Source organism: Micromonospora sp. NBRC 101691, assembly GCF_030269285.1.
GTDB lineage: Bacteria > Actinomycetota > Actinomycetes > Mycobacteriales > Micromonosporaceae > Micromonospora > Micromonospora echinospora.
This window is the reverse complement of record NZ_BSTB01000006.1, coordinates 230,086-322,486: the sequence shown is the minus strand read 5'-3', so window position 1 is coordinate 322,486 and position 92,401 is coordinate 230,086. Positions and strand designations below refer to the sequence as shown.

General features: G+C 73.3%; 76 protein-coding genes and 2 pseudogenes. 31 read left to right on the top strand and 47 right to left on the bottom strand.

The features are described 5' to 3' along the window. Positions 1–374: 374 nt before the first annotated feature. Complete coding sequence (locus tag QSK20_RS13250) at positions 375–2,003, top strand: alkaline phosphatase D family protein (RefSeq protein ID WP_285788913.1); 1,629 nt, start codon at positions 375–377, stop codon at positions 2,001–2,003. Between the two features lie 57 nt (positions 2,004–2,060). Here the strand turns inward: QSK20_RS13250 and QSK20_RS13245 are convergent, their stop codons facing one another. From QSK20_RS13245 to QSK20_RS13210, 8 genes are all read right to left on the bottom strand, one after another. Then, positions 2,061–2,777 carry a hypothetical protein gene (locus QSK20_RS13245; RefSeq protein ID WP_285788912.1) on the bottom strand — a complete coding sequence of 239 codons (717 nt, stop codon included), beginning with the start codon at positions 2,775–2,777 and terminating at the stop codon, positions 2,061–2,063. A gap of 376 nt (positions 2,778–3,153) precedes the next feature. Further along, positions 3,154–4,284: a DUF3626 domain-containing protein gene (locus QSK20_RS13240; RefSeq protein WP_285788911.1), complete on the bottom strand. Its 1,131-nt coding sequence runs from the start codon at positions 4,282–4,284 to the stop codon at positions 3,154–3,156. Between the two features lie 178 nt (positions 4,285–4,462). Then, a complete protein-coding gene (locus tag QSK20_RS13235; protein ID WP_285788910.1) occupies positions 4,463–5,092 on the bottom strand; it encodes an MBL fold metallo-hydrolase in 630 nt (209 codons plus the stop codon). After that, the gene (locus QSK20_RS13230; protein WP_285788909.1) at positions 5,092–6,177 is read right to left on the bottom strand and encodes an S-(hydroxymethyl)mycothiol dehydrogenase; all 1,086 of its coding nucleotides are present in this window, start codon (positions 6,175–6,177) and stop codon (positions 5,092–5,094) included. The genes QSK20_RS13235 and QSK20_RS13230 overlap by 1 nt, the downstream gene beginning before the upstream one ends. 145 nt (positions 6,178–6,322) lie before the next feature. Next, positions 6,323–7,156, bottom strand: a complete 834-nt coding sequence (locus QSK20_RS13225; RefSeq protein WP_285788908.1) for an alpha/beta fold hydrolase — start codon at positions 7,154–7,156, stop codon at positions 6,323–6,325. Beyond that, positions 7,153–8,004, bottom strand: coding sequence for an SDR family NAD(P)-dependent oxidoreductase (locus QSK20_RS13220; RefSeq protein ID WP_285788907.1), 852 nt, complete (start codon positions 8,002–8,004; stop codon positions 7,153–7,155). The genes QSK20_RS13225 and QSK20_RS13220 overlap by 4 nt, the downstream gene beginning before the upstream one ends. After that, positions 7,997–9,484, bottom strand: coding sequence for a flavin-containing monooxygenase (locus QSK20_RS13215; RefSeq protein WP_285788906.1), 1,488 nt, complete (start codon positions 9,482–9,484; stop codon positions 7,997–7,999). The genes QSK20_RS13220 and QSK20_RS13215 overlap by 8 nt, the downstream gene beginning before the upstream one ends. Before the next feature lie 136 nt (positions 9,485–9,620). Beyond that, positions 9,621–10,226 (bottom strand): MBL fold metallo-hydrolase, encoded by a 606-nt coding sequence (locus tag QSK20_RS13210; protein ID WP_285788905.1) that lies wholly within the window; start codon positions 10,224–10,226, stop codon positions 9,621–9,623. Positions 10,227–10,397: 171 nt separating this feature from the next. Between QSK20_RS13210 and QSK20_RS13205 the strand changes: the two genes are divergently transcribed. Beyond that, complete coding sequence (locus QSK20_RS13205; protein ID WP_285788904.1) at positions 10,398–10,826, top strand: archease; 429 nt, start codon at positions 10,398–10,400, stop codon at positions 10,824–10,826. Between the two features lie 45 nt (positions 10,827–10,871). Here QSK20_RS13205 and QSK20_RS13200 read toward each other — a convergent pair whose 3' ends face one another. Next, positions 10,872–12,290: an RtcB family protein gene (locus QSK20_RS13200; RefSeq protein ID WP_285788903.1), complete on the bottom strand. Its 1,419-nt coding sequence runs from the start codon at positions 12,288–12,290 to the stop codon at positions 10,872–10,874. A 27-nt stretch (positions 12,291–12,317) separates the two neighbouring features. Continuing rightward, positions 12,318–15,245 carry an ATP-binding protein gene (locus tag QSK20_RS13195; protein WP_285788902.1) on the bottom strand — a complete coding sequence of 976 codons (2,928 nt, stop codon included), beginning with the start codon at positions 15,243–15,245 and terminating at the stop codon, positions 12,318–12,320. A 410-nt stretch (positions 15,246–15,655) separates the two neighbouring features. Between QSK20_RS13195 and QSK20_RS13190 the strand changes: the two genes are divergently transcribed. The 5 genes from QSK20_RS13190 (at position 15,656) to QSK20_RS13170 (ending at position 21,721) form a co-directional block, all read left to right on the top strand. Further along, complete coding sequence (locus tag QSK20_RS13190) at positions 15,656–16,414, top strand: ferritin-like domain-containing protein (protein ID WP_285788901.1); 759 nt, start codon at positions 15,656–15,658, stop codon at positions 16,412–16,414. A 289-nt stretch (positions 16,415–16,703) separates the two neighbouring features. Then, positions 16,704–18,548, top strand: a complete 1,845-nt coding sequence (locus QSK20_RS13185; protein WP_285788900.1) for a RiPP maturation radical SAM C-methyltransferase — start codon at positions 16,704–16,706, stop codon at positions 18,546–18,548. Between the two features lie 2 nt (positions 18,549–18,550). Then, positions 18,551–19,126 (top strand): DUF5825 family protein, encoded by a 576-nt coding sequence (locus QSK20_RS13180; RefSeq protein ID WP_285788899.1) that lies wholly within the window; start codon positions 18,551–18,553, stop codon positions 19,124–19,126. 37 nt (positions 19,127–19,163) lie between these two features. Next, positions 19,164–20,366 carry a cytochrome P450 gene (locus QSK20_RS13175; protein ID WP_285788898.1) on the top strand — a complete coding sequence of 401 codons (1,203 nt, stop codon included), beginning with the start codon at positions 19,164–19,166 and terminating at the stop codon, positions 20,364–20,366. 80 nt (positions 20,367–20,446) lie between these two features. Next, positions 20,447–21,721, top strand: a complete 1,275-nt coding sequence (locus QSK20_RS13170; RefSeq protein WP_285788897.1) for an MFS transporter — start codon at positions 20,447–20,449, stop codon at positions 21,719–21,721. A 16-nt stretch (positions 21,722–21,737) separates the two neighbouring features. Here the strand turns inward: QSK20_RS13170 and QSK20_RS13165 are convergent, their stop codons facing one another. From QSK20_RS13165 to QSK20_RS13155, 3 genes are all read right to left on the bottom strand, one after another. Next, positions 21,738–22,973 carry an aminotransferase class III-fold pyridoxal phosphate-dependent enzyme gene (locus tag QSK20_RS13165; RefSeq protein ID WP_285788896.1) on the bottom strand — a complete coding sequence of 412 codons (1,236 nt, stop codon included), beginning with the start codon at positions 22,971–22,973 and terminating at the stop codon, positions 21,738–21,740. Between the two features lie 106 nt (positions 22,974–23,079). Next, a complete protein-coding gene (locus QSK20_RS13160; protein WP_285788895.1) occupies positions 23,080–24,072 on the bottom strand; it encodes an alpha-ketoacid dehydrogenase subunit beta in 993 nt (330 codons plus the stop codon). Continuing rightward, positions 24,069–25,022, bottom strand: a complete 954-nt coding sequence (locus QSK20_RS13155; RefSeq protein ID WP_285788894.1) for a thiamine pyrophosphate-dependent dehydrogenase E1 component subunit alpha — start codon at positions 25,020–25,022, stop codon at positions 24,069–24,071. Before QSK20_RS13155 ends, QSK20_RS13160 begins: the two co-directional genes overlap by 4 nt. 249 nt (positions 25,023–25,271) lie before the next feature. On the opposite strand from QSK20_RS13155, the gene QSK20_RS13150 reads away from it, so the two are divergent. Next, positions 25,272–25,886 (top strand): STAS domain-containing protein, encoded by a 615-nt coding sequence (locus tag QSK20_RS13150; protein WP_285788893.1) that lies wholly within the window; start codon positions 25,272–25,274, stop codon positions 25,884–25,886. 58 nt (positions 25,887–25,944) lie between these two features. Continuing rightward, positions 25,945–26,241 carry a BON domain-containing protein gene (locus QSK20_RS13145; RefSeq protein WP_285788892.1) on the top strand — a complete coding sequence of 99 codons (297 nt, stop codon included), beginning with the start codon at positions 25,945–25,947 and terminating at the stop codon, positions 26,239–26,241. 11 nt (positions 26,242–26,252) lie between these two features. On the opposite strand, the gene QSK20_RS13140 is transcribed toward QSK20_RS13145, so the two are convergent. Further along, positions 26,253–27,536, bottom strand: a complete 1,284-nt coding sequence (locus QSK20_RS13140) for a D-alanyl-D-alanine carboxypeptidase family protein (RefSeq protein WP_285788891.1) — start codon at positions 27,534–27,536, stop codon at positions 26,253–26,255. A gap of 149 nt (positions 27,537–27,685) precedes the next feature. Here QSK20_RS13140 and kynU point away from each other — a divergent pair, with 149 nt between their 5' ends. The 5 genes from kynU to QSK20_RS13115 all read left to right on the top strand — a co-directional run bounded on the left by kynU (position 27,686) and on the right by QSK20_RS13115 (position 35,627). Further along, complete coding sequence (kynU, locus tag QSK20_RS13135; RefSeq protein WP_285788890.1) at positions 27,686–28,948, top strand: kynureninase; 1,263 nt, start codon at positions 27,686–27,688, stop codon at positions 28,946–28,948. 216 nt (positions 28,949–29,164) lie between these two features. After that, positions 29,165–31,822, top strand: coding sequence for a class III lanthionine synthetase LanKC (gene lanKC, locus QSK20_RS13130; RefSeq protein WP_285788889.1), 2,658 nt, complete (start codon positions 29,165–29,167; stop codon positions 31,820–31,822). Further along, positions 31,819–31,935: a SapB/AmfS family lanthipeptide gene (locus tag QSK20_RS13125; RefSeq protein WP_285788888.1), complete on the top strand. Its 117-nt coding sequence runs from the start codon at positions 31,819–31,821 to the stop codon at positions 31,933–31,935. Before lanKC ends, QSK20_RS13125 begins: the two co-directional genes overlap by 4 nt. A 69-nt stretch (positions 31,936–32,004) precedes the next feature. Then, positions 32,005–33,729 carry an ABC transporter ATP-binding protein gene (locus QSK20_RS13120; RefSeq protein WP_285788887.1) on the top strand — a complete coding sequence of 575 codons (1,725 nt, stop codon included), beginning with the start codon at positions 32,005–32,007 and terminating at the stop codon, positions 33,727–33,729. Beyond that, positions 33,726–35,627, top strand: coding sequence for an ATP-binding cassette domain-containing protein (locus tag QSK20_RS13115; RefSeq protein WP_285788886.1), 1,902 nt, complete (start codon positions 33,726–33,728; stop codon positions 35,625–35,627). Before QSK20_RS13120 ends, QSK20_RS13115 begins: the two co-directional genes overlap by 4 nt. 101 nt (positions 35,628–35,728) lie before the next feature. On the opposite strand, the gene QSK20_RS13110 is transcribed toward QSK20_RS13115, so the two are convergent. From QSK20_RS13110 to QSK20_RS13075, 8 genes are all read right to left on the bottom strand, one after another. Beyond that, positions 35,729–36,313 (bottom strand): response regulator transcription factor, encoded by a 585-nt coding sequence (locus QSK20_RS13110; RefSeq protein WP_285788885.1) that lies wholly within the window; start codon positions 36,311–36,313, stop codon positions 35,729–35,731. A 367-nt stretch (positions 36,314–36,680) separates the two neighbouring features. Beyond that, positions 36,681–37,298 carry a response regulator transcription factor gene (locus QSK20_RS13105; protein WP_285788884.1) on the bottom strand — a complete coding sequence of 206 codons (618 nt, stop codon included), beginning with the start codon at positions 37,296–37,298 and terminating at the stop codon, positions 36,681–36,683. A gap of 198 nt (positions 37,299–37,496) precedes the next feature. After that, a complete protein-coding gene (locus QSK20_RS13100; protein WP_285788883.1) occupies positions 37,497–38,198 on the bottom strand; it encodes a hypothetical protein in 702 nt (233 codons plus the stop codon). Positions 38,199–38,958: 760 nt separating this feature from the next. After that, positions 38,959–39,693 (bottom strand): Clp protease N-terminal domain-containing protein, encoded by a 735-nt coding sequence (locus QSK20_RS13095; protein ID WP_285788882.1) that lies wholly within the window; start codon positions 39,691–39,693, stop codon positions 38,959–38,961. Between the two features lie 59 nt (positions 39,694–39,752). Further along, complete coding sequence (locus QSK20_RS13090) at positions 39,753–40,820, bottom strand: ABC transporter ATP-binding protein (protein WP_285788881.1); 1,068 nt, start codon at positions 40,818–40,820, stop codon at positions 39,753–39,755. Continuing rightward, positions 40,817–41,620 (bottom strand): ABC transporter permease, encoded by an 804-nt coding sequence (locus tag QSK20_RS13085; protein WP_285788880.1) that lies wholly within the window; start codon positions 41,618–41,620, stop codon positions 40,817–40,819. Before QSK20_RS13085 ends, QSK20_RS13090 begins: the two co-directional genes overlap by 4 nt. Positions 41,621–41,625: 5 nt before the next feature. Next, positions 41,626–42,381: a molybdate ABC transporter substrate-binding protein gene (modA, locus tag QSK20_RS13080; RefSeq protein WP_285788879.1), complete on the bottom strand. Its 756-nt coding sequence runs from the start codon at positions 42,379–42,381 to the stop codon at positions 41,626–41,628. After that, on the bottom strand, positions 42,378–42,794 hold the full coding sequence (locus QSK20_RS13075) for a TOBE domain-containing protein (protein ID WP_285788878.1): 417 nt from the start codon (positions 42,792–42,794) through the stop codon (positions 42,378–42,380). Before QSK20_RS13075 ends, modA begins: the two co-directional genes overlap by 4 nt. 843 nt (positions 42,795–43,637) lie before the next feature. On the opposite strand from QSK20_RS13075, the gene QSK20_RS13070 reads away from it, so the two are divergent. The 4 genes and pseudogenes from QSK20_RS13070 (at position 43,638) to QSK20_RS13055 (ending at position 48,097) form a co-directional block, all read left to right on the top strand. After that, positions 43,638–44,198, top strand: coding sequence for an SMI1/KNR4 family protein (locus tag QSK20_RS13070; protein WP_285788877.1), 561 nt, complete (start codon positions 43,638–43,640; stop codon positions 44,196–44,198). Between the two features lie 179 nt (positions 44,199–44,377). After that, a pseudogene (locus tag QSK20_RS13065) lies at positions 44,378–45,118 on the top strand (class I SAM-dependent methyltransferase); the annotation flags it as partial. 193 nt (positions 45,119–45,311) lie between these two features. After that, entirely contained in the window at positions 45,312–46,532 is a 1,221-nt protein-coding gene (locus tag QSK20_RS13060; RefSeq protein ID WP_285788876.1) for a low temperature requirement protein A, read from the top strand. Between the two features lie 383 nt (positions 46,533–46,915). Then, positions 46,916–48,097: a serpin family protein gene (locus tag QSK20_RS13055; RefSeq protein ID WP_285788875.1), complete on the top strand. Its 1,182-nt coding sequence runs from the start codon at positions 46,916–46,918 to the stop codon at positions 48,095–48,097. Positions 48,098–48,143: 46 nt separating this feature from the next. Here the strand turns inward: QSK20_RS13055 and QSK20_RS13050 are convergent, their stop codons facing one another. From QSK20_RS13050 to QSK20_RS13030, 5 genes and pseudogenes are all read right to left on the bottom strand, one after another. Further along, complete coding sequence (locus QSK20_RS13050) at positions 48,144–48,872, bottom strand: hypothetical protein (protein ID WP_285788874.1); 729 nt, start codon at positions 48,870–48,872, stop codon at positions 48,144–48,146. Between the two features lie 135 nt (positions 48,873–49,007). Continuing rightward, positions 49,008–49,751 carry a uroporphyrinogen-III C-methyltransferase gene (gene cobA / locus QSK20_RS13045; protein WP_285788920.1) on the bottom strand — a complete coding sequence of 248 codons (744 nt, stop codon included), beginning with the start codon at positions 49,749–49,751 and terminating at the stop codon, positions 49,008–49,010. 120 nt (positions 49,752–49,871) lie between these two features. Beyond that, positions 49,872–51,257: pseudogene (locus tag QSK20_RS13040) on the bottom strand (cobyrinic acid a,c-diamide synthase CobB); the annotation flags it as partial. Further along, on the bottom strand, positions 51,251–51,865 hold the full coding sequence (gene cobO, locus QSK20_RS13035) for a cob(I)yrinic acid a,c-diamide adenosyltransferase (RefSeq protein WP_285788873.1): 615 nt from the start codon (positions 51,863–51,865) through the stop codon (positions 51,251–51,253). The gene cobO and the pseudogene QSK20_RS13040, both read right to left, overlap by 7 nt. After that, entirely contained in the window at positions 51,865–53,892 is a 2,028-nt protein-coding gene (locus tag QSK20_RS13030; RefSeq protein WP_285788919.1) for a VWA domain-containing protein, read from the bottom strand. Before QSK20_RS13030 ends, cobO begins: the two co-directional genes overlap by 1 nt. Before the next feature lie 310 nt (positions 53,893–54,202). Between QSK20_RS13030 and cbiE the strand changes: the two genes are divergently transcribed. The 3 genes from cbiE to cobF are packed head-to-tail and all read left to right on the top strand — an operon-like array spanning position 54,203 to position 56,969. Further along, positions 54,203–55,429 carry a precorrin-6y C5,15-methyltransferase (decarboxylating) subunit CbiE gene (gene cbiE, locus QSK20_RS13025; RefSeq protein WP_285788872.1) on the top strand — a complete coding sequence of 409 codons (1,227 nt, stop codon included), beginning with the start codon at positions 54,203–54,205 and terminating at the stop codon, positions 55,427–55,429. Beyond that, positions 55,426–56,196, top strand: coding sequence for a precorrin-4 C(11)-methyltransferase (gene cobM, locus QSK20_RS13020; protein ID WP_285788871.1), 771 nt, complete (start codon positions 55,426–55,428; stop codon positions 56,194–56,196). Before cbiE ends, cobM begins: the two co-directional genes overlap by 4 nt. Before the next feature lie 5 nt (positions 56,197–56,201). Further along, positions 56,202–56,969, top strand: coding sequence for a precorrin-6A synthase (deacetylating) (gene cobF / locus QSK20_RS13015; RefSeq protein WP_285788870.1), 768 nt, complete (start codon positions 56,202–56,204; stop codon positions 56,967–56,969). Positions 56,970–57,020: 51 nt separating this feature from the next. Here cobF and QSK20_RS13010 read toward each other — a convergent pair whose 3' ends face one another. The 4 genes from QSK20_RS13010 to QSK20_RS12995 form a co-directional block, all read right to left on the bottom strand. Beyond that, positions 57,021–58,097, bottom strand: coding sequence for an ABC transporter permease (locus QSK20_RS13010; RefSeq protein ID WP_285788869.1), 1,077 nt, complete (start codon positions 58,095–58,097; stop codon positions 57,021–57,023). Then, positions 58,094–58,987 (bottom strand): ABC transporter ATP-binding protein, encoded by an 894-nt coding sequence (locus QSK20_RS13005; protein ID WP_285788868.1) that lies wholly within the window; start codon positions 58,985–58,987, stop codon positions 58,094–58,096. The genes QSK20_RS13010 and QSK20_RS13005 overlap by 4 nt, the downstream gene beginning before the upstream one ends. A gap of 79 nt (positions 58,988–59,066) precedes the next feature. Further along, entirely contained in the window at positions 59,067–59,735 is a 669-nt protein-coding gene (locus QSK20_RS13000) for a response regulator (protein WP_285788867.1), read from the bottom strand. Next, the gene (locus tag QSK20_RS12995) at positions 59,732–60,997 is read right to left on the bottom strand and encodes a sensor histidine kinase (RefSeq protein WP_285788866.1); all 1,266 of its coding nucleotides are present in this window, start codon (positions 60,995–60,997) and stop codon (positions 59,732–59,734) included. The genes QSK20_RS13000 and QSK20_RS12995 overlap by 4 nt, the downstream gene beginning before the upstream one ends. Positions 60,998–61,317: 320 nt before the next feature. On the opposite strand from QSK20_RS12995, the gene QSK20_RS12990 reads away from it, so the two are divergent. The 3 genes from QSK20_RS12990 to QSK20_RS12980 are packed head-to-tail and all read left to right on the top strand — an operon-like array spanning position 61,318 to position 63,818. Beyond that, positions 61,318–62,298: a methionine ABC transporter ATP-binding protein gene (locus QSK20_RS12990; protein ID WP_285788865.1), complete on the top strand. Its 981-nt coding sequence runs from the start codon at positions 61,318–61,320 to the stop codon at positions 62,296–62,298. Further along, positions 62,295–62,951 carry a methionine ABC transporter permease gene (locus QSK20_RS12985; RefSeq protein ID WP_285788864.1) on the top strand — a complete coding sequence of 219 codons (657 nt, stop codon included), beginning with the start codon at positions 62,295–62,297 and terminating at the stop codon, positions 62,949–62,951. The genes QSK20_RS12990 and QSK20_RS12985 overlap by 4 nt, the downstream gene beginning before the upstream one ends. 42 nt (positions 62,952–62,993) lie before the next feature. Beyond that, positions 62,994–63,818, top strand: a complete 825-nt coding sequence (locus QSK20_RS12980; protein WP_285788863.1) for a MetQ/NlpA family ABC transporter substrate-binding protein — start codon at positions 62,994–62,996, stop codon at positions 63,816–63,818. Positions 63,819–63,868: 50 nt separating this feature from the next. On the opposite strand, the gene QSK20_RS12975 is transcribed toward QSK20_RS12980, so the two are convergent. After that, complete coding sequence (locus QSK20_RS12975) at positions 63,869–64,168, bottom strand: GYD domain-containing protein (RefSeq protein ID WP_285788862.1); 300 nt, start codon at positions 64,166–64,168, stop codon at positions 63,869–63,871. A gap of 135 nt (positions 64,169–64,303) precedes the next feature. On the opposite strand from QSK20_RS12975, the gene QSK20_RS12970 reads away from it, so the two are divergent. After that, positions 64,304–65,254, top strand: a complete 951-nt coding sequence (locus QSK20_RS12970) for a DUF817 domain-containing protein (protein WP_352232291.1) — start codon at positions 64,304–64,306, stop codon at positions 65,252–65,254. A 33-nt stretch (positions 65,255–65,287) separates the two neighbouring features. Here the strand turns inward: QSK20_RS12970 and QSK20_RS12965 are convergent, their stop codons facing one another. From QSK20_RS12965 to QSK20_RS12940, 6 genes are read right to left on the bottom strand one after another with little or no spacing between them, the layout of a single operon-like run. After that, positions 65,288–66,037, bottom strand: coding sequence for a sugar isomerase domain-containing protein (locus QSK20_RS12965; RefSeq protein ID WP_285788861.1), 750 nt, complete (start codon positions 66,035–66,037; stop codon positions 65,288–65,290). Then, positions 66,030–67,262 (bottom strand): hypothetical protein, encoded by a 1,233-nt coding sequence (locus QSK20_RS12960; RefSeq protein WP_285788860.1) that lies wholly within the window; start codon positions 67,260–67,262, stop codon positions 66,030–66,032. The genes QSK20_RS12965 and QSK20_RS12960 overlap by 8 nt, the downstream gene beginning before the upstream one ends. Beyond that, positions 67,259–68,194: an N-acetylglucosamine kinase gene (locus QSK20_RS12955; protein ID WP_285788859.1), complete on the bottom strand. Its 936-nt coding sequence runs from the start codon at positions 68,192–68,194 to the stop codon at positions 67,259–67,261. The genes QSK20_RS12960 and QSK20_RS12955 overlap by 4 nt, the downstream gene beginning before the upstream one ends. Then, positions 68,191–69,087: a carbohydrate ABC transporter permease gene (locus tag QSK20_RS12950; protein WP_285788858.1), complete on the bottom strand. Its 897-nt coding sequence runs from the start codon at positions 69,085–69,087 to the stop codon at positions 68,191–68,193. The genes QSK20_RS12955 and QSK20_RS12950 overlap by 4 nt, the downstream gene beginning before the upstream one ends. Then, on the bottom strand, positions 69,084–70,031 hold the full coding sequence (locus tag QSK20_RS12945; RefSeq protein ID WP_285788857.1) for a carbohydrate ABC transporter permease: 948 nt from the start codon (positions 70,029–70,031) through the stop codon (positions 69,084–69,086). The genes QSK20_RS12950 and QSK20_RS12945 overlap by 4 nt, the downstream gene beginning before the upstream one ends. Continuing rightward, the gene (locus tag QSK20_RS12940; RefSeq protein WP_285788856.1) at positions 70,010–71,275 is read right to left on the bottom strand and encodes an ABC transporter substrate-binding protein; all 1,266 of its coding nucleotides are present in this window, start codon (positions 71,273–71,275) and stop codon (positions 70,010–70,012) included. Before QSK20_RS12940 ends, QSK20_RS12945 begins: the two co-directional genes overlap by 22 nt. 158 nt (positions 71,276–71,433) lie before the next feature. On the opposite strand from QSK20_RS12940, the gene QSK20_RS12935 reads away from it, so the two are divergent. Continuing rightward, positions 71,434–72,207 (top strand): GntR family transcriptional regulator, encoded by a 774-nt coding sequence (locus tag QSK20_RS12935; protein WP_285788855.1) that lies wholly within the window; start codon positions 71,434–71,436, stop codon positions 72,205–72,207. 20 nt (positions 72,208–72,227) lie between these two features. Here QSK20_RS12935 and QSK20_RS12930 read toward each other — a convergent pair whose 3' ends face one another. The 4 genes from QSK20_RS12930 to QSK20_RS12915 all read right to left on the bottom strand — a co-directional run bounded on the left by QSK20_RS12930 (position 72,228) and on the right by QSK20_RS12915 (position 78,925). Beyond that, positions 72,228–75,467 (bottom strand): beta-N-acetylglucosaminidase domain-containing protein, encoded by a 3,240-nt coding sequence (locus QSK20_RS12930; protein ID WP_285788854.1) that lies wholly within the window; start codon positions 75,465–75,467, stop codon positions 72,228–72,230. Between the two features lie 714 nt (positions 75,468–76,181). Further along, positions 76,182–76,928, bottom strand: a complete 747-nt coding sequence (locus tag QSK20_RS12925) for a class I SAM-dependent DNA methyltransferase (protein ID WP_285788853.1) — start codon at positions 76,926–76,928, stop codon at positions 76,182–76,184. Between the two features lie 18 nt (positions 76,929–76,946). Beyond that, positions 76,947–78,170: an ATP-grasp domain-containing protein gene (locus tag QSK20_RS12920; RefSeq protein WP_285788852.1), complete on the bottom strand. Its 1,224-nt coding sequence runs from the start codon at positions 78,168–78,170 to the stop codon at positions 76,947–76,949. After that, positions 78,167–78,925: a class I SAM-dependent methyltransferase gene (locus QSK20_RS12915; protein ID WP_285788851.1), complete on the bottom strand. Its 759-nt coding sequence runs from the start codon at positions 78,923–78,925 to the stop codon at positions 78,167–78,169. Before QSK20_RS12915 ends, QSK20_RS12920 begins: the two co-directional genes overlap by 4 nt. 417 nt (positions 78,926–79,342) lie before the next feature. Between QSK20_RS12915 and QSK20_RS12910 the strand changes: the two genes are divergently transcribed. Next, positions 79,343–80,443, top strand: a complete 1,101-nt coding sequence (locus QSK20_RS12910; RefSeq protein ID WP_285788850.1) for a cysteine synthase family protein — start codon at positions 79,343–79,345, stop codon at positions 80,441–80,443. A gap of 68 nt (positions 80,444–80,511) precedes the next feature. On the opposite strand, the gene QSK20_RS12905 is transcribed toward QSK20_RS12910, so the two are convergent. Further along, positions 80,512–81,750 (bottom strand): MFS transporter, encoded by a 1,239-nt coding sequence (locus QSK20_RS12905; RefSeq protein WP_285788849.1) that lies wholly within the window; start codon positions 81,748–81,750, stop codon positions 80,512–80,514. A gap of 2 nt (positions 81,751–81,752) precedes the next feature. Next, positions 81,753–82,817, bottom strand: coding sequence for an enolase C-terminal domain-like protein (locus QSK20_RS12900; RefSeq protein WP_285788848.1), 1,065 nt, complete (start codon positions 82,815–82,817; stop codon positions 81,753–81,755). A 149-nt stretch (positions 82,818–82,966) separates the two neighbouring features. Here QSK20_RS12900 and QSK20_RS12895 point away from each other — a divergent pair, with 149 nt between their 5' ends. Beyond that, on the top strand, positions 82,967–83,227 hold the full coding sequence (locus QSK20_RS12895) for a hypothetical protein (protein WP_285788847.1): 261 nt from the start codon (positions 82,967–82,969) through the stop codon (positions 83,225–83,227). A 493-nt stretch (positions 83,228–83,720) separates the two neighbouring features. Continuing rightward, entirely contained in the window at positions 83,721–85,706 is a 1,986-nt protein-coding gene (locus QSK20_RS12890) for a hypothetical protein (RefSeq protein ID WP_285788846.1), read from the top strand. A gap of 57 nt (positions 85,707–85,763) precedes the next feature. Here the strand turns inward: QSK20_RS12890 and QSK20_RS12885 are convergent, their stop codons facing one another. Continuing rightward, positions 85,764–87,155, bottom strand: a complete 1,392-nt coding sequence (locus QSK20_RS12885; protein WP_285788918.1) for a cellulase family glycosylhydrolase — start codon at positions 87,153–87,155, stop codon at positions 85,764–85,766. 137 nt (positions 87,156–87,292) lie between these two features. Next, on the bottom strand, positions 87,293–89,131 hold the full coding sequence (gene asnB, locus QSK20_RS12880) for an asparagine synthase (glutamine-hydrolyzing) (protein ID WP_285788845.1): 1,839 nt from the start codon (positions 89,129–89,131) through the stop codon (positions 87,293–87,295). Positions 89,132–89,668: 537 nt separating this feature from the next. Here asnB and QSK20_RS12875 point away from each other — a divergent pair. Further along, positions 89,669–91,117, top strand: a complete 1,449-nt coding sequence (locus tag QSK20_RS12875; protein WP_285788844.1) for an MFS transporter — start codon at positions 89,669–89,671, stop codon at positions 91,115–91,117. A 240-nt stretch (positions 91,118–91,357) separates the two neighbouring features. Then, a complete protein-coding gene (locus QSK20_RS12870) occupies positions 91,358–91,807 on the top strand; it encodes a flagellar protein FlhE (protein WP_285788843.1) in 450 nt (149 codons plus the stop codon). A 72-nt stretch (positions 91,808–91,879) separates the two neighbouring features. Here the strand turns inward: QSK20_RS12870 and QSK20_RS12865 are convergent, their stop codons facing one another. Then, positions 91,880–92,065, bottom strand: coding sequence for a hypothetical protein (locus QSK20_RS12865; protein ID WP_285788842.1), 186 nt, complete (start codon positions 92,063–92,065; stop codon positions 91,880–91,882). Positions 92,066–92,401 lie beyond the last annotated feature (336 nt).

The following is a 92,401-nucleotide window of genomic DNA, read 5'->3' as shown; positions in this document are numbered from 1 at the left end:
GGGGAAAACTCTCGCACCAGCGGAAGGCCATCACGCTGCCCGTCCACGCCGGCGAACCATGTACAACGACCCGCCACCCGCCGGCATTCCACCGACCAGGCCCACGCACCCCACCCACCAGCAGGGCGCCTCCTCGGCCGTCGACCCGATACAACGACCGGCCCACCCCCACCATTCCCCGACCCACCACCCGACCAACCGACCCCGGCACACCACGCGAAAGGCCACAGACCGGACAGCCGCCAGCGCGAAGGTCGACGCTCCTGGGACGCCCTTCCCGCCAGACGACGCAAACGGGAACCCACGTCGAAAAACAGACGAACGTTGACGCCAGGGGCAGCGGAGCCGAGGGGGCGGCCAGTAGGACATAGACCATGACGAACACCCTCGACCGCCGTACGCTGCTGCGCGTCGCCGGTGCCACCACCGGCACCGCCGTCCTCGCCGGGGCGGTGCTGGCCACGACCGCTCCCGCCCACGCGGCCGGCGGCGCCTTCCGGCACGGAGTCGCCTCCGGTGACCCGCTTCCCGACGGAATCCTGCTCTGGACCCGGCTGACCCCCACCGACGAGGCGCTACCGGGCTCCGGGAAGGGACCGGACGTGCAGGTGTCCTGGCAGGTCGCCACCGACCCGGACTTCCAGGACACGACGGCCGGGGGCGTGACGTCCACCGGTCCGGGGCGGGACCACACGGTCAAGGTGGAGGTGACCGGTCTGGCCCCGGCCACCACCTACTGGTACCGGTTCGGGTACGCCGGCACCTGGTCGACGGTCGGTCGCACGAGGACCGCGCCTTCACCGGACGCGGCAGTCGACCGCTTGCGGCTGGGTGTCGTCTCCTGCGCGAACTGGGAGGCCGGCTGGTTCTCCGCGTACCGGCACCTGGCCGCCCGGGACGACCTGCACCTGGTGGTCCACCTCGGGGACTACCTGTACGAGTACGGCACGGGCCAGTTCGACGCGGGCGGTACGGTGGTCCGCCCGGTGCAGCCGACACACGAGACGCTCACCCTCGCCGACTACCGGATCCGGCACGCCCTCTACAAGACCGACCCGGACCTCCAGGCGCTGCACGCCGCGGTGCCCTGGGTGATCACCTGGGACGACCACGAGGTCGCCAACGACCAGTGGTCCGGTGGGGCGGAGAACCACACCCCGGGCACGGAGGGGGACTTCGCGACGCGGCTCGCCGCCGCGCGGCAGGCGTACTTCGAGTGGATGCCGGTGCGGGCCGGCGCGGACGGGGCCATCCACCGGCGGCTGCGATTCGGGCAGCTCGCCGAGTTGTCCATGCTGGACCTGCGGTCGTACCGCTCGCGGCAGGCCTCCGGCACGGCGGTGGACGACCCGGCGCGCACCATCACCGGGGACGCGCAGATGGCCTGGTTGAAGGCGGGCCTGGCCGGTTCGACGGCCCGCTGGAAACTGGTCGGCAACCCGGTGATGATGGCCCGGCTCAACCTGGGCGCGCTGCCGGCCTGGCTGCTCGGCCCGCTACGCGAGCTGCTCGGCATCCCCGAGAACGGCGCAGCGCTCAACCCGGACCAGTGGGACGGCTACAACGCCGACCGCAACGAGCTGGTCGACCACCTGCGGGCCACCGGCACCCGGGACGTGGTGTTCCTGACCGGGGACATCCACTTCTCCTGGGCGAACGAGGTGACCACCCGGTCGACCGCACTGTCCGGGCCGGCCGCCGCCGAGTTCGTCGTACCGTCGGTGACCAGCGACAACGTCAACGACTTCCTGGGCCTGCCGGCGGACAACGCGCTCAGCGCGCTCGGCGCGACGCTGATCCGCTCGACCAATCCGCACGTGCGGTGGACGGAGTTGGACGGCCACGGCTACGGCGTCGTGGAGGTGACCCCGCAGCACTGCCGGATGGACTGGTACCACCTGTCCGAGCGGACCGACCCCACCAGCGGCAGCGCCTGGGTGGCGGGCTGGTCCGTGGCGACCGGGTCGGCCCGGCTGCGTCAGGAGTACGGCCCGCTGTCCTGAGGACACGCGTCCGGCCGGGCCCCTGGTGCGAGGCCCGGCCGGACGGGGGGTGTCAGGTCACCAGACCCGCTGGACGATCTCCGCGGCCTGCTCCTCCCACTGCGCGTACGCGAACGGGTAGGCCGAGACCTGCACGGTCTGCGCGGCCACGGTCAGCGGGGCCTCCTGCCAACCACGGACGTCCTTGAGCGCCTCGAAGAACGCGGTCGAGGCGTACTCGGGGTCGGTGATCTGCTCGGGCGAGCCCCAGCCGGTCGACGGACGCTGCTGGAACAGGCCCTGTGAGTCGTGGTCGTTGACCGCACCGAGGTGGCCGAGGTTGTAGAGCTTCGACTCCTGCAACGCGGTGGCGACGCCGATCACGGCGCCCCGTTCGCCGACACCGGTCTCCTTGGCGGTCTCGACGATCGCCGTGGCGTTGGCCAGCTGCGCGTCGTCGAGCATGACGCGCGACTGCGCGCCCTGCACGCCGTGCGGGACGAGACGGTCGACGTCAGGCTTCTCGGACGGCTCGTCCGATTCCGCCGCGTCGGCCCGGGCGGTCTCCGGCGCGGTGGCGGCGTCCGGGCTCTCCGGGGCACGGTTCTTGCCGGTGGCCAGGTCGATGGCGGCCACCGCATCCGGGTGCGGCCCGCCGGTCAGCGGGCCGGGGTAAGCGGCCGGGGCGAGAGCCAGGCCACCCAGCGCGACCACACCGGCGAGGGTGAGGACGGTCCTGCGGTTCGTCGAGGTCTTCGCGATGGCGGGGAGCCATCGAGTGAAGTGCGACTTCACGATGGTTGCCCTTTCGATCGGTGGACGTGCCGGACGGGGGTCCTGCCGTACCCGACCGGGTTTGATTCCGGGGGTACGGGGGACACAACCAGCTTGCGGTGTCCGGCATTCCGGAAATGCCGCTTAGCTGGTCGGCTGCGGGCCGGATCACGCCGCCCGCCGCCTCCGCCGGGACGCCCCGACCACGGTCGACCCGGCACCCGAACCCCGTCGCCGGCTCGCGCCTCACAGTGCGGGCACCCGACTTACACCCGCACGATGCGGCAACTCGGCTGTCGGAGAGCCCGGGAAACCCCCGGATGCCGCATCTGGAGTGGATCGAGGGGTGACGGGCGGCTGGGAACCGGACGTCGGGGCCGGAGCCGGCCCGGACCGGTCAGTGCGCCGCACCGAACCGGACGACGACGTGCCAGAGTTGCTTGAGGTGCTGGAGGGTCACCGCCGCCGGCCCTCGGTCGGCCCACCGCCCGGGTTCGGTGACCACCGACGCGGCGGCCCGCCCGATTAACGCGGCGTCGACGGGTGCGCCCGGCCGGCCGAACCGGTCGAGCACCCGGGCGGCCAGCGGCGGGATCGCCGGTCCCCGGAACTCCGGGTCGACCCGGTCGACGGGCAGGGCGAACCCCTGGTGCCAGTACAGCGGGAACCCGTACCGGCGGGCGAGACCCGCCAGGGTCGCCCCGCACGCGGTGCCCTGGAACGACGGGTCGGCCACCAGCGCCTCGACGTCGTGGCGCAGGTCGACACCGCCGTGGACCTGCGCCTCGACGTAGTCGTCGAGGGACCGGGCCGGCTCCCCCGGCGTCCAGCCGACCCGGTGGCGTCGAGCGAGCAGGGTCCGCAGCAGGGCGACGCTGTCCAGGCCGGCCACCCCGAGGCAGACGCCCCGCTCGTCGGTGTCGCGCAGCAGCGCGGCGAGCACCGACTCGAAGGCGTCGGTCGTGCCGACCACCGTCGGACCCAGATGGCTGTCGCCGAAGCAGAACGTGGTCCGGGCGAGCACCGTGGACCGCAGCCGCAGGTGGCACGAGCCGAACCGGGGGCAGGCGCCCTCCGGATGCCCAAGCAGGTCGAGACCGCCGTAGACCGGCCGCTCGGCGAGGCGTACCCCGGTGGCCTGGTACGCGCCGCCGAAGAGCGCCGCCTCCCAACGGTCCCGGTCGCCGCCCGCGTACGCGGTCAACCCGCCGTTGGAGATGCCGGTCTCGAACTGGCTGCGGTAGACGCCCTCCCCGATTAGCGCGTCGGCCACGGTCCGGCCGTCGGCCAGCAGCCGGTCGGGATGGAAGTTCACGGTCAACCCACCGCCCTCGGCGATCGCCTCGATCACCTGCGCCGGCTCCTCGGGAACGTCGCAGCCGGCCAGCACGCGGGCGATCGAGGTCAGGACGGCGGGGCGGTCGCGCCGGGCGACCGCGCGGACGTGGTCGAGCGCCGCGCGTTGCGCACGGGTCAGCGGCGCGTACGCCACCGACGCCCCTACCGTCCGGGAGGAGGAAACATCCACGCCGCCGAGTATGTGCAACACACCCGCCACCCCGCCGCCGCATTTCCCGCCCGCGCCTCCGCCTCGCCCCTGGTCGGGGCGTGCGGCGCGGGCTGGGGTGGTAGCAGGGGACCCCTGTTACGCAAAAAGCGGCAACAGGGGTCCCCTGCTACCGAACAACCCCCGACGGCGAGGGCGTTCAGTGGCCGCGGGCGAGCCACTCGGGCAGGTGGGGGGCCTCGGTGCCGATGCTGGTGCTGTCGCCGTGGCCGGTGTGCACGGTCGTCTCCGGCGGCAGGGTCAGCAGCCGGTCCCGGATCGAGTCGATGATCGTGCCGAAGTCGCTGAACGACCGTCCGGTCGCCCCGGGGCCGCCGGCGAAGAGGGTGTCGCCGGTGAAGACCGCGGTGAGGTCGGGGGCGTGGAAGCTGCACGCGCCCGGGCTGTGGCCGGGGGTATGCAGCACGCGCAGGGTGGTGCCGGCGACCTCGACCGTGTCACCGTCACGCAGTTCACCGCCGGGCGGCACATCCGGGTGGACCATGTCCCAGAGCACCCGGTCGGCGGGGTGCAGCAGGACCGGCGCGCCCGTCGCCCGACTCAGCTCCGGGGCCACCCGGACGTGGTCGTCGTGGGCGTGCGTGGCCAGGATCGCCCGGACCCGTCGCCCGGCGACGGTCCGCAGGATCGCCTCGACGTCGTGCGGGGCGTCGAGCACGACGCACTCGCTGTCGTCGCCGACCACCCAGACGTTGTTGTCCACGTCGAAGGTCTGGCCGTCGAGGGAGAACGTGCCGCTGGTGACGGCGTGGTCGATCCGGGCCGGCATCAGAGGACCACCACCGAGCGGAGCACGTCGCCGGCGTGCATCCGGCCGAAGGCCTCCTCGACCTGGTCCAGGCCGATCTCCTCGGTGACGAACGCGTCGAGGTCGAGCCGGCCCTGGAGGTAGAGCTCGGTCAGCATCGGGAAGTCCCGGCTGGGCAGGCAGTCGCCGTACCAGCTCGACTTGAGGGCGCCGCCCCGGCCGAAGACGTCCAGCAGCGGCAGGTCGACGGTCATCTCGGGGGTGGGCACTCCGACCAGCACGACCGTGCCGGCGAGGTCGCGGGCGTAGAAGGCCTGCTTCCAGGTCTCCGGGCGGCCCACCGCGTCGATCACCACGTCCGCGCCGAAGCCGCCGGTCGCGGCCCGGATCGCCTCGACCGCGTCCTCGGCGGAGGCGTCGACGGTGTGCGTGGCCCCGAACTTCCGGGCCCAGTCGAGCTTGCGGGGGTCGCGGTCGACGGCGATGATCGTCGTCGCGCCGGCCAGCACCGCACCGGCGACCGCCGCGTCGCCGACGCCGCCACAGCCGATCACGGCCACCGAGTCGCCCCGGCCGACCCCGCCGGTGTTCATGGCCGCGCCGAGCCCGGCCATCACGCCGCAGCCGAGCAGGCCCACGGCGGCCGGCCGGGCCGCGGGGTCGACCTTGGTGCACTGCCCGGCGTGGACCAGCGTCTTCTCGGCGAAGGCGCCGATGCCCAGCGCCGGGGTGAGTTCGGTGCCGTCGGTGAGGGTCATCTTGCGGCTCGCGTTGTGGGTGTTGAAGCAGTACCACGGGCGACCCCGGCGGCAGGCGCGGCAGTCGCCGCAGACCGCCCGCCAGTTCAGCACCACGAAGTCGCCGGGGGCGACCCCGGTGACCCCCTCGCCCACCTGTTCGACGATGCCGGCGGCCTCGTGGCCGAGCAGGAACGGGTAGTCGTCGTTGATGCCACCCTCCCGGTAGTGCAGGTCGGTGTGGCACACCCCGCAGGACTGGACGCGGACGACGGCCTCCCCGGGCCCCGGGTCCGGCACGACGATCGTGGCGACCTCGACCGGTGCGCCCTTGCGTCGGGAGATCACTCCCCGCACTTCCTGGCTCACGCTCTCCCCCTCGTTCTCCGTCGCGCCGCCGCGCCACGGGTTCGTGGATCATGTCCACCTGGCAACCTACTCCGGTGTCCCCACCCCGGCCCAGGACACCCGGGAACGGGCCCGAAAGGGCGGGCGGCGGGGAATCGCCGGCCGGTCAGCCGGGGGTGGCCCAGAAGTCGGTGACCACGCGGCTGAACTCCTCGGCGCACTCCACCTGCGGCAGGTGGCCGCAGCCGGAGAAGAGGTGGGTACGGGCGTGGGGTAGCCGGGCCCGGGCCGCCGTGAGGTGCGTGACGGGCAGGATCAGGTCCCGGTCGCCCCAGGTGACCAGGACGGGCAGCGGCAGCGCGGCCACCGCGTCCAGCAGGGCGGCCCGCCACTGCGGGTGGACGCCGCGCAGTCCGCCGAGGCTGCGCAGGGTCTCCAGCATCACCCGGGCGGCGTGCGGCTCACGTGCCAGGGCAAGCGTGTGGGCGACCCGGGCCTCGGTGGCGTGGACCGGGTCGTGGAACAGCGACCGGGTCACCCGGCGGGCGGTGAGCCGGTTCGGCCGCAGCAGCACCCGTCCGAGCGGGCGGATGGCCAGGATCCGCAGCGCGAGGGCGACCTCCCGGCCGAAGCCGGCGCTGTTGACCAGCACCAGGCTGGCCACCCGGGCCGGGTCGCGGACCGCGAGCTGCATGGCGACGGCCCCGCCGAGGGAGTTGCCGGCCAGGTGCGCCGGGCCGGTGATCCCGACCGCGTCGCAGAACCCCGCCACCGCGTCGGCCAGCGCCGGCAGGGTGTGCGGTACGGACAGCGGCGCGCTGTGGCCGTAGCCGGGAAGGTCGAGGGAGTGGACCCGGAACCGGTCGCGGAGCCGGTCGTGTTGCTCGGTCCAGTCCTCCAGGCTGCGGCTGATGCCGTGCAGTAGCACCACCGGCGGCCCGGACCCGTCGACCCGGTGACGGACCCGGCGACCGGCGACGGTGAGCCAGCCGACGGTCATGCCCGGTCCCGCCGGGCCGGGACGGAGCGCCGGTTGCCGAGGGCGATCAGCCGGCCGTAGGAGGCGGGCAGGAGCCGGGCCATCAGGTCGGGCAGGGTCGCCGACCAGCCGATCAGCACCCGGCCCCGACGGCGGCGCACGCCGTCGAGGATGACCTCGGCGGCCCGCGCCGGATCGATGGTGAGCAGCTTCTCGAACCGGCGCCGGCCGGCCTCGTACTCCTCGGGGTCGACGCCGCTGCCGACCCGGGCGCTGGCGGCGATACGGGTGCGGATGCCGCCGGGGTGCACGCAGGTGACCCCGACGCCGTCGGGCGCCAGTTCGTGCCGCAGCGCCTCGGTGAACCCCCGGACGGCGAACTTGCTGGCCGAGTAGGCGGCCTGGCCGGGCGGGGCGATCAGGCCGAAGAGGCTGGAGATGTTGACCAGGTGTGAGCCGGGTTCGGCCTTCAGGGCGGGCAGCAGCGTGTGGGTCAGCTGCACCACCGCCCGGAAGTTGATGTCGATCACCCAGGAGAACTCCTCCAGGGTGACCTCGTCGAACCGGCCGCCCAGGGCGACACCGGCATTGTTGACCAACAGGCGGATCTCCGGACACGTGGCGCGTACCGTCCCGGCGACCCGCGCGGTGGCCCCGGCGTCGGCCAGGTCGACCACGTGGGTGTCGACCCGGAGGGCGGGATGCGCGGCCCGCACGGTGGCGGCCACCTCGGCGAGCCGGTCGCCGTCCCGGTCGAGCAGGACGAGATGGCTGCCCCGGCGGGCCAGGCCGTGGGCGAGGGCCGCGCCGATGCCGCCGGCCGCGCCGGTGACCACCGCGGTGCCGTCGGCGAAGACCAGGTCACGCACGGGACGCTCCCCCGGTGGCGACCGGCGCGGTGGCCCGGGCGAACCGCACCCCGTCGTCGACCGGGCCGTGCCGCATCGTCACCACGTCCCGGGGATAGTTCTGGTGCAGCCGCCACGGCGCGGCAGGGCCCTGCTTGGGCAGCGCGTCGACGCTGCGCAGCACGTATCCGGAGCGCAGGTCGATGATGGGTTCCAGCCGGTCGGTGTCCGGGGCGAGCGGGGTGCAGACCTGGTGGCCGTGCCGGTCCATGTGGCGCAACAGCCGGCAGACGTACCCGGCGACGAGGTCGGCCTTGAGCGTCCAGGAGGCGTTGGTGTAGCCGAGGGTCATCGCGAAATTCGGCACGCCGGAGAGCATCATGCCCTTGTAGGCGACGGTGCGGGCCAGGTCGACCGGGTCCCCGTCGACGGTCAGCCCGATGCCGCCGACGGCGAGCAGGTTCAGCCCGGTGGCGGTGACGATCACGTCGGCCGGCAGGTCGCGGCCGGAGGTCAGGCGGATGCCGGTCGCGGTGAACGTCTCGACGGTGTCGGTGACGACCTCGGCGCGGCCGGACCGGACGGCGGCGAAGAGGTCACCGTCGGGGACCACGCAGAGTCGCTGGTCCCAGGGGTCGTACCGGGGCGAGAAGTGCCGGTCGACGTCGTAGCCGGCGGGCAGTTGACGACGCACGCCGCGCCGCAGCACGGACCGGGCCAGCCGGGGGGCGCGGCGGCTGAACTGGAACATCGCCGTGGTGGCCAGGACGTTCTTCCACCGCACCAGCGAGTAGGCGAGGTGGGCGGGCAGCCGGCGGCGCAGCACGTCGGCGAGCCGGTCCCGCGACGGCAGCGAGACCACGTATCCGGGTGAGCGTTGCAGCATGGTGACGTGGGCGGCGCGGTCGGCAAGCGCCGGGACGAGGGTGACCGCGGTGGCGCCGCTGCCGACCACCACCACCCGGCGGCCGGTCGGGTCGAGGTCGTCGGGCCAGTGCTGGGGGTGCACGATCCGGCCGGTGAAGTCCCCGGCGCCCGGGAAGTGCGGCGTCCACCCCTCGTCGTAGCGGTAGTAGCCGGCGCACGCGTAGAGGAACCGGCAGGTGAGGACCACCGTCTCGGCGGTGTCGGCGCGGTGCGCCCGGACCGTCCAGCGGGCGTCGGCGCTGGACCACTCGGCGGACACCACGCGGTGCCGGAACCGGATCAGCGCGTCGACGCCGTACTCGCGGGCGGTCTCGCGGACGTACCGGCGGATCGAGTCGCCGTCGGCGATGGCCTTCGGGTCGGTCCAGGGGCGGAACGAGTATCCGAGGGTGAACATGTCGGAGTCGGAGCGGACGCCGGGGTAGCGGAAGAGGTCCCAGGTGCCCCCGATGGCGGCCCGGCCCTCGAGGATCGCCACGGTCTTCTCGGGGAAGGCGCGGCGCAGGTGGCAGGCGGCCCCGACGCCGGAGAGGCCGGCACCGACGATGAGCACGTCGACGTGGTCCACTGCCATGCCCGCTCCGTTCCACCCTGCGTGACCACCGGTCGACGGACCGGCACTACCGGACAGTAACCAGCACGGTCGACCGGGTCAACGGCGGACGGCCACGACCCCGTCACCGTACGGTGATGGACCGGGTCCGACGCGGTCAGGCGCTCTCGCCCGGCGCGAGGCGGCGGTACCGCGCACCGAGCGTCTCGCCGAACCATCCGTCGACGCTGGCCATGCCGCGCTCGTTGAGCTGGGCGTCGTGGATCGGGAAGATCCGCTCCGGGTCCACCGCGTGGGCGAAGTCGATCGCCTCGGTCAGTTTCAGCCACGACGCCTGCGCCGGCACGAGCAGGGTCTCCACCGGGACGCCCGGGACGTGCAGCGAGTCGCCCGGGTGGTAGAGGCGGTCGTCGACCAGGTAGCCGAGGTTGGCGCAGTCGGGTTGCCCACCGTGGATGGTGGCGTGCCGGCCGCCGTGGGCGGTCACCGTGAAGCCGGCGGCGGTGAAGCGTTCCCCGGACTGGACCCGGATCACCGGCAGCGGGGCGAGGTCACCCAGGTGGGCCTGCGCCGGCACGTGCACCGGGACACCGAGCCCGGCCAGCCGGAGCACGTCGACGTGGTCGGTGTGCTCGTGGGTGACCAGGACGGCGTCCGCGCCGGCCAGGGCACGCGGTTCGCTCCAGGTGCCCGGGTCGATCACCAGCACCCGCCCCTCGTGTTCGAGGCGGACGCAGGCGTGGGTGAACTTGGTGACCTTCACCGGGGCACCGTACGCCGCCCGGCCCCGGCGTCCCGGCCGGGGCACGCGACGGGCCGGATCGGCGGTCGACGGCGGTCGACGGATGGCCGGAACGGAACGGTGGGACGCCGGGGCCGGAACGGAACGGCCGGTGCGCCGCGCGGGGCGACCCGGTCCGGGCATGATCGGGGCATGGACGCAGGACCGGGGCGGGGACACCGACGGGTGCCGCACACCGCCGACGTGCGGGTGGAGGCGTGGGCGCCGACCCGGGAGGCGTGTCTGTCCGAGGCGGTCGCCGCCCTGGTGGAGAGCTTCGCCGACCCGGGTGGGGCCGCGCCGACCGGCACCGCCGGTTTCGACGTGCCGCCGGGCGGCGACGAGGACCTGCTGGTGGGCGTCCTCGACGAGGTCGTCTTCCGTCTGGAGACCGAGGGGACGTTGCCGGTGGGGGTCGAGGTGACCGACGCCGGCGACGGCGGCCTGCGGGTGCGGTGGCGGACGGTGGACACCGACGCCGTGGAGCTGGTCGGCGCGGTCCCGAAGGCGGTGTCGCTGCACGGGCTCCGGTTCGGCCGGGACGCGGCGGGCTGGTCCTGCGCGGTGACCCTGGACGTGTGACCGGCCCGCGATGGCCGGCAGGTGACGCGGGGGACGGCGGGCGGGTCAGCCCTTGACCACGCCGAGCGGCACCAGCCGGGCCACCCGGCGGCACAGGCCGGCCCCCTCGGCGGCGTCGACCACCGCCGTGACGTCCTTGTACGCCTCCGGCATCTCCTCGGCCAGGCCACGCCAGGAGGCGCCGCGCACCGCGATGCCCCGGGCCGCCAGGTCGCGGCGCAGGTCATGGCCCCGGACCGTCTGCGTCGCCTGCCGCCGGCTCCGCACCCGGCCCGCACCGTGGCAGGTGGAGGCGAACGCGGGCGCGCCGGCCACCCCGGTCAGCACGTACGAGGAGGTGCCCATCGAGCCGGGGATCAGCACCGGCTGCCCCACCGGGCGCAGGTCGGCGGGCAGGTCCGGGTGTCCGGGCGGGAACGCCCGGGTGGCCCCCTTGCGGTGCACGCAGAGCCGGCGGGTCGCCCCGTCGACCGGATGGTCCTCGATCTTGGCGAGGTTGTGCGAGACGTCGTAGACCAGGTCGAGGCGGGCGCCGGCGACCCGCGTGAAGACCCGACGGGCGGCCTCGGCGAGCAGCTGACGGTTGGCGCGGGCGTAGTTGGCCGCGGCGGCCATCGCCCCCAGGTACGCCCGGCCCGCCGGGGAGTCCACCGGCGCGCACGCCAGCTGGCGGTCCGGCACCTCGATGCCGAAACCGGGCATGACCTGCTCCATCGCCCGGACGTGGTCGGTGCAGACCTGGTGGCCCAGGCCCCGCGAGCCACTGTGCACCATCACGCAGACCTGACCGGTCCGCAGTCCGAACGCCGTGGCCACCGGCTCGTCGTACACCTCGTCGACCGCCTGCACCTCCAGGAAGTGGTTGCCGGAGCCGAGACTGCCCACCTGGCCCTGCCCCCGCTGTACCGCCCGGTCGCTGACCTGGCCCGGATCGGCGTCGCCGACCGCTCCGTGGTCCTCGCAGCGCGCCAGGTCGGCCTCGACGCCGTGGCCCCGCTCGACGGCGTACCGGGAGCCGCCCCGCAGCACGGCGTCCAGTTCGGCCCGGTCGCCGAGGTGCCACACCGCGCCCCGGCCCATCCCCCGGGGGACGGCCGCGTCCAGGCCGTCCAGCAGCGCCTCCCGCAGCCGGGGGAAGTCGTCGCGGGAGAGGTCGGCGGCGAGCAGCCGTACGCCGCAGGAGATGTCGAAGCCCACGCCGCCCGGGGAGACCACCCCGCCGGCGTCCACGTCGGTGGCCGCGACGCCCCCGATCGGGAAGCCGTACCCCCAGTGCACGTCGGGCATGGCGTAGGCGGCCCCGACGATGCCGGGCAGGGTGGCGACGTTCGCCACCTGCTCCAGGGACCGGTCCTCGCCGAGGTCGGGCAGGAGCGCCCGCGCGGCGAAGACCACGCCGGGCACCCGCATCGGACCGTGCCGGTCGATCCGGAACCGGTACGCCGACTCCTCCACCAGTTCCACGTCGCGGGCTACCCCGCCCGGGGTCGGCTACACCTGCGCGGTGGCGCCCGGTGGCGCACCGGTCGCGGCGAGCCGTCCGACGGCGATGCGGTCCGGTTGGCCGGTCTTGGTGATCAGGCTCGCCACGTGCTTCTCCACGGTCCGCGCGGACAGGTGCAGCCGGTCGGCGATCTCCCGGTTGCTGAGCCGGCCGGCGAGCAGGAGGAGCACCTCGTACTCCCGGGGTGTCACGCCGGCGGCACGCAGCACGCCGGGGATCTCCTCGACGCCGGCACGGCGCTGCAACGGGCGGGAGCCGGCCCGGCGCAGCAGACTCCGGCAGGCGGCGGCGACCGCCGGCACGTCGGTGCGGTGGAAGTGGTCCTCGGCGGCGCGCAGCCACTCGACCGGCTCGCCCCAGCCGTCGGTCAGGGCGGCCTCGCCGACCAGGCGGAGCCCGAGGTGCGCGGCAACCGGGTACGGCGCGGCGACGCGTACCGCCTCCCGCACCGCGTCCGTGGCCTCGTCCGCGCGGCCGGCGCGGCCGTGCCGGACCGCGTGGGCGAAGAGCCGGAACTGCCGGTTCCAGCGGAGCCGGCCGGGCGGGTCGTCGGCCGACGCGCCGGACGGGTCGTCGGCATCGGTCACCGCACGCAGCAGCAGGTCCAGGCCGTGCCGGCCGGCGAGGGGGCAGACCGTCGGATGGTCCCGGTCGGCCCGGGTGGCGCGCGCGGACTCGTGCAACGCCCGGGGACGGTCCTCACGCAGCAGGGCGGCGAGGAGCCGGATCAGTCCGTGTGTCCAGGGGGCGTACCGGTCGGCGTCGCCGCCGTGGCGGCGGAACCCGATGAGCGCGTCGGTCATCGCCCGGTGGCGTCCCCGGTGGGCGGCGGCGGTGGCGCGCAGCAGCAGGGCGTGGCGGGCGGCGCGCGGCGACCGGTGGCGGGTGGCGGCGGCGAGCACCCGCTCGGTGAGCAGGTCGGCGGCGGTGAACCGGCCCTGGAGGACGGCGTGCAGGGCGAGTCGCGTCTCCGCCTCGTGGCGGGCGTGCAGCGCGCCGGCGCGGGCCGCCGTCCGGTGCGCCCGTTCCAGCCGGTTCAGGTCGCCGGTACGCAGCGCGTCGTCGTCGCCGAGCCGGACCAGGGAGTGGATCTCCCAGACCGGCGCGGGCTGTCGGACCGCGACCGACCAGGCCCGGTTCAGGTGGTCGGTGGCCTCGGCCGGGTCCCGGGGTCGGGTCAGCTCGCCGAGCAGGAGTTCGGCGCGCCAGGCGACGGCCGGCAGGCCGGCGGCACGGGCCACCGCCTCGGCCCGCCGGGCAGCGGCCTCGGCCTCGGCGACCCGGTCCGCTCCGCCGCTGCGGGCCGTCAGGTGGGCGGCGACGACGTCGACCGGAGCGGTGTCCGGCCCGGTGGCGTCGGCGCCGAGCAGCGCACGGGCCAGGTCGACGTGGCGGCGGGCGTCGCCGGTCAGACCGGCGGTGGTCGCCGCCCAGGCGAGCGCGGTGTGCAGGCGGGCCCGGTGTCGCGGATCGAGCCGGCCGGCAAGGTCGCCGAGCGCGGCGGCGTGACCGAGCGCGCGGTCGACGGCCCCGGCCTCGGTCAGCGCGCTGATCAGGGACTCCAGCACGGTCGCGCGGCGCGCGGCCTCGGCGTCGACGAGCAGGTCGACGGCCCGTTGGAGCAGATCCACGGCTTCCTCGGCGGCGCCCCGGTCGGCGGCGCGCCGCCCCGCCTCGGCGAGGAGGCGGCCGGCGGCGGCCGGGTCGCCCGCCCGGAGCCACAGGTCGGCGGCCGGGCGGACGTGGGGGCCGGGTAGTCCCCGGTGGACGACCGTCACCGCGTCGGCGGCCCGTCGGGCGAGCCGACGCCGCTCGGCCGGATCCAGGCGGGCGAGCAGCGCGCCGCCGAGCACCGGGTGGACGAAACGGTACTGGTCCGGCTCCGGACCGTCCGGCCGGACGAAGCGGGCGACCGTCGGGTCCGCCAGGTCCTCGTGCACCTCCCGTTCGGGCCGGCCGGTGGCCTGGCACAGGACGGTGACCGGGAAGACCGGCCCGAGGGTCGCCCCCAGCGACAGCAGGTCCCGGCGCCCCGGGGCGAGCCGGTCGACCGGGCGGGTCAGGGTGGGCAGGGCCGCCGGGTCGTCGGCCCGCTCGCGCCCGACCCGCCACCCGGTGGGGGTGGGCCGCAGCACACCGGCGTCGACCAGTTCGCCAAGGGTGTCCTCGGCGACCCCCGGGTTGCCCCCGCTGCCGGCCCAGAGCAGGTCGATCGCGGGTTGCGGCAGTTCGTCGGGGTGGGTGTCCAGCCGGACGCCGGCCAGCTGGCGCAGGCCGTCCGGGTCGAGTGGGCCCAGCGGCACGAGACGGCAGGCGCCCCGCCGGGCGGCGGCGCGGACCAGGTCCAGCGCCGGTCCGGCGTCGGCGCGGAGGGTGCCGAGCAGCGTGGTCGGCTGCCGGCCGACGTTGTCGACGAGGTAGTCGAGCACGGCCAGGGTGGGGCCGTCCGCGTCGTGCAGGTCCTCCAGCACCAGCAGACAGCCCCGGTCCCGGCCGGCCAGCCCGGTGAGGCGGAGCACCCCTTCGGCGAGGGCCAGCAGGTCGTGGTCGGGCGGCTGCGGCCGGGACGGGTCGTCGACGGCCCAGTCCGGCACCAGCCGCGCCAGGGCCGACCGGTACGGCCCCAGCACGTCGAGGTCGGCCGGGGCGAGAACGGCGGTCACCGAGAGCAGCGCCTCGCGCAGGGGGCGCAGCGGGATGGCCGGGCCGACCGCGGTGCTGCGACCGTGCAGCACCCTCGTCCCGACGGCGGACGCGAGGTCGCGGGTCGCGACGGCCAGCCGGGACTTGCCGATGCCCGGTTCGCCGACCAGGAACACCGCCCGACCGTCTCCCCCGCGGGTGGCGGTCAGGGTCCGGGCCAGGGTGCGCACCTCGTCGGTGCGGCCCACCAGCCGCGTCACCCCCATCGGCATGAATAGAAAGATATCAATCTTGAGGGGGTGGGTCCACGGACCCGGGAGGGCAACCCACCGTCGACGGGCGGATGCCGAGGGTGCCCGGGGCCCGGCGATGGGTAGCGACCACCCAGATTGTCCGTCCCGGCGCACGGATCCGTGGGCGACCGCCGGGAGGCCGCACCACCAGCGATTTCGGTACGTCCCGACCGGGTTCGGCACCTCGACGCCCCGTCCGCTCCCCCGACCGGCGACGGGAGGGGACGAAATATGGGTGGCCGGCTGCCCTGCCACCGCTCCCGGCGAGCGATGAAGCTCACGGGCAGGACGTAGCGACCGCCCACCGGTCCCCACGATCCGGATCGGCTCGATCGAACCAGGGGGGCGACCTCGGTGACCGGAAACCCACCCGATCCACGGAGGCGTTCATGACCCTGCTGCGACCGGACGACCTCGACGCCGACGAGGTGGCGTACCGGATCTTCCAGGTCACCCGGGACCGGACCCCCTGGCGCATCGAGGACGTGCTCCGGGAGGGGCGGTTCAGCGACGACCCGGCACGTGCAGAACGCGCCTGGCGGGTCGCCTCCGCCGGCTACTACGCCGAACAGGCCGGGCTCGTGGCCGCGGCGACGCTCGCCGTCGAGACCGAGGACGCGCCGCTGCGGTTCAGCCTGGCCCTCGCCACCGCCGACGAGGCCCGGCACGCCGACGCCTTCTACCGGTACGCCAAGCTGGTCGGCGGCGAGCCGGCCGACGCCCAGGAGACGATGCAGCCCCTCGACGACGGGCTGACCAGCCTGCCGTACATGGGCCGGGCGCTGGTGCACACCATGCTGGAGGGGCTGGCTGCCGACGAGTTCATCCTGCTCGGCGAGGTCTTCGCGGGCGACCCGCTGGGACGGCTGTACCACCACGTCCGCCGCGACGAGATCCGGCACATCGCGATCGGGCTGAACTTCCTGGCCCGGGAGACCCGGACCCCCCGGGGCCGCGAGGAGTGGGCGGAGCACGCCCAGGAGTGGCACGACATCGGCATCGGACTGACCGGCCTGAACGAGGTCGCGGTAGCCCTGGCCACCCACACCGGCCGGGAGCCCGCGAGCGTCCAGGCCTGGTTCCACCGGCGGCACCGGGCCCGGCTCGCCGCCGCCGGCATCCACATCGAGTTCCAGGAAGGGAGGTGATTCCGATGAAGATCACGGTCGTCAAGGTGAAGGCGTCGACCCACGGCGTCTGCAAGCACTCCGTCCAGACCCGGCACGTCGCGCCCACGATCAGGTAGCGGGCGTCGACCGAGGAAGGGAGGTGATTCCGATGAAGATCACGGTTGTCAAGGTGAAGGCGCCGACGCACGGCGTCTGCAAGTACCTGGTGCCGCTGAACCGGCCCCAGACCCAGAAGTGATCGAGTGGCCCGGGTGGAAGCCGGCCCACCCGGGCCCACCCGTCCCGGCCCGAGAAAGGAGACGATGACGTGTCCGTTTGCCTGGTCGCGATGCCGTGGCAGTCGCTGGAGTCACCCTCGCTGCCGCTCGGTCTGCTCCGCGCCGCGGCGACCCGGGCTGGCCTGCCCGCCCCGGAGACGTACCACGCGAACCTGCGCTGGGCGGAGTTCCTGATGGTCCGTACCGACGGCGATCTGGGTCCCCGGGAGTACACGGCGGTCGCCGAGGAGGGCCTCTTCGACGGGCTGGGCGACTGGGTCTTCACCGGCGCCCTGCACGACGACCCCGACTTCGGGGTGGAGACGTTGCAGGTCTACGCGGCGGAGCGGGGCCTGGACATCGGGCCGGTGAGCCGGATGCGTGCGTACGCCGCGGAATTCGTCGAGATGGTCACCGACGAGGTGCTGGCGCGACACCCCCGGGTGGTCGGCTTCAGCACCACCTTCATGCAGAACGTGCCGAGCCTGGCCGTAGCCCGGCGGATCAAGTCCCGCCGACCGGACGTGACGATCGTCTTCGGCGGCGGCAACTGCGACGGGCCGATGGGCGTGGCGCTGCACCGCAACTACCCCTTCGTCGACCTCGTGCTGCGGGGCGAGGGAGAGAAGTCGTTTCCGGCGCTGCTGCGCGTCCTCGCCGACGGCGCCACACCGGAGACCCTACGGACCGTGCCCGGACTGTGCTGGCGGGACGACGCCGGGGCGGCCCACCAGAACCCGCAGGCGTCGCCGCTGCCGATGGCGCAGGTGCCGGTCCCCGACTTCGACGACTGGTTCACCCGGATGGAGGTCTCCACGGTCAACGCCCACGTCGAGCCGAAGCTCGTGCTGGAGACCGCCCGGGGCTGCTGGTGGGGCGAGAAGCACCACTGCACCTTCTGCGGGCTCAACGGCACGCTGATGACCTTCCGGGCCAAGAGCCCGGAGGCGGTGATCCAGGAGATCGGCGAGCTGACCAGCCGGCACCGCACGCTCGACCTGATCATGGTCGACAACATCATCGCGAACAGCTTCTTCAGCACGGTGCTGCCCCGGCTGGCCGAACTCGACTGGGACCTGCGCCTGCACTACGAGGTGAAGTCCAACCTGAAGCCGGCCGAGATCGAGACCTTCCGGGCGGCCCGGGTCAGTCACGTCCAGCCCGGCATCGAGAGCCTGGTGTCACCGGTCCTCAAGATCATGGACAAGGGGGTGGCCGGGACGCGCAACGTCCGCACCCTGCGCGACTGCGAGTCCGCCGGCCTCACCGTCACCTGGAACTGGCTCTACGGCTTCCCCGAGGAGCGCGCCGAGGACTACGAGCCCGTGCTACGGCAGATCCCGGCGCTGATGCACCTGCAACCGCCGGCCGGGGCGTCCCGGATCCTGCTGGAACGGTTCAGCCCCTACTTCGAGAACCCCGCGCTGGGCTTCCCGAACCGGCGCACCGCACAGGCGTACCGGCACGTGTACGCCCTGCCCGAGGCGGACCTGCACGACATGGTCTACCTCTTCGACACCGACCCGGCCGGCATCTCCGAGGCCGAGGCCAAGCACCTGCGGGACCTGCTCGACGCGTGGAACACCGGATATCCGGACAGCACCCTGGTCCGGACCGAGGAACCGGACGCGACCGTCTTCGAGGACCGCCGGGTGGGGTGGCCGGCCACCGACCACCGGGTCACCGACCCGTTGCACCGGGCGGTGTACCGGGCGGCCGAGCCGGGCCGGACCCTGCCCGCGCTGCACCGGGAGGTGACCGCCGCCGGTTTCGCCGTCGACCAGGCCCAGGTGCGCGAGATCCTGGCCGGATTCGTCACGCGGGGCCTGGTCTTCGTCGAGAACGGACAGTGGATCGGCCTCGCCACCAGCGCCATTCCGATCAAGGTGGGATGACCATGCCGACGACGAACCCGCCCGACACCGCCGTGGTGGCGGTTTCGGACCTTCCGCCGATCACGCCGGAGCTCACCTACCGCACGGTGGACGCGGACACCGTGCTCCACTTCGGCCGGTCTCCGGCCGAGGACCTGGAACTGCTGCGCTACCTGCGCGACGTCACCAGTCACGCGGTCCGGCTGCGCTGGCGGCTCGCCGGACTGCCGTGCTTCCCGCTGCACACCCACGTGCACCTGGTCGCCCCCTCCGGCGGGGTGGACGCGGACAGCGCCGCCCACGCCACGTCGTGGACCGCCGGCTACCGCTACGGCAGTTTCTTCTACCGGCGCGGCCCCGGCTTCGTCTCGATCAAGGACGTCCGCCCGGAGAGCGAGGACGCCCGCCTCACCATCGACGAGGGCGCCGAGCACTTCCTCGCCATGGCCGAGGCACGCACGGTGGACGACCTGGCGCCGGAGGCCCGGGAACTGGTCGACACGGTCGCCGAGGCCGGGCTCCTGCTCCGGGTCGACCAGCGGCTGCTGGTGCTGCCCTACCGGCTGCGGCACTGGCCGGTGCCGTACCTGGCCGTCTGACCACCACGTTCCGTCGTCGTACACGGGAAGGAGCAGCATGGCGCGCGCCACGGACCAGGTCCCCGACTACCCGTTCCTCGGCTACACGGAGCTGCACCTCGACCCCCGACTGGACGAGGCGCGGCGCAGCGGCACGCTGACCCGGGTCCGGCTGCCGTACGAGGGCGAGGCGTGGTTGGCCACCCGCTACCGCGACGTCCGCAAGGTGCTGACCGACCCCCGGTTCAGCCGGGCGGCGGCGATGGAGCCGGACGTGCCCCGGCAGACCCCGGACCCGCCCTTCGTCAGCACCATCATGGACGTCGACCGGCCGGAACACGGACGACTGCGTCGGCTGGTGGCGGTGGCGTTCACCGAGCGGCGCATCGACGGGCTGCGGCCGTACGTGCGCGAGGTGGCCCACCGGCTGATCGACGACATGCTACGGCAGGGGTCACCGGCGGACCTGACACAGGCCCTCGCGCTGCCGCTGCCGATGACCGTGATCTGTCGGACGCTGGGCGTGCCGCTGGCCGACCGGGCCGAGTTCCGCCGGTGGACCGAGTCCCTGGTCGCGCTGCGCAAGATCACGGCGGAGGAGTTCCGCACCGTGGTGGACGCGCTGGAGGCATACCTGCGGAACCTGATCCGCCACCGCCGCCAGCAGCCCACCGACGACCTGCTCAGCGCCCTGGTCCAGGCCCGGGACGAGGGCAGCCGCCTCACCGAGCAGGAGCTGCTCTCCTTCGGGGTGACCCTGCTGGCCGCCGGGTTCGAGACCACCGCCAGCCACATCGCCAGCTCGACGTACCTGCTGCTGACCCGCCCCGGGCTCTGGGCGGGCCTGGTCACCGAACCGGACCGGATGGCCACCACGGTCGAGGAGCTGCTGCGCTTCGTCCCGCTCAACGGCGGCACCGGCCTGGCCCGGGTGGCGGTCGAGGACGTGGAGTTCGACGGTGTGACGGTCCGCGCGGGCGAGGCGGTCTTCGTCTCCACCATCTCGGGCAACCGGGACGAGGAGGCGTTCCCGGAGGCCGACACCTTCCGGCTGGACCGCGACCCGGAACCCCACCTCGCCTTCGGGTGGGGACCGCACCGCTGCCTCGGCGCCCGACTGGCCACGATGGAGCTGCACGAGGCGCTGGTCGCCCTGCGGGAGCGGGTACCGACCCTCCGGTTGGCGGTGCCGGCCGGTAACGTGGGCTGGAAGACCGGCACCATCCTGCGTGGGCCCCGCGAGTTGCCGGTCACCTGGTGACCGGGTCCGCCGCCGCCTCCGGAGGTCCGGTGCGTCCCGTGTCGACGGCCCCCTCCCCCGGCCGCTCTCCCCTACGGCCGTTGGTCCTCGCGCAGCTCATCAGCCTCACCGGCACCCACGTCACCGCGCTGGCGCTGCCCACGCTGGCCGTGCTGCTGCTGGACGCCGGGCCGGTCGCGGCGGCGCTGATCTTCGCCCTGGAGTACGGCGCCCGGGGGCTGACCGCGCCGCTGGTCGGCGTGCTCATCGACAGCGTCCGCTCACCCCGCCGGCTGCTGGTCGCCAACGACCTGCTGCACGCGCTCGTGGTGGCGTCGGTGCCGGCGATGTACCTGCTCGACGTGCTGTCCCTGCCGTACCTGGTGCTGGCCGCCGCGTGCTCCGGGATCCTGTCCGGGGTCACCGACATCTCGATCAACGCGGTGCTGCCCCGGCTGGTGCCCGCCGACCGGCTGGTCGGCGCCAACGCCTCCCTCGCCGGGGCCCGTGCCGCCGGTCAGATCGCCGGGCCGGCGGTCGGCGGGCTGCTCGTGCAGGCCCTCGGCGCGGCGCTCGCCATCGCCGTCGACACGGTGAGCTACCTCGCCTCGGCGGTGGTGTTCAGCCGGTTGCGCGGGGTCGACCGTGGCGCCCGCGAAGAGCCGGTGGTCACCGCGCCGGTGTCCCGGCGGGCCGCGCTACGCCGCTCGACGGCGGAGCTGCGGACCTCCCTGCGGGAGGGGTTGGCCACCTTCCGGGAGATTCCGCTGCTGGGCCGGCTGGCCCTCGCCACCGCCGCGCTGAACGTCGGCGGCGCCGGCCTCGGTGCCCTCTACACCCTCTACGCCTATCGAACGCTGGAGCTGAGCCCGCTCCAGGTCGGCGCGCTCTGGGGGGTGAACAGCGCCGCCGCGCTGGCCGCCGTGGCCACCGCCCGACGGGTGGTCGGCCGGTTCGGGCTGGACCGCTCGATCGCCCTGTTCGCCCCGGTCGCGGCGGGCTCGCTGCTGTTCATCCCGGCCGCGTCCCTGGCCGCCCCGCTGCTGCTCTTCGTCGTCTACGAGCTGATCTTCGGGTACTGCGCGACGGTCTGGTCGGTGGCGTCGGTCACCCTCCAGCAGCAACTGGTGCCGACCGAACGGCTCGGCCGGGTCATCGCGTTCAGCCGGACGGTGTCCATCCTGGCCGTACCGGTGGGGGCGCTCCTCGGTGGCGTCGCCGCCGACGTCTGGGGGCTGCCGGGAACCCTGACCGGCTTCGCCCTGATCGCCCTCGCCGGCACGGCCACCGTCACCGGACGGATCCGCCGCCGGACGGACGCGGACCCGCCCGCGCACGAACCGGCCGCCGGGGAGCCAGCGGGCGAGCGGACCTGACCGGCCGGTACGCGCCTCAGCTGTCCACCTTGTGGGCGCGCAGCGCCGCCCGGAGCCGGTCGACCAGTTCCCCGCACTCGGCGCGGGACAGGGTCAACGGCGGCATCAGCGGCAGGAACCCCGGCGCGTAGCTGGTCAGCAGGCCGTGGTCACGGCAGGTCAGCCGGAACCGGTTCACCTCCCGGACCGACCAGGGCGTGCCGTCGTCGTGGGCCAGTTCCAACCGCAGCATCATCCCCTCGCCCACCACCGGCCCCGCCCCCGGCTCGCCGGCCAGGCCGGTCAGCAGCTCGACCAGGTGCCGGCCGGTCTCCCGGACCCCCGCCAGGAACCCGGGCGCGGTGAGCACGTCCAGCACGGCCAGCCCGGCGGCCATCCCGATCGGGTGCCCGTCGGTGGTGGAGCCGTTCGGGAAGCCCAGCCGCAGCGGCGGGTCGGCGAGCGCGTCGAAGATCGGCGTGCCCACCACGAGCGCGGCCAGCGGGAAGTACCCGGCGCTCAGCCCCTTGCCGAGCACGACCATGTCCGGAGCGACGGCGAGCCGCTCGCTCACCGTCATGGTGCCGGTACGTCCGGCGCCGGTGGTCACCTCGTCCACGATGAGGTGGACGTCCCGGGCCCGGCACTCGGCGACCAGCGACTCCAGGAAGGGCAGCGAGACGGCCCCGATGTCGCTGCCGAGCACCGGCTCCACGACGACCGCGGTGACCCGGTCCACACCGATCTCCTCGACCAGCGCGAGGATCTCCGGCAGGGTCGGCGCGGTGACGTGGCGGACGTACGCGTCCAGCGGGGCGGACCACTCGTGCAGGATCGGCTCGCCGGTCAACGCGGTGGCCAGCGGCCCGGTGCCGTGGTAGCCGTTGTGGACGGCGACGACGTACCGCCGGTCCGGCTGCCCGGTCATCCGGCGGTGGAAGCGGGAGAGCATCGCCGCGGCCTCGGTCATCTGGCTGCCGGTGTTGCCGAACCGGACGTGCCGCAGCGGGGCCGGCATCAGCGCGGCCAGGCGGGCGGCGTACTCGACGGCCACCACGGGCGGCTGTTCGTACCGCATCACGGTGCCGGAGGGGAGCGTGTCCAACTGCCGGCGCATCGCCTCCTTCACCGGCTCGCAGGAGTGTCCCAGGGTCAGGTTCCACATGGACGACCGCGCGTCCAGGTAGCGGCGGCCGGCCGCGTCGGTGACGTGGTGACCGTCCCCCTCCACCAGGAACTGGCCCGGGTCCGCGTCGCGGAAGAAGTCCGTCATCGGCGACAGTCCGTGCCACACCATGTAGTCTGCGGGAAAATCCGACGTCATCCTGTTCCTCCCAGTTGGTGCCGGTCCCGGCGGGCCGCCGCCCGGCCCACGCCGGTCAGTGCGAGCCGGCGGTGGGCGTCCCACCCGTGGCCGCGTACCGCCGTCGGGTGAGGGCGAGGGCCGCGTCGACGACGTCGTCGACCGTGGGCAGCAGGGGCGCCAGCAGCACCGGGCTGGCGGGGGCGGGCACCGCCGCGCCGCACACGACGGCCAGCCGGTCGGGTTCGACCGCGCCCGCCTGGACCAGGTGCAGGCCGAGGTCGCACAGCAGGGAGGAGGCGCGGGGTTCCTCGTCCACCAGCACCACCGGACCCGCCCCGGCCACCAGGCCGGCGGTGCCGTCCCGGTCCAGCGGCGCGGCGGTGCGCAGGTCGACCACCTGACAGCGCACTCCGTGGTCGGCGAGTCGACGGGCGGCGCGCAGGCAGAGCGCGACCGTGTTGCCGATACCGACCAGGGTCAGGTCACGGCCGGCCAGGGCCCGGCCGGCCACCCCGAACGGCAGGGGCGCCGGGGTGGCCTCCGGTTCGGGCAGGTCCGCCCAGTCCGGCGTGTACAGACGCGGCGACTCCAGCACCACGACCGGGTCGGGGTGCCGCAACGCGGTGGCGAGCAGCCCGGCCGCCGAGTTGGGTGAACTCGGGACGGCGACGACCAGGCCGGGGATCTGGCTGAGCATCGAGTGGGCGGTGTGCTCGTGCTGCGCGCCGAGGTGCTCGTCGCCCCGGGTCAGCCCCCGGATAACCAGCGGCACGGAGAACTGCCCGTCGGACATGTACCGCCACTTGGTGGCCTGGTTGACCAGGGGGTCGAAGGCGGTGAAGAGGAAGGCGACGCGGGCGATGCTGACCAGGACGCGCCGCCCGACCAGCGCCATGCCGACGGCCATGCCGACCATCGCGTTCTCGGCGATCGGCAGCCGGACCATCCGGTCGGGACCGAAGAGGTCGATCAGGTCGGGCTGCTGGTAGGTGCAGAACATGTGCAGGTCGGGTTGTTCGGTCAGCGCCGACCGCACGGCCCCGCCGACCGGGTGCCGCCGGGTCACCGGGTCACCGCCACGGGTTCCGTGGTGACGTTCCCGTCCGCCGTCGCCGGATCCGGCGGTGGGGCGGCCAGCGCGGCGGCGAAGACCTCGTCGATCTCGCGGACCGTCTCCGTGTGGAGCCCGGTCCGCCGGTCGTCGGTCAGGTCGGCGCGGGCGGCGGCGATGTCGAGCGGGTCACGCGCCAGCCAGTAGGCGACCTCGTCGGCCGGCCGGTACTCGGCGGGCCGGGCGCCACCGACCTGCGCGTGGTAGTGCCGCAGGTAGGTGCGGGCCACCAGCACCTGGGGACGGCGGTCGCGTCGGCACCGGACCAGCAACGTCCCGGCGGCCCGGTGGACCGCCTCGACGTCGTTGCCGTCGACCTCCAGGTGGTCGATGCCGAGGCCGGCCACCAGTTCCGTCGGGGTCCGGTGCCGGACGAGGTCGCTGCGGGTCTGGTCCTGCCAGCCGTTGTCCTCGCAGACCAGCACGAGGGGAAGGCCGAGGGTGGCCGCGATGGTGAGGGTCTCGAAGCTGACGCCGGTGCCGAGCGCGCCGTCACCGCAGAAGACCACGGTGGCCCGACCGGCGGCGGTGGTCTTCTCCGCCATCGCCACCCCGGCGGCGATGGAGAGCTGGCTGCCCACGATCGAGCTGGCGCCGAGGAAGTGGCGGGACCGGTCGGCCAGGTGCATCGAGCCGCCCTTGCCCCCGCAGAGGCCGCCCGAACGCCCGAGGATCTCCCGGACGATCCCGTCCAGCGGGAGGCCGGCGGCCACCGCGTGCCCGTGGCAGCGGTAGAAGCTCACCACCCACTCGTCCGGACGGCGGGCCGCGAGCACCCCGGCCGCGACCGCCTCCTGTCCGGTGTACGGGTGCACGAAGCCCACGATCTCGCCCCGGTTGGCGGACTCGATGATCCTCTCCTCGAGGACCCGGATCCGCAGCATCGTCCGGTACGCCGCTGTCACCTGCACAACCGTTCCCGCCTTCGCCGGACCGTCGGGTTCCCCCGGATGGTGGAGCCTGTTCGGCGTGGATGATCTGCAATCCTGCCACGACAGTTACGCATGTCAATAGATGTGTTCCGCTCGGCCGGTCGACGGCGAGGGCGGATCGTCACGGAACTGTCATGGATCCGCGCGGAGGTCGCCAATCCCCGGCGGCAGGGTGGAGTGCAGTCGGTGCCCGCACCCCGACCCGGAGGAGAGAACAGCAGGATGACCGTAGTGTCCGAAGACCGGCTGATGACTCTGATCTGCGACACCTGTGGTGACTCCACCACCGGGCTCGCCTGCGTGCTGCCCGACGCCGAGGTCGTCTGGACGCTGGTCACCGACCTCGGCTGGACGGGTTCGCCGTTCGCCTCCGGGCCGCACCGCTGCCCGCACTGCAGCCTGCTGCCCGGAGCCGACGAGCGAACGGCCTGCGACGCCCACGGCCCCGGTGGCGTCCTGGGCATCGACCACGTCGAGGACGTCACGGTCGTCACCTCCACCGGCGACGTCGACCTGGACACCGGCGACACCCTCCGCGCCGCCCTGCGTCATGCCGCCGACATGGGCGGCGACGTGGTGGTGGACCTGAGCCGGGTGCACCTCATCGACTCCACCGGCCTGGGCCTGCTGGTCCGGGCCCAACGGGAGGCCCGCGAGCGGGGCGCCACGCTCTGCCTCGCCGCCCCGTCGGCGTTCGTCCGCGCCGTCCTGCGCACCATGCGGCTGGACACCGTCGTCCCGACCTTCGCCAGCCGGGACGAGGCGGTGGCCCACCTGGCCGGCCTGCGGTCCGCCTCTTCCGCGGGGCGGGCAGCGGTGCCGTGCGGGCACCCCTGACCCCGCCCCGACGGCCACCACCCCCGCCCATCCGTACCCGTCCACAAGGAGCAGTCCCGTGGTCCTGCCCTGGCCGTTCCCCGACGACGACGCCCGTCCCGCCGAGCCGTCCCCGCCGGCAGAGAGCGACGACAGGCGCATCGCCGCCGAGGTGACGCAACGGCTCAACGGCAACCGCCTCACCCGTCGCCAGCGGATCGTCGTCGAGGTGCAGAACCGGGTGGTCATCCTCGGCGGCACCGTGGAGAGCCCGGACGTCCGGCTCACCGCCGGGGAACTGGCCTGGGGCGTCCGCGACGTGGCCGACGTCTGCAACACCCTCCGGCTCACCAACCGGCAGCGACCACGACGCTGACCACGCCGTGGTCACCCGTCGGCGGACGTCCGGCCACCCCGGCGACGGCGCAGCAGCACGACGGTCAGGACCGCCCCGAGCAGCGCCAGGCCGCCACCCGCCACACCCGGCCACCGCCACCCGCTCGACGCGCCTGCGGCGGGAGCGACGACGGGCGGGGCGGTGGCCGGGACACCGGCCGGCGTGGCGCCGGGCACCGGCTCACCCGGGTCGACCAGACGGCCGACCGTGGCGTCCCGGGGCAGCGAGAACCCCCAGTCGAGCAGCGCGGCTCCCTGCTGCCAGCCGCGCAGCGGCCGGGGCTCGGCCCCGAGCAACGTCACGACGAGCCGGCGACCGTCGCGCTCGGCCGCGCCCACGTAGGTGTGCCGGGCCAGGTCGGTGAAGCCGGTCTTGCCACCGAGCGCCCCCGGATAGCGGTCCACGAGCGGGTTCTCGTTCTGGATCTGGAAGCCCCGCGCCAGCCGTCCCTGGGCCGGGACCTGGGCCTGCCGGGTGAGCGCGTACCGCCGGAACGTCGGGTCGGCGAAGCAGACCCGGGCGATCAGCGCCAGGTCGTACGCGCTGGTGAACTGCCCGGGGCCGTCCAGGCCGGACGGCGTCACCGCGTGGGTCTGGTACGCGCCGAGCCGGTGGGCCCGCTCGTTCATCGCGCGGACCCCGCCGGCCGCGCCCTGCGCGCCGCCGCCCAACCGGGCGAGCACGTTGGCGGTGTCGTTGCCGGACTGGAGCAGCAGCCCGAGCCAGAGCAGCTCCACCGGATAACGGCCACCCTCGACCAGCCCGACCGCCGAACTTCCCGGCTCGATGTCGAGGTCGGCGCGGGTCACCGTGACCACCCGCTGCGGGTCCAGGGTGGGCAGTAGCGTCGCCGCGAGCAGCAGCTTCTGCACGCTCGCCGGGGTGCCCGGCTCGTGCGGGCCGCACCCGCCCAGCACCGCCCCGGTGTCCAGGTCCGCCACCAGCCAGGAGGTGGCGGTCACGCTCGGCGGCGACGACCCGGCCGGCACGACCAGCCCGGAGGTGGCGAGCGCCGCCCCGCCCACGGCCCGCTCGGCCGGCGCGACCGGCGGCGGCACCGGTCGGGGCGGACGGGAGACCGCCGGGGCGGGCTGCCTCGGACACGGCACCGCTGGCGGCGGGGCGCCGGCCCCGACGGGCCGTCCGGTGACGCCCGGCAGGGCGGCGGTCGGTGTGGCGGCCGCCCCGGCGGCGGGCACCGGGACCGCCGTGGCGACGCCGAGGACGAGGGTCCCGACGACGGCTGCCGCGCCCCGCGTCGCCGATCCGGTCATGGACCAGCACGTTACCGGGACCCCGGTGCCCGGGAACGGGTACCCGCCGGGCGACCGCGCGCCGGTCACCGGGCGGATGGCCTCGACGGACGTCGCCGGTCGATCGGTTATGGTGGCCCGGCTCGTGGCGTGGACGAGGGGAGCGGACGATGCGTGGGGACCTGTCCCGTCGGGCGGCCGAGGAACGGGACGCGGCCGACGCCCTCGCCGGGTTGCGCGACCGCTTCGTGATCGCCGACCCGGAGCTGGTCTACCTCGACGGCAACTCCCTGGGACGGCTCCCGGCGGCGACACCGGACGCCCTGGCCCGACTCGCCCGGCAGGACTGGGGCACGGAACTGGTCCGCTCCTGGTCGACCTGGATCGACTGGGGTCGCCGGCTCGGCGACCGGCTCGCCGCGCACGTGCTCGGCGCGCGCCCCGGCGAGGTGGTCGTCTCCGACTCGACGTCGGTGAACCTCTACAAGCTCGCCGCCGCCGCGCTGGACGCCAACCCCGGCCGGCACACCATCCTGGTCGACGCCGAGGAGTTCCCCACCGACCGGTACCTCCTCCAGGGGCTCGCCGGGCAGCGGGGCCTCACGGTGCGGACCATAGCCTCGCACCTGGACGAGGGGCTCGACCCGGACGACGTCCGCCGGGCCCTGGACGACCAGGTGGCGCTGGTCGTGCTCTCGGCGGTCTCCTACCGCTCCGGCACCCTGCTCGACCTGGCCGCAGTGAACGCGGCGGCCCGCGAGGTCGGGGCGTACGTCCTGTGGGACCTGTCGCACGCGGCCGGGTCGGTGCCGGTCGAACTGACCGCCTCCGGCGCGGACCTCGCCGTCGGCTGCACCTACAAGTACCTCAACGGCGGCCCGGGCGCGCCGGCCTTCCTCTACGTCCGCGAGGAGTTGCAGGCCCGGCTGCGCCAGCCGATCTGGGGCTGGTTCGGCCAACGCGACCAGTTCCGGATGGGCGCGGAGTACGACCCCGCCCCGGGCATCGACCGGTTCCTGGTCGGCACCCCGCCGATCCTGTCGCTGGCCGCCCTCGACCCGGCGTTGGACGTGTTCGCCGAGGCGGGCATCGACCAGGTACGCGCCAAGGGCGTCGGCCTCGGCGAGTTGATGGTGGAGCTCGCCGACGCCTGGCTCACTCCGCTCGGTTTCACGCTGGCCTCGCCGCGCGACCCGCAGCGCCGGGGCAGCCACATCTGCCTGGCCCACCCGGACGCGCTGCGGATCTCCCAGGCGCTGATCAGCGAAGCGAAGGTGGTGGGTGACTTCCGGGTGCCCGACCGTCTGCGGCTCGGCCCCGCCCCTCTCTACACCCGCTACGTCGACGTCTGGGACGGCATGGAGCGGCTGCGCGACCTGGTGGCGCGCGGCGGGCACGAACACCTCCCGGTGGAGCCGCCACGGGTCACCTGACCTGCGACGACACCCCGACCGTCCGAGCCGCCCGGCGTCCGCGCCGGGCGGCTTCTGCGTGTCGCACGGGTGTGGTCTGACTTTTGTCATGAGTACCCGTGCGCTGCGCACCCGGCGTCGTGACTAAGCGCACTGGAGCCAACACTGTCCCGTCCACGAGACTCATTGCATCGCCGGAAACGAGGACCGGCCCGGGACACGGAAGGAGGTCAGACGGTGGACGAGCGCTACGACAGCTTCTGTGTCGCGGACCGGTTGTTCTACGACTCCCTCGGCAACGCCACCGACGGACGCACCTTCGTGACCGGGCGTCCCGCCCCGGCCGGCTGGACGTCCGACGCCACCAGTGACTGGATGAACTACGCCCCGGAGGGCGGCTCGCTGCCCCCGCAGGGCTGGAAGATCCACGTCTCGGCCGGCGTCGACAACGCCGAGCGGGTGCTCGACGCGGTCTGGTCGTACTGCGTGCCGCGTGGCCTGGCGTTCAAGTTCCTCCGCAGCCCGCGCATCGTGCTGCTGCGCAACTCGAAGTACGCCCCCCGCGCCGCCAGCGGCAAGTTCGTCACCATCTACCCGCGTGACGAGGCGGAACTGGAACTGGCCTGCAAGGAACTCGACGAGCTGCTCGTCGGCGAGACCGGCCCCTACATCCTCAGCGACCTGCGCTACGGCACCGGCCCGGTGTACGTCCGCTACGGCGGCTTCACCGCCCGCTACTGCCTCACCCCGGACGGGCAGACCGTCCCGGCGATCGCCGACGACACCGGCACCCTGGTGCCGGACCGGCGCGACCCGGTCTTCCACGTGCCGTCCTGGGTGACCCTGCCCGACTTCCTCGCCCCCCACCTGGCCGCCCGGAGCGCGACCAGCACCAACGAGGTGCCCTACCGGATCGAGAAGGTCATCCACTTCTCCAACGGTGGCGGCCTCTACGTGGGGCGGGACACCCGCGACGACGCGCAGGTGGTGCTCAAGGAGGCCCGCCCCCTGGCCGGCCTGGACTCCGACGGGACCGACGCGGTCGCCCGGCTGGAGCGGGAGGCGGCGATGCTGCGCCGGCTCGCCGACCTGCCGCAGCTGCCCCGGCTGCACGACGAGTTCACCCTCGGCGAGCACCGGTTCCTCGCGCTGGAGTTCGTCGAGGGACGCCCGCTGAACAAGGTGCTCGCCAACCGGCACCCGCTGGTCGTCGCCGACGCCACCGAGGATGCTCTGGCGGCGTACACCCGGTGGGCGCGGGACGTCTACACCCAGGTCGAGACCGCCGTGCAGGCGATCCACGACCGGGGCGTGGTCTACGGCGACCTGCACATGTCCAACATCATGGTGCGGCCGGACGACCGGATCGTGCTCATCGACTTCGAGGTCGCCGCCGCCGAGGACGACAGCCACCGACCGGGACTGCGCAACCAGGGTTTCGCCGCGCCCCGCCACGTCCGGGGCAGGGCCGCCGACCGGTACGCCCTGGCCTGCCTCCGCCTGGCGCTCTTCCTCCCACTGACCCAGCTGGTCCGGCTCTCCCCGGCGAAGGCCGCGCACCTGGCCGACGTCATCACGGAGAACTTCCCGGTCCCCCGGTCCTTCCTCGACCCGGCGGTCGACGAGATCACCGCCGCGTTCCGCGCGGAGACCGGCGGCTCCGACACGACGGGCGATTCCGGTGCGGGCTCCGTACCGACCGGGAAGCCCCTGCCGGACCTGGCGGACGGCGACTGGCCGACCGTCCGGGACCGACTCGCCCGGGCGATCCTCGCCAGCGCCACCCCGGACCGTGACGACCGGCTCTTCCCCGGTGACATCGAGCAGTTCCGCAGCGGCGGGCTCAACCTCGCGTACGGCGCGGCCGGGGTGCTGCACACCCTGGCGCAGACCGGGGCGGGCCGCCGGCCGGAACACGAGGAGTGGCTGGTCCGGCGGGCGAAGAACCCGGTCTCCGGCACCCGGCTCGGCTTCTACGACGGGCTGCACGGGGTCGCGTACGCGCTGGAGCGGCTGGACCGCCGGCAGGACGCCCTGGACGTGATCGAGATCTGCCTCCGGGAGCCCTGGGACCGGCTGGACCACAGCCTGCTCAGCGGCCTGTCGGGAGTGGCGCTCAACCTGGCCGACCTGGCCGGACGCACCGGGGAGTCCGGGCTGCGTGACGCCGCGTGGCAGGCCACCGAACGGGTGGTCGACCGGCTCGCCGACGACCCCGGGCCGGACATCAGCGGTGGTGTGCACCCGTACGCCGGGCTGCTGCGCGGCCGGAGCGGGCCGGCGCTGATGCTGGTGCGCCTGTACGAGCTGACCGGGGACGCGACGCTGCTGGAGCACGCCGCCACGGCGCTGCGCCAGGACCTGCGTCGGTGTGTGGTACGCCCGAACGGCGCGCTGGAGGTCAACGAGGGCTGGCGGACCATGCCCTACCTCGGACAGGGCGGCGTCGGTGTGGGGCTGGCCCTCGACCAGTACCTGACCCACCGCGACGACGACGGGTTCGCCCGGGCGAGCGCCGCGGCGTACCAGGCGGCCCGGTCCCCGATGTACGCGCAGAGCGGCCTCTTCGCGGGCCGGGCGGGAATCGTCGCCTACCTCGCGGCGACCGCCCGCACGCCCGAGCAGCGACCGGAACTGGACGCGCAGCTGCGGCGGCTGGCCTGGCACGCCATGCCGTACGCCGACGGGGTGGCCTTCCCCGGCGAGAAGCTGCTGCGGCTCTCGATGGACCTCGGCACCGGCACCGCCGGTGTGCTGTTCGCCCTGGGCACGGCGCGACACGACGAACCGCTGACGCTGCCCTTCCTCGCGCCGCTGGCCGGCGCACCCGAACTCCCCTCACCAACGGGGGCGAGCCTGACGACCAAGACCCCGGGGGGAGGTGAATTGACATGACTCTTCTGGACCTTCAGGGCCTGGAGACCCACGGTGGTGGCCACGGCGACACCAGTGGGCTGAGCCTGCTCCTCTGCGAGGGCAGCTCGCTGTCGGTCACGTCCTGCGACTGATCGAATCACCAAGCGAGCCCCGGGCGGGTAGACGTACCCGCCCGGGGCACACGCGTGTCGGGAGGACGAATGGGGACGCGGTCGCCCGGGGACCGGCTGGTACGCCGGTCGGTGCGGCACGGCGGTGGATGGACGGTCGCCCTGGCCGGGGTCGCGCTGCTCGGAGCCGCCGCCCAACTGTTCCTGCCCACCGCTCTCGGTCACGCCGTCGACGCCGCGCTCGGCGACGGCTCCCGCTGGTGGCCGCTGGTCGCCGGCGTCCTGGTGGCGGTCCTGATCGCCACCGACACACTCAGCGACCTGGCCACCGGCTACGGTGCGGCCCGGGCCACCGCCCGGCTCCGCGACCAGCTGACCCGCCACCTGTTCCGCCTGGACGTCCGGCAGGCGCGCCGGCACCCGGTGGGTGACCTGACCGCCCGACTGGTCGCCGGGGCCGCCGACGCCGGGCAGGCCGGCAACGCGGTGGTCCTCGGCGCGGTCGCGGTGATCCCCCCACTGGGCAGCGTCGTCGCGCTCACCCTGTTGGCGCCGGCGCTCGGCCTGACCCTGCTCGCCGGGTTGGTCCTGCTGACCGTGCTGCTGCGCACCTTCGTCACCGACTCCTCCACGGTCGTCACCGCCTACCAGCGGGTCCTCGGCACGATCGCCGGGCGGCTGCTGGAGTCGACGGGTGGGGCGCGCACCGTCGCCGCCGCCGGCACCGTCGACCAGGAGCGGGAACGGATCCTCGAACCCCTGCCCGAGCTGGCCGAACACGGCCGACGCAGCTGGGAGCTGCTGGCCCGCGCGGGTGCCCGGACCGCCGCCGTGGCGCCGCTGCTCACCCTGGCCGTGATCGCCGTCGGCGGGTACGGGCTGACCGCCGGCTGGCTCACTCCCGGCGAACTGGTGGCCGCCGTCCGGTACGCCACCCTCGGCGCGGGACTCGGCGCGGCGGTGGCCGCCCTCAACCGCCTGGTCCGGGTCCGCGCCGGCGCGCACCGTCTCGCCGAACCACTGGCCCTTCCGGTGGCCCCGGTCGGCGACCGGCCCCTGCCACGGGGGTGGGGTGAGTTGACGTTGCGCGGGGTCACCGTCCACACCGACGACGGCCGTCCGATCCTCTCCGGGGTCGACCTGACCGTGCCCGCCGGTGGCACGGTCGCCGTGGTCGGCGTCTCCGGGTCGGGCAAGTCCACCCTCGCCGCGGTGGCGGGTCGGCTGCACGACCCGGACGCCGGTGAGGTGCTGCTCGACGGGGTGCCGCTGCACCGACTCGACCCGGCGACGCTGCGCCGCGCGGTCGGGTACGCCTTCGAGCGGCCGGTCCTGGTCGGCGCGACCGTGCACGAGGCGGTCGGGCTGGCGTTGCCCGCCGACGCGGCGGTCCCGCCACCGGACGCCCCGGCCACTCCCCCGGTGCTCGCGGCGACCCGCGCGGCGGCGGTGGACGACTGCGTGGGCCGCCTGCCGGAGGGCTTCCGCACTCCGCTGCACCGGGCGCCGCTCTCCGGTGGCGAGGCGCAGCGGCTGGGGCTGGCCCGCGCGCTGGCCGCCGAACGGCTGCTCGTCCTCGACGACGCGACGTCCAGCCTGGACACCGCCACCGAGCACCGGGTCTCCCGGGCGATCGCCGGGCGGGCCGGTGAGCGTACCCGTCTGGTGGTCACGCACCGGACGGCGACTGCGGCGGCGGCCGACCTGGTGGCCTGGCTCGACCGCGGACGGCTGCGGGCCCTCGCCCCGCACCGTCTCCTCTGGTCGGACCCGGCCTACCGGGCGGTCTTCCAGGCCGGGGAGGGCACGCCGTGACCCGCCTTCCGGCCCGGGACGACGCCCGGCCGACGGCAGGTTACCGACCGCCGCCCGCCGGGGTGCTCCGGGAGACCGGCCGGGCGCTGCGGGCCCGGCGACGGGAACTCGGCCGGCTCGCCGGCTGGTCGGCCGCCGAGTCGGTGCCGGCGCTGCTCTCCGGTCTCCTGGTCGCCCGGGCGGTGGACCAGGGTTTCCTGGCCGGGCGGTTCGGCACCGGCCTGGTGTGGCTCGGCGTGCTGGCGTTGGCGATGCTGGTCGGCGCGGCGGCCACCGGCGGGGTGTACCGGGCGTTGGGGGCGGTGGTCGAGCCGTTCCGCGACGAACTGGCCGACCGGGTCGTGCGGAGCGCGCTGCGCGCGGCGACCACCGGCGGCACCGGGTCGGAGAGCGCGGCGGTGGCCCGGTTGACCCAGCAGGTCGAAGTGGTCCGGGACGCCTTCGGCGGGTTGCTGATGGTGGTGCGTGGTTTCCTCTTCGCCGCCGTCTCGGCGCTGATCGGCCTGGTCGCGTTGGCCCCGCTGGTCGCCGCCCTGGTCGCCGTGCCGCTGCTGGCCGGGCTGGTGGTGTTCGTCGCCGGCCTGCCGGCGATGGTCGCCCACCAACGCCGCTACGTGCGGGCCGGCGAGGCGCTCGGCGAGGCGGCGGCGACCGCGCTGGCCGGACACCGCGACGTTCTCGCCTGCGGCGCGCAGGACCGGGTGGTCGCCGGGGTCGCGGCGCGGATCACGACACTGGCCGACGCCGAGCGGACGGTCGCCCGGATGACCGCGCTGCGCAGCCTCAGCCTCGGCCTGGGCGGGTGGGCTCCGTTGGCGGTGTTGATACTCGCCGCGTCGTGGCTGGTGAGCCGGGGGGTGACCGCCGGGGCGGTGCTCGGCGCTCTGGTCTACGTCTCGACGGGGCTGCAACCGGCCCTGCGGGCCCTGGTGCAGGGGGTGGGCGGGGGCGGCCTGCGGTACGTGGTGGCCCTGGAGCGGATCCTGCACACCAGCCCGCCCGGTCCCGCCGGATCCGTTCCCGTGCAGCACGGCGACCCGACGCGGAACGGGGTGTCCACCGTCGGACCCGGCTCGGCGGGCGGGCGTCGACGGGCGGGGCCGGACGACGTCCCGGGCCTGCCCGGGCCGGACGGCACTCCCGCGTTGCACGTCCACCGGCTGACCTTCCGGTACGGCCCGCGTGCCCGGCCCGTGCTCGCGGACTTCTCGCTCACCCTCGCCCCCGGCGAGCACCTCGCGGTGGTCGGACCGAGCGGCGCGGGCAAGTCCACCCTGGCGGCCCTGGCCTCCGGTCTGGTGCGCCCCGGGGCCGGCTCGGTGTCGATCGCCGGCACGCCGGTCGACTCCGTCGACGCCGACCGGCTCGCCCGGTTGCGGGTGCTGGTGCCCCAGGAGGCGTACGTCTTCAGCGGCTCGCTCGCGGCGAACCTGCGCTACCTGCGTCCGGACGCGGACGACGCGCTCCTCGCGACGGCGCTGGACGCACTGGGCGCCCGGCCCCTGGCCGACCGGCTCGGCGGGCTGGACGCGCCGGTGGCGCCGACCGCGCTCTCCGCCGGGGAGCGGCAGGTGATCGCGGCGGTGCGGGCCTGGCTGGCCCCCGCCCCACTGGCCATCCTGGACGAGGCGACCTGCCACCTGGATCCGGCCGCCGAGACGCTGGTCGAGGAGGCCTTCGCCCGCCGGCCCGGCACCCTGGTCGTGGTCGCCCACCGGATCACGTCCGCGCTCCGGGCGGACCGGGTGCTGGTCCTGGACGGGGAACGTCCGGTGCTCGGTGACCACCGGGAACTGCTCGCCCGGTCCGCCACCTACCGGGAACTGGTCGGGTACTGGGACGACCGGCCGGCGTCGTCACCGCCGGCCGGCGCACCCGCGCGGACCGGTCCGGCCTGACGGCACGCGGTCCGGGGACGTCGGTGTCGTGCGTCCCGACCGGGTCCCGGACATCCCCGGTCGGGACCGGGCACCGGCCGGATCGGGCCGGCGCCGTCCCGTCAGATCCAGCCCGCGTCCTGGGCGACGCGGACCGCCTCCACCCGGGTACGCGCGCCCGCCTTCCGGGCGATCCGGCCGAGATGGTTGCGTACCGTCCCCGGTGAGAGGCCCAGTGACCCGGCCACCTCCGCGACCGTCGCCCCCGCCGCGGTCAACTCCAGGATCTCGGTCTCCCGCCCGGTGAGCGGGCTGGTCGCGGTGAGCGCGGCGAGCACCAGTTCCGCGTCGACCACCGTCTCTCCGCGGGCGAGCCGGCGCACACCGTCGACCACCCGGCGGGGTGAGACGTCGTTGGCGAGGACGCCGACCGTCCGCCCGCCGGCGAGCACGTGGTGCAGTCCCCGGACCCGACGCCGGTCGGCCAGCACCAGCATCGGGCACGGTCCGACGGTGCCGGCCCCGCCGTCGTCGATCAGGTCGAGGTCGACGACCGCCACGTCGGGCAGCTTCGTCCAGAGCATGGGCTGGATCTCGTCGCCCCGATCCACCTCGGCCACCACGCTGATGTCCTGTTCGGCGGCGAGCACCAGGGCCAACGCACCGCGAATCAGCGTGCCGTCGAGGGCAAGCATGGTACGGATCACGAATTTCCTCCCGAATTGGACACCAACCGGAAAGCATGGGAAGTTAACGTCACATCACGCCGATGTAACGTCCGATCGGCATGACGAACCCGTGGCGAAAAATGAGATTTTGACGGATTCCCCCGCACGGTCCCCCGTCCCTCCCGAATGGACAATACCGAATCAGACGTTCGGCCGGTACCGCCGTCCAGTCGGATGAGTTCCACGATGACCGATGAGGCCGGAAAGTCCTTTACACGGGACTGCACGACATGGACATGCCACGTCGCCGCCGTCCGGGTCCACCCCGCACGGCGGCGGGTGCACCGGGATCACGCGAGGGGATCCCGGTGGTGGGGCCGGTCGACCGGCCCCACCACCGGCCCGGCTAGAGCCAGCCCTCGCGCTGGGCGCGGCGGATCGCCTCCATCCGGTTACGGGATCCGGTCTTGCGCAGGATCGCCGACAGATGGTTCCGCACGGTCCCGTGCGCCAGAAAGAGCCGGCGGGCGATCTCCTTCAGCGGCAGTCCCTCGGCAGCCGCGCGCAACACGTCCAGTTCCCGGGGGGTGAACGGACTCTTCGGTGGGCTCAACACCGCCACCGCCGCCGTCGGGTCGATGACCCGCTCCCCGGCGGCGAGCGACCGGATCATCCGAACCAACTCCTCCAACGGCCCGTCCTTGCCGATGAACCCCCGTGCCCCGGCGGACACCGCCGCCTCCAGCACGGCCGGACTCCACCGGTAGCTCATCGCCAGGATCGCCGCCTTGGGCGCCTGGCCGGCGATCTCCTCGATCGTCCGGACCAGGTTGGGCGACTCGGGCGACTCCGGCAGCAGATCGAGCACGACGACGTCCGGCGTGGTACGCCGCACCACGGCGGGCACCTCGCCGACGTCCGCGACCGCCGCCACCACCTCCATGTCCTCCTCATGGGACAGCACGGCACAGAGCGCACCGCGCAACAGCCCCATCTCCTCCACCACGACAACGCGGATCACCACGTACTCTCCGTTCTCGGGTACGCGTCGCGACGGCCACCCGACCGTCTCCCAGGACAGGGAGGGCGGGGCCGGTACGCACGCGGAAAAGGGGTACGACCCTGGGGCTCCGCCGCTGTCGAGAGCGGACGGATGGAGCCCACGCGACCCGTCGTCGACCGGACGGCTCCGGGAGCCGGGACGGACGACGGGAGGGCGTACTCAGCCGGGGCGGGCGGTCACCGTGGGAGAGCGGCCCCGGGCGGGCGCCGGCGGCACCGCCACGAGGGCGTCCCGGACGGAGCGGTCCGGGTGCGACGTCTCCGGTGGCAGGGCCGCGCCGGAGCGGGGGCCGCTGTCACCGCTGACCCGGTCGTCGCCGGGCGCGACCGGCGCGTCGGACGAGTCTCCGGACGCCGAGCCGGATTCCAGGGTCGGCGCGGCCGGCACCGCCCGGTGGCCGAACCCGGGAACGGGCCCCCGCACGGGACTCCAGGACTCTCCGCTCCGGGCCGGACCCGACGGGGACCAGCCTCCATTGTGGACCCAGGGGGGCTGGGCGAGCGGGCCCGTGACCGGCGGACCTTCCGTCGGACTGTCGGGTACGGGCACGTCGGGGGCCGGCGTCGGCACCGGCGCGGCCGGCGGCGCCGATCCCGGTGGGAGCGCCGGGTCGCCGCCACCACCGGGCAGGTCGAGGATCGGAGCGAGCACCCCACCGAGGACGCCGCCGAGCAGGTCGAGGATCGGCCGCAGCGCACCGTCCAGCACCCCGACCAGCCGGGGCGGCAGCGGGATCCGACCGGGAGGCGACGTGGGTTCCGGCGCGGGAACGGTGGGCCCGTCCACCGGACCGGCGGGTCCGCTGTCGGGCACCGGTCGGGGTGGCACGACGGGAGCCGGGGGCCGGGGCCGGGTGGTCACGGGTGTGGGCGCGGCTCCGTCCGGGATGGCCGGCGGGGCGGAAACCGGGGGCCGTACCGGTCCGTCGACCGGCGCGACCGGCGGGTCTGGCGGCGGCGCGGCGCGCGGCGGCAGGATCCGGGAGACGATCCGGGGCAGGACAGGCTCCGGTCGGGGCCGCGTTCCGGCCTCGCGGTCCGGTCGGCGGGCCAGCGGCGTCTCCCCCGTTGTCGGGGCCGGTCGGACCGGGGCCACGGCGAGCCGCCTCCGGTCGTCGACCGCGGGCCGTCCCGCCCGCAGGCGAATCCCGGTCGGCGAGGCGGCGGGCTCACGCGACGGTACGACGGAAGACTCGCGCCCGAGCTGCCGCACGTGCGTCACCACGTCGGCGGGACGCCCGGTCCCCGCGCCAGCGTCGCCGGTTTCCGCGCGAGCCGGGGCAGCGGAAAGCGCCACGGCGAGCAGGGCCGCGCCGACCCCGGTCACGACGAGGACAGCCGCGCGGGCGAGGCGGATCCACCCCGCCGAACCGGACGGGGCGTGACGCCCCTGGTTCGGGGCCGAGGGGGAGGTGATCGCGGCACGGCGCAACGGGGGACGACCCTTCCGGCGGGAACGTCCGCACATCGTAGCCTCGTGTTCGGACGATCGCACTCAGCGACGTCGTAGGTGACGGAAAACCGACCGCCGCCTCCCCTGGGGCATCAGATACGGGTAATGGGCCCAGCGCGTGGACCCGTCACCGCGCGGACGTCCCGAGCCGGAACGTCCGCGCGGTCGCTCAGTCGGCGGGGGTGATCCGCACGGCGGCTTCGAGGGCCGTCGCGATGCCGGCCTCCGTCGTCGCCTTGTCGACGCCGAGGCCGGTGAGCACCCCGTCGCCGTCCTCCTGTTCGAGGAGGGCGAGCAGGATGTGCTCGGTGCCGATGTAGTTGTGCCCGAGCCGCAGCGCCTCCCGGAAGGTCAGCTCCAGCGCCTTCTTGCCCTCGGCGTTGTACGGGATCAGGTCCGGCACGTTCGGCACCGCCGCCGGCAGCACGGCGGCCACCGCCTCGCGGACCGCCTCCAGGGTGACCCCCTGCGCGGTGATCACCCTGGCCGCCACCGCCTCCGGCTCGGCGAGCAGACCGAGGACCAGGTGCTCCGGGCCGATCTGCGGGCTGCCGGCGGCACGAGCCTCGTTGTGCGAAGCCGCCACCACGTTGCGGGCCCGGGGGGTGAACCGGTTGAAGCCCTCGCTCGGGTCCATCGGGGCCTCGCCCCCCTTCGGGACGAAGCGCTTCTGGGCGGCCTGCTTGCTGACGCCCATGCTCCGGCCGATCTCGGTCCAGGAGGCGCCCGACCGGCGGGCCTGGTCGACGAAGTGGCCGATCAGGTGGTCGGCGACCTCGCCCAGGTGGTCGGCGGCCACCACCGCGCTGGAGAGCTGGTCGAGGGTGTCGGGATGCACGCGCTTGATCGCCTCGATCAGGTCGTCGAGGCGTACCTGGTTGCTCATCTGGACGGGATTCGTCATACGTCAACCATAGGTTGACGCTCCAGCGAAGTCAACCTGCGGTTGACGGACCCTGGGCGTCAGGTGTCCGCCGTCGGATAGGCGCTGATCGCGGCCGGTTCGACGGCGACCCAGACCCGCGCGCCGGCGGTGAGGCGCAACCGGGCGACGGCGGACGGGGGCACGTCGGCAGCCACCGGGAGCGGACCGGCCAGGCGTACCCGGAGGTTGTCTCCGTGCCGCTCGACGTCGGCGACGGTGGCCGCCCAGGTGTTGCCCCGGCCCTCCTCCGGCGGACGGGGATGGAGCACGACCGCCGACGGCGGGAAGGCGACGAAGGCGTCCCCGTCGCCCCGGTCGGCGGTGGTCAGCGTCAGTCCCTCGCGCAGCCGGACCCGGTCACCGGCGGCGTGCCCGCGATGCAGGTTGAGCCCCACCAGCCGGGCCACGTAGTCGGTGCGGGGACGGGCGGTGACGGTGGCCGCGTCACCCTCCTGCACCACGACCCCCGCCTCGACGACGACCAGCCGGTCGGCGAGCACCAGGGCGTCCAGCGGATCGTGGGTGACCAGCAGGGCCGCCCCCGGGTGCGCGGCCAGGTGCCGCTGGAGTTCGGTCCGGGTGTCCAGCCGGGTCCGGGCGTCGAGGGCGGCGAGCGGCTCGTCCAGCAGCAGCAGCGCCGGCCGGACCGCCAGCGCCCGGGCCAGCGCGACCCGCTGCGCCTGCCCCCCGGAGAGCTCCCGGGGCCGGCGGGCGGCATGTCCGGCCAGGCCGACCCGGTCGAGCCACTGCCGGGCCATGGCGCGGGCCGCCCGCCGGTCGAGCCCCTGCCGACGGGGCCCGAACGCCACGTTCTCCTCCGCGCTGAGATGCGGAAAGAGCAGGTAGTCCTGGAAGACCACGCCGACCCGGCGGCGCTCCGGCGGCGTCCACGACCCCTCGGCGGGACGGTCGAGGTCCCGGCCGTCGAGGGTGACATGCCCGGCGGTCAGCGGTCGCAGCCCGGCGAGAGCCCGCAGGGCGGTGGTCTTGCCGGCCCCGTTCGGGCCCAGCAGGGCGACCACCTCGCCGGAAGCGACCCGCAACCGCACGTCGAGACGGAATCCACCCCGGTCGACGACGAGGTGGGCGTCGAGGCCGCCGGTCACCGGACCGCCCACCGGTCGCGCAACGCGGCGAGGATGGTGACCGAGACGACCAACAGCACCAGACTCAGCACGATCGCGGCCTCCAGATCGGTCTCCAGCGCCAGGTAGACCGCCAACGGCATGGTCTGCGTGGTGCCCGGGAAGTTGCCGGCGAAGGTGATCGTCGCGCCGAACTCGCCGAGCGCACGGGCCCAGCAGAGCACCGCCCCGGCGGTCACCCCGGGCGCCACCAGCGGCAGGGTGACCCGGGTGAAGGTGCTCCAGCGACCGGCGCCCAGGGTCGCCGCGGCCTCCTCGAAGCGGCGGTCCGCGCCGCGCAGGGCCCCCTCCACCGCGACGACCAGGAAGGGCATCGCCACGAACGCCTCGGCGAGCACCACCCCGGCGGTGGTGAACGGCAGCGTGACGCCGAACGTCTCGTCGAGCCAGCCGCCGAGCAGGCCCCGCCGGCCGAAGACCAGCAGCAGCGCCACGCCGCCCACCACCGGAGGCAGCACCATCGGCACGGTGACCAGGGCGCGGACCACCCGCCGGCCGGGAAACTCGACCCGCGCCAGCAGCCAGGCCAACGGCACGCCGAGCAGCAGGCAGAGCAGCGTGGCCAGGGTCGCCGAAACCAGCGAGAGCCGCAGGGCGGTGAGCACCCCGGGCTCGGTCAGCCGGCCCGGCAGGTCCGTCCAGGGCGCCCGGACCAGCAGTCCGACCAGCGGCAGCACCAGGAGGAGCAGGCCGAGGGCGGCCGGTACGAGCAGCCCGACCGGCACCTGCCACCGCGCGGGCCGAGGGGCACGGAACCGCATCGCCGCTACGGGGCCTGCAGGCCGGCGGCGGTGAGTGCCGCCCGGCCCCGCGCGGACCGTACGTGGTCGACGAAGGCGCGCGCCCCGGAGCGGTTCGGGGCGTCGGCGAGCACGACGATCGGATAGTCGTTGACCGCGCGGGCCGACTCGGGGAACTCGACGCCCCGCACGTCGTCCGTGCTCCGGACGTCGCTGCGGTAGACCAGGGCGGCGTCCACCTCACCGAGGACGACCTTCGACAGCGCGCCCCGCACGTCCTGTTCAAGGGTGACCGGGGTGAGCGCGACCCCGGCGGCGTCGAGCGCGGTGCGCGCCGCCGCACCGCAGGGCACCTGCTCGGCGCAGAGGGCGACCTTCGTCCCGGGTCTCGTCAGGTCGGCCAGCCCGGCGACCCCGGCCGGGTTGCCCTTCGGCACCGCGATGACCAACTGGTTGCGGGCGAAGACGACCGGCGCGCCGTCGCCGTGGCCCGCATCGGTGACGGTCCGCATCGGGGCGGGCGCCGCCGAGGCGAACACGTCAGCCGGAGCCCCCTGGTTGATCTGGGTGGCCAGGGCGGAGCTGCCGGCGAAGGTCAGGCGCACCCGGGCGCCCGGCCGGTCGGCCTCGAAGTCCCGGGCGATCGTGGTGAACGCGTCGGTCAGGGACGCCGCCGCGAAGACGGTGACGGTCTCCCCGGGCGCGTCGACGGGGTTCCCGCCGCCGCACCCGGCCAACACGGCCGACGCGACCACGCCGGCCAGGATGCCGCGGACCCTCACGATCCCGTCCTCCCCCGCGCCACCGACGGGCGCTCCACCACCACCGTGGTCGACTTGATCACCGCGACCGCCACCGCGCCGACCCGCAGGTCCAACTCGTCGACGGCCTCCCGACTCATCAGCGACACGATCCGGAACGGGCCGGCCTGGATGTCGACCTGCGCCATCACCGCGTCCTTCGTGACGGCGGTGACGATGCCCCGCAGCCGGTTGCGCGCCGAGGAGAACTCCGACCGGTCGTCGGGCTCGGCGGCCTGGGCCCGGACGAACCCGGCCAGCTCCACCCCGTCGATCACCCGGTGCCCGTGCGTGTCCCGCCCGGCCGGCAAGCGTCCCCCGTCGACCCAGCGGCGAACGGTGTCGGCGCTCACGCCGAGCAGCTCGGCGGCCTCCCCGATCCGGTAGCTCGTCACCCGCACACCCTAGCGCCCGCATCTGCCAGCTCGAACGCCCGTCCCGCCTCGCGCAAGGAAGCACATGACCCGCATACACCTTGCAGATGCGAGACGCACGCGGTGCGCGCCGGTGACAACCGGGTGGTGGCACCGGGTGGCGACTGGGTGGTAGCAGGGGCCCCCTGTTACCGCTTTCTGCCGAGCAGGGGACCCCTGCAACCACAGCGGAGAGCCGGCACCGGCCGCGCCGCCGGCACAATTCCACCCGCCGTACGGGTGTGGATCACTACCATGCGGACATGTGCCGGTACGCCGAAACCCCCTACAAGGTCCACTACGTGTGCGTGTCCTGCCGCCGTAGTCACAAGTACGCGTGGGACGGCGCGGAACACCGGTGCACGTCGTGTCGCCGGCCGATGGTCTTCGCCGGGCACGACTTCGCAGCCCCCCGTCGACGGAACGACTCCGGGTGGGCTGCGGTAGCGGCGGTTCTCGGGGCGGGGTTGCGCTACGAGGGCTTCGAGACCTGCGGGTGCGGGCGGGAACCGAAGTTCCGGCCACGGACACGCGCCCAGGTCCGACAGCGGCGACGGGTCGCCGGCCGACTCGGCTTGCCGGAGGCCGAGGCACTGGCCGCCCGGGACCCGTACGACCTGGGTTGACAGCCAGGTCTGCACCCGGGTCGTCGAAAACCCACGGCCGCACCGCCCCATCCCCGTCGATCATGGAGTTGTGGCGCCCGATCAGCGGCTTTTGTGTGGGTCTTACTGGTGCCCAAACTCCATGATCGACGGGGTGAGGCGGCGGCGCGGCGACCTCGGCGCGCGGAACTGACGTACGCCTGGGGCATGATCGCTCCCTGTGGCGGACTACACGGAACTTCTGGCGCGCATCACTGAGCGGGCACGGGACGACGAACCGACGACACCACTCGCCGCTGGCCTGCCAGCTCCGCTCCGCGAGCAGACGATCAACAGCGCCGAAGATCGACTGGGGTTCGCGCTGCACCCTCTACTCGCGACGATCTACCGCGACTTCGCAAACGGTGGCTTCGGTCCCGACGAACAGCTCTTCAGCCTGACCGACGGCCCGACCTCGGAGCAGGCGGTGGAGTGCTACCTCCGGGCACGGGCCAGGTACGCCGGCACCGAGTGGGCGTGGCCGGAAGGGGTCCTTCCGATCCTGACCTGGGGTTGCGGCATGTACGCGGGTGTCGACTGCCGAAGCGAGCAGGGAACCGTGCTTCTCTTCGAACCCAATCCCGGAGATCCCGACGCGGCCTGGTGGATCGACTCCCCCAGCCTGGCGGCGTGGTTCGAGCACTATGTCGACGACACGGGCTGGTGGGTCAAGGCCGAGACGGGCGAGGATTTCGACGAGATGGCACCGTGGCCGGACGCGCGGGCACGCGCGGCCACCTGACCGCCGGGGTCCTCAAGGGAGCGGGACGACCGCCGTACGCCCGGCCGGCGCTCCCGTTCCTCGATCGACGGCGGCTAACGTGGTGAAGCGGTGCCCGCGTGGCGGAGCATGCGGCGCAGTGGCACCGGGACGCCCACGTGCCCGGGGTTCGTGACGGCCAGGGAGGCAGCGACATGTCCGGCGCACAGTTGTACGACACCATCGGAGCCACGTACACCGTGACGCGGCGCACCGAGCCGCGTATCGCCGCGCGGGTCTGGGCCGCGCTCGGCGACGCGCGCACGGTGTTGAACGTCGGGGCCGGCACCGGCTCCTACGAGCCCACCGACCGTTACGTCCTCGCGGTGGAACCGTCGGCGCTCATGCGGTCCCAGCGCCGCCCGGAGGCGCCGCCGTGCCTGGTGGGATCCGCCGAACGACTGCCCTTCGACGACCAGTCCTTCGACGCGGCGATGGCCTTCGCGACCGTCCACCACTGGCCGGACCCGATCGCGGGCCTGCGCGAGATGCAACGTGTCGCCCGTCGCGTGGTGGTGTTCACGCACGACACCAGCGACAGCGGATGGCTTCGGCGGTTCTGGCTGACCCGCGACTACCTGCCCGAGGTCGCGGACCTCGTTGCCGGCCGGCCCTCGCTGACCGACCTGGCCGACGCGATCGGAGGCCGCACGGAACCCGTGCCCGTCCCGTGGGACTGCGTCGACGGCTTCTTCGAGGCCCACTGGCGGCGACCCGAGGCGTATCTCGACGAGAACGTCCGTCGCGGAGTGTCGGTCTGGGCCAGGGTCGGTCCGGAGGCCGAGCAGCGGGCAGTGCACGACCTCCGTGACGACCTCGCCTCGGGCCGCTGGGCGGAACGCAACCGGGAACTCGTCGACCTCGACGCCGCCGAGCTCGGCCTCCGCCTGCTGGTCGCCTGAACCCGCCACGTCTGGTCACGACGCCGGCTCCCTGCCACGCTCCCTGGCCACGCGTCCACGATCAGTGATTCGAACATCTCCGGTACGGCCCGCTGCCACAATCTGCCCTGTGGCACGTGAGGAGGACGGGGCATCCGGCGCCAGGTCGGCGCCAGCGCCGCGCGGCATTCGACCGCTACGCGAGGGCGTCGGCGTGACCAGCGTGGAGCTCTTCTTCGATCTGGTGTTCGTCCTCGCGTTCATCCAGGTCGTCGAGCTGATGGACGACGACTTCACCGGCCACGGCGTACTGAACGGAATGCTCGCGCTGGCCCTGCTGTGGTCGACCTGGTCCATCTATGCCTGGTTGGGCAACAGCCTCCAGGCACGGGTCGGGCTGATCCGGATCGCGCTGCTGTTCGTCACGGTGGTCACCCTGGTGATGGCGGTGGCGGTCCGGCAGGCGTTCACCGACCTCCGGGGCGCGGCTCTCTCCGGTCCGGTGGTGTTCGTCGCGTGCTTCGTGGTCGTTCGGCTGGTTCACCTGGCGCTGCGCTGGTACGCCCTTCCCGACACGAGGCCGCGCGATCTCCTGCTGATCGCCGCGCCCCCGTTCGTCGCCTCCGCCCTCCTGCTCGCCGCCACCGTCGTGCCGCAGCGACTGTCCGACGACCCGTGGCTGGTCGAGGCAGGCCAGACCGGACTCTGGATGCTCGCCGTCATCGTCGACTACGGCCGCGCGCTGGTGATGCGGTCGTGGGGGTGGCACATCATCTCGGCCCGGCACTGGGCGGAGCGGCACGGTCTCATCGTGCTCGTCGCCCTCGGCGAGTCGCTCATAGCGGTGGGCCTGACCAGCAGCAGCGTGCCGATGACGGGGCCGCTCATCGCGGCCCTCGTCTTCGCCGTCGTCATCGCCGCCGCACTGGGTTGGACCTACTTCGACGTCGTCGCGATCGCCGCCGAGCGGACGCTGATCCAGAACCCCGACCAGCGCCGGGTCGCCTACGCCCGCGACGCCTACAGCTATCTGCACCTGCCGATGATCGCCGGCATCATGCTGTTCGCCGTCGGACTGCACAAGGTAGTGACGATCATCAAGGCCAACGAACTGCATCACTCGCCCGCGCAACTGGGGAGCCTGGCCCTCTACGCCCTCTACGGTGGCGCAGCCCTGTTCCTGGTCTCCCACGTCGGCTTCCAACTGCGGATCACCCGCCTGCTCAAGCGGGTCGTCTGGCCGCGGCTGATCACCGCAGCGCTGCTCGTGGCGCTCGTCCCGGCCGCCGGCCAACTGTCGGCGGTGGTGGCGCTGGGCCTGCTGGCGGCCGTCTGTGTCAGCCTGGTCGTCACGGAGATCCTCGTCGCCAGCGGGCAGCGTCAGGAACTGCGCGAGGCCGCTCTGGCCGGGGGCTTCCGGCCAGAGGGTCCCTGATCGGGTGACCGGATCTCCGCACCGTCCCGACAGGAACCGACGTCGGTCGTCCACCGCCTGCGGACAGCGGGAATCACCGGGTGTCCGAGGCTTCGTGGCCGCCTGCGGTGTGATCCGCTCGGCGTGTCGTGTATCCGCGCTGCCACCACTGCGTGCGGAAGCGGCCGGCGCGGTCGACTGGGCGGGTGGGAGCATGGAAAACATTGTCGGATACCGATTAATGGGGAACCCGCGCCTGGCGGTCGCCGCAGGGACTGCTCTACCGTCGGCGCATGGTCTCGCGTCGATCGATTCTGCGGTCGGTACCACTCGCGGCTGCCGCCCTCACCGCCGCCCCGGGTCATCACCGTCGGCTCGGTGCGTCGTCCACCTCGACGGACACGGTGCGCGTACCCCCCGACCCCGCCACGACGCAGGCCGCCGCGACCGCCGTGCGCGGCTTCACCGCCGACCTCTACCGCACTCTGGCGTCGTCCCGCGCCGGCGGCAACGTGGTGTGCGCGCCGTACTCGGTCGGGCTCGCGCTCGCGATGACCAGGGCGGGCGCCGGCTCGACCACGGCGGACGAGATGGACGCGGTGCTCCACGCGCCGTATCCGCGACCCCACGCGCTCGACAGCGGGCTCAACACCGTCGACCAGATGCTCACCGGCCGCTACCGGGACGGTGACGGCACCAAGCAGCCTCGACTGACCACGGCCAACGCCCTGTGGACACGTCTCGACCTCGTCCTGCGACCCGGTTTCCGGGACACCCTGGCCGGCTACTACGGTGCCGCGCCGCACCCGGTCGACTTCCGTGGCGCGCCGGAGGCGGCCCGCCAGGAGATCAACACCTGGGTGTCCGACCGGACCAACGCGAAGATCCCGGAGCTGTTGAAGTCCGGCGTCGTGAGCCCCGACACCAGCCTGATGCTGACCAACACGACCTACCTCAGAGCCGCATGGAAGTACCCGTTCACCGCGACGGCCACGGCGGCGGGACCGTTCACCCGGGACGACGGCACCGTTGTCGACGTTCCGGTCATGCGTGGGCCCTTCGACAGGATGGGCTACCTCGAAGGGGACGGGTGGCGTGCGGTCGACGTGCCGTACGCGGGCGACGGGCTTGCCATGGCCATCGTCATGCCGACCCGGGACGACCTCGCGGCGGTCGAGGCGACGCTCGACGCGACATGGCTGGGCGCGTTGCTGACCGGGTTCCGGCTCACCGACGTCCAACTGCGCCTGCCCCGGTGGACGTTCCGTCTGCCGGCCGAGCTGGGCGCCGCGCTGGGCAGCCTCGGCATGCCCACGGCGTTCACGTCGCAGGCCGACTTCACCGCCATGAGCACCGAACCGGCCCTGCGCATCGCGAACGTGGCGCACGAGACGTTCATCGCGGTGGACGAGAAGGGCACCGAGGCCGCAGCCGCGTCGGCCGTCATCATCCGGCCGCCGTCGATCCCGCAGGGGCCGCAGTTCTTCGTCAACCGGCCCTTCCTGTACGTCATCCACGACCGGCTCACCGGCGTACCACTGTTCCTCGGCCGGGTCCACGACCCGCTGGTCACCGGCCCGGCCTGACCGGGACCAGTCGCCGCCACCGGTCCACCCGATGGCGGTGCTGATCTCAGCGGTGCTGAACCCAGAGATTCTGCTCGACGTAGACGCCGCGGTCACGTTCCCGGTCGATCGTGATCAGGTTGAGCGCGTCGGGGACGACATAGTCCCGCGTGACGGGAAAGACCATTCCCGTCCACTTCTCCCACTCCGCGACGGTGCCCTCGATCACCATCGACTCCGGGGCCGGGCCGAGAATGCGTGCGCCCATGCGCTGATGGGTGCGGATCCACGGGTCGATCGAAAGCCCGTCCGGACGTGACCACGTGGCGTACTCGTCCATGGGAACCGTCGGATACCGGCACTTCCACGTCGGCCGCAGCGGGGCGACGACGTGGACCAGGCCGGCCTCATGAGCCCGTCGCGTCAGCTCCTGGAGAACGACCGTGGCCATCCCGCGCTTGTCATGCGTCGAACCGACGGCGACGGCCATGAAGCTCAACGTCGTGACCGGGGTGCCCGCCTCATGCGCCTGCACGGCTCGAACGAGGGTGTCGTCATATCCGGACGGCAGATCGTCGACTTCGCCGCTCCATGGAATCGGTACGCCCCAACCGCCCGCCGCCACGGCGTCGTGATCGAGCACCATGATGTCGAAGCAACTGAAGTACTGTCGGACCCGGCCCAGGTATTTCCTGGGTGTCTCGTCGTGGAAGACGAACTCCGGCCAACGTTCCCTGAACACCGCGGCGGCCGTGTCGTGCAGATCCCGTCGATCGGCGCGGGTCACGATCTCCACGGCAGGACTCTACCGGCTCCCCGGGCCTGACGCCGCTGCACGAGCAGGAGAGGCCACCTCCTCGACGGGAAGTGACCTCCGGCCTGCGTGGACGACACCGGGATCGACCCAACGGCCCCGGTCGGCTCGAACGGGTCAGCCGGTGGCCGCCGGCGCCGGGTGGGCGGTGCGGGCGAACGCGGCGACCTCGCCGATCACCGTGATGGCCGGTGGGCGCAGCCGGTTCGCGGCAGCCACCTCGGCGATGTCGTCCAGCCGGCCGGTGAGCACCCGCTGCGCGGCGGTGCCGCCGTTCTCGATGCTGGCCGCCGGGGTCGCCGGGTCCATGCCGTGGCCGATCAGCGCGGCGGTCACGTCGGGCAGGGTCTGCACCGCCATCAGCAGCACGATCGTGGTGTTCGCGCGGGCCACCCCGGCCCAGTCGACGGTGCTGCCCGGATCGCCCGGCGGCAGGTGGGCGGAGACCACGGTGAAGCCCTGCGTGAGTCCCCGGTGGGTGACCGGCACCCCGGCCAGCTCCGGTACGGAGATCGAGCTGGAGATGCCGGGCACCACCTCGACCGGGACGCCCGCCGCCTCGCATGCCTGGATCTCCTCCATGCCCCGGCCGAAGACGAACGAGTCGCCGCCCTTGAGCCGGACCACCCGGTGGCCGACGCGGGCCTCCTCGACGAGGATCTCGTTGATCCGCTCCTGCGGGACGAACGCGCCCCGGGGCACCTTGGACACGTCGATCACCCGCACGCCGGTCCGCAGCTCCCGCAGCAGCGCGTGCGGCACGAGCCGGTCGGCGACCACGACGTCGGCCTCGGCGAGGCGGTCGAGTCCGCGTCGGGTCATCAGGTCGGGGTCGCCGGGGCCGGCGCCGACCAGGGTCACCCGGCCGGTGACCGGGGAGTCCGGGGTGGACGTGGGCACGTCCGGTACGGGCACCGGGACCACGGTGTCCTCCAGGGGGTGGCGCGGCACGGGGATCGACGTGCCGGTGCGGTGCAGGTGTGCGGCGGCGGCGAACCGGGCGGCCAGGTGCGGGTGGCCGGCCCAGTGCACGTGCAGGTAGGAGGCGTGCACGTTGCCGTCGGGGCCGGCGACGAAGCCGTCCACGGCGTGGCTGGTGGTGCCGTGGGCGACCGACGGGCGGGGCCGGAACCGCCAGGCGTGCGCCGGCTCGCCGCCCGGGTCGACCCGGGTGCGGTGGAACTCGTGTCCGGTGACCAGGTCGTCGGCGTCGGTGAACACGCTGGTGGTGACCGCGCGGGCCTCCCGGTAGCCGAGGACGAGCCGGTCGGTCATCCGGGCGGTGGCGTCGAGCACCCCGGCCATGGGCGCGCCGTCGAGTTCCCGGGCGAGGTAGAGCAGGCCGGCGCACTCGGCCACCACGGGCAGGCCGGCGGCGGCGCCGGCCGCCACCGCCGCGCGCATCGGCTGGTTGGCGGAGAGGCCGGCGGCGTACACCTCGGGGAAGCCGCCGCCGAGGTAGAGCCCGGCGCAGTCGGCGGGCAGCGCCTCGTCGCGCAGCGGGTCGACGGTGGCCAGGCGCAGGCCGGCGGCGGAGAGCAGTTCGTCGGTCTCGGCGTACCGGAAGGTGAAGGCCGCGCCGGACGCGACCGCGACGGTCGCGTCGGCGGTGAACCCGCCGAGTTCGGCGACCGGGTCCCAGGCCGGGCCGGTGAGGGCGGGCGCGCGGCGGGCGACGGCGAGCACCGCGTCGAGGTCGACCCCGGCGGCGACGTGGGCGGCGAGCGCGTCCACGGTACGGCGGGCCGCGGCGGCCCGTTCGGCGACCGGGACCAGCCCGAGGTGTCGGCTCGGGGTGTCCAGGGCGGCGTCCCGGCGCAGCGCGCCGAGCACCGGCACGCCGGTGGAGACCAGCGCCTCCCGGATCTCCGCCTCGTGGGTGGCCGAGCCGACCTTGTTCAGGATCACCCCGGCGACGGTGAGCTGCGGGTCGAAGGTGGCGAAACCGTGCACCAGCGCGGCGATGCTGCGGGACGTGCCGGAGACGTCGACGACCAGCAGCACCGGGGTGCGGGTGAGTCGGGCGACGTGGGCGGTGGAGGCGAAGCCGGCGCGGCCGACGGCCCCGTCGAGCAGGCCCATCACGCCCTCGACGACCGCGACGTCGGCGGGCGTGCCCACCGTCGCGCCGTGCAGCAGGAGCGGTACGACGCGCTGTTCGCCCTGGAGGAACGGGTCGAGGTTGCGGCCCCGACGGCCGGTGGCGAGTTCGTGGTAGCTCGGGTCGATGTAGTCCGGGCCGACCTTGTGGCCGCTGACCGTCAGGCCGCGCTGCCGCAGGGCGGCCATCAGGCCGGTGGCCACGGTGGTCTTGCCCTGCCCGGAGGCCGGTGCGGCGATGAGGATCCGGGGCGGCGCGGTCACCATTCGATCCCCCGCTGGCCCTTCTGACCCGCGTCCATCGGGTGCTTGATCTTGGTCATCTCGGTCACCAGGTCGGCGGCGTCGACCAGGCGCGGGTCCGCGTCGCGGCCGGTGATCACGACGTGCTGCCGGCCGGGACGGTCGGCGAGGGTGGCCACCACGTCGTCGACGTCGACCCAGCCCCACTTCATCGGGTAGGTGAACTCGTCGAGCACGTACAGGTCGTGCTCGTCGGCGGCGATCCGGCGCTTGATCTCCGCCCAGCCCTCGGCGGCCTGGGCGGCGTGGTCGGCCTCGGTGCCCTGGGTGCGGCTCCAGCTCCAGCCGGCGCCCATCTTGTACCAGGACACCGGACCGCCCTGGCCGGTCTCCTCGTGCACCCGGCCGAGCGTGGTGAGGGCGTTCTCCTCCCCCACCGTCCACTTGGCGCTCTTGACGAACTGGAACACGGCGATCGACCAGCCCTGGTTCCAGCCGCGCAGGGCCAGCCCGAACGCGGCGGTCGACTTGCCCTTCATCGCACCGGTGTGGACGATCAGCAACGGCCGGTTGCGCCGCTGCCGGGTGGTGAGACCGTCGTCGGGGACGGCGACCGGTTGACCCTGTGGCATCAGGCTGCCCCGCTTCCGTGTCGGAGGGCGGTGCGGGAGCGCACCGCCTGGGTGAGGGTGGGCGCGGCGACGTCCTCCAACGGCAGGTGTTCACCGGCCAGGGTCGCGGCGAGTTCGGCGGCCAGCCGCATCCGGATGCGCCCCTGCTCGCAGTCGACCACCACGGCGGGGACGCCGTCGGCGGCGAGCAGCCGGGCGCTGCGCATGGCGCGCGGCAGGGCCTCCGGTCCGGCGGTGGCCCGCCCGTCGGTGACCACCACGAGCAGTGGCCGGCGGCGCGGGTCCCGGATCGCCTCGACGCGCAGCACCTCACGGGCGCGCAGCAGTCCCTCGGCCAGCGGGGTCCGGCCCCCGGTCGGCAGGGCCTCCAGTCGGGCCGCCGCCACGTCCACGCTGGACGTCGGCGGCAGGGTCAGTTCCGCGTCGGTGGCCCGGAAGGTGACCAGGCCCACCTTGTCGCGCCGCTGGTAGGCGTCGAGGAGAAGGGAGAGCACGGCGGCCTTGACCGCGCCGATGCGCTGCCGGGCCCCCATCGAGCCGGAGGCGTCCACGCAGAACAGGATCAGGTTGCTCTCCCGGCCCTGCCGGACCGGCAGGCGGACGTCCCCGGGCCGGACCAGGACGCCGGGGCCACGGCGGCCCCGGGCCCGCTGGTGGGGTGCGGCGGCACGCAGCGTCGCCACCAGGTGCGGGCGGCCGGAGGCGGGACCGTTGGGGCGTACGGTGCCGACGGTCCGGCCGACGGAGGTGACGGCGGCGGAGCGACGCCCGGCGGTGCCGGCGCCGGTGCCGGCGACGGTCAGCAGCCGGGCCCGGTACGGGGCGCCGGCCGGCGTCGGCGGCGTGTCGCCGGCCGGGCCGGAGCCCGGCGGGGACGGCTCGCCGCCGGTACGCCGCCCGTCCGGTGGCGTCTCGTCGCCGGTGGCGGAGTCGTCCGGACCCGCTCCCCCGGGACCACCCGGGTCCTCGGGGCCGTCCGGGTCGTCCGGTCCGCCCGGCCCGTCGGGGCCCTCCGGCGGTTCCGGGTCCTCCGGCGGCGGGGGCTCGTCCAGGCCGGCCTCGTGCAGCGCCCGTTCGAGTTCGGCCTCGTCCTGCTGGGGCGGGTCGAAGGGGTTGCGGCGTCGCCGGTGCGGCAGCGCCAGTCGCGCCGCCACCCGCACGTCGCCCACCTGCACGTCGGTGCGTCCGCACCAGGCGGCGTGCGCCATCGCGGTCCGGGCGATCACCAGGTCGGCGCGCATCCCGTCGACCTGGGCGGCGGCGCAGAGCGCGGCGATGGCCAGCACGGTGTCGTCGTCGAGTTCGACCTTCGGCAGCAGCGCCCGGGCCTCGGCGACCCGCTCGCCGAGGGCGGCGTCGGCGTCGGCGTACCGGGCGGCGAAGGCGTCCGGGTCGGCCTCGTACGCCAGCCGCCGCCGCATCACCTCGGCCCGTACCTGGGGGTCCCGGCTGGCCGCGACCTCGACGGTCAGGCCGAACCGGTCCAGCAGCTGCGGGCGCAGCTCCCCCTCCTCGGGGTTCATCGTGCCGACCAGGACGAACCGGGCGGCGTGCGTCACCGACACGCCCTCCCGCTCCACCGTGGCGCGGCCCATCGCCGCCGCGTCGAGCAGCACGTCGACCAGGTGGTCGTGCAGCAGGTTGACCTCGTCGACGTAGAGCAGGCCCCGGTGCGCGCCGGCCAGCAGGCCCGGATCGTAGGCGGTGACGCCCTCGCTGAGCGCGCGTTCGAGGTGCAGCGCGCCGAGGACCCGGTCCTCGCTGGCCCCCACCGGCAGTTCCACCAGCCGGGCGGGCCGCACCTGCGCGGCCACCGGCTCGGGGTGCGGGCCGTCCGGGCAGCGCGGGTCGGGCGTTGCCGGGTCGCAGGAGAACCGGCAGCCCGCCACCACCTCGACCGGGGGCAGCAGCGCGGTCAACGCCCGGACCGCGGTGGACTTGGCGGTGCCCTTCTCGCCCCGCACCAGCACCCCGCCGATCCCGGGCGAGACGGCGCAGAGACTGAGGGCCAACGCCATGTCGTCCATTCCGACGACAGCGGAGAACGGGTACGACCGCACGGTCAGCACCTTTCACCTCGCACGGGTCTCCTCGCCCGCGACCGGCCATGGACCGCGCCGCCGAGGAGCGTCCGCCGGCGGCACGAGACGGCGAGGCGAGTGTCTGGCTCTCCGCCCGGCGACCCCGCCGGACGGATCACAGTGGCGGGACCGCCCCGGATTCGCCGACCCTCCGGGCCGACCCACCGGTGTTCCTCACCGCGCCGTCGCCGCAGATGATGTCACATCCACCCCCGCCACGACAGGTGCCGATCACCCTCGACTACCGTTCGGCCACGTGAGCCTCTCGACAACCCTGGACCCGGTCACCGTGGTCGGCGTCGGCGCCGACGGGTGGACCGGCCTCGGCGCGGCCGGCCGGCGGGCGGTGACGGACGCCCAGGTCGTCGTCGGCGGCCGACGCCACCTCGACCTGCTCCCCGAATCGGTCCGGGCCGAGCGGGTGCCCTGGCCGTCGCCGCTGCTGCCCGCCCTGCCCGGCCTGCTCGCCACCCACGCCGACCGGCGGATCTGCGTCCTGGCCAGCGGTGACCCGATGTGGTACGGCATCGGCACCCACCTGGTGGGGCTGCTCGGGCCGGACCGGGTGCGCACCGTGCCGCACCCGTCGGCGATCTCGCTGGCCTGCGCCCGGATGGGCTGGCCGGTGGAGCGGGTCACCGTGCACAGCGCCGTCGCGCGGGACCTGGACAAGGTCCGCCGCGACCTCGTCCCCGGCCGGTTGCTGCTGGTGCTCAGCAGCGACGCGCACACCCCCGCCGCGCTGGCCCGGACGCTGACCGACGCCGGGTACGGCCCCAGCGAACTGACCGTCCTGGCCGCGCTCGGCGCGGACCGGGAGCAGCGCGTCCAGGGCACCGCCGGGGAGTGGACGGCCGCGCCCGGCGACCCGCTCAACGTGGTCGCCGTCCGGGTGGTCGCCGCCGACGGGATCCGGGCACTGTCGACGGTGCCGGGGCTGCCCGACGACGCGTTCGACCACGACGGGGCGCTGACCAAGCGGGAGGCCCGCGCGCTGGCCCTGTCCCGTCTCGCCCCCACCGGTGGTGAGCTGCTCTGGGACGTCGGCGCCGGCTGCGGCAGCATCGGCATCGAGTGGCTGCGCGCCGACCCGGCGTCGGCCGCGATCGCGGTGGAGGGCCGTCCGGAACGGGCCGCGCGGATCACCGGGAACGCCCGCACGCTCGGCGTGCCGCACCTGCTCGTGGTGCAGGGCCGGGCACCGGAGGCGCTGACCGACCTGCCCACCCCGGATGCGGTCTTCGTCGGTGGTGGACTCAGCGCGCCGGGGCTCTTCGACGTCGTGTGGGACGCGCTGCGCCCCGGCGGCCGGCTGGTCGCGCACGCGGTCACCCTGGAGGGTGAGCGGGAACTCGGCGAGCGGGCCGCCCGGCTCGGCGGCGACCTGACCCGTCTGGCGGTGGACCGGGCCGCGCCGCTGGGTGGGTTCACCGGCTGGAAACCGGCCCGGCCCCTGGTGCAGTGGGCGGTGGTACGACCGTGACCGTGTACTTCATCGGCGCCGGACCGGGCGCCGCCGACCTGATCACCGTCCGGGGGCAGCGGATCCTGGCCCGCGCCCGGGTCTGCCTCTACGCGGGCAGCCTGGTCCCGGACGACCTACTCGCCGTCTGCCCGCCCGGGGCGCGGCTGGTCGACACCGCCGACCTGACCCTGGACGAGATCGTGGCGCAGATGACCTCGGCGCACGCCGCCGGGGAGGACGTCGCCCGCCTCTGCTCCGGTGACCCGGCCGTGTTCAGCGCCGTGGCCGAGCAGGTCCGCCGGCTCGACGCGGCCGGTGTGCCGTACGAGATCGTGCCCGGCGTGCCGTCGTACGCCGCCGCGGCGGCGTCGCTGGGCCGGGAGCTGACCGTGCCGACGGTCGGTCAGACGGTGATCCTCACCCGCACCCAGGCCCGGTCCACGCCGATGCCGCCCGGGGAGGACCTCGCCGAACTCGGTCGCAGCCGGGCCACCCTGGTCCTGCACCTGGCGGTCGCCCGGACCCGGGAGCTGGCCGCCCAGCTCGCCGTGCACTACGGCGCGGACTGCCCGGTCGCGGTGGTGGCCAACGCCAGCCGCCCGAACGAGGTGATCCTGCGCGGCACCCTGGCCAACATCGCCGAGCGGGTCGAGCAGGCCGGGGTACGCCGCACCGCTGTGATCATCATCGGTCGCGTGCTGGCCGCCGACGCCTTCCCGGACAGCTACCTCTACTCCCCCGACCGGGACCGGGCGGCGAAGCGTCGCCCGCCTGGGGCACACTGAGCGCCGTGCGGACAATCCTGATCATCGGTATCGGCGCGGGTGACCCGGGCCAGCTCACCCTGGCGGCGGCAGAGGCCCTGGGCCGCACGGACGTCTTCTTCGTCCTCGACAAGGGCGCGGAGAAGCAGGACCTGATCGCCCTGCGGCAGGAGTTGATGGGGCGCTTCGCCCGGGACGACCACCGGGTGGTGGAGGTCCGCGACCCGGACCGGGACCGCACCGCCGAGGGGTACGTCCGGGCGGTGGACGACTGGCGGCGGGACCGGGCCGACCTGCTGGAGGCGGCGATGGCCGAACACCTCGCCGACGGGGGGACCGGCGCGTTCCTGGTCTGGGGCGATCCGGCCCTCTACGACAGCACCCTCGCCGTGGTCGAGGAGATCGAGGCCCGGGGGAAGCTCGACGTCGACCACGTCGTCGTGCCGGGGGTGAGCAGCGTGTCGACGCTGGCCGCCCGACACCGGATCGGGCTCAACCGGGTCGGTCGGCCGTTCCTGGTGACCACCGGTCGGCGGATCGCCGACGGGCTGCCGCCGGACGTGGACGACATCGTGGTGATGCTCGACGCGCACTGCACCTTCACCCGGCACGTCGGCGAGGACCTCGACATCTACTGGGGGGCGTACCTCGGCACGGCCGACGAGATCCTGGTCGCCGGGCCGCTGGCCGAGGTGGCGCAGGAGATCGTCGAGACGCGTCGGGCGGCCCGCGAGCGCAAGGGCTGGATCATGGACACCTACCTGCTGCGCCGCCGCGACCCGGTCGCCGGCTGACCACCCCGCGTCCGGACCGCCGGGGATTCCCCCGGCGGTCCGGCACGTGTCTCAGTCGGCCAGGCGGGCGGCCTCCCGGTCGCGCCACGCCGCCGCGAACTGGATCCGGCCACCGGTCTTCAGCAGCGACCCCTCGTAGATGCGGGCGCCGACGAAGACCATCGCCACCGCGCTGACCGCGAGGATCGCCAGCGACAGGAAGGGCTCCCACCCGGCCGCGTCGCCGGTGAACAGCCGCACCGGCATCGCGATCGGCGAGGACACCGGCAGGTACGACAGGATCGTCATGACGGTCGGGTTGTCCTGGAGGAACACCACCGCGAAGAACGGCAGCATCACCACCATCTGCATGGGCGTGGACGCGCCGCCGATGTCCTCCTGCCGGCTGACCAGCGCGCCGACGGCGGCCCACAACGCGGCAAGCATCACGAACCCGGCCACGAAGAACGGCAGGAACCAGCCGATCGCCGGGCCGAGCAGCGACAGCACGTCGCCCGGCGCGCCGGCCACCGACGCCCCGACGTACGCGACGAGGGCGATCAGCGCGATCTGCCCGAAGGCGAGGATGGTCCCGCCGGCCACCTTGCCGGCCAGCAACGCCCGGACCGGCACCGCCGCGACCAGGATCTCCACGATCCGGGTCTGCTTCTCCTCGGTGACGCTCTGCGCGATCTGCATCCCGAACGTCAGCGAGGTGATGAAGAAGACGAACGCGAACGCGTACGGGATGAGGAAGCCGAGCGCCGGATCGACCGCGTTCGGGTCGAGCAGTTCGACGGCCGGGCGGACGCTGAGCGCGTTGACCACCTCCGACGGCTCGTCGTCCATGGCCAGCACCCGGGGGCCGGCGACCACCGCCGCGTCCACCTCGCCGTCGCGCACCAGCCGCTCGGCCTCCGCGTCGTCGCCGACCGTACGGACGTCGAGGCCGGCGTCGGCCAGGGCCGTGGCGGCGGGGCCCTGGGCCACGGCCACCGACGCCGGGCCGCCGCCGATCATGCTGGGCAGGACCGTCGCGGCCACCGCGATCAGCAGGAAGACGACGGTGCTCCAGATGAACGTCTTGTCCCGCAACTTGACCCGGATCTCCCGGGCCGCGACGATGCGGACGGCGTCGAACGTGGTCATCGCGTGACCTCCCGGAAGATCTCGGCCAGGGACGGGGTGAGGGGACGGAACGCGCGCACCGGTCCCCGGTCGAGCGCCGCGCGCAGCACCGACTGGTCGTCGACGCCGTCGGCCAGGTCGAAGACGGCGTACGCGCCGTCCAGGTCGACCATGGTCACCCCCGGCTGGTCGCGCAGCCAGCCGGCGTCGCCGTCGACCCGGATCTCGTACCGGGGCAGGGCGTACGCCTGGCGCAGAGGCTCGCGGCCACCGGCGGCCCGGATCACCCCGTCGGCGATGATGACCAGGTCGTCGCAGAGCCGCTCGACCACCTCCAACTGGTGGCTGGAGAACAGCACCGCGACGCCGCGCTCGGTGTACTCGCGCAGCACCGTCAGCACCGTGTCGACGGCGAGCGGGTCGAGACCGGAGAACGGCTCGTCCAGCACCAGCAGGTCCGGCTCGTGCACCAGGGCGGCGGCGATCTGCGCCCGCTGCTGGTTGCCCAGCGACAGCTTCTCCAGCTTGTCGTCGGCCCGTTCGCCGAGGCCGAGGCGGGCGAGCAGGGCGTCGACGTTGCGGGCGGCCGCGTCCGCGCCGAGGCCGTGCAGCCGGCCCAGGTAGACCAGTTGCTCGCGGACGGACATCTTCGGGTAGAGCCCGCGCTCCTCCGGCATGTAGCCGAAGCGGCGCCGGACGTCACGGGTCAGCGGCGCGCCGCCCCAGGTCACCGTGCCGGAGTCGGCGGCGAGGGCGCCCAGGACGATGCGCATCGTGGTCGTCTTCCCCGCGCCGTTGGCGCCCACGAACCCGGTCAGCCGGCCCGGTGCCACGTCGAAGGTGACGTCCCGCAGCACCCGCCGGTCACCGAAGGCGCGGTTCACCGCCTCGAGATGCAGAAGCGAAGTCATATCCACGACGGTAGGCAGGATCGCCCTCGACGGCCTCCGTCGCACGATCGATCGTCGGGGTCCGTCGCGCGACGGATGATCACCCTCCGGGGGTGACGACCCCGTGTTCGTACGCGTACACGACCGCCTGCGTCCGGTCGCGCAGCCCGAGCTTGGCCAGCACCCGGCTGACGTGGGTCTTCACGGTCGCCTCGCCGAGGAAGAGGGCGGTCGCGATCTCCGCGTTGGTGGCCCCGCCGGCCAGCAGCACCAGCACCTCGTGCTCGCGCGGGGTCAGCTCGGACAGGCGGGCGCCGTCGGCCCGGCCACCCGCCGGCGCGCCCGGCCGGGCGAACGTGGCGATGACCCGGCGGGTGATCTCGGGCGCGAGCAGCGCGTCGCCCCGGGCCACCACCCGCACCGCGTCGATCAGCGCCTCCGGCGTGCCGTTCTTGAGCAGGAAGCCGCTGGCGCCGGCCTGGAGGGCGGCGAACAGGTAGTCGTCCCGGTCGAACGTGGTGAGGATCAGCACGGCGGGTCCGGCGTCGGCCGCGACGATCCGTCGGGTCGCCTCCAGCCCGTCCGTGCCGGGCATCTCGACGTCCATCAGCACCACGTCGGGCCGCTGGCGGGCGGCCAGGTCGACCGCCTGCCGCCCGTCGGAGGCCTCACCGACCACCTCGATGTCGTCCTCCGCCTCCAGGATGACCCGGAACCCGGTCCGCACCAGGTGGTGGTCGTCGGCGAGCAGCACCCGGATCGCGCTCACGCCGGCACCCGCGCGAGGGGGAACCGGGCCCGGACGCGGAATCCGCCGCCGGGCCGCGATTCGGCCGTCAACGCGCCGTCGTGGGCGGTGACCCGCTCCCGCATGCCGATGAGGCCGAGCCCGACGCCGGCGGTGGCCCCCGGCGGCGCGCCGCGCCCGTTGTCGGCCACGTCGATCTCCAGTTCGGTGGCGTGGTAGCGGATCCGCACGTCGACCTCCGTGGCGCTCGCGTGTTTCAGCGTGTTGGTGACGGCCTCCTGGACGATCCGGTACGCCGCCTGCGAGAGGGACTCCGGGAGGGGCACCGGCTGACCGTACACGCCGAACCGGGCGTCGAGACCGGCGTCCCGGGCGTTGGTCACGAGTTCCTCGATCCGGTCGATCCCCACGCCGCCCGGCCGCTCGTCCGGGCCGCTGGCGCGCAGCAGGTTGAGCATCCGGCGCAGCTCGTCGACGGCCGTCCGGGCGCTCTGCTCGACCGCCGCCAGCGCGGTGCGCGCCTTGTCCGGGTCCTTGTCCATCACCCGCCGGGTCGCCGAGGCCTGCACGCCCATCACCGACACGTGGTGGGCCACCACGTCGTGCAGCTCCCGCGCGATGCGTACCCGCTCCCCCATGACCGCGACCTGCGCGGCGTCGGCCTGCGACCGGCGCAGCTGGTCGGCCTGCACCTCCAGCTGGTGCTGCCGGCGGGCCGACGTCCACGCGGTGTCGCCGAAGAGGTACGCGAAGCCGAAGAAGAACACGTTGACCAGCACGCTGTTGACCATCACCGCGAGCAGTGGCTCCAGCGGGCCGCTCGCCTCGGAGAACGCGTCCGGCGGAATGTCGGCCACGGTCAGCGCGGCGGAGAGGGCGAGCCAGCCGAACATCGCGGCGATGATGCCGATCCGCACCCGGCGGGCCCACGCGCGGTCGGCGCTCCAGGCGCCGACCGTGTACACGGCCGCGTAGAGCGCGCCGTTGGTCACCTGCTGCTCGGGCGACTGACGGAACTGGGCCACGATGAACGCCACGGAGATCACGATCGCGACGGCGGCCGGCCAGCGCCGGCGCACGACCAGCGGCGCCGTGCAGGCCAGCGTCCAGAACACCTGCTCCGGCCAGGCGGGCGGCGGACCGAGGACGAACTGGCCCACGCTGTTGACCAGCGTGAGGCTGAACAGCGCGACCGCCGCCACGGCCACGCCGACCAGGACGTCGGTGCGCCGTTGCTCGGGCGACGGACCGGGCCGCCGCCACGGCGTGGGATGCACTGTCATGCCGCGACGATGGCACACCGTGCCGGCCGACGGCGAACGGCCACGGTGCGGAGGACGCGCTGCGGCGACGGCCCGCGTCCGGGGCCGGGTCCGTCCCACCCATGCTGCGGTTCGGCAGGCCGGGACGGCATGCCTGGCGGGGCGTGTTCCCTCTCACGTTCGGGCGCGCATTTTTCGGGTCTTCCGAGGTCAGCGGCTACCCTACTTAACAGGTAGGGAAGATCGACTATTCGCTCCGGGCTCCCGGGCGACCCGATCCCCACCGGTCCGGCGACCCCGGCAGCGCCCCTGACCCCGTTGGATTGACGAGGAACACCACCGTGATTCGCATCGAAGGTCTGCGGAAGACCTTCCCCACCCGGGGCGGCCCGGTCACCGCCGTGGACGGCGTCGACCTCACCGTCGCCGAGGGCCAGGTGTTCGGCGTCGTCGGCCGCAGCGGCGCGGGCAAGAGTACCCTGCTGCGCTGCGTCAACCTGCTGGAACGCCCCGACGAGGGCCGGGTGACCGTCGCCGGGGTGGAACTGACCGGGCTGCGGGAGAACCACCTCCGGCGCGCCCGGCAGGACATCGGCATGATCCACCAGCACTTCGCCCTGCTGCACTCCCGTACGGCCGCCGGCAACGTGAGCTTCGCGCTGGAGGTGATGGGCGTGCCCCGCCGGGAACGGGCCGCCCGCGTCGCGGAACTGCTCGACCTGGTCGGTCTCGCCGACCGCGCGGACGCGTACCCCGCCCAGCTCTCCGGCGGGCAGAAGCAACGGGTGGGCATCGCCCGGGCGCTCGCCAGCCGACCCCGGCTGCTCCTGTCGGACGAGGCGACCTCGGCGCTCGACCCGGACACCACCGGAGCCATCCTCGCCCTCCTGCGCGACCTCACCCGGCGGCTCGGCCTGACCATCCTGTTGATCACCCACGAGATGGACGTGGTCAAACGGCTCTGCGACGCGGTGGCGGTCATGCGGGAGGGCCGGTTCGTCGAGTCCGGGCCGGTGGCCGACCTGGTCGACCGTCCCGACTCGCAACTGGCCCGGGACCTCTTCCCGCTGGGCCCGGTGCCGGCCATGCCCGACCACGTCCTCGTCGACGTGACGGTGACCGGGCAGGCCGGCGACGACGTCGTCGCCACCCTCGCCCGCCGGCACGACCTGGACGTCCGGATCGTGGCCGGCGCCGTCGAGCAGCTCGCCGCCACCCGGGCGGGCCGGCTGCGCATCGCGCTCCCCGGGGCCGCGCCCGGACTGGCCGGCGCGCTGCACGACCTGCGCCGCGCCGGGCTGACCGTGGAGGCCGCCCGGTGATCGCCCCGGACCTGGTGGACCTGCTCCGGCAGGGGCTCACCGAGACCGCCTACATGGTCGGCGTCGCCACCCTGCTCTCCGGGATCGGCGGTCTGCTGGTCGGTGTCCTGCTGGTCCTCACCGACCGGGGCAACCTGCTGGCGGCCCCGGCGGTGAACACGTTGCTCGGCCTGGTCGTCAACGTCGGCCGGTCCCTGCCGTTCATCATCCTGCTGGTGGCGATCATCCCGTTCACCCGGGCGGTCACCGGCACCACCATCGGCACCACCGCCGCCATCGTCCCGTTGACCGTCAGCGCCATCCCGTTCTACGCCCGGATCGTCGAGACCTCGATCCGGGAGGTGGGCCACGACGTGGTGAACGCGGCCCGGGCGATGGGCGCCTCCCGCTGGCAGATCATCGTCAAGGTCCTGCTCCGCGAGGCCAGACCCGGCCTGGTGGCCGGGCTGACCATCACGGTCGTCGCGCTCGTCGGATACTCCGCGATGGCCGGTGTGGTCGGCGGCGGGGGCCTCGGCGACCTCGCCCTGCGCTACGGCTACCAGCGGTTCGAGGACGACGTGATGATCGGCACCGTCGTGCTGCTGATCGTGCTCGTGCAGGCCGTCCAGATGCTCGGTGACCGGCTCGCCCGGCACCTGTCCCACCGATAGTCACCCACGTCGACCGCCGTGGACAAGGAGAAAGGCACCACCGTGCGACGCAGACTCCCCTCGCTGATCATCGCTGCCCTCGTCCTGGCCGTCACCGCCTGCGGCTCCGGCACGGACGACACCGGCACCTCGACACCCACCGACGCCGCGCTCAAGGTCGGCGTCAGCCCGGTGCCGCACGGCGAGATCCTCACCTACGTCAGGGACAACCTGGCGGAGAAGGCGGGGCTGGAACTGGAGATCGTGGAGTTCACCGACTACGTGCAGCCGAACCGGGCGCTCGCCGACGGGCAACTCGACGCGAACTACTTCCAGCACGTCCCGTACCTGGACGAGGAGAAGGCCGCCAAGGGTTACCGGTTCACCGCGCTGGAGCCGGTGCACATCGAGCCGCTCGGGGTGTACTCGAAGAAGGTCGACAGCCTCGCCGACCTGCCGGCCAAGGGCGTGGTCGCCATCCCGAACGACCCGTCGAACTCGGGCCGGGCGCTCAGCCTGCTCGCGAACAACGGTGTGATCACGCTCCGGGAGGGCGCCGGGGTGAAGGCCACCACCCGCGACATCGTCGACAACCCGAAGCAGTTGGAGTTCCGGGAGCTGGAGGCGGCGCAGCTGCCGCGCAGCCTCGACGACACCGCCGCGGCGGTCGTCAACGGCAACTACGCCATCGACGCCGGCCTCACCCCGGCCACCGACGCCCTCGCCCTGGAGAAGGGGGACGGCAACCCGTACGCGAACCTGCTGGTGGTCCGCGACGGCGGCGACAGCGACCCCCGGGTGCGGAAGCTGGAGGAGCTGCTGCACTCCGCCGAGGTGAAGACGTTCATCGGCGACCGGTACAAGGGCTCGGTGACGACCGCCTTCTGAGCGCCCCACGCGCAGCCCACCCGGTGACGGCCGGTGGGCTGCGCGGCCCGCTACTGGCCAGTGGTCTTGGCGATGATGCGTTCCATCTCCTCCTGACCGAAGGCCCGCAGGGTCGCGGTACGGACGTTGCCCGCCCCGCCCAGTTGCAGGAGCGCCGCGGCGGCTGTCTCGTCGTCGGACGCCTCGACGACGGCCACGAGGTCGTATGAACCGACGGTCCAGTAGATGTTCAGGAGTTTCGCCCCGAGCTTCTGGGTCGCTGCGGCGAATGCCTCGGCGCGTTTCGCGGTGTCCTTGTAGCCTCGGATTCCCTGATCGGTCCAGTTCAGCAACGCGACGTACGTCGGCATGGTCCTTCACCTCCATGAAGAGATCCCATCGTAAGACCGATAACGGACACAATGTCTTAAATATGCATCAAGTTCGCACCCGAGCGGGTGATGCGAGTGATCGTCGTGCCGGGGCGGCCCGATAGCGTCTGAGCGGTGCGCACCCCTTCCGATCCGACCGACCTGACCTCCGGCGAACAGGCGATCGACGCCCGCGTCCGCGCGGTCCTGGCCCGGCTGCCCCGGCACGGGCCGCTCGCCGGGCTCACCGAGTTCCTGGCCTTCGGACTCAAGCAGGCCTGGGCGTGCGTCTTCGGCGGGGCGATGCTGGCGGTCATCATGGCGGCGCATCTCTGGTATCCGGAGGACGCGGCGTTCGCCCGCAACGACGCCCTGACCGTCGCCGCCGTCGCCATCCAGGTCGTGATGGTGGCCGGACGTCTGGAAACCCTGCGCGAGCTACGGGTCGTGCTCCTGTTCCACCTCGTCGGCACCGCCATGGAGCTGTTCAAGACCGACGTCGGCTCGTGGTCCTACGCGCCCGACGGCGTCCTGCGGATCGGCGCCGTCCCCCTCTTCACCGGTTTCATGTACGCCGCGGTGGGCTCCTACATGGTCCGGGTCCACCGGCTGTTCGACCTGCGTTTCGTCCGCTACCCGAGAAGGTGGGCGACGGCCGCCCTGGCCGTCGCCATCTACGTCAACTTCTTCACCAACCACTACGTCTGGGACGCCCGCTGGGTGCTGATCGCCGTCGTCGTGCTGGTGTTCGGGCGCTGTGTCATGCAGTTCCGCGTCTTCCGGTTCCGGTGGCGCATGCCGCTCCTGCTGGCCTTCCTCCTCGTCGCCTTCTTCATCTGGCTCGCGGAGAACATCGCCACCTGGTCGAACGCGTGGTTCTACCCCGGTCAGCTGGACGGTTGGCAACCCGTGTCGCCGGCCAAGCTCGCCTCCTGGTTCCTCCTCATGATCATCTCGGTCGTGCTGGTCACCTGGATCTCCCCGCCGGAGCCCCCCGACGACGACCGGAGCCCGCGGTCCCCGGACGACGTCACCGCCGCCGACCGGCGGGACGTCATCCCGGCCGCCCCGACCCGCGACGACTGACGGAGTCGGGGCTCCGGCGGCAGGGCCGAGGAGTCACGGTTCGATCGGGCGGACCCGCTCGCGGTACCGCTCCTGGAGGGCCACGTTGTGCGCGTCGCCCTGGGCGAGGTTCGCCGAGATGTAGACCGGCAGGTCGAGGCCCCGGTCCAGGAGCCGGCGGCAGACCAGCTCGGTGAGCATCTGGGCGACGAACACCCCGGTGAGCGACGACAGCGCCCCGATCCGGACTCCCGGGCTGATCTCCAGCGCCGCGTCCCCGGCCGGAGCGAGATTGTCGATCACCACGTCCGCCAGGTCGGCCAGGTGCGGTCCCCCGGTCGCCCGCGCCCCGGCGGACCGGGTGTGGGTGAGCGAGGTGACGGCGACGATCGGGTGGCCCCGGTCCCGGGCCAGCGTCGCCATCTCGACCACGGCGGCGTTGATGCCGGAGTTGGAGACGATCAGGAAGGGATCGTGCGCGGCGGGCGCGGCGAGCGCGTAGATCCGCTCGGCCAGGCCGGACTCACGCTCGTACGTCGGGTCCAGGACCGGCCCCGGGTCGGCGCCGCCGAACATCACGAGGTCCTTGACCGCCAGCATGCTGACCGGGGCGAGGCCACCGGCCCGCGCCGCGAGTTCGAGGGTGACGATCCGCGAGTGACCGGTCCCGAAGGCCTGGAGCACACCACCGGCGGCGATCGAGTCCGCGACGAGCGTGGCCGCCGACTCGATCGCGGTGAGCTGGGTGGTGAGGACCTGGTCGAGCGCGGTCCGGGCGATGGCGGCGTAGGCGGGTTCAGGCACTGTTCCTCCTGGAACGACGGTCGCGGGCGGCCTCGACGGCCGCCTCGACGGCGGTTTCGACGACGATCTCGCCGCTGCCGGCGCTGACCGGGCTGGCGAAGGTTTCGTAGCAGGGCGGGGTGTCGCGGGCGGGCAGATAGCCGAGGTAGCCGTTCGTGTAGCCGAGGACCACGACGTCCCCCGCCCGGTCCGTCGCGCCGGCCCGGATCGCCTCGCCCAGCTCCAGGAACAGTTCGCCGGGCACTCCGACGACGGTGACGCCGTCGAGGTCGACCGCCGCGATCTCGACCTCGTACGGTTCGCGGCGCTGGCGGACCGCCTGTTCCCGCGCGATCCGCAGCCCCTGGTGCAGGACCCGGTGGATGCGCTCGTCCCGGACCTGGGGAACCGGACGCGCGGACGCGTCGAGTTCCGCCGGTTGTTTGGGCCGCAGGCGCACGCTCCGCGAGACCGGCGGGCGCACCGGGGCCGCCGGGCCGCCGACGGGTGCCGGCGGTGGCACGAACCGGTCGGCCACCCGGACGCCGAGCCGGTCCACCTCGGGTGGCCCGTGCCCCTGGCGGGTGTGCCGGGTACTGATGTCGCCGGCGGCCCCGGTGGCGACGACCACCCACCGGTCGGGCGCGGCCAACGCCCGGCGGATCCCCCCGGTCAGGTCCGCGCTCACGTGGTTGTTGGCGGCGGGGAGGATGGTCGGGTGGACCGGCGAGACCACGACCAGGCCGACCACGTCCGTGCCCACGGTGACCACGATCGTGTCGACGGGGATGTCCATCGGTGGCGGGTCCACGACGTTGCGGCGACCCGCGAGTCCGGAGACCAGCGTGCGGGTGGCGGCGAGCCGGGCTGGCCGCTCGGCCGCCACGGCCCGGCTCGTGGCCGCCAGCGACGCGGCCACGAGCCGGTCGCCGACGTGGCGTGGGGTGACCCCGCCACCGGGGGCGCAACCCGCCTCCGGGCTCGCGTGGGTGTGCGTGGCCGCGACCCAGCAGGACGGCACCCCGACGTCCCGCAGGGCGGCCCGGATCCGCTCGACGACGTCGGCGTTCACACAGATCAGGTCCACGACCACCAGCGCGAACCGGTGACCGTCGTCGGCGAAGGTCACCACGTGCACCTCGAGCGGATCGAGCACGTCCTGGACGCCCTGGGAGCGGTCGACGTACCCGCCCATCGGTTCGCCGGGCACCACCGTGAGACGCGCCGTACCGTGTCCGACCCTCATGCGGCACCGCCCGGACTCTGGTCCGCCAGCAGGCGGGCGTAGGGACCGGTGCCGTCCAGCAGCGTGGGCCCACCGTCGAGCGGTTCCGCCCGGGGAGCGACCAGCGGCAGCCCTCGGGCGGCGAGCTCCGCCGACAGCGCCCGGTGCAGGACGTTCCCCGGAGCCAGGAGCCGTCCGCTGTACGACACCCGGCGCTCCGCCCCGTCGAGACGGAGCCGCGCGGTCGCCGCCTGGGCCGCGGCCGCGAGGTCGGTCGCCGCACCGGCGCAGATCCGACGGGCCACCGGGTCGGCCCGGTCGGCGGCGTCGAGGACGTCGACGGCGAACGCGGCGGTCCGGGGGACCAGATCCGGATCCCGGTAGTAGCGCTGGAGCGCCGCCAGGTCGCGGCCCCCGAGCGCCGCGACGAGGCGGTCGGCCAGCTCGGTTCCCGGGCCGGTGCGGTCGTACGCGGCGGTGGCGGCACGCATCCCGGCCAGCCCGACGGCGTACGCGCTGCCCCGGTCGCCGAGATGCGGACCCCACCCGTCCAGCCGGGCGTGGGCGCCGTCGGCGGCCACCGCCAGGACCGTCGTCCCGGTGCCGACGCACAGGACCACACCGGCACCGCCGAGGACGCCGGCGTGGGCGAGGACGCTGTCCTCCACGACCACGGCCGGACCACCGAGGAGCCCGGTGAGGGCGTGGGCGAGGCGTCGACGCTCGGCGTCCTCGCCGGGCAGGCCGGTCAGACCGGCGACCACACCCGCCACCCGCGAGGGAACGGCGATGGTGGCCGCGGCGTCGCGGACGGCGGCCAGGATCCGGTCGACGCCGTCCTCGTGGGGCCGGTAGGAGAAGCCCGGCCCGACCGCGAGCCGACGGCCCTCGGGCGTGCGCAGCAACATCCTGAGCTGCGACTTCCCGCCGTCGATGGTGATCGTCACGGTCATTTCGACATCCCTGCGGTCAGGCCGGCGACGATCTGCCGGGTGGCCAGCGCGAACACCACGGCCAGCGGGACCAGGGCGATCACGAGCCCGGCGAAGAGGGTGCCGCGGTCGGCGGCGAACTCGCCGAAGAAGCGGGTCAGCCCGACCGGGACGGTGTACTTCTCGCTGCTGCGCAGCAGCACCAGCGGATAGAAGAAGTCGTTCCAGGTCGGCGCGAACTGGAAGACGGTCACCACCGCGAGCGCCGGACGCATCAGGGGCAGCACGATCGACACGAACAGGCGCCCCTCGTGTGCGCCGTCGATCCGCGCGGCCTCCTCCAGCTCCCCGGGGAGCCCCCGCATGAAGCCCATGATCACGAAGACGGAGAACGGGACGCCGCTGGCCGCGTAGAGCAACACCAGCCCGATCCGGCTGTCGATCAGGTTCATCGACTGGAACATGTAGAACACCGGCAGCAGGCCGAGCTTCGCCGGGATCATCAGTCCGGACAGGAAGAACGCCGCCAGCAGGGCGCGCCCCCGGAACCGCCACCGGGACAGGGCGTAGGCGGCCAGCGCCGACACGCCCACGCACAGCACCACCGAGGCAGCCGTGACGGCCAGGGAGTTGAGGAAGTACGTCGAGATCGACGCGGTCTCCCAGGCGCGGGTGTAGTTGCTGACGTCGAAGGAGCTGGGCAGCCCGACCGGCGCGCGGAGGATCTCCGCGTTGGACCGGAACGAGCCGATCAGCACCAGCAGCAGCGGGCCGAAGGCGACCGCCGCGTACGTCCAGAGCACGACCTGGACGCCGACGCTCCGGGCCAGCGACCGGGGGCGGGCGGCCCCCGGTCGCGGTGAGCCGCCGGTGGCCGGCGACGTGCGACGGGGGGCGGCCAGCAGGGTGCTCATGTGACCTCCCGGCGGCGGAGCACCCGCTCCAGGGCGACGGAGACCCCGAAGATGAGCACGAAGATGAGCATGGCCAACGCCGAGGACTCTCCGATCGCGTTGCTGCCGCCCTGGAAGGCGGTCCGGTAGTAGAGCAGGCCCAGCACGTCCATGGCGCCGCCGGGTCCGCCGTCGGATCCGCCCAGCGCGTAGACGAGGTCGAAGATGTTGAAGCAGCCGATGAAGGTCAGCACGGTGATCACCCCGACCGCCGGCATCAGCAGCGGGAACCGGACGCTCCAGAAGGTCCGGGTGGCCGACGCGCCGTCCATGGCGGCGGCCTCCTCCAGCTCGCGCGGTACACCGGCCAGGGCGGCGCCGAAGATGAGCATCGGCCCGCCGACCCACTGCCAGGCGTTGACCAGGATCAGCACCGGCAGCGCGGTGTCCGGCTCACCGAGCCACGGCCGTGCCCACGAGTCCAGGCCGACCGCCCGGAGCGCCACGTTGATCGGGCCGAAGGTGGGGCTGAGCAGGAGCGACCAGATGTAGCCGACGATCAGCGGGCTGATCAGGTAGGGCAGCGAGAAGAGGGTCTGGAACAACCGCTTCCCCCGGGGGCTGCGGTGCAGGAGCACGGCCAGGCCCAGCCCGACGGTGTTCTGGATGGCCATGGTGCCGACGAAGAAGAGCACGTTGTGCCCGAGCGCGGCGGAGATCTGGTCGCTGAGCGGATAGCGGGTGAGGATCTCCTGGTAGTTGCCGATCCCGACGAACTCCCCCTGGCGCGTGCCCTCCCAGCGGAAGAACCCGTAGTAGAAGGCGGTGAGCAGGGGCACCACGAGGAAGAGGCCGTAGAGGGTGAAGGCCGGCAGGCAGAACGCCGCGATCCACCCCGGCGCGGTCCGTCCCACCTGGCGGCGACGCCGGGTGGGACGGACGGTCAGTTCCTGGGCCGGAACCACTGGTCGACCCCCCGCTGGATGTGTCCGGCCGCGTCGGCGGCGGTGCGTCGCCCGAGCAGGTAGTCGGAGAACGCCGCCGAGGCGAGGTCCCACGCCGTGGGCGATCCGCCGGAGAAGTACGCGTAGGTGACGTACGGGCTCGGGTTCTCCTGGTACGCCTTCAGCGCCTGGGCCAGGAGCTCGTCCTGGGGCTGGACGCCGGGCACCGCCGAGATCTGACGTAGTTCGCCGGAGTACGCCCGGCCGAACTCCTCCGACGCCATCCACCGCACCAGGTCCAGCGCCGCCTCGCGCTTGGCGGACTTGGCCGAGACCCCGAAGGATCCGTCGACGTAGCCGGGGACGAGGGTCTTGTCGACCGGCGCGCCGGGGGCGGGCGGCACGTTGAAGATGCCCATCTTCAGGTCGGGGTTGGCCTTCTGGAACACGGCGAGCTCCCAGATGCCGCCGGGGAACATCGCGGCCCGGCCGGCGGTGAAGAGCGCCTGCGCGTCGGCGTAGCTCATCCCGGACGACTGGGGCGCCCAGTACTTGTCGGTGCCCTTCCAGGTCTCGAGGGACTTCACCCAGGGCGCGTCGGTGAACTTCGACCCGCCGGTGAGCATCTTGTCGAGGTAGTCGGGGCCGCCGTAGGTGGTGGCCCCGAAGATCTCGTGCTGGATCGGCAGCATCCAGGTGTCGGTGACCGTGCTGGCCAGCGGGATGACCTTGGCGCTGTTGAGCTTGTCGAACGCCGCGACCATGTCCGCCCAGGTGGTGGGGGCGGTGATGCCGTGGTCCGCGAAGAGCTTCTGGTTGTAGATCACGTGCAGCGTCTGGAGCGCGAACGGGACGCCGTAGACCTTCTCGTCGCTCTCGCCCCGGGCGCCGTCGAGGACCGGTTCCGGGAAGCCGCCCAGCTCCTTGACGTCGTCGAGGGGCACCAGGCCGCCGGCGGCGACCAGCGGCTGGAGCAGACCGTACGAGCGCAGCTGCGCCACGTCGGGACCGTTGGCGTCGGTCAGCCCGGTCTTGAGGATCGTGTCGTACTCGGTGTTCTTGTAGGGGACGTACTCGACTGTCACCCCGGGGTTGGCGTCCTCGTAGATCTGGAAGATCTTGTTGTACGCGGCGACGTCCTCCTGCCGCCATCCCCAGACCTTCAGGTTGACGGCGTCGCCGCCGTCCCCGCTGCCGGGCGCGCACGCGGCGAGGCTGACGGTGAGCACCGCCGCCGCTCCCCACACACCGTATTTCCTGGTCATCACGTCTCCGATCGTCGTCGCGACCACCCCGTCGGACCGACGGGGAGCTCGACTGTAATACTGGTATAGACCGGTGGTCAACGGGTGGCCGGCTTCCCCCGGGGAGCCACGGACTGCCCGTACGATGGCGTCAACAGCGGGGAAGGGAGAACCGAGTCGTGCCACGGACGCGACACGAGCCGAGCGACGGAGCGCTCGAATCGTTGCTGGCGGAGCAGAACCGCGGCAAGGGCAAGCACATCACCGACGTGCTCACCGCCCTGGTCCTGGACTCCCGAGACGGCGCGCTCCTCCCCTCCGAACGGGTCCTCGCCGAGCGCTTCGCGGTGGCCCGGATGACCGTCCGGGGCGCCATCGACGCGTTGGAGAGCAAGGGGATGGTGCGGCGGGTGCCCGGACGCGGCACCTTCGTGCAGCACCCGACCCTGACCCACTCGGAGATCTTCCGCTCCTTCAGCGAGGACATGCGGATCCGCGGCATGACGCCGGGTTCCAAGAGCTACCGTGGCCGCACCCGCCCGGCCACCCGCACCGTCGCCGCCAACCTCGACATCGCTCCCGGCGAACAGACCCACTACATCGAGCGGATCCGCACCGCCGACGGGATCCCGATGGCCCTGGAACGGACCAACCTCGCCGCCGCGCGCTTCCCCAACCTGCTCGACGTGCTGGGCCGCGACGACTCGCTCTACGACGTCCTCGGCCGCGTCTTCGGGGTACGGCTCGAGTCCGCCCGGCAGGTCGTCACCATCGCGCGACTGACCGCCACCGAGGCGAAACGCCTCGAGGTCGCCGAGGACACCCCGGCCTTCCTGATCGAGCGGATCTCCGTCGACAACATGGGGAAGGTCGTGGAGTACGGGCGGTCGCTCTACCGTGGCGACCGGTACGCCATCCAGATGCACGTCAGCCCCCCGCCGCAGGGCGGCTGACGCGCATCCGGCGGATGTGGCTATCCCAGTCCGGCGAAGTAGTGCTTCTCGATCTCGGTCGCCGTCAGCGCGCGATCGTAGATCGCCGCCTCGTCGAGGTCGCCCTGGAGTCGCTGGAAGGTGTCGTCCCCACGGCCACCGAGCTTGATGCTCGCCGTGCCGACGCCCGGGGCGACCGTCGTCGCGACGCTGTTGTCCGCGACGCCGTCGAGGTACACGGTCAGTCGCGACCCGTCGAACACGGCGGCGACGTGGTGCCACCGGTCCGGCGTCAGCCGGGTGCGGCCGGACACGACGCCGTGTCCCTTGCCGGGAGCGCCGAGCGTCCACGCCTGCAGGACACCGTTGTCCACCCGCAGGACGTACCCGTTGGTCGCCGGGGTCTGGTAGCTCTCGATGACCGCCTGCCCCGGCGTGGGCACGAGCAGGTCGAGCTTGACCCACGCCTCCAGCGTGAACGGCCCGTCGAGATTGGTCCGGGGGCCCCGGGGCACGTCGACGTAGCCGTCCCCGACGTCGGCTGCGCCGTCGCCGGCGAGCACGCCCTCGACGCCCGGTCCGGCGCCCAGGTAGGTGCCGTCGCGCCCGCTGGTGGAACTGTCGACCGCCGTCCGGGAACCGGCCGCGTCGCCCAGCCTCCAGTAGCCGGCCGGGTCGGCCCCGGTGACGAACTCCGGGTAGCTGCCGTCGCCCACGACGATCGGCACCGACACGGTCACCGGCGTCGCGCCGTCCTTGTGGAACGTCACCGTCACCTGGTGGCGGCCCTCGGCGGCGCCGGCCGGGACGGTGACGGCGACCGGCACGCGGGTGACGATGGTCCGCCCGTCCGGTCGGGCGCGGAGCACCTGCGTCGCCGGGGTGACGGTCCAGCCGTCCGGGCCGGCGGCGGTGACCCGTCCGCTCACCCCGTCCTCGGCGAACACCTCGAGCGCCACCTGGAACCGCTTGGTCTTTCCGGGGGCGATGAGCGCCCCCGACGGCTCGACCGAGAGCCGGCCACGGAGCACGTCGGAGTAGTGCGGAACGATCTCGTACACGCGGGGCGCGACGCTGCCGGGCGTCCACCGGATCCGGACCGCGCTGGCGGCCAGGTCCTTGGCGGGCACCTTGGTGAACCCCTCGGCGAGCGGCCCGAGGTCCACCCAGCTGCCGTCGACGAGCGCCTGGATCATGCCGTCCGCCGGGGCGGTCGCGTCCTGCACCACCGTCACCGCGGACAGCTTGTGCGGCTTGGTGATCGGGACCGTGACGGCGTCACCGGCCTGTGGTGCGCCGGCGGCGACATAGGCCGTGTCGTCCCGCCGGTCGGTCAGCAGGCCCAGCCCGGATCCGGCGGCGGCGGCCGGCGCACCGGTGGGGGCGCCGAGGTCACCGAACCAGCGGTCGCCGACGTACGCGTCGTTCTGCGCCGCCGCGAAACTGAGCAGGTCGTCGACCGGCCCGGGACTGATCTGGTGCCACGTACGGTCGAGGACGCCACGGGCGGCTGCCTGGTCGCGCCGGGCCACCCAGGCGGCCTCGCTGGCGCCCCCGTCCTGGGCCCGGAGGAGCCGCACGGCCGCCCGACCGGCCTGACCGGTCACGCCGACCCGGTCCAGCCAGGGCGAGATCTGCTTGAGCAGGAGCGGGTTGTCGAGCTTCGCCCGGAGCTCGGCGGGAAGTTCCTCCAGCCGGCGCAGCTCACGGTCCACCCGGTCGAGCTGGGCGTTGACCGGTCGACCCGCCCGGTAGTCGGCGACGAGACGGTCGACGAGCGCGGCGAACTCCGGCCGCGCGCTCTGGTTCAGAACGCTGGCCCGGTTGTTGTCGGCGAAGAGCCGCAGGTCCTCGTACGCGTCGCCGCCGAGAAGCTGCAACGTACGCGTCCAGGAGCGCTCCGCGTCGTACGCACCCGGGTTCCAGGCGTAGTCGGCCTGGGTGCCCTGGGGGATCTGCGAGGCCTCCTGGAAGGTGACGAGCCCGTTGAAGGAGATGCCGATGACCTTGTCCGCCATGCCGGCGTCGCGGTTCTCCAGCGGGCCCAACAGCAGCCGGTTGGGGCTGTAGTCGTTGACCGGGTAGTTGTCCCAGAGCATGATCCGGTGCCGCGACCACACGTCCTGGGCGGCCTGGAGGTCGGATTCGGTGATGCTCGACGGCACCACGGCCGGCCCCGTCCAGTAGAGGTCGACGTCGGTGCTCACCAGCTCGTCGAAACGGTTGGTGTACGCCGTCTTCGTCATCCCCCAGTACTCCGTCGGCACCGTCACCATGCGGCTGGCCCCGGGGCGCTTCTCGATGAACTCCTTCTGCACGAAGTTGGTGACCTCGGCCTGGGCCACCGCGAGCGGCGACGAGTCGCCCCCGTAGGCGTCCCGGTCCTCCTGACACGCGAAGTTGCCCGACACGTCGTCCCAGGCGATGACGTAGCTCCGGACGCCGATCTCCCACATCTGGTCGAAGCGGGCCAGCAGCTTGGCCCGGTCGGTCTCACGCACGTGGCAGATCCCCTTGCTGGGCGCCATCGGCGCCTCCGGTGAGATCCGGTACACGAAGTCGACGTGGCGGGACTTCGCCAGGTCGACGATCTCCTTCAACCGGGCCAGTTCCGCCGCCTCGTACAACGAGTCCCAGTCCGAGCCGGTGCGCAGGTCGTCCGCCGGCCCGTAGAAGAACTGGTTCATCTTGTGGCGGGCCAGGAACTCGATCTGCGAGCGCCGGTCCTCCTGTGACCACACCGCGCCGTAGAAGGACTCCATGCCGCCGCGGATCCGGTACCCCGGCCAGTCGCGGATCTGCACGCCGTCGACGGCGACCCGGGAACCCTTCCGGTCGAGCAGTTGCCGGAGCGACTGCACGGCGTAGAACGTGCCGGGGCCGTCCTTCCCGGACAGCACGATCCGCTGTCGGCCGCGTCCGTCGCGACCGGCCGCCAGCACGTAGCCCTCACCGGGCAGCGCCTCCGGGCCGGTGACGCCGAGGGCGCGCAGCGCGTCCGTGCTCACCGGGGTCTCCCCCGGTCCACCCAGAACGATCATCGGGCCGCGTGCCGACAGGTCGCTGTCGCCGACGACGCGGGCGGTGACGCCGTGCGCGGAGAGCAGTTCCACCAGCGCCGTCCGCGCCGCCGGGTCGGCGGACTCGCCCGTCACGACGTCGACGGCACCGGACAGCACCACGTTTCCGGGGCGTGAGTCGATCTGCTGCGGCAGCGGAAGGATCCGCGCCGCGCCGGTGGGAGCCGGTCGCTCGGCGCCGGCCGGCAGAGGGCTCAGCACACCTGCGACGAGCGTGACCGAGACGGCGAATATGACAGAGCGGTGACGACGACCGCGAAAAGAGCGTGCCAGTAACACGCGACCTCCACTTGTCGGTCCAAATCAGTGTCTTCCGCCGGTGAGGTTCCGGCGCGGAACGCGGTGGTCTCGCCACCGCGGATGGCTGGCCGGCGCGGCCGCCGATCCGGTCGGGTCAGCAGGGGCGCGGATCGGCCGTCGGGCCCGGGAGCCTGGTAGGGGTTCTGCGGCATGGTCTATGCCAGTAATGAGAATCCCTGCCGCTCCTGGCTACGTCAAGACCACACCGGCGGATCCGACGCCGCCAAGGGCACCTTCGGCATCACTGAAACCCTCGATGGCAGCACTGTTTCAGCAGCTCAGAGGCGTTTCTCGCGGGCGGCGGCCCGGCTGGAAATACTGGTCTAGCCCTGATTATTCTCTCGGCGCGCGGTCCGCCCTGTGGCCAGCGGACCCGCGTTCCCGTCGAGGTCGTCCGCCGCCCGACGGAACCCGACCATCCACTGGAGCGACCTACCGTAGGGGCACCGGTCACGTCGGGTGAGCCCGCGAGGTGAGAAGGGGCGACGAACGCTGGCGGCCGGGTTTCCGACGGCGACACGATCCACCGAACGGTGGCCGCTCCCCCGCCTTCCGAGGTGGTGACGGAGTCGTGCCCGCCGGCCAGTGGGCCGGCGGGCACGGTCCGGGCGACGGTCAGGCGGGCTTCTCGTAGACGGTGACGTGGGTGCCGCTGCCGAGGTAGGGCTCGCCGCGCCAGCCGCCCCAGCGATGACGGCGTTCGAGCCCGGCGAGGCGGGCCATCAGGTCGAGTTCCGAGGGCCAGGCGTACCGCATGGAGACCGGGGCGAGGCGGATCCCCGCGTCGCTGATCAGGATGTGCTGGCCGTCGAAGCGCTGGTCGACCGGGTCGTGCCGGACCGCGACCAGGCGTACGTGGTCGTGGTCGACCCGGTGGGCGTCGACACTCTGGTTGCGCTGGTAGCGGGCCATGTCCGGCACCAGGCACTCCAGGACGAACCGGCCACCGGGCACCAGTCGCCGGGCGACGTTGGCGAAGCAGCGGATCTGCTCCTCCTGCGTCATGAGGAAGAAGAAGGTGGTGAAGACGACGAAGATCATGGCGAACTGGTCGTCGGTCCCCGGGTCGACGTCGGCCATGTCGCCGATGGTGACCGGGATCCGGTCGCCGCCGGGTTTGGCACGCATGATGGCGACCATGGCCTCGGAGGCGTCGACGCCCCGCAGGTCGATTCCCCGCTCGGCCAGGGGTATGGTCACCCGGCCGGTGCCCACCGCCAGTTCGAGGACCGGTCCCGCCGGCCCCTCCTTGATCAGCTCCGCCAGGCAGCGGACGGCGTCCGCCGGGTCGAGATCGGCGTGCCACTCGTCGTAGACGTCGGCGTTGGTCTCGCCGTAGGTGTCCGGTCCGTAGTTCCGCATGGTGCGCCTCCTGTCGGGTCAGTCCAGCGGTCGCATGTCGTGGGTGACGGTGCCGGCGGCGGCCAGCGAGTGGTAGAGGCCCAGTTCGGCGGTGGCCCCCTCGGCCAGCACGAGGGCGGTGCAGCCCCGCTGGTCGGCGAGGTGGACGATCCGGTCCCCGATCCGGGCGGTCGGATAGAACTCGGGCTGGCCGGGAAAGAGCCCGAGCCGTTCGGACCCGCGCCAGCCGGCGAGGCGGCCCGGTGCCGGGGGGTGCAGGAAGGTCATGCCGTAACCGGGTCCGGGGGACAGCGGCACGTCCAGCAGCCGGGGCCGCAGACCGAGGGCGGCGTCGATCACCGCGCGGTACACGTTGGTCCCCAGGGATCGGCACATCATCTCCCCGATGACCGCCCCGGCGATCCGCCCGTTGACCTCCACCACCTCCGGCCCGTCCGGAGTGCGGGCGAACTCGGTGTGGGCGATCCCGGACGGGAACCCGACCGCGTCGAGGACCTTGCCGATCCAGGTCTCCAGGTGCGCGAACTCCTCGGCGGGGAAGGCGACCGGGAAGGCGACGGCCTCCTCGCGCCGGACCGGTTCCGGGGTGTGGATGTGCACCCCGACCCCGAGCAGCCTCGTACGTCCCTCCCCGGTCACCGTCTCGGCGCTGTAGACGGGACCGGGGAAGTACGGTTCGGCCACGAGGTGCGCGCCCATCAGGGTGGCGTCGGCGACCTGGCGGACGGCCCGGTCGCGTTCGGCGTCGTCGCGGATCAACCAGACCGAACGGGAGGAGGTGCCCGCCGAGTCCTTCACGATCACGGGACAGCCGATCGCCGCGACCGCCGCGCTGACCGCCTCGGCCGTCGGCTCGACCCGGATCGCGCCGGACCGGCTCAGTCCGGCCCGGTGCAGCAGGTCACGCACCTCGGCCTTGTCCCGCAGGGTGCGGGCGGTGTCCAGGCCGAGGGTGGCCAGGCCGAACCGTTCGGCCAGCTCCGCCCCGGGCAGCATCCAGGTGTCGGTGGAATTGACCAGCCCGGCCAGGTCGGGGATCCGGTCGAGGACCGCGGCGCAGGCCGCGACGTCGGTGGTGTCGACGTCGATCACCGTCAGGTCGTCCGGCCCCAGCCGGTCGAGTTCGTACGCGTACACCGCCCGGTTGCCGGTGAGCAGGCACAGCCGGTGTCCCGCCTCGGCGGCGGCGTCCCGCAGGTGGGCCAGTCCGAAGGTGAGGGCCTCGATGAGCGCGATGGTCACGGTGTCTCCTCGGCGTCCAGCGGGCGGGTCGCCTCCACGACCAGTCGTTTCGCGTGGTTGTCGTACGGCTCTCCGGCGAACCCGCCGAAGCAGCGGATCCCGGTGAAGCCGGCGGCGGTCAGCATGGCGCGGATCTCGGCGGCGCTGTAGACGAACTGCTCGAAGAACCCGTGCCGGGCGCGGTCGCCCTGCACGAGGGTCCAGTCGCTGCGGAACCGGGTCCAGTCGTCCAGGATGGTGTCCCGCATGAACAGGGCACCGCCGTCGACGTCCACCACCTTCGGGACGCCGGCCCAGCGGGCGAAGATCTCCTTGCTGAACAGGTCCAGCAGCAGGCGACCACCGGGCACCAGGCTCCGCCGGGCGTGGTGCAGCACGCGCTGGTTCTGCGCCGGGTCGGCGAAGTAGCCGAAGGACGTGTACATGCTGATGACCAGGTCGTAGCAGTCCGGTTCGACGAACTCCCGCATGTCGGCGCGGACCAGACGGACCTTCAGGCCGCCCGCCTCGGTCGCCTCCCGCGCGCGGTCCAGCATCGCCTGGCTGAGGTCCACCCCGGTGACCTGGGCACCGCGTTCGGCGAGCGGGACGGCGTAGGTCCCGGGGCCGCAGCCCAGGTCGAGCACCACGGTGCCGGCCGGCAGGTCCAGCAGCGGTGAGGTCGCCACCCAGTCCGCCGCCTCCCGCCGGCGGGCAGGAGCGAACAGGGCTCCCGCGAAGTCCACCCAGAACGTGTCGTCTTCAAACCACTCCATCGGCAGCTCCGATTCGTACGGCGGCGGACGCGCAACAGGTTGCACGACGGCGCGGAAAGCCCTCCACAGAAGGCCGGAATTCCGCAGAGGATGCCAATCTGAAGATCATTTGGATGGACACACTCCCATCCATAGGAGTCTTAGCATGACTGGCCATGAATCCCCGTCGACTCGGAACCATACCATCACTTTCGGAGGCTGCACCCAATGAGCGAAGATTCAGTGGCGCGCCTCCATCAAATGCACACCTGGTGTACCGCATCACGGAAAGACAGGGCCACGTCCCTCCCATTATTCATCTGCTAGTGTCAATGTAGTGTCTGCGCTCGCCCTAATCCGGGCACGATCGCGCCATCCACTGCCGCGGCCGCCCACCACCGCGGCCCGTCCCGACCGAGCACAGAGGAGTGATCCGTCATGCCCTTCAGCGGTGCTTCGACGAGTACGACGCTGCTGCACTCCCATGTCACCGACGCGGTCAAGGCACCGAGTTTCATCCGACTGTCCGGGAACGTGGTGCTCGCCCGTTCCGAGACCCTGAAGATCTACGCCGCGCTGGGCGCGGTACGCGCGCTGCTGAAGGCGGGTACCGTCCGCCCCGGGGACACCCTCGTCGACAGCTCCAGCGGCATCTACGCCCTCGCCCTGGCCATGGTCTGCCACCGCTACGGACTGCGCTGCCACATCGTGGCGTCGACGACGGTGACCTCCACCATCCGGGCGCAGCTGGAGATCCTCGGCGCCACCGTGGACCAGATGCCCCCCGAGCGTGACCTGCGACTCGACCAGCACCGACGGGTGGCCCGGGTGCAGGAACTCCTGCGCGTCAACCCCGGCATGCACTGGATGCGTCAGTACCACGACCCGGTCCACTACCGGGGCTACCGGGAGATGGCGGAGCTGGTGCGCCAGGCCCTGCCCGACGCGCCCCTGGCCGTGGTGGCCAGCGTCGGCACGGGCGCATCGAGCGCCGGCCTGATCCAGCCGCTGCGGGAGCACGACCCCTCGACCCCGCTGATCGGCGTCCAGCCGTTCGGGAGCGTGAGCTTCGGCAGCGAACGGTTCCAGGACCCGGAGGCCATCATCGCCGGCATCGGCAGCGCCATCCCCTTCGACAACGTGCGTCACGAGCTCTACGACCGCGTGCACTGGATGAGCTTCCGGCACGCCATGGCCGGCACGGTGGCGCTGATGCGCGCGCACGCGGTCTTCGCCGGCCTCTCCACCGGCGCGGCGTACCTCACCGCCCTGTGGGAGGCGCGGCGCCGTCCGGAGCGGACCCACCTGCTGGTCGGGGCCGACACCGGACACCGCTACGTCGAGCAGGTGTTCGCCCGGCACCGGGAGGCCCCGGACCCCGGCACCCTCGAACCGGTCGAGATCGGTTCTCTCGACGAGCTGACCCCACCCTGGTCCACCATGCGGTGGGCCCGCCGTGGCCACCCGTCCCCGTCGGCGGTCGTCGTCGGCTCCCGCCGCCCCGGTCCCCCGGCGGGGAGACCGGCCGGGAGAGGGTGAGAGCCGGCCGGCAGGACCGGCGATCGTCGGGCCGGACGCGGCCGGCCGGGCAACCCGCCGCCCACGGGTCAGGCCGCCTCCCCCGTGCCGGGTACGCGTCGGCGCAGCCGGTGCGCCCCCAGCACGAGCGGGGGAAGCAGGACGCACTGGGCGGCCACGACCAGCCAGAATCCCGCGAGGCGGTCACCGCTCTCGAACAGCCCGTACACGTTGCCGCCCACCGCGCCGCTGAGGAAGGAGCCGATACCGACGGCCAGTCGCTGCTGACCGAAGACCACGGTCGCGGACCGTCGTGACCTCGCCAGCGCCTCGAGGTCGTTCTTGAGCAGCAGCACCGCGCTGCCGACGCTGATCGCGGCGACGCCGACCGCGATGGTGACCTCGTTCCCGCCGGCGAAGGAGACCATCCCCACCGCCAGGCAGCCGAACCCGATCGCCATCGCCGCCGGGTAGCTCGTCCGCTCGACCCGCTGCGCCACCAGCGGCTGCACGAGGACCAGACCGAGTGAGTACCCCATCATGGTCGCTCCGAAGAACACCGTGGCCACCCGGCCCTGGGCGTAGCTCGACAGGTACTGGAAGAACTGCATGTGCACGTAGTAGGAGAGCGCGGTGACCACGAAGGGCAGCACCGCCAGCCCGGCCAGCATGCGCCGGAACGGCTCGACCGGCGGGGCGTCCTCGGTGCGCCGCTCCCGGCGGAGGAAGAGGTGGGCGACCGCCAGGCTGGTGTAGACCGCCGTGACGACGGCGAACATCCGGCCCGGATGCTGGATGAGCAGGGCCCCCACCACCGGCCCGAGGGCGATACCGAGATTCCCGGCGGCGTTGCCGGCGGAGACCAACCGGGGCCGCTGCTCCGGGCTCGCCCCGTGCACCAGGTAGCTGCGGTAGGCCGGTGAGTAGAGCGAACCGCCACCGGAGATAAGGAACAGTCCCGCGATGGTGAGCGCCGGGCTGCCCGCCCCCGCCAGGAAGGCGCCACCACCGAGGCTGTACATGACCAGGGCACCGACCAGGGACCGTTGCAGGCCGAGCCGCTCGGCCAGCGCCGCGGTGGCCGGCGCGCTGGCGAACTGCACCAGCGTCGCCACCCCGAGCACGAGGCCGACCTGCGCCATGTCCGCGCCCATCCGCTCGCGCAGCAGCACGGCGAGGTAGGGGTAGACCGAGAACGAGCCGACGTTGACCAGGAAACCGCCCGCCAGCAGCGCGATCTGGGGCCCGGTGAAGGAGCGGCCGGGACGCGCCGGCGACTGCCGGGGAGGACGGGTCCGCGCCGCGGTTCCGGTCCGGTACCGGCCCACCGTCAGGATCCCGCAGCCGGGCCGGGCCCGACGTCGGGGGTCGGGGGGTCCTCGGGCCCGGGCACGACCCCCAGACCCGGGGCGTCCCCGAGGACGATCCGTCCCCGGTCGAGCCCCAGGCCCCGGAAGGGTGGATCACGAAGGAGGAACTGGCTGTCGATGTCGATCCGGTCGGCGAGGGGGGCCAGCAGCGCAGCCTGGCTGAGCGCCAGCTCCGACTCGCAGTTGCAGCTGAGCATCACCGAGAGGCCGAGCCGCCGCGCGGTCTCCATCACCCGGCGGGTGGCCCGGACGCCGCCCGACTTGGCCAGCTTGACCACGACGCCGTCGGCGAGGCCACCCGCGGCATGGACGCTGGCGACGTCGGTGCAGCCCTCGTCGAGGAAGACCGGCAGCCGACCGGGCAGGTCCCGGTAGCGGCGGTAGGCGTCGACCGCCTCCGTGGGGAAGGGCTGCTCGACGAGCTGGATGTCGAGGTCACGCAGGCGCGGGGTCAGGTCCCGGGCCGTCTCGAAGGTCCATGCCTCGTTGGCGTCGATCCGGATCGGGCGGCTGGTCGCCGCGCGGACGGCGACCAGCCGGTCGAGATCCTCGGCGCTGCGCACCTTCATCTTGAAGGCGCCCACGTCCGGGGCGTTCGCCACCACCTCCAGGGTCTCCGCCACGCTGGCGATGCCGATCGTGTACCCCGTCGGCTGCGCGAGGGTGCGGGACATTCCGAACAGCTGCCAGGTCGGCACTCCGGCCTTCCGGCCGAGCCAGTCGTGCACGGCGCCGTCGAGGGCCATCCGGGCGCCGACGGGCGCCGCCCACTCCGCCACCCGGTCGAGGACCTCGTCGGGGTCGGACAGGTCGGGACCGAGGACCTTCGCGCCCTCCGCCACGATCGCCTCGACGACCTCGTCGAGGGTCTCGCCGTGCGCCCAGGCGGGTGTGCCCTCCCCCTGGCCCGCGACGCCGCCGTGGGCGATCGTCGCGACGCAGGTGTCGGTCGAGTCGTAGGCGAGACGTGAACTCCGGAATGTCGTGAGCAGACGCAGAGTCGTACGACGGACGCGTAATTCCATGGTGGCCACCATGCCACGAGTCAGCCAGTTAATCCATGCTCGACAATCTAATAATCTCGCTGTAATCAGCGCTGATCGGGTCGCGCGAATGCCCGCGTCCCACGTTGGAGCGGATAAGCAGGCTTTACGCGGACGGACGGGAGAAGCGGGTGGCCGCAACGCCGGAAAACAACTCCGGGGTGACCTCGATCGCGAAGTCCCGGACGGGTACATCGGTTCAGGTAGGTCTTGGCACGGCACTCCTCGACGTTCTTGCCGACACCGGCGACGAATGTTCTCCGCGCGAGGGGACGAGGTCGTTCCCGACGCCGGGTCCGGCGTCGACGGCCATGATCATGACGGCCGGATCGTGGACGACGAAGAAGCCGGTGGTGGTGTCGGTGCCGACCGCCTCCTCGACCCCAGCATGACGGGGGGCGGTGACGGGGAATCGACAGTGCGGGCGAGCAGGCGGTGCCGGCTCAGGCGGACGACCATCGGAAGCGCCTTTCCGGCCCGGCGGTCGTCAGATCCCGGTCGCACGCCCGAGGGGCGCAGCCGACCCGGACTCCGACCCGTGGGCCACGACGGGTGGGGAGCGGGGATCGCGGCACGTCGGGTATTCGGGCTCGCCGCCGGGTGCACACCTCGACGGCCTACCGTTGCGGGCCAGCGCCGGAATTCGACCGGACTTCCCCCAGACGTACGCGCGTGTGGAGTTGTCACACCAGTCTCGACGCCACCACCACAGCTGTCAATGCGTGATCGGCCGGATGCGGCGGGTGGGGACCGACGTGTGCCACCCGGCGGGGCAGGAGGCGGTGCCGCCGTCCGCGCGACGCCGGGCGGGGCCTCCGTGGGCACACAGTCGTGCGATCCTCATCGATGGGTTACCACGACTCGTTCCGTCACGGGGAGATCGACATGCCTTCACTCTCGCGCGCCCATCGCCGGACCACGGCGCTGATCGTGGCATCGACGCTCAGCTGCGGACTGGCGGCGGGGCTGGCGGCGGTTCCGGCCGCCGCGGCGGTGACCGCGCCCACCGATCTCCGGACGGCCGACCAGCCCTGCGCCACGGCCGCGCCGGGACAGTACCTGAGTCCGAGAAAGCTCAACACCGCCCAGGCCGTCGTGCTGCGGGGCACCTTCAGCCGCGCCAGCGACGACACCGGCCTGCGGGCCGACTTCCAGGTGTGGGACATCACCACGCCCGAGCAGCCACAGCAGTGGCTCCGGAACGTCGGCGAGCAGAGCGACCAGGTCTACGTCCAGCTCGAGGACGAGTCGAAGCAACTCGACGGTGTCACCTACGCGTGGCGGGTGCGCGTCCTCGACGGCACGGACGCGTCCCCGTGGAGCAGCACCTGCCACTTCACCGTCGACCGCACCGGCGGCCCGGCCGCGGCCGTCGCCTCCTCCGTCTATCCGCCCGGAAGCTGGGACGACGCCAGCGGCGCGATCGGCGTGCCCGGCACGTTCACGCTCACCTCGGTCAGTGACGACACCGTCGGCTACCGCTACCGGTTCGCCTCGACCGAACCGGACGAGGACTCCGACTACGCCCAGGTGGACGCCGACGAACTCGGCGGTCCGGCGACCCTCCAGTGGTCTCCCCGAACGGCCGGCCACCACACGCTGATCGTCCAGGCCGTCGACCGGGCCGGGAACTGGTCCGAGGCGACCCGCTACGAGTTCTACGTCCGGGAGACCCGCCCGGCGATCTTCTCGTCCGCGTACCCGGACTACGGCCCGAACCTGGACTACAACGTCGGGGTGCCCGGGGCGTTCGACCTGATCGCCACCGTCCCCGGCGCGGCGTCGTTCGTCTGGCGGATCGACGGGGACGGTCCGTCGGGGACGGCGCCGGTCGGTGCCGACCGGAAGGCGACGGTCATGATCGCCCCCACCCGCGCCGGCCGGCAGACCCTCCACGTCCACAGCGTCACCACCGACGGCACGGCACACGTTCCCCGTACCTACACGTTCACCGTGGACAACGGCCCCACGCTCACCGGGAACACCAGCCGGAGCGTGACGATCGGCTCGTCGCTCACGTTCCACCTCGCGCCCCGGGCACCCCAGGTCGAGGCGTACCTCTACTGGCCGCAGTACTCGGGCCTGGCGGAACCGCCGGTCGAGAAGACCACCGTGCCGGCTCGCGCGGACGGCACCGCCGACCTCACCTGGACCGCCACCGGGACCAGTGTCATCGGCCTGCACTTCCAGAGCCGGAGCGCGGACGGCACCCTCTCCGAACCGCGCTGGACCTCCGTCTCGGTCGACGGGGCGGAGCCCACGGTGACCCACACCGGCGGGACCGACGTGGAGACGCCGACCACCTTCACGGCCCGCACCCGGATGGCGGACGTCGTCGAGTACGTGGCGACGTTCAACGGCGACGAGGCCACGAAGCAGGTCCTTGCGCCGTCCGCCAGCGGCAGCGTCACCTTCGCCTTCACCCCGACCAGGGGCGGCTACCACTACGTCACGGTCTTCGCGCGCAACGCCGCCGGCGTGCGGACCGTGGAAGGCGGCACGTCCTGGTCGGTCGTGGACGGGCCCCGGGTCACCTCGACCGACTTCCCGGCCACCGGCAGCGGCCCCCTCGCCACGGGCACGTTCACCCTCACGCCGCGCCTGTCCGGCACGACGGCGTACGAGTACTCGTTCAACCACGCCCCGTACTCGAAGATCCTCGCCCAGCCCGACGGCACCGCCACGCTGACCTGGACGCCGACCGGGGCCGGCAAGCACCGGCTGACCGTTCGCGGCGTCACGGCCGCCGGCACCCGCTCCATGAGCACGCAGTACACCTTCACCGTCGAGGCCGGGGCCGACCGGGTCACCTCGACGGTGCCGGCTCCGCTGCCGACGGGCGGCCCCCGGACGACCGCCGGCCGTAGCTGACGAGAAGGGGCCCCGTCCCTCCGCCGGTGGCGGCGGGACGGGGCCCTCCGGTGGGCCTCAGAAGTCGTCGGGGGTGCGGATCCGGTCCCGGATCCAGGCGCCGGCCGGCTTGAGGCGGCTGGTGCCGCCGAACTGACCGCTGCCACAGGTGCCGGTGGTGAAGACGGCGCCGGATCGGAAGTCGTCGGAGAAGTTCCAGTTCGTCCAGCTGATCTTCTTGCTGGCCATCAGGTCGAGATACCGCTGGGACATGGTGAAGTTGTTGGGGCCGTCACCGGTGTACTCCTGGGTGCCGAACTCGGTGACGAAGAGCGGCAGCCGGTCGGCGGCCTGGGCGAAGGTGTTGTAGTACAGGTCGCCGTGCGAGGCGGCGTAGAAGTGGAAGACGTACATCAGGTTGCCGCCGCTGACCGGGTTCGCCGCGATCGTGTCGACCCCGCCGCCGCTGCCGGAGACACCGAGCGAGGACCAGTCCGGGGTGCCCACCAGGACCACGGCCTCCGGGTCACGGCTGCGGATCACCGGGATGACCTGCTCGGCGTAGCTCTTGATGGTGCCCCAGGAGACCCCGTTGGGCTCGTTCGCGATCTCGTAGAGCACGTTGACCTTGTCCTTGTGCCGCTCGGCGATCTCGGCGAAGAAGGTCCGGGCCCGGGTGAGGTTGTGGTTCGGGTCGCCGGGGCTGAGCATGTGCCAGTCGACGATGGCGTACATGCCCCGGGCGGTGGCCAGCTCGATGTAGTTGTGCACCATGTCGGTGAAGCGGCGGGGGTCGGTCTCGTAGCCACCCTCCTGGACGTACATCGAGATCCGCAGCACGTCGGCGTTCCACTCGCGGGCGAGCACGTCCAGCGAGGCGGGGGTGGCGCAGTTGGCGTACCACTGGATGCCGTGCGTGCTCATGCCGCGCAACTGGATCGCCTTGCCGTTGCGGTTGCAGAGCTGGCGTCCGCAGACCCGGAGCTGGCCGTTGGCTGCGACCGGGGTGGCGGCGGTCGGCGGCGGGGTGGTGGGCGGTGGCGTGGTGGGCGGGGCGGTGGTGGACGGCGGCGGTGTGGTCGGTGTGGTGCCGCCGCCGCAGGGCTGACCGTTGAGGGTGCAGCCGATCGGGCTACCGGAGCCGTTGCCGAGGAAGCCGAAGGTCACCGAGGCGCCCGGGGCGACCGTGCCGTTCCAGGACCGGTTGGTGAACGTGTGGTGCTGCCCGCTGCTGGTCAACAGCGCGTCCCAGTACGAGCCGACGGTGGTGCCGGCCGGGAGGTCGAACTCCAACCGCCAGGAGGTGATCGAGGTGCTGCCGGAGTTGGTGATCGTGTAACGACCCTCCCATCCGGTACCCCAGTCGCTGACCTTGGAGAAACTCGCGGTCGGTGCCGCTGCCGCACCGGCGGTGGTGGACAGGGCGAGCGGCGTCAGCGCCACCGCCGCGATGAGGCCGGCCACCAGGATCGGTCTGCCGCGAAGTCGCACGAGCCACCTCCAGAACGATGACAGTATTTATTGCCATCGAACTATAAAGAAGGTTAAGTGTTACTGCAACGCGCGGACCCCCGGCACGACCGTCCACCACCGCCGGAAGCGACGACTCAGAGGACGATGGTGGGGTTGTAGTACCCGAGCCAGAGCGAGAGGTCGATGACCCGCTCCAGGCGCAGCCGGTGGCCCCACCCGAGCTTCTCCGGCGGCACCTCCAGCGCGGGCCGGACGCCGTCGACGTCCACGATCTCGCGCAGGACGCTGTGCGGGTCCTTCAACGCGTCGGCGGCCTGCTGCTGGACGCCCCGGTTGTAGCGGACGTCGTGGGTGGAGGGGTAGTGGTTCTTCAGCCGGTCCAGCACCGACTGCGGCACCAGGCCCTGGGCGACCGACCGCAACAGGCTCTTCTCCCGTCCGTCGTACGTCTTCATCGCCCACGGCGCGTTGAAGACGTACTCGACGAGCCGGTGGTCGCAGTAGGGCACCCGGACCTCCAGCCCCACCGCCATGCTGAGCCGGTCCTTGCGGTGCAGGAGCTGCCGCAGCCAGCGGGTGAGGCTCAGGTGCAGCAGTTCCCGTACGCGTCGCTCCTCCGGCGACTCCCCGTCGTGCCTCGGGACCGCCGCGAGCGCGTCCCGGTAGGTGTCCGCCTGGAACTCGCGCAGCCGTAGCTTCGCGGAGAGGTCCGGGTGCAGCGGCATGGCCTGCCGGTCGTTGGTGACCAGCAGCCAGGGGAAGGTGTCGGCGGCGAGCGCCTGCGGCGAGTGGAACCAGGGGTACCCACCGAAGACCTCGTCGGCCGCCTCCCCGGAGAGCGCGACGGTGGAGGTCCGCCTGATCTCGCTGAAGAGCAGGTAGAGGGACGTGTCCATGTCGCCGACGCCGATCGGCGAGTCCCGGGCGATCACGACGGCCTGCCGGTTCGCCGGGTCGAGGAGCCGGTCGGGGTCGAGCAGGATCGTGTGGTGGTCCGAGCCGATGAACGCGCCCGCCTCACGGGCGAACGGCGCGTCCGGGCTGGAGCGCAGGACGTCGGCGGTGAACTGCTCCTGCTGGTCGTGGTAGTCCACGGCGAACGAACGGATGCGCTCGCCGGGGCCCTCCCGGTGCTGGATCTCCCGGTTGAGCAGCGCGGTCAGCACGGTGGAGTCCAGGCCACCGGAGAGCAGCGTGCACCGGGGCACGTCCGCCTCCAACTGCCGGTGGGCGCTGTCGACCAGCAGGTGCCGGACGTTCGCCAGCGTGGTCGGCAGGTCGTCGGTGTGCGGCCGGGCCTCGATCCGCCAGTACGTCCGCTCGGTCAGGCCCGACCGGTCGAACCGGACCACCGACCCCGGCAGCACCTCCCGAATGCCCGACCAGACCGACGGGCCGGTGTTGAACAGCAGGCTGTACGCCTCGCGGATGCCGTCCAGGTCCACCCGGGGCTCGACCTCCGGGTGGGCGAGGATCGCCTTCGGCTCGGAGCCGAACAGCACTCCGCCAGCGGCCTGGCTGTAGTACAGCGGCTTGATGCCCAGCCGGTCCCGCACCAGGATGAGCGACTGGCGGCGCTGGTCCCACACGGCGAAGGCGTACATGCCGTTGAGGCGGTGCACCACCTCCTCGCCCCATTCGAGGTAGGCGCGGAGCAGCACCTCGGTGTCGCTCTGGGTGTGGAAGGGGTGGCCGAGGCGGCGCAGTTCCTCGCGCAGCTCCACGAAGTTGTAGACCTCACCGCTGTAGGTGAGCACCACCTCGGCGCCGTCCGACTCGGCCACCATCGGCTGCTGCCCGCCGATGATGTCGATCACGGCGAGGCGTCGGTGCCCGATGGCCGCGTGCGCGTCGAGCCAGCGCCCGCCCGCGTCCGGGCCCCGAGGGGTCATGGTCCCGACCATCGCCTCGATGACCTGGTGCTCCGACCGCAGGTCGCGGTCGAAGGAAACCCAGCCGGTGATTCCGCACATGTCGTCGTCCCCTCCACTCTCGGCGCGGCCCGGCACTCCGGGCGTACCGCATCGGACCGACGGCTCACGAACACCGCGAGCCGGCCACATGGAGTTGAAGGTAATCCCTATCGGCTTTGAAGGCATTAAGTCGATCTCCATGACCGGATTCCCCGTCGGGCCACGAAGGCCGAACCCGCCGACCGGCGCGGCGCGGCACCGGTCGGACAACGCACCGCATCGACGTGCGTCTTTGCTGATGCGGACCCCGACCAGGCCGGTCGAAGCGCCTCTCCGACACCTGCGGCGAGGCGGGACGCGCCGCGACGATCGGTCCGTACTGTGGCAATTTCGTGTTGCGGAAAATTGTCCGGGAACCATTCCGGCCGCCCCGGCGACCGGGTGCCACCGGCCCGCGGCGACCACCGCAGACCGGCCGGAACCGGCGGGAACGCCCCGCCCGCCCGACCGGAACGGCCCGCCGTACACCATCCTGGAATTGACATCTGTAACATTGTTTCCGGGAACCGCAGGCTGACGCGGAGCGACCAGTAGCGTATGGGATTCGACGCGGAAGATACCTCGGGCCGGACCGTCGACCGTTCCGGGAAAACCACCCCGGACCGCGACAGGTGGCTGCTCGTCTACGCCGCCGGGGCGGTGGTGTTCGTCGCGATGCTCGAGACCAGCATCGTCAACGTGGCCCTTCCCGCTATCCGGGACGACCTCGGCGGCGACCCGGCGACCACCCAGTGGACGGTCCTGGCGTACCTGCTGCCGGTGGTGGCCCTGGTGCTGCCCGCCGGGCGCTGGCTGGACCGGGTGGGCAGGCGCGCCGCCCTCGTCGCGTCGGTGGGTGGCTTCGCCGTCGCCAGCACCGCGGCCGGGCTCGCGCCGGGCGTCGGGTTCCTCGTCGCGGCCCGGGTGGCCCAGGGCACCTGCGCGGCGGTGATGTTCGCCCTGATGCCGGTGCTGGCCACGGTCGCGGTCCGACCCGAGGCGCGCGGCCGGGCGATGAGCGTGCTGGCCACGCTCGGGCCGCTCGGCGCGGTCGCGGGCCCGCCCCTCGGCGGGCTGCTGCTCGGGGTGGGCGGCTGGCGGCCGGTCTTCTTCGCGGTGGTCCCGGTCGCCGTCGGGATCGTCCTGGTCGGGCTCCTCGCCATGCCCGACGACGGTCCGCTCCGGGCCCCCGACCGCCGGTGGCTCGCCGAGGCGGCGCTGACGGCGCTGGGGCTCGGGGTGCTCCTGGTGGCGCTGACCAGGACGGCGGAGGCCGGCCCGGAGTGGCTCCTGCTGGTGTTCCCCGCCGCGGTGGTCCTCGGGGTCTGGTCGCGGCTCCCGGCCAGCCGCCCGGTGTTGACCCTGCTGTGTGTGCCCGGCGTCCGCGCCGGGCACGTCGCCGTCCTGCTGCTCGCCCTCGGCTTCGCGGTGATGCAGTTCCTCCTGCCGTTCCACCTGGTCGACGTGGTCGGGGTCAGCACGGAGATCACCGGCCTGACCATGCTCGCCTTCGCCGCCGGCATGGGCCTGGCCGGCCCGGTCGGCGGGGTGCTGGCCGACCGGTGGGGCGCGGGGCGGACCGGCGCGCTCGGCGCGGTCGTGGTGACCGTCGGCCTGCTGCTGGTCCAACCGCTGCCGTCCGGGTGGGATCCGCTCGACGTGGCGTGGCGGCTCGCCCTGGCCGGCGTCGGGATGGGCCTGTACGGCGGCCCGGTCCAGGCCATGGTGATGACCGCCGCGCCGCCCGGCCTGACCGCGACGACCGGTGGGACCGTCCAACTCGCCCGGAACCTGGGGTTCGCCCTCGGCCCCGCCGTCGCCACCGCCGCCTGGGCCGCCGACGGTTACTCCGTCACCGGCATGCGGGCCGCGTTGGCCGCCGGGGTCCTGGCCGCCGCCGTCGGCGCGCTCGCGCTGGTAGGGCACGGTCGCCGCGCCGGGCGCGGACACCCGGCCGGGACGGCCCGGGCCGAGCCGGCGGCGCCCGGCCGGACGGCCGCCCGCTGACCGGGGCCGACATGCTCCGCCACCCACGGCCGGCCCGACGCCCACCGGCCGGTGTTGTGCAGACCTGTCCCGCGCTGCCGCCCGAATCGCGATGTGGCAGGACGTTTCCGCTGGCAGGTCCTATGTGGGAAGTGCCAGTTCTGGCGTCAAACTGTCGATCACGGAAATCGCCGCCAGGGCGGTCGAGGAACAGGCGAAGATGCTCGGGCACGCCAACTCTCCCCCACCCCAGGAGGCGCGATGTCCGCATGGCGTAGCACGGTTTCCGCTCTCGCCGTCGCCCTGACCATGGTGCTCCTCGCACCCGCCGCCCCGGCCTCGGCCGCCGTCGGCTCCTACGGCGTCTCGCCGAGCGGAGGCTCGGTCTACCGCACCAACACGATCTACTCCAGCGGGTTCGCCAGCAGCCCCGGCACGGTGCCCGCCGGCGCCACCGTCACCGGCGTCAGTTGGCAGTTCAACCTGTCGAGCTACCCGTCCAACCTCACCCGGCAGCTCTGCAACGTCCAGCGCTGCGAGACCCTCTGGACGTTCGGGGGAAACACCGGAACCTCGACCTACTTCACCGGGGACCCGGCCAACAACAGTTGGTACTTCCGGTTCGTCCTGGTCTTCGGATCCGGCTCCAGCGTGATCAATCCACCGGTGTACGCGTACACCCACAACGTGACCGTGAGCTACCAGTACTGAGAACACGCCCGCCCGACGGGGTCGCCACCGCCCGGTGGCGGCCCCGTCGGGTTTCCGGGGCGCGCCGGGAGGTCAGCAGTTCCGCACCCGGGCGGTGCCGACCCAGCCGTTGGTGTCGCCGGAGGCGTTCCAGAGGGAGACGTGGTACCGCTCGTTGGCCTCCTGCGCCGCGTACCGCACGTCGTCGAAGCCGATCTGGTCGGAGCGGTCGTGGAGCGCGTCGTCCGCACTTTCGAACTTGACGACATTCCCCGCCAATACTGACAGCGGGGAAAAACGGTCCCGCACGCCCTGATAGCGGGGAAATAGCCCCGCGCTTTCCGTCCTCACCGGACCCGGCCTGCACGAACACCAACCATTGGAGTTTCGGCAACACCTGCCGATCATTCCATGACACTCCACCGCACGGCGGGTGCCGACCTCGGGCGAAAGGTCGGTCCCGTTGACGGGACGGCCACATTAGCCACGCCGGCCGAGCCGCTCGGCGGCACGAGCGGCCAAACGTCGCCCCCGGCCACCCGAACCGGGCGGCCGGGGGCACCACGCGGCCCGTCCGGGGCAGGCCGGTCGGCGAGGGCGACACCTCGCAACGGC

Bases quoted from the DNA above. Each gene is read 5' to 3' on its own strand.
- QSK20_RS13250 (WP_285788913.1), top strand. From the start codon at position 375: ATGACGAACACCCTCGACCGCCGTACGCTGCTGCGCGTCGCCGGTGCC.
- QSK20_RS13235 (WP_285788910.1), bottom strand. From the start codon at position 5,092: ATGCCGGCCCGGATCGACCACGCCGTCACCAGCGGCACGTTCTCCCTC.
- QSK20_RS13225 (WP_285788908.1), bottom strand. From the start codon at position 7,156: ATGACCGTCGGCTGGCTCACCGTCGCCGGTCGCCGGGTCCGTCACCGG.
- QSK20_RS13215 (WP_285788906.1), bottom strand. From the start codon at position 9,484: ATGGCAGTGGACCACGTCGACGTGCTCATCGTCGGTGCCGGCCTCTCC.
- QSK20_RS13205 (WP_285788904.1), top strand. From the start codon at position 10,398: ATGGACGCAGGACCGGGGCGGGGACACCGACGGGTGCCGCACACCGCC.
- QSK20_RS13195 (WP_285788902.1), bottom strand. From the start codon at position 15,245: ATGCCGATGGGGGTGACGCGGCTGGTGGGCCGCACCGACGAGGTGCGC.
- QSK20_RS13190 (WP_285788901.1), top strand. From the start codon at position 15,656: ATGACCCTGCTGCGACCGGACGACCTCGACGCCGACGAGGTGGCGTAC.
- QSK20_RS13180 (WP_285788899.1), top strand. From the start codon at position 18,551: ATGCCGACGACGAACCCGCCCGACACCGCCGTGGTGGCGGTTTCGGAC.
- QSK20_RS13175 (WP_285788898.1), top strand. From the start codon at position 19,164: ATGGCGCGCGCCACGGACCAGGTCCCCGACTACCCGTTCCTCGGCTAC.
- QSK20_RS13165 (WP_285788896.1), bottom strand. From the start codon at position 22,973: ATGACGGACTTCTTCCGCGACGCGGACCCGGGCCAGTTCCTGGTGGAG.
- QSK20_RS13150 (WP_285788893.1), top strand. From the start codon at position 25,272: ATGACCGTAGTGTCCGAAGACCGGCTGATGACTCTGATCTGCGACACC.
- QSK20_RS13140 (WP_285788891.1), bottom strand. From the start codon at position 27,536: ATGACCGGATCGGCGACGCGGGGCGCGGCAGCCGTCGTCGGGACCCTC.
- kynU (WP_285788890.1), top strand. From the start codon at position 27,686: ATGCGTGGGGACCTGTCCCGTCGGGCGGCCGAGGAACGGGACGCGGCC.
- QSK20_RS13125 (WP_285788888.1), top strand. From the start codon at position 31,819: ATGACTCTTCTGGACCTTCAGGGCCTGGAGACCCACGGTGGTGGCCAC.
- QSK20_RS13120 (WP_285788887.1), top strand. From the start codon at position 32,005: ATGGGGACGCGGTCGCCCGGGGACCGGCTGGTACGCCGGTCGGTGCGG.
- QSK20_RS13095 (WP_285788882.1), bottom strand. From the start codon at position 39,693: ATGACGAATCCCGTCCAGATGAGCAACCAGGTACGCCTCGACGACCTG.
- QSK20_RS13085 (WP_285788880.1), bottom strand. From the start codon at position 41,620: ATGCGGTTCCGTGCCCCTCGGCCCGCGCGGTGGCAGGTGCCGGTCGGG.
- cobO (WP_285788873.1), bottom strand. From the start codon at position 51,865: ATGCCACAGGGTCAACCGGTCGCCGTCCCCGACGACGGTCTCACCACC.
- QSK20_RS13030 (WP_285788919.1), bottom strand. From the start codon at position 53,892: ATGGACGACATGGCGTTGGCCCTCAGTCTCTGCGCCGTCTCGCCCGGG.
- QSK20_RS13010 (WP_285788869.1), bottom strand. From the start codon at position 58,097: ATGACCACGTTCGACGCCGTCCGCATCGTCGCGGCCCGGGAGATCCGG.
- QSK20_RS13005 (WP_285788868.1), bottom strand. From the start codon at position 58,987: ATGACTTCGCTTCTGCATCTCGAGGCGGTGAACCGCGCCTTCGGTGAC.
- QSK20_RS12995 (WP_285788866.1), bottom strand. From the start codon at position 60,997: ATGACAGTGCATCCCACGCCGTGGCGGCGGCCCGGTCCGTCGCCCGAG.
- QSK20_RS12975 (WP_285788862.1), bottom strand. From the start codon at position 64,168: ATGCCGACGTACGTCGCGTTGCTGAACTGGACCGATCAGGGAATCCGA.
- QSK20_RS12960 (WP_285788860.1), bottom strand. From the start codon at position 67,262: ATGAGGGTCGGACACGGTACGGCGCGTCTCACGGTGGTGCCCGGCGAA.
- QSK20_RS12955 (WP_285788859.1), bottom strand. From the start codon at position 68,194: ATGACCGTGACGATCACCATCGACGGCGGGAAGTCGCAGCTCAGGATG.
- QSK20_RS12950 (WP_285788858.1), bottom strand. From the start codon at position 69,087: ATGAGCACCCTGCTGGCCGCCCCCCGTCGCACGTCGCCGGCCACCGGC.
- QSK20_RS12940 (WP_285788856.1), bottom strand. From the start codon at position 71,275: ATGACCAGGAAATACGGTGTGTGGGGAGCGGCGGCGGTGCTCACCGTC.
- QSK20_RS12925 (WP_285788853.1), bottom strand. From the start codon at position 76,928: ATGCGGAACTACGGACCGGACACCTACGGCGAGACCAACGCCGACGTC.
- QSK20_RS12915 (WP_285788851.1), bottom strand. From the start codon at position 78,925: ATGGAGTGGTTTGAAGACGACACGTTCTGGGTGGACTTCGCGGGAGCC.
- QSK20_RS12910 (WP_285788850.1), top strand. From the start codon at position 79,343: ATGCCCTTCAGCGGTGCTTCGACGAGTACGACGCTGCTGCACTCCCAT.
- QSK20_RS12900 (WP_285788848.1), bottom strand. From the start codon at position 82,817: ATGGAATTACGCGTCCGTCGTACGACTCTGCGTCTGCTCACGACATTC.
- QSK20_RS12890 (WP_285788846.1), top strand. From the start codon at position 83,721: ATGCCTTCACTCTCGCGCGCCCATCGCCGGACCACGGCGCTGATCGTG.
- asnB (WP_285788845.1), bottom strand. From the start codon at position 89,131: ATGTGCGGAATCACCGGCTGGGTTTCCTTCGACCGCGACCTGCGGTCG.
- QSK20_RS12875 (WP_285788844.1), top strand. From the start codon at position 89,669: ATGGGATTCGACGCGGAAGATACCTCGGGCCGGACCGTCGACCGTTCC.
- QSK20_RS12870 (WP_285788843.1), top strand. From the start codon at position 91,358: ATGTCCGCATGGCGTAGCACGGTTTCCGCTCTCGCCGTCGCCCTGACC.